Origin of the sequence: Emergencia sp., from assembly GCF_048465375.1 — a bacterium.
Taxonomy (GTDB): domain Bacteria; phylum Bacillota; class Clostridia; order Peptostreptococcales; family Anaerovoracaceae; genus Senimuribacter.
The window spans coordinates 173,015-288,357 of the sequence record NZ_DBFWLQ010000024.1; the positions used below are offsets into that span (position 1 = coordinate 173,015).

Here is a 115,343-nt window from a genome sequence, read left to right on the forward strand (position 1 = left end):
AGTGAATATGAGAGATCCAAGCTGTATGACCCATCCTTTACCCATTTATTCAGAGAGGCTAGTAAATAATGGAGAAAGTAGGAATTTTAGCTTTTACAGACCGGGGAAAGCTCATGGCATCAAAGGTGGCAGGCAGGCTTTCAGCAGACTGTGAACTTGAGATTTTCGATCATAAAGGCAAAGCGAAAGATTATTTAAAAGAAAACTTTAATCAGAAAGATACCTTTATATTCATCTGTGCAGCAGGGATTGCTGTCAGGATGATTGCACCGCTGATTAAATCGAAAGATGTGGACCCGGCAGTGATTGTCATGGATGAATTTGGGCAATACGTGATTCCCATTCTGTCGGGACATTTGGGAGGCGCTAACGAGGCGGGAGAGCGAATCGCCTCTGTCATCGGTGCGACACTGGTTTTGACAACGGCTACAGATATCAATGAGAAATTCGCTGTAGACGTGTGGAGCAAATATGCGGGCTGTAAAATCATCGATGTCAGCTGCATCAAAACTGTTTCTGCCGCGATTCTTCGCGGAGAGAAAGTTGGCTTTGAAAGCGGTTTTCCCTTTGAAGGAAAGGTTCCTGAAGAACTGACTCTGGATGCGGCGAACTTGGGCATCTGTGTCAGCCTGTCAGATAAATTGAAGCCTTTTCCACAGACGTTCAATATGGTGCCCAAGATTGTGACTATGGGGATTGGCTGTCGTAAGAATACCAGCGTCGAACAGTTCGAAAAGTTTGTACTGGGAGTTTTAGAGGAAAACAAGGTGTCGATACACGCCATCGAAAAAATTGCCTCTATCGATATCAAGAAATATGAAAAATGCATTCTGGCATTCAGCGATAAGTATCAAATTCCTTTTATCACTTACAGTGCCGAGGAGCTGAACGCTGCAAAAGGAGACTTTGAGGTCTCTGACTTTGTAAAAAGCATTACTGGCGTAGACAATATCTGTGAAAGGAGCGCCAGTCTCGGAAGCGGAAACGGCAGAAGAATATTATCAAAGACCAGCGGCGGCGGTGTGACCTGCGCCCTGGCGATGAAAGATTGGAAGTGTAAGTTTTGAATATCGTAATGTCATACATCGATTATAATATGGCTGGGCTTTCAGAACGTGAGGCCTTTTCCTGCACGAAGACGCAGACTGAAGAAATTTACATGAGGCTGAAGGCGAAGCCGGAGATTCTTGGCAGCGTGTTGATTGCTACCTGCAACAGGACGGAACTTTACTTGTCGTTGAGGCCGGGCGTCAAGGTCAATCCTTTCAAAACACTCTGTGAAGCGATAGAACTCAATTATAACGACTACGCTTTTATGAACAAAACTTTGACGGGAAATGAGGCGGTGACGCATCTCTGTAAAGTGGCTGCTGGCGCTGAATCTCAAATCTGGGGAGATGGACAGATTACTCGTCAGGTGGATGATGCCATCAAAGGTGCACAGAAGGTCAAGGCCTCAGATGCTGTTCTCAACGTGTTATTCCGTATCGGTGTCACAGCAGGCAAGAAGATTAAGACTTTGGTGGACTTCAAGGTGCATGATAATTCTACAGCCTCGCGGGCGGTGGCGATTCTGAAGGAATACCCAGACGTCAAAAACGTCCTGGTCATCGGCAACGGCATGATTGGACGGCTGGTAGCTGGACTTTTAGTCAGAAACGGTATCCATACCACCATGACTCTGCGTCAATATCGACATGGGGAGAATATCGTACCTAAGGGAGCGGCTACGGTCAATTACGGAGAACGCTACAGCGTCATTGAAAAAAGTGATGCTGTCATCAGTGCGACCCTGAGCCCGCACTATACGGTCTATTATGAAGAAGCAAAAGCACTGTCCCGTCTGCCGGAAGTTTTCATCGATCTGGCTGTTCCCAGAGATATCGATCCGGAGGTTGAAAAATTTGACCAGGTTACATATTATGACATCGACCATATCAGCCAGGGAGAGCGCGACCTTCGCCAGGAAGAACAGCTGCGAGAAATTGAAGCCATCATAGAGAAATATAGTACGGATTTTTATAAATGGTACGACTATAGAGAAAAACTGAAATTGAAAGAGGAAGCATAGATGAGAATATATGTAGTGGGCATCGGCCCAGGTAACAGTGAATATATGACACCCCAGGCCAGAAACGCAATTGAAGAGAGTGACGTGGTAGTAGGCTATACACTCTATGTCGACTTGGTCAAAGAATTGACCTGTGGTAAGGAAGTCAAATCCACAGCGATGAAGCAGGAAGTGGACAGGTGCAAGATGGCTTTGGATTCTGCATTGGAAGGAAAGAATGTAGCCTTTGTCTGCAGCGGAGATGCCGGCGTATATGGCATGGCAGGGGTCATGGCTGAGGTAGCAGAGGATCATTCAGAAATAGAGATTGTGACAATTCCAGGTATTACGGCTGCTTGCAGTGGAGCGGCGGTTCTGGGAGCGCCTCTGATTCACGATTTTGCGGTCATTTCCCTCTCTGATTTGCTGACTCCGTGGGAAAAGATTGAAAAGAGATTGCGCCTGGCGGCGGAAGCCGACTTTGTCGTCTGTCTCTACAATCCCAAGAGCAAAAAACGTCACGACTACATCGACAAGGCAGCAGACATCATGAACTGTGCAAAATCCTGGGATACGCCCTGCGGTTACGTAAAAAACATTGGCCGTGAAGGTGAGAAAGCAATCGTCTGTACCTTGGCAGATTTGAAGGACAATGACGATATCGACATGTTCACCACCGTATTTATTGGAAACAGCACGACGAAAGTGATCAATGGAAAGCTGGTAACACCTCGTGGATATAAAAACATCTAAAAAAACGGCTTGTGCCATGGCGCCAGAGAAAATTCTCGTCTTTGCGGGCACCTATGAAGGCCACGCATTGGCAGAGTATTTTGATCAGAGGGATTGGAATCTGCGCGCCGATTTCTGTGTGGCTACGGAGTATGGAACGGAAGTCTTTTCCGATATCAAAGGAATATCGATCATCGAAGGCCGTCTGAATCAGGCAGCTATGGAGAAGCTTCTGCTGTCCGGCACGTACGGTCTGGTCATCGATGCTACACACCCTTATGCCGATGTAGTGACAGAAAATATCCGGGCTGCCTGCAAAACAGCCTGTGTTGAATACGTCAGACTCCTGCGCAGGGAAAGCTTTTTTGACTATCCGGGTGTAGTGGCTGTGGATTCTGCGAAAGAGGCGGCGGCATATCTTGTGGGAACTGAGGGGAAAATCCTTCTCACTACAGGGTCCAAAGAATTATCAAAATACAGAGAACTGGCGGATCGGGTGGTGGCAAGGGTTCTGCCCAGCGTAGAATCCCTGCGGCTGTGCGAGGAAACAGGTATCCCGGTGAAGCAAATCATCTGCATGCAGGGACCCTTTACAAAGGAGATGAATTTAGCCACGATGAAACAGTATGGCTGTAAATGGCTGGTAACTAAAAACACAGGCAAACCGGGAGGTTTTGACGACAAGGTCAAACTATGCGAAGACGGTTATCAAGTCATTGTCATAGGCAGACCCCAGGTGGAAACAGGACTGTCGCTTTCAGAGGTTATAGGAAGAGTGGAGGCTTTTTATGGAAAATAGAGTTTTTCCAGTATTCGTACCTTCAGACGGAAAGAAGGTTATCATCTTTGGCGGTGGCAAAATCGCCAGCCGCAGGGTGAAATCTCTTATGGAGTTCGATTTTGATGTGACTGTCGTGTCTAGTTCCATCACAGAGGAAATCGAGAAATTTGCTGATGCAGGCAAGCTGACTTACATCGACGACAGGTATGCTCCTGCATATATTGACGATCAGTTTATGGTCATCGCCTGCACGGATAATAGAGAGGTGAACCGCAGTATCGGCTTTATCGCCAAAGAACAGGGCTGCCTGGTCAGCGTCTGTGATCGTCTGGAAGAGTGCAATTTCTTTTTTCCGGCCATCGCAGTCAACGATGAAGTGACAGCGGGTATCGTCGGCAGTGGTAAGACACATCACATTACCAAAAGAGCTGCTGCAGAAGTTAGGAAGATCATCGAAGGAAAGGCGTACTGATGAAAGTAATAGTAGGGAGCCGTGAGAGCAAGCTGGCTGTCATTCAGTCAGAGATGGTGATGAAGGCCATCAAAGAATACGATAACAAGATTGATGTTGAATTGGTCACCATGAAGACCACGGGAGACATCATTTTAGATAAGACGCTGGATAAAATCGGCGGTAAAGGACTCTTTGTGAAAGAACTGGATAAGGCATTGATGGAAGAAAGAGTGGACTTGACAGTCCATAGCCTTAAAGATATGCCCATGGAGGTGCCTGCCGATTTACCATTGCTGGCTTTCTCAGAGAGGGAAGACCCAAGGGATGCTTTGATTCTGCCGGAAGGTGCCACTGAAATTGATTTCAGTAAACCCATCGGCTGCTCCAGCCTCAGGAGAAAGCTACAGCTTGAGAAACTCTTTCCGCATGCCAGCTTTAAGCCCATCCGAGGCAACGTGCAGACACGCCTTAGGAAGCTCGACAGCGGCGAATATGGTGCCATCGTCTTGGCTTATGCGGGTATCAAGAGATTGGGCCTCGAAGAAAGAGTCAGCAGGCTCTTTTCGGCCGCAGAAATTCTGCCAGCAGCCTGTCAGGGGATTTTGGTAGTTCAGGGCAGAGCTGGATATGAAGTGCCGTATCTTGCAGGCTTTGCCGATGAAGAAGCAAAGCTGATTGCGCTGGCGGAGAGAAGTTACGTCAGAACCCTGGATGGAGGATGCAGTTCACCCGTAGCGGCTTATGCTTGTCTGGACGGTGAGGAAATCACGATCAGAGGTTTTTACGTTGACGAGGAAGAAAACCAGTACATAGATACAATCAAAGGGAATAAACACGAAGGCGAAGCCTTGGGCAGAGAGTTGGCACTGCGGATGGCAGGACAAAAAGGAGAACATTATGACAACAGGTAAAGTATATTTGGTGGGAGCAGGTCCTGGCGATAAGGAACTACTTACCGTAAAAGCTGTCAGGCTGATAAAAGAAGCCGATGTAATCGTCTACGACAGACTGGTCTCAGGCAGCATTATGGATTTGATTCCAGAAGAAATGGAACTGATCGACGTAGGCAAAAATGTAGGGGACCATCCAGTGCCTCAACACGAGATCAACAAGATTCTTCTCAGAGAAGCGCAAGAAGGCAAGATGGTAGTGCGCCTCAAAGGAGGCGATCCTTTCGTCTTCGGCAGAGGCGGTGAAGAACTGGAGCTGCTATCAGAGAACAACGTACCTTTTGAAGTGGTACCGGGAATCACTTCCAGCATCGCTGTACCAGCCTATGCGGGAATTCCTGTCACTCACAGAGACTTCTGCTCTTCTTTACATATTATTACAGGCCATGCAAAAGCTGGCGCAGAACTTTCCATCGACTTTGACGCCCTGGTCAGACTGCATGGAACACTGATTTTTATGATGAGTGTATCGACAGTAGGCCGGATTGCTTCTGGTTTGATGGCAGCGGGTATGGCCGAAGATATGCCTTGCGCGGTGATAGAAAACGGAACCTATCCAAAGCAGAGAAAGTTTATTTCAGATTTAGCGCACATAGAAAAAACCGTGAAGGAAAATCAGGTGAAGTCCCCGGCAGTCATCGCTGTGGGCAAAGTCTGCTCCCTTTCAGATAAATTCGATTGGTTTGATCACAAGCCACTGAAGAATAAACGCATCATGGTCACACAGCCTAGGAGCAAAGCTTCCAAACTGGAAAGCAAACTGCGTCTTTTAGGCGCAGAGACGATGCTCTATCCGTGCATCAAAACGGAATTTATCCGGCCCCTTGCACCACCCTTTGAAGGGTATGACACCCTTGTTTTTACCAGTACAGAAGGCGTGCGATCCTTTTTTACCTGGCTTTTAGATGCAGGCAGAGATACACGGGCTGTTTTTGGTAAACGCATTGCCTGTATCGGCAGTGCTACCGCAGATGCACTAAGAGAATTTGGATTGAGGGCCGACTTCGTGCCGTCTGTCTATGACGGAGAACACCTTGGCAAAGAGATGGTTGAAAGTGGCTTTGTCAAAGCAGATGACAAGGTGATTCTCCTGCGGGCCAAGATCGGGACCGAGGACTTGACAGAGGCTTTGGATAGAGGCGGTATTTCTTACTTGGATTACCCGGTATATGAGACCTCCTATGTGAAACACGAGGCAATTGTGGATTTGGAAAGCTGGGACTATGTGACCTTTACCAGTAAATCCTGTGTGGACGGATTTGTTAATACCCAACAGAGAAAGAATTTCGCAGGCGTCCGCGCCCTCTGCATTGGAAAGCAGACAGCGGCAGAAGCGGCAAAATTTGGATTTGATACAGTAGTTTCTGAGATGGCGGCCATAGATTCCATGGTCGAAAAAGTTTGGAGGGATAGTAATGATTAACAGACCGAGAAGACTGAGAGAAAATCCTCTGATCAGAGGGATGATTCGCGAAACCAGAGCGTCAAAAGACAGCTTGATTTATCCGATATTCTTTGAAGAAGGTAAAAATATCAAAGCACCGATTTCTGCCATGGACGGACAGTTTCGCTTCAGCCCGGACAGAGCCAGAGAAATTATTGACCAGTGTCTGGCGCACGGCGTCAGCAAAGTGCTGCTCTTTGGCATTCCAAAAGAAAAGGACGAAGTGGGAAGCCAGGCTTATGCCGAAAACGGTATCGTGCAGCAGGCTGTACGAGCTATTAAAGAAGAATACAAAGATGAGATCTACGTTATTACCGACGTATGCATGTGTGAATACACCTCCCATGGACATTGCGGTATTCTCTGCGGACATGACGTGGATAATGACGAGACTTTGAAATATCTGACTGCCACAGCCGTATCTCATGCAGCAGCGGGAGCAGATATGGTAGCCCCATCAGACATGATGGACGGACGCATTGCAGCGCTTCGGGCAGGCCTGGACGAAAACGGCTTTAAAAACACGCCGATCATGAGTTATGCCATCAAATACGCTTCTAAGTTTTACGGACCGTTCAGGGAAGCGGCAGGTTCGGCGCCATCCTTCGGCGACAGAAAGACTTATCAGATGGATCCTCACAATGTGCGTGAGGCTATGAAAGAAGCTGTCCTAGACGAAGAGGAAGGGGCTGATATTTTGATGGTTAAACCGGCGCTTTCTTATCTGGACGTGATCAAAGAACTTTCTTATAACACCAATCTTCCTATTGCAACCTACAGTGTCAGCGGCGAATACGCTATGATTAAGAACGCAGGTAAAGCAGGCTTGATTGACGAATACGGCATCATGTGCGAGACGGCAACCTCTATGTATAGAGCTGGTTCTGACATCATCATGACCTACTATGCCATGGAAATTGCTGACGCAATACAGAGAGGAGATATCGGATAATGAGCAATCAATCACAAAATCTCTTTGAAAGAGCACAGAAAGTCATGCCTGGCGGGGTCAACAGCCCTGTCAGAGCATTTAAATCTGTTGGCCTGACACCTAGATTCATCGACAGAGCTTGCGGAAATAAGATTTACGACGCAGAGGGTAGAGAATACCTGGATTATGTCGGCTCCTGGGGACCGATGATTTTGGGACATGCGGACCCGAAAGTGATCGAGGCAGTACAGAAGAGAGTAGAAAAGGGACTCAGCTTTGGCGCATGTACGGAGGCAGAGGTTGAACTGGCAGAGCTGATTACATCTAACATCGATCACATCGAGATGATCCGTATGGTTAACAGCGGCACAGAAGCTGTCATGAGTGCCTTGCGTCTCGCCAGAGGATATAGCAAGAAGAACAAGATTATCAAATTTGAGGGCTGCTATCACGGTCACAGCGACGCAATGTTGGTAAAAGCCGGTTCCGGAGCTATGACTTTTGGCGATCCCGATAGCGCAGGCGTGACGAAGGGAGCAGCAGAGGATACCTTGCTGGCTCGTTATAACGATTTAACCAGTGTTGAGGCTTTGATGAGGAAAAACAAAGATGACGTGGCCTGTGTTATCGTAGAGGCAACTGCGGCTAACATGGGCGTAGTTCCGGCAGCGGCAGGTTTTCTGGCAGGACTCCGTGAGCTTTGCGACCAGTATGGCGCACTTTTGATCTTTGATGAGGTTATTACTGGATTCAGACTGGCTTTCGGCGGTGCGGCGGAATACTTCGGTGTGAAGCCTGACTTGGTGACTTACGGAAAAATCATCGGCGGCGGTATGCCGGTAGGGGCTTATGGTGGAAGCCGGGAGATCATGGAGCACGTATCCCCGGTAGGCAGCGTATACCAGGCAGGAACATTGTCTGGCAATCCAATTGCCATGACGGCAGGTATTGAAACCTTGAAGCAGCTGCTGGAAAAACCAGAGATTTATACACAGTTGAACGAGATGGGCGCATATCTGGCGGATGGTCTGCGAGAGGCCTGCGGTTTTACGGTGAACAACATCGGCTCCTTGACCTGCATGTTCTATACAAAAGAGCCAGTTTCTGATTATGACAGCGCATGCAAATCTGACACTGCAGGGTTCAGTCACGTGTTCAGAGAATTGCTGGCGGCGGGCATTTATGTAGCGCCGTCTCAGTACGAGGCCATGTTCCTCAATACGGCGTTTTCTAAGGAAGATCTGGACTTCACCATTGAAACCTACAGGAAGATTTTGACCCAGTAAAAAGAAGTTATTGTAGTAATAGCCGATTCTGAATTAGTCCGAATTAGGACTAGTTGAGATTGGACATAGATATATACACAGAGGAGACAAGCATGAAAGGCGTACTAATTTTAGCACACGGCAGCAGGGTAGAAGCTACAAAAAAGACCATCAATGAAGTGGTGGATTTGGTAAGAGGAAAGATCACTGATATGCCGATTCAAATCGCATATATGGAGTTTTGCGAGGAGAATATCGAGCACGGAATCAAGATGCTGGTAGAAAAAGGCGTTACTGAGATCAAAGCGGTACCTTATTTTCTCTTTGAAGGTATCCACATCAAAGAAGACATCCCAAATGAAATTGGAGAGATTCTGCAGAATTATCCTGATGTAAAGCTGGAAATGGGACATACCCTAGGCGCAGACGAACGTTTGGCAGATATTTTAGTTGACAGAATTAGAGGATAAAAAGAGATGAAAGCAATTGTTGCAGGCGCAGGGCCGGGGGCACTTTCAGATTATACTGGACGAGCTGTCAATGCTGTGCGAGAAGCGGATATCGTTCTGACGTCTGACAGGCTGTCAGAGTCTCTGAAGGAATTGAATCAGGACGTCAGGGTACTGGGTGTCATGGATACGGTGCACTTTATCAATGAACATGCAAATCAGGACTTCACCGTCTGCGTCTTAGCGTCGGGAGATACGGGCTTTTACAGCATCGCCTCTACCATCGCAAAGCGAATCGATCCAGCTGTAGAACTGGAGTTTATCAGCGGTATCGGCAGTCTGTCCTATTTTGCAGCTAAGGTCAAAATGGGATATGAGAATATGAAGCTTTGCAGTCTACACGGCAAAGAAAAGTCCGTCATACCCTATGTATGCTATAACGAGAAGGTTTTTGCTCTGACCGGCGGCAGTATTCGCGCCCACGACATTGCAACAAGCCTGTTGAATGCAGGGCTGTCTAATGTCACCCTTTATATCGGTGAAAAGTTGTCTATGGAAGGTGAGAGAATCGTCAGAGGAACACCGGCCGAAGTAGCTGATTTAATTTTCGATGATTTGACAGTGATGATTATCGAGAACAAAGATTATGTAAACCGATATAAGTCTTTGCGAGATGAGGATTTTGTGCGGGGAAAGAGCCCCATGACGAAGGCAGCCGTTCGGAACCTGTCTGTTGCAGCTCTCGAGATTGAACCGACCGACGTGGTTTATGATATCGGCGCCGGCACGGGTTCTGTAACCTGTGCTATGGCACTGAAGGCAGCAGAATCCGTGGTTTACGCTTTGGAAAAAGAGGACTACGCGGTGGAGCTTGTCAAAGAGAATATGGAAAAGACAGGTGCACGCAATATCTGCATCAAGAAGGCGACAGCGCCGGACGGGCTAGCGGAGTTTCCGGCTGCCGACAAGGTGTTTATCGGCGGAAGCACAGGTAATCTGAAAGAAATCATCGATGTCATTTTGAAAAAAAACGACAGGACTGTATTCGTTATCACGGCAGTGACTTTGGAAACGATTTCACAATCCATCGAAGTATGCAAGGAATTGGGGTTGGAAACGGAAGTGATCTGCGCCAATATTTCAACAGCGCAAAAACTAGGCAGGTATAACCTGATGAAGGCGGAAAACCCTGTCTATATAATAAAAGGAGCAAAGACCCTTGAAGAAAAACATTAACAGAGTCATGTTGGCAGGGACAGGAAGCGGCTGTGGCAAAACCACTGTGGTCTGCGGATTATTAAAAGCACTGGCAGATCGAGAACTGGACATAGCCAGCTTTAAATGCGGACCGGACTATATCGATCCCATGTTTCACAGCCGTATCATCGGCACAAAATCGAGAAACCTGGATCTTTATCTCTGCACAGAAAACACAGTGAAGTATCTGCTGGCAAAGAATGCTGCCGATGCTGATTATGCTGTCATAGAAGGAGTTATGGGGATGTATGACGGCCTTGGCTTCGAAAGTGACGATTTTTCTGCCAACCACATTTCCAGAGTTACCCAGACTCCTCAGATTTTGGTTGTGAATGTGAAAGGCAAGAGTCTCTCGCTTTTAGCAGAAATTTCAGGTTATCTGCATTTTGCCCCCAATCAGGTGCAAGGCGTAATTTTGAACAATTGTTCAAAAGGTATGTATCCTGCTTATCAGAAAATGATAGAAGGAAACTTAGATTTGAGGGTCTATGGTTTTCTGCCGAAGCTTGCAGAAGCTGAAATTGGCAGTCGTCACCTGGGTCTGGTGACGGCTGAGGAAATTGAGGATTTGAAATCGAAGATTGAAGTTATGGGAAGGGCGGCAGCAGAGTTTCTGGATATCGACGGAATTCTAACCTTGGCAGAATCGGCTCCAGCAATTTCCTGTGAGAAAATCGAGATACAGAAGGTCAGCAGGGAGCCTGTAAAAATCGGCATTGCCAAGGACAAGGCATTTTCTTTCTATTACGAAGACAACTTAGAGCTTCTGATGGAACTGGGCGCAGAACTGGTGCCTTTTTCACCTATGGAAGATACAGCATTGCCAGAAGGAATCAGTGGATTGATTTTAGGCGGCGGCTACCCGGAAGAACACCTGCAGGCTTTAACGGAAAATTGGTCTATGCTGACATCTATCAAGGCTGCTGTGGCTGGCGGTATGCCGGTCTATGCAGAATGCGGCGGATTTATGTATTTGGGAAGGACGATTACGAAAGATGGCGAAACCTATGAGACTGTAGGCGCCTTAGACGGGAATTCTCACATGACGGACGGTCTGATCCGCTTCGGATACAAGAAGCTGACTGCAAACAGAGATAATTTAATGTGCAAAGCGGGAGAACAGATACGTTGTCACGAGTTCCATTACAGCGATACTGATCATCATGGAGACGGATTCACAGCAGCAAAGGCCAGCGGAAAGACCTGGCAGACCATAGAAGCAGGTGATACTGTCTTTGCAGGATATCCACATCTTCACCTATGGAGCAATGTCCACTTTGCAGAATGCTTTGTTAAAAAATGCAGGGAATTTGGAGGAAAGCAATGGAAGTAGTCATCGTAGTTTGTGCTGGATTTGTTTTGGACCTGCTCTTCGGAGATCCACACTGGCTGCCTCATCCTATACGACTGATCGGACTTATGATTAGTGGCTGCGAAAAAGTTCTGCGCAGGATATTTCCCAGCAGCAAAGGAGGAGAGTTTATTGCAGGAATTTTTCTCAATGTTATCATCGTATGCACATCCTTTGCAATCCCTTATTTTTTACTCAAAGGTCTGACATGGATACACCCATGGCTAAGATACACAGTGGAAACACTATTTTGTTATCAAATCTTTGCGGGCAAATCGCTGAAGCAGGAGAGCATGCGGGTATACAAATGCGTCAAGGAAGAAGATCTGCTGGGGTCCCGCAAATATCTGTCCTGGATTGTCGGCAGAGATACAGAGAATTTAAACTTCAAACAGATTATAAAAGCTGTGGTAGAGACCATCGCTGAAAACGCATCAGATGGTGTGATTGCACCGATGCTCTTTATGCTTGTCGGCGGTGCACCGCTCGGCTTCTTATACAAGGGAGTCAATACCTTGGACTCTATGGTTGGATATAAGAACGAGAAGTATCAAAGCTTCGGCAAATTTTCTGCCATCGTGGACGACGTGTTTAATTTCATTCCAGCCAGAATTACCGGTATTGCCATGATTATCAGTTCATTTTTCGTTGGATTCGATGGAAAGAATGCCTGGAAAATCTTCTGGCGAGACAGACACAACCATGCAAGCCCTAACAGCGGCAATCCCGAGTCAGCCTGCGCAGGTGCGCTTAATATTCAGCTGGCAGGCGACGCGTACTATTTTGGAAAACTCTATAAGAAAAAGACAATCGGTGATGATAACAGGCCAGTGGAAGCGGAAGATATACCGAGAACGGCAAAAATCATGTATGCAGCTTCGGTGCTGTGCCTTGTCATCTTTGAAGGAATCAGACTCATTTTGGTGGTAATTATATGATAAAAGAAATACATGGCGGAAACATCTACAAGTTCGACCACAAAATATACGATTTTTCTGCAAATTTGAACCCTATTGGCATGCCAGAGGAAGTGAAACAGGCGATTATAAGCAATATCGACAAATATGAGAGTTATCCGGATCCTTTTCAGAGGGAACTCACGGCAGCAATCAGTCGTTTTCATCACGTAAAAGAGAATGTGATTTGCTGTGGAAATGGTGCGGCAGATATCATCTTTAGAAGTACACTGGCTCTGCGGCCGAAAAAAGCTTTGATTGTATCGCCTACATTTTCTGAATATCAAGAGGCGCTGATGGCATCAGCGTGTAACAAAATCAATCATTATTTGTTAAAAGAGGAAAAGGGGTTTCAGATTCAGGAAGATATCTTCGATGAACTGGATGATTCCTATGACATGTTGTTCATCTGTAATCCCAACAATCCCACGGGAATCCCTATTCCCAAGGAGATGATGTTGCGCCTGTCGATGCGATGTGCCGAGACTCATACTTACCTGATGATTGACGAGTGTTTTTCGGAGTTTCTTGACGATGAAGAACAGTATTCTGTCATGGACAGCATCGAGAGTCTTTCGAAGGTCATCATACTGAAAGCTTTCACCAAGATTTACGCTATGGCGGGTCTCAGATTGGGTTACTGTATCTGCAGTGACGAGAAGACAGCAGAATCAATCAAAGGATGTCTGCAGCCCTGGTCTGTTTCCACTCCGGCATCAAAAGCCGGGAAGGCAGCTATGGAACTGACCGGGTTTATAGAAAAGACAAAGACCTATGTCAAGGAGAACAGAGATTATCTCCTGCGTGGTCTTGCGGAACTGGGGTATAAGACTTATAAACCGAAAGCCAACTACATTTTCTTTCGCAGCGAAGAGGATTTGATTGGACCTTTGGAAAAGTTTGATATCATGATCAGAAGCTGCGCCAACTATTTAACGCTGGATGAGCACTACTATAGAATCGCAGTAAGAACCAGAGAAGAAAATGAATATTTTCTGGCGAGTCTTGCGCAAATTACAAAGAGAAGCGAGGGAAAAACCAATGGCTAAGACAATTATGATACAGGGTACTTGCTCCAATGCAGGGAAAAGTCTGCTGGCTGCAGGAATATGCAGAATCCTCAAACAGGACGGTTATAAAGTGGCTCCTTTTAAGTCACAGAACATGGCACTGAACTCCTTCATTACCAAAGAGGGACTGGAGATGGGAAGAGCGCAGGTGATGCAGGCGGAAGCCTGCCAGATCGAACCTGATGTGCGCATGAATCCGATTTTGCTCAAACCTACCAGCGATCAGGGTTCTCAGGTCATCATCAACGGAGAGGTTCATGGTAATTATTCTGCGAAGGACTTTTACGAGAAAAAAGAAGATTTCAGAGCGGCCGTAAAAGAGGCTTTTGACAGTTTAGCGGCTGAATACGATGTCATCGTTTTGGAAGGTGCAGGCAGTCCGGCAGAAATCAATCTGAAAGATAACGATTTGGTTAACATGGGTATGGCTAAGATGGCAGATGCCCCGGTGCTCCTTGTGGGAGACATCGACAGAGGGGGCGTCTTCGCTTCTCTGGCAGGCACTATGCTGCTCTTCGATGAAGAAGAAAAGGCTAGGGTCAAGGGCGTGGTTATTAACAAATTCAGAGGTGATGTGACTATCTTAGAGCCGGGGCTTCGCATGCTGGAAGATATCATCCAGGTGCCGGTTGCCGGAGTTGTACCTTATATGCAGCTTGACGTGGATGACGAGGATAGCCTGACAGATCGTTTTTCGGGTCGCAAAGGCGAAGCCCTGATTGACATCGCAGTCATCAGAACTCCGCGAATTTCCAACTTTACAGACTTTAATCCTTTCGAATACATAGAAGGTGTAGACATAAGATATGTCGGCTCCGCAAACGAACTGGGAGATCCGGATATGATCATGCTGCCTGGCACAAAAAATACCATGTCGGATCTGCTGTGGCTGAGACAATCTGGCTTGGAAGCTTCTATCCTCAAATTTCATGCGAAAAATAAACCGATCTTTGGAATCTGCGGAGGATATCAGATGCTGGGGCAGTCTCTCTCTGACCCCGCAGGGGTAGAATATGGCGGTGACATGGCTGGCATCGGCTTGCTGCCTCACAGCACAGTATTTGAGGATCAGAAGGTGCGTACAGCTGCGACTGGCATTTTGTCTGAGGTTGACGGCATCTTTGCGGGTCTTTCCGGCAAAGAGTACCAGGGTTACGAAATTCACATGGGTGTCTCTGGCACTGACAATAACATCATCAACGAAGGGAATGTCTACGGCACTTATATTCACGGCGTCTTTGATAAAGAAGAAATTGCAAAGACCATCGTTACCGCACTGTTGGCTGCGAAAGGTTTGGACTTTTCTGATGTAAAAGCTTTTGATATTGAAGCGCATAAACAGACGCAGTATGATATATTGGCAGAGGGACTGCGAAAGTCTTTAGATATGGAGCTGCTGAGAAAAATAGTTCACTTGGAGGTATAAATATGAAAAAGAATGATTTAGGATTGGTCCACATCTATTGTGGAGAAGGAAAAGGAAAGACAACTTGTTCTGTGGGATTGACGGTCAGGGCTTGTGGCTACGGTCTGCACGTTTTGTTCATGCAGTTCCTCAAGTCAGGAGACAGCAGTGAACTGAACGTGTTGCGTAAATTGCCAGGAATAGAAGTTCTGGGCACCAAACCGATTAAAAAATTCTCTTTCCAGATGACGGAAGAGGAAAAGCAGGAAACGAGAGAGGTTAACGCGCAGCAATTTGCCGACATGGTGAGAATGCTTGAGGCTGATCACTACGATATGCTGGTATTGGATGAGTGTCTTGGTGCCATTGAAGCGGGACTTCTGGATGACCAAGTGGTGGTCGAATTTTTGAAGAACAGACCGAACCAGCTGGAGGTTGTACTGACAGGAAGATACCCGACCGATGAACTGGTAGAATTGGCTGACTATGTTTCCAGAATTGATAAAGTAAAACACCCGTTTGATAAGGGAATTCCAGCAAGGGCAGGTATTGAAGGCTAATGAAAATCGAGAATATAAAACCGGATCAGATTGAAGCCAGAAGCTTTGAAATCATTGGAGAAATCCTCGGCGATAAAGAATTAGATCCCAGGTATGAGGCGGTAATTAAGAGGTGTATCCACACATCTGCTGACTTTGAGTATGCGGACAGCATGTACTTTACAGACGGTGTCATCGATAAAATACAAGAGGCCATAAAAAAAGGCGCATATATTGTGACTGACACGACAATGGCGCGAGCTGGCATCAATAAAAAAAGAATTGAGAAGTACGGTGGAGACGTCCTCTGCTTCATCGGAGATGAGGATGTGGCCGCAGAGGCGAAAGAACGAGGCGTAACGAGATCTCTGGTCAGCATGGAAAAGGCCAGCCGTCTGAATCGACCTGTTATCTTTGCCATCGGCAATGCGCCGACAGCACTGATTTCTATTTATGATTTGGTAAAGGCAGGAAAACTTTCTCCTGTTGCCGTCATTGGCGTACCGGTGGGCTTTGTCAATGTAGTGGAGTCGAAAGAACTGCTCATCGGCTCTGGTGTGCCTTGCATTGCTGCCAGGGGCAGAAAAGGCGGCAGCAACATCGCCGCAGCAATTGTCAATGCAATTCAATATAAAATTGAAGAATAGATGAATATATCCGGAACTTCCTTCATACTATTTTATAGAGTTATGTGAGAAAGAGGATGAAGGTATGACTGATGGAAATATTTATAAAAGTATAGCTGAGAGAACAGGCGGAGAGATATATGCAGGAATTGTCGGCCCAGTTAGAACAGGTAAATCTACATTTATCAAGAGATTTATGGAACTGTTTGTTGTGCCGGGCATCGAGAATACATATGTCAAAACCAGGGTGGTCGATCAGCTGCCGCAGAGTGGTGACGGCAGGACTATCACCACGACAGAACCGAAATTTGTTCCTGAAGAAGCTGTAAAAATCAAAATCAACAACGCAACCATGTCTATGAGACTTGTAGACTGTGTGGGTTATCTTGTTCCAGGTGTGCTGGGCCATCAAGAGGATGGCAAGAGCAGGATGGTAAAAACTCCTTGGGATGAGGAAGAGATGCCTTTTGAGGCAGCAGCTGAACGGGGAACAGAAAAAGTAATTACTGATCATTCAACTGTTGGAATCATGGTCACCTGTGATGGAAGTTTTGGCGAAATTCCGAGAGAAAACTACATAAAAGCAGAAGAGAAGACAGCTAACCAGCTCAAGGAGCTCGGTAAACCTTTTGTAATCATATTGAACAGCAGCGAACCTTCGTCATATAAAACCAAGGAACTGGCGAAAAAGCTGCAGACGAAATATTCTGCGCCGGTCATTCCTGCCAACTGTGCTACCATGGAAAAGGACATTCCAGAGAAAATTTTTGACGAACTGCTGAGGCAGTTCCCGGTCAGTGAGGTGTTTATCGACCTTCCTGAATATATGGATGCCCTGTCTCCGGATCACTGGATTAAAGCAGGTATTGTAGGGACGGTTCTGTCCTGGATGGATACTGTCGATACGATGGGCAGTGTGGAACCGTCGATTCAGGCAATCATGGCCAATGAGAACGTAAAGAAGGCCAATGTAGTCAGCTGTGAAATGGCTACAGGCAGAGTCATCATCGAGATTCAGTTGAAAGACGGACTTTATTACCAGATTATCGAAGAATTGCTGGATCATCCAGTAGCCAGTGATCGAGAGTTGTTCCTGTTGCTAAAGGAATACTCCAAGGCAAAACAGGCCTATGACGATATGGAAGAGGCGCTCAGCAGCGTCAGCCGTACAGGATACGGCATCGTCCATCCGAAGCTGCATCAGATGAATCTGGGACAGCCGGAGGTCTTCAAACAAGGCAATAAGTTTGGGGTCAGGCTGGTGGCATCGGCGCCTTGCCTGCATATCATCAGAACGGATATCAGCACAGAAATTTCCCCGATTGTTGGAACAGAGCAACAGTCTGCTGATCTGGCGAGCTTCCTGATGGAAAAATTCACCGGCTCCGAGGAGGAAAACGATATCTGGGACACCAATCTCTTCGGCAAATCGCTGAAAGACCTGGTATCAGAGCAGATGGACGGCAAACTGACCTCCATGCCAGAGACATTGCAGGTGAAAGTACAGAGATCCCTGCAGAAAATCAGCAACGAAGGAAAAGATTATTTTATCTGTATCATATTGTAATTGAAAAGACCTGAAATTCTCGAAAAAAACGATTATTTCAGGTCTTTTATTATTTGGACTTTTCTATATAAGCTAATGCGTCGGATTCTTTTATCTGATATTTTTCCATCAGTTTTTTTAAAATTAAATCATCTGACAGATCGAATTCTCTGTAGGCGGCAATCAGATTGGCGATGCCTTCGTCGCGACCGAGTTCAATGCCTTCGTCGCGACCTTTGTTATAATATTCTTCGGCTGCTTCCTTCGCTCTGATTTCAGCAAATTCTTCACTTGTGATCTCCTTAAACAACATACTCCCCACCTCCGGACTGTTTTTCTCCAGAAAATCTTTTAAGATGCCTTCTCTGATACAGCGCTGGATGGCCGTATTGACTGCATCTTTTGCGTCTTTTCCCTGGCTGCGGTAGTCCTTAATGTATTCCAGTAAAAGGCTGTAGCCCCGTAGTTTTTCACTCCGCTCCAGAACTTTCTGGCTCTGTTCGTCATCACTATTATAATGCATCTTGATGATTTTTACCACAAGTTCTATCGAATTTTCCGGTGGTGTATTCAAAAAACTGTCAGATAATCTTAATGTTGTTGTCTTCCATTTCTGGCTTCCGGTATAGACGACAAAAAATTCAGGAGTGGGGATTTTGACCCTCTTACTGCCATATAGAGCGACTGCATCTATCAGCTTTTCATAGGTTCTCGCGATATATTCTAATTGGCGAAGGGGCATGTTATTATTAATGGCAGCTTGATGTTCCGTCAAAATGATGAATTGCTTGTCGATGATAAATCCGAGATCATTTTTTAAGTTTGTGTAGACGGCATCTTCCAAAGTGGTGAATTCCACTTCTGTATCGGGTCCGTAGTCAGCACCTTCCAGTGCATTGAACAATTCGATTGCGCTTTCTTTTTCTGAAAATAGCATACGGAAGACAGTATCTTGATGATTTCGTTTCGGTTCGGCTTCTTGATTCATAAATCAACCTCCTGTAATTATTTACCAATATTATACTGCATAGAATTGGTAAATACAAGATTAAAATCCATATTATGTAAAATAAGTGCAAGTATAATATTTACCAGAGAAAGATAAATTTTATGGATTCTCTTGCAGATTTGTGATAGAATATTCCCATTAATGGGTAAAGCTAAAATCAAAACAGGGGTATATTCAATGACATATTTTATCAGCTTTTTCACAGAACGCGATTGGACTGCGTTTATTTATAGTATCAACTTAATCATCGCACTGGCGATTATCTTTTTGGAAAGAAAAAATCCGGCGGCTTCTCTTGCCTGGATTTTAGTGCTTTTTGTTCTGCCCATAGCAGGGATCTTTTTTTATATGATATTGGCGCAGAACATCTCCAGGCAAAAGATATACAAACTAACAGACAGCGAGAAGAGTGTCATCACTGAGGAGTTAAAATACCAAATTGAAAGTATCGACAACGGTAAATTCGAGTTTGTAAACGATACCGCAAAAAAATGGAAGCATATGATTAAGTTAAATCAAGTGTATGGCGCTTCTTATCTGACGCAGAATAACGATATAGAGATTTTTGACGATGGTAAGAAGATGTTTCATAAATTGATGCGGGATATCAACCATGCGACAAAGTCCATCAATGTCATGTATTATATCGTTAAGGACGACATGGTCGGCAGAAAGTTCCTGGAGGCTTTGACTCAGAAGGCTAGAGAAGGGGTAGAAGTGAAGTTGATGATGGATGCCATGGGGTCCAGATTCATCACCAACAGGAAACTACGCGATTTTCTGGCGGCAGGGGGCAAAGTCGCATACTTTTTTAAGCCGAAATTGAAATACATCAATTTGAAACTGAATTATAGAAATCACAGAAAGATCGTTGTTATAGACGGCAAAGAAGGATACATCGGCGGCTTTAATATTGCCAACGAATATTTAGGCTTTAAAAGGCGTTTCGGCTATTGGCGAGACACCCACATCAAAATCCGCGGCAGCGCCGTGCAGGATCTCAATGCGACCTTTGCCATGGACTGGCGTGTTGCTTCTAAAGAAAACATCGAACTTGCTGAAATCTATTTTAATCCTATGGAAGATAAAGGAACTTCTCCAATCCAGGTTGTCTCCAGCGGACCGAATTCTGTGAGAGAAGAAATCAAACGGGCTATGATGCGAATGATTACGTATGCGGAAAAGACCGTATACCTACAGACTCCCTATTTTATTCCAGATCCGAGTATGTTGGAGTCGCTCAAAATGGCCGCTCAGTCCGGAGTAGACGTGAGAATAATGATTCCCTGCATGCCGGATCATATTTTCGTCTACTGGGCGACCTATGCCTATTGCGGTGAATTGATCAGATCCGGCGCAAAAGTATATATTTACGATTGTGGTTTTCTTCATGCAAAGACCATGGTCGTGGACGGCGAAGTGGCGACTGTCGGATCAGCTAACTTTGACAGACGCAGTTTCCGCTTAAACTTTGAATCTAACGCTTTCGTTTACGACGAAGTATTTGCGAAGAAGATGGATGCACAATTTATGAAAGACATTGAACAGGGACACGAGCTTACATTAGAAGACTATAACAACCGTTCAGTTATCATTAAGTTTAAAGAAGCAATTTCGCGATTGCTTTCAGATATACTATAAAGTGGAGGATACAGAATGAAATTTTATATTGCACTTTGGTTTGCAAAGATCATCAACGTCATTATCAACATTGTGGACAAGAGCAGGGGCTCCAACTTCTCAGGGGAAAAAGCGATGAAGATTGACCCGCAGATGGTAGCTCATTTTAAAGGAATTGATTATACAAAAGTTCTCTTTATTACTGGCACCAACGGAAAATCAACTACGACGAACCTGGTTCATCACATATTTAAAAGTAATGGCAAAAAAGTGATCGCCAATCTGGAGGGAGCCAATTTGATCTATGGTGTTGCAACAGCACTCTCAAAAGCATCTACGCTGACAGGGCGAATAAAGGCCGATTATATCATCTTTGAAACTGACGAGAGATACCTGCCTCTGATTCACAAACAGCTGCCGGCAGAAAACATCATGATTACCAATCTGCAGAAAGATCAGGTACAGAGAAACGGCGATCCGGATTTTATATACGGAAAACTTTTTGATGCCATCGGCGGCAACGTGAGACTGTTCCTGAACAATGAAGAACCACGTACGAAATCTTTTGATGAAAACAGCGACAAGATTGTAACTTACGGCGTAGAAAGACATAAGGAATCCTTTACAAAGGACGCTTCCTATCCAACTATGGCTTGTCCGAAGTGCAGACATAAAATCGTCTTTGATTACTACAACAACGATGGTGTGGGAAAATTCCATTGTGTCAACTGTGACCACAAAAGCGACGATACAGCAGACTATACTGTAACTGATGTTGACTTTGAGAATCGTTCCTTCAAACTCCAGGATATAGATTTCAACATGCCATATGATACACCCTATATGTGCTACAATTACGCCGGCGCGCTTGCGGTGGCAAAGGAACTGGGCGGCATAGAGCCACAGGCAGCGGCGAAAGCCTTCGGCGAGTTTAAAAACGTAGGCGGGCGGTTTGAGATATTAAAATATAAGGGGAAGACAATCAAGTATATGCGTATCAAGCAGGAAAATCCTGAAACCTTGCAGACCTGTATCAATGTCATGGCAGCAGATCAGGAAAAGAAAATGGTCTGTCTGGGACTTTGCCCACTGATTGACATGATTCCACACTATGCAAACTCCTTTTATGCTTTTGACTGCCAACTGGACAAGTTGGTACAATCCAATGTAGAGAAGTACTTCTGCTTTTCTGACAGGGTCTGCTATGATACTGCAAATCGCTTGATTTATGAAGGGGTGGACAAATCCATAATTTCCATCGCTGATACGGAAGAAGTGGACACAATTTTCAAAGAAATCGAAAGCGTAGAGACAGATAATATCTATCTGATCACGTGGATTCATACGTTCTATTATATGAAGAAGTATATTGAAAAGGAGGGAAGATAAATGAAAACAATGAATATAGCATGGCTCTTCCCAGATACGCTGTATCTTCACGGTGAAAGAGGAAATATTCTGGCACTGATGCGTTTCTCAGAATTAGCGGGCTTTAAAGCAGAATTGAAAAAGATTGATTTTGAAACAGAAGACTTTGACCCTATGAATTACGACATCATCTTCTGTCCACCGGGAGAAATGGTCTCCTATCCCGTCATCCTAGAATGGCTGAGACCTTATAAGCATCAGTTTGAAGCGTTTGTGGAAGCTGGCAGACCTCTGATTGTTACGGGTAATTCCATTGCGCTGTGGTGCAGCAAAGTCCTCCGCAAAAATGGCAGTGAATTTGAGGGAATGGGTTTACTATCAGTAGAAGCGAAAGAAAACGAAGCTGTTTACGGCGATGATATTTACTTTTCATGTCACTATCACGGGGTGGATATGGAAATCATCGGAAACCAGATTCAGATGGCGGACTTCACCAACCAAGGAGAAGAACCTTTTGGAAGGGTTCTTTACGGCTATGGAAACACAGGCAAGAATCGAGAGGAAGGATTTCAAAGGAAGAATTCCATCTTCACAAACACTCTGGCACCGATGCTGGTGGTCACTCCTAAATTGACCATAGAAATCATCAAAGCAGCAGCGGAAAACAAAGGCGAACTAGTTGAGAACATCGAATTCGACATGGAATTAGAAGAGAAATCCTTTGCGACAAAAAGAGAATTCATCTTTGGAAAAGAGAGTAGATTGACGAACTGTAAAGAGCAATGATAGAAAAAGACGGCGTAAATAGAGCGCCGTCTTTTTGAGTCTATGTTCACTGCCTATGATTTTCTGATTGTCTTGCTGCAGTCATTATCGTAATTGCCGCAGCCGTTGTGAGAACCGAGAGAGACCTCCAGTCCAATTCCGCCTCTGACAGGGGAAATGACCATGCCAATCACGATTCCGGTCATGAGACCAGCTGCAACCATAAGCCCCTTTTCAATGGGCGTATGCTGTCTGTTAAAGAATTCCTTTATCTTACACGGCTTGCATGCTGCAGCGGTATTAGTATCTTCGCACATCTAACGTTCCTCCTTAGTTTTTTTATTATTTTATCACAGTTTAGAGTGGGATGTAAAGTTCTGTACCGATCATCAGGTTATACGGATCGATATTTGGGTTCGCATTCATGACATCGTCTAATTTTACGCCATGTTTTTTTGCGATTAAGTACAGGGTGTCGCCCGCTTCTACGACGTGAACCTTCATTGAAGGCGTCGGTTTTTCTTCTGGTTTTGTCAACTGAGATTCATCTCCAGGGATGCATAGTCTCGTTCCAATTTCCAGATTATATGGATTGGTAATGCAGTTTACTTTCATCAGGAGACTTACAGGCAGATCATATTTATCTGCAATGGTATAAAGTGTATCACCTGCTGTAACAGTGTAGACGTCGATACACACAAGAGAATTATTCATAAAAAACCACCTTTCATTTTTGACCATAAAGGCCATCTTTGTAATATAATATTTCCAATTGTTCGATTTTGTGATAAAATATGATGAAATATATTGGGAAAGGAAAGAATTAATTTGAAACGTTTTTTTAAATCGCCTGCATTTGTCATTCTGATTATGCTGGTCATACTGAATATCGTAGAGGGGCGCTTTGACAATCCTATGGATTGGCTCATGAGTGAACTGCTCATGCTTCCGGGAATTATCATCGGCCTCTCTTTTCATGAATTTGCTCATGGTGCAATGTCCTATGCCTTAGGCGATCCTACGCCGAAGCTGCAGGGGAGGCTGACCATCAATCCGGCTTCACATATAGATCCCTTTGGCTTTATCGCACTACTTCTGGCTGGATTTGGCTGGGGTGTGCCAGTGCAGATCGACCCTAGATATTATAAGCACAGGAGAAGAGACGAATTTTTGGTGTCTATTGCCGGAGTTGCTATGAACTTTTTAGTCGCCATCGTTTTCTCTCTTATCATCAAAGTCATCTTTATAATCCAACCTACATGGTTGATTGGTGAGGTCGGAAACATTGTACTGGATATTTTCCATTACATCATCTTGATCAACCTGGTGCTGATGATCTTCAACTTGCTGCCGGTGCCGCCTCTGGACGGATTTGGCATCGTTACACAGATCTTCAATTTAGAGAAATACTCATGGTACTACAAAGTATATGATAAAGGTTTTTTAATATTATTGTTGTTGATATTTTTAAATATCACAGATTATGTGCTTACTCCAGGTGTCAACTTTGTTTACAGCTGGTTGGTGAATACGATTATTTTCTAGAGAATATGAGGCCCGCAGATTTTATCTGCGGGTCGTTCACTTTTTTGAAACATTTTGACGACAAATATTTGTAAAATTCCCATATTCCAAAACCATTGACTTCCCCATTGAGTAGATGTAAAATAATTCCATTAAATGGAATAGGAAATGGTTAGAATGAGAGGAAGATTAGGGGACTATTTGATAACGGGCGCAGGCAGCTGTTTCACCTGACGGACGACTGGGTGTTTTATGGCGGAAAACTTATCACTTCCTCATTGGAAAAAGGGCAGAACTATGATAAAATGAAAAAAAGCATAGTAATCTCCATCATCAACAGCAGGCTCTTTTCAGAGACGGAGAAAATGCACAGTATTTTCCGCCTGAAGGAAATCGACAAGGATATCCTATAGAAGAAATATGCAAGCTGACCCATATGCCCGAAGAAGAAGTGGAAGAGTTATAAATTTGCAGTATCAGTTTTTAGAGATTGAATCAATGAGATTTGATCTCTTTTTCTTTTGCTGAGATTAGCAAATTGAAAATTATTAGCACTCTATCAAAGTGAGTGCTAAAAAACTCTTTACTTTTTGTTTTAACAGGTATAGAATAGGACTAGAGATTAAAAATAAAGCTAAGCAAATAAATGATTCATAATTTGGGGGTGAACATGATGAACATAGAGAGATTTACACAAAACGCACAGACTGCCATTATGGACTGTCAGAATATCGCTATTTCTGAGGGCCATCAGATGCTGGACGGGGAACATTTACACCTGGCCCTGCTGATGCAGAAGGATGGATTGATTCCTAAGCTTCTCAAGTATATGGAAGTAGATCCGACATCGCTGATCGCTGACCTTGAAGAACAGATGGAAAAGCTTCCGAAAGTATCGGGAGCAGCAGACAATATTTATTCCTCAAGAAGGTTGAATCAGCTTTTGATTGATGCAGAAAAAAATGCAGATAAATTCAAAGATGAATATGTCAGTGTGGAGCACATCTATCTGGCATTGCTGGGAGAAAGAAGCACGCCGTCTGCTAAGATTTTTTCAAAATACGGTATCACAAAGGATAAATTTCTGGAGGCTCTGTCAAAGGTCAGAGGCAATCAGCGAGTGACCAGTCAGAATCCTGAAGAGAACTATGATGCTCTGAACAAATATGGCCGCGATCTAGTAGAGATGGCCAGGGATGGAAAACTTGATCCCGTCATCGGAAGAGACAGCGAGATCAGACATGCAATTCAGATTCTGTCAAGAAGAACTAAGAATAATCCAGTCCTCATCGGTGAGCCGGGTGTTGGCAAAACCGCTGTAGTAGAGGGCTTGGCGCAGAGAATACTCAACGGTGACGTGCCAGAAGGCCTGAAAGATAAGACCATCTTTGCCTTAGATATGGGCGCTTTGATTGCAGGAGCCAAGTTCAGGGGAGAGTTTGAAGAACGATTAAAAGCAGTTCTCAACGAAGTAGAAAAATCGGAAGGGCGCATTATCTTATTTATCGACGAGATTCATAACATCGTCGGTGCTGGCAGGACAGAAGGTTCTATGGATGCCGGGAATTTGCTGAAGCCGAAACTGGCTAGGGGAGAACTGCATTGTATCGGTGCGACGACCTTAGATGAATACAGAAAATACATCGAGAAGGATGCGGCATTGGAGAGGCGTTTTCAAAAAGTCATGGTCGATCAACCATCGGTTGAAGACACGATTTCTATCCTCAGAGGTCTGAAGGAACGCTTTGAAATTCATCATGGCGTCAGAATCACAGATAACGCGCTGATTGCCTGTGCGACCTTGTCCGATAGATATATTTCTGATCGATTCCTGCCGGATAAGGCTATCGATTTGATGGACGAGGCAGCTTCAAAGATCAGAACCGAAATAGACAGCATGCCAACAGAACTAGACGAGATTTCTAGAAAAATCATGCAGCTGGAGATCGAAAAGCAAGCGCTCGGCAAGGAGACAGACAGAGGATCAAAGGCTAGACTGGAAACTCTGGAAAAAGAACTGGCGCAGTTGAAAGAAGAAAACGCCTCCATGAGAGCACAGTGGGAAAATGAGAAAAAGGCCATTACAGAACTAAAGGGAACAAAAGAACAGATTGAAGAAGTCAAGCATCAGATGGAAGAGGCTGAGAGAAATTATGACTTGGAGAAACTGGCACAATTGAAATACGGCGTCCTTCCAGAACTGGAAAAGAAACTGGAAGATGAAAAGCTGAAAAAAGAGAAACCAGATGAAAACAGACTGCTCAAGGAAGAGGTTGGTGAAGAAGAGATTGCCGATGTCGTATCTGGCTGGACGGGAATCCCTGTAGCCAAACTAGTAGAATCGGAAAAGGAAAAACTGCTGAAATTGCCGGATATTCTGCACACCAGAGTCGTTGGTCAAGAAGAAGGCGTTTTGTCTGTCTCAGAGGCCATTTTAAGGGCGAGAGCGGGACTAAAAGATGAGAATCGGCCGATTGGTTCGTTTATTTTCTTAGGACCTACTGGGGTAGGTAAGACAGAACTGGCCAAGGCTCTTTCAGAGGCCCTTTTTGATACCGAAAAGAATATGATTCGAATCGACATGTCTGAATATATGGAGAAGCATTCCGTGTCCAGACTAGTAGGTGCGCCTCCGGGATATGTAGGTTATGATGAAGGAGGGCAGCTGACAGAAGCTGTCAGAAGACGGCCTTACAGCGTCATTCTCTTCGACGAGATTGAAAAGGCACACCCTGACGTATTTAATATCTTGCTGCAGCTGCTTGACGATGGACGCCTGACTGATAATCAAGGAAGAACGGTAGACTTTAAGAACACCATTATCATCATGACTTCTAATATCGGGAGCAGTGAATTGATTGACAATATCAAGGCTGATGGTACGATTGATGCGTCAACAAAAGAGAATGTTGAAAATCAGCTGAAGAACTATTTCAGACCTGAATTCCTCAACAGAATCGACGATATCGTCGTATTCAGTCCGCTGACAGAACAGCAGATTGTTAAAATTATCGAACTGTCACTAGTTGGTCTTGCCCATCGCCTGGCAGAACGGGAAATTAAATTCGAATTGACAGATAAAGGCAAGAAGTTTATCGCAAGAGAATCTTATGACCCGAATTACGGCGCTAGACCGGTAAAGAGATACCTGCAGAAAAACATCGAAACGCAGTTGGCATCCAAATTGATCAGAGGTGAAATCGTCGACGGCGATACCGTTGTCATCGATTCTGATGGAGAAACGCTGCTGTTCACAACAAAATAAAGATAAAATAAAGGATTGTCTCATAATTGAGGCAATCCTTTTCTAGATTATTTAAATTTCCGGCTTCCTGAATTATCCATGTGAATACTCATCGCAAGAGCACCGCCCTCGACGTCTTTGGCCATAAATGCATCAAAGATCGCTTTGTGTTCCTTCAGTACGTTGGTCAGATAGTCTGGCGCGTAATAATTAGAAGGATTACAGTGTTTTAAATAAACTTGATAAGAAGACAAGAACTGCTTCAGCATTCTGTTGTGAGTAGCATTATAAATAATCTGATGAAAGGCGGTATTGATATTCAGCATTTTATTGATATCGTTTTTCATGGTATAGAACTCCATAAACTCAAAAGTCTCCTCCAGCTCGTTGAGTTCTTCCTCTGTAATTCTTTCTATCGCCCAGCGTACCGCTTGAACTTCGTACGCCTTGCGGAGAACGTACATATCTTCGACGTCCTGTTCTGAAAGGCCTAAAACAAAAGCGCCTCTGTTAGGGATATTTTCAATCAGGCCGTCCATTTCTAATTGGCGCAGGGCTTCACGCACCGGCGTTCGGCTGACTTTGTATTCGTCGCAGATTTTTTGCTCCGTAAGCTTTTCTCCCGCTTTCAATTTTCCGGTGAGAATATCTTCTTGCAGTTCAGAATAGAGATTGGTAGACAACGGCTGGTTACTAGTTTTTCCGTCCTCTAAATATTGAATGATTGACATTTTGTTCCTCCTTAATTACTGTATACAATTATATGTGTGGCATACAATTTTGTCAAGACGGTCAAAATCTTTCTAACGGATTAAAGGTTGTCAAAATTTGATTTTTCTTGTATAATCGTTTGTATGAAAAAAGAAGTAATTAATAAGATATTGGATATCTTGGAAGAAACTTATCCTGAAGCGGAATGTGCCCTTCATCACCAAAATGTATTTGAGCTGATTGTTTCAGTGGCTTTATCTGCGCAGACGACGGATAAGAGCGTCAATCAGGTCACGCCTGATTTGTTTGCTGCATATCCAGATGCCTTTGCTCTGGGTGATGCTGACCCGGAAGAGGTCAGCAAATACATAAAACGCATCGGCATGTACAAGACGAAGTCAAAAAATATCGTCAATATGGCCAAGGTGTTGGCGGAAAAATATGATGGACAAGTTCCTGATGACTATGACAAACTGGTAGAATTGCCAGGGGTAGGTAGAAAAACCGCTAACGTGGTACTGTCGGTAGGTTTTGGACATCAGCGCATTGCTGTTGACACCCATGTCTTCCGCGTAGCTAATCGCATCGGTTTTGTGAATGCAAAAGACGTGTTGAAAACAGAGCTTGCTCTGATGGAGGTTTTGCCAGAGAATCGTTGGTCGAGGACACACCATTCTCTGATCTTTCATGGCAGGAACTGTTGTGCGGCGAGAAAGCCGGACTGTGAAAACTGCAGTATCGCTGAATACTGCGAAAAACATCTGTAATGATGAAAAGGGTATTGGGGAAATAAGTTAAAATCTTTTAGTTCAATTTTTAAGGAGAACGTATGAAGAAAAAACTTTTCATTTCCCTAATGGTAGTGGTATTGACGGTCATCGTGTTGCCGTTCAGTACCGAAGACGTGAACGCAAACAGTGAGAGTGCGAACTTCTCGGGAAGCACTTGTACCAGTGACGACAATGCTGCCGCAACGATTGACTATGTCAAGAGCGAATATAAGCACATGAGCCGTTATACTGGTCCTGGACAGTGCTGGGGTTACGCAGAAAAAGTAAAAGACATGCTGGCAAGCGCAAATAACACGAAGTATTATACGGGTTTAAAGAACACTACTTCTAATTTTAAAAAGAAGTGTCTGGGCATCAAGGCTGGCTCTCACATTCGGTTTTCCCACGGAAGTAGTTTTAACGGCTGGTCCGGACATTCTGTAGCACTGCTGAAGGTCACGAAGGATCAGGTGATCTGGGCAGACAATAATTACTATAGCAGCAATATCGTTTCATATTATAAGGGAACCTTGAGCGATTTTATGAAGTGCTATGGACAGTATGGCTACATCAATATGGTATCAGAGACGACAAAGTTTAAAACTTATGCGACACCGAAGTTATCTGTAACCGCCAATCATTCTGCAGGCAAAATCAAACTCACCTGGTTGGCCGTAAAAGGTGCAAAAAAGTATGAAGTTTATCGCAGTTATTCTAAAAAGGGTGAATACACGCAAATCGCTGAAGTAGAGACTGCCAACTATACGGATGATTCCGTGAAAGCAGGGAAGACCACATACTATAAAGTCAAGGCCATAAAAGAGAGCGGTATGAAATCCAGCAGCATCGAAAGTGCCAAGCTGAAAGGTTAACTAGGCACAGTAGCAGTCCAAAAAATGTAAAAACTGTATTGATAATAGGGGAGATATGGGGTATATTTTAAGTATAGTATAACTATATGCAAATGGCTGTTGCTTCTCGATATGCAACGAAAAAAAGGTCGAGTTCAAATGATTTTAAGATCCTATTATTTAGTGAATAATAGGATCTTTTATTGTTTTTTGATTATTTTACATGAGGTTAGTTATGAAGACAGGCCATTTCTATTTTGTCAAAGAAGCATTTTTTACTGATTTTCAAGATCCTGATTTCTTCAAAAGTAGTTAAATATAAAGAACAGTATCCAAGGAAAATGAGTAAGTACAAACGATGTGATACGATTGTTTTTGGAAATGTGCTAGGTTATGAGAAGGCCTTTTTGATACAAAACACCAGTCTGGTAATTGAGCAAAGCTTAATCAGCTGTAAAGAGAACTCTGATTAAGGAGTTTCATGGCAAATAAAAAAAGAAAAAGAGCAGGTTGTATTAGCTTTTGTTCAGATACAACATGCCCTTTGATTATATTATGCGTTCTTTCCGCAGCACTTCTTGTATTTTTTACCGCTGCCGCAAGGGCAAGGGTCGTTTCTGCCGGGTTTCTTTTCTGCGTGCACTGTCTTTGAGCGTTTGAACTCCTTGATGATTTCGATTCGCTTCTCTTCGCTGAGTACGTCATCCCAGGCAGGGAGAGTGAATAAGTATTCTGCTTCAGCCTTGAGCATGTTGAAGAATAGTTTTTCAAAATCGATATCGAGATCAATGGCAGTTTCTTCTGTTACGGCATCCAGATCCATCTCTGTCTTTAAACTGGAGTTGATGCCGTCGAGGAAACCGACGAAAATCGTCTTGTTGCATTGGAACTTTGCAACTAATTCATCAACCGTTCCAGACAAGTGCTCTTGATGATTTTCTAAAATGTGCGTATAAATCTTTGTCTCTGTTTCGGAGTATTCTTTCCAAAAATTTTCAAAAGTATCTTCGGTCTGATTCTCCATCAGTTCTTTCCAATCCTGAAATAGGCTCATCTGTCGTACCTCCTCTTTATAGTGCTTTTGCGATTGCAAGAATGTCGCCTACGATGGCGCTGCCTGTCGGGAGGGCACCGGCACCTTTGCCATAGAACATCACTTCGTCGACAGCATTGCCTGTAACGTAAATCGCATTGAACTCATTGGAAACGCCAGCGAGAGGATGTGAGTTTTCAATTTCCATAGGTTTTACACTGTATTCTATGTTATCGCCCACTTTCTTTGCCTGGGCAATTAATTTGATCTTGCATCCTTTTGCTTTTGCGGCCTCAATATCGTCCATGGTTATTTTGCTGATGCCTACTGTAGGTATTTCTGTCGGTGGAACATACTTATCAAAAGCAAGAGCCATCAAAATAGAAAGCTTATTTGCGACATCAATTCCTTCCACATCCGCAGTCGGATCTGCCTCGGCAAAACCTTTTGCCTGAGCATCTTTCAGCACTTCGCCGTAATCAAGACCCAAATCTGTCATCTTTGTTAAGATATAGTTGGTCGTGCCGTTGAGGATGCCCATAACTTCACTGAAATCGTTGCCTGCCAGAGCTTCTGTAATTGCAGTCAGGGCAGGGATACCGCCGCCAACGCTGGCTTCAAATCTGAATTCAACACTGTTTGCCACTGCTGCTTTGTGGAGTTTGTCAAAGTTCGCTGCTACAGCAGCTTTGTTCGGTGTTACCACTGATTTTCCGTTTTCCATGGCAGTCAGCATGAACGTGGTAGAAGGTTCGATGCCGCCGAGTGCTTCTACTACGATATCAATTTCTGGATCCTTTAAAATATCATCAGGATTCTGTGTGGCCTGGCTTTCGTGGAGTCCAAGTGCTTTCAGTCTATCCATGTTTTTTTCTAGTACTTTTTCGACCTTGATTTCTTTGCCGATTCTTTTTTCAATCAATTCTCTGTTCATATCCAAGATCTCGTAAGTTCCACCACCTACGGTTCCCAGACCTAGTATTCCGATTTTTACTGTTTTCATAACAGCCTCCTTGTACATATTTTTACATTGATAAAAATTATATACCAAAATTTCATTTTTGTCTTTAAATTTTAACAAAAAACCTTTATTATTAATAAGTAAATATATTATACGACCATAACTATACGACTAAATCCATCCAATCGAGCGGCGCATAAAGTGCTTGCTCTCTTGGGGATTGGCCGTCAAGAGTGCAGGAGTTCTCATCAATCTGCTTTGCAAATTGGGGGCAACTCCATTAGGAGGACATTATGTCATTACACATCGTATTTGTAGAACCAGAAATTCCACCTAACACTGGAAATATAGCGAGAACCTGTGCGGCGACAGACACAGTTCTGCACCTGGTAGAGCCGTTAGGCTTTTCGATAGATGAAAAAGCTGTCAGGAGAGCGGGACTGGATTATTGGCCTTATGTGAAACTGGAAGTTCACGAGAGCTTAGAGGCCTTCATGGAAACTTATGGGGACCGAACTATGTATCTGGCTACCACCAAAGGCGGCAGAATCTATACAGAACCAGAATATAAGGATGAAGATATGTTTCTCTTTGGTCGAGAAACTGCGGGGCTGCCAAGAGACTTTATCGAAGCGCATCAGGAGAAAGCAATTAGAATCCCAATGAGTAAGGACACAAGACTACGTTCTTTCAACCTTGCAAATTCCGCAAACATCATTTTATTTGAGGCATTAAGACAATTGGACTTTCCAGGCTTGAAATAGACTGATTCAATATGGTATACTATTTGCATAAGGAGATAGGAATTATGAAATTAGGATACGAGCTCACAATTGAACAGACCCAGAAACTATCCATGACTCCTGAATTGATTCAGGCAATACAGATATTGCAGTTCAACAACCAGGAGTTAGTTGATTATGTCCAGAATGAATTGCTTGAAAATCCTGTGCTGGAAGCGGAAAAGGAGTATGACACACAGGAAGTCGACATCCGAGAAAAAATCAGAGAAGCTGATTATGAAGAAGAGAGCTTCAAGCAGTGGGAATATTCCCCTGATGAAGACGATGATTATACATACGAGCAGTACGTCTCTGAAGAAGATACTTTGACAGATTATCTCTTTATGCAGCTCCAGTTTTCCAATCTCAAGGGAAAACATGCGGCAATCGGCAAATATATTATCGAGGCTGTCGATGACAATGGCTATCTGACCGCTTCTGTAGAAGAAATTGCAAAGGCAGTAGATGCTGAAATTGAAGATGTAGAAGATACGCTTAATTTTATCCAAACCTTTGATCCGGCAGGGATCGCTGCCAGAAACTTGCGGGAGTGTCTGATTATTCAACTCGCCGCAAAGGGACTTTTGACAGACGAGATTGAATATATCATAGAAAACATGTTGGAGGATTTGGCGGATAACAAGATTGCACATATTGCAAAGACCTTGAACATGAAGAATCAGGAAGTCCAGCAAATAGCAGATTTGATTAAGACCTTGGAACCAAAGCCGGGCAGACTTTTCTCATCCGGAGAGACGACCAGGTACGTTATCCCGGACATCTTTGTTGAAAAAATTAACGATGAATTTGTGGTTACCAACAACGATACCAGTGTGCCAAAGCTGATGGTCAGCTCTTATTATAACAAGTTATCTGCGGAAGCTGACAAAGACGAAGAACTAAATAAGTATTTAAATGATAGATTTAATGCAGCAGTATGGTTGATTAAAAGCATTGAACAGAGAAAGCAAACGATTTATAATGTAGCCAGCGCAGTCGTAAAGTATCAGCAGGACTTCTTTGATAAGGGGGAAAAGTACTTAAAGACTCTCACCTTAAAGCAAATTGCCGAAGAAGTCGGCGTGCACGAATCGACGGTAAGCCGTTCCATCAACGGTAAATATATGCAGAGTCCGAGAGGCGTTTTTGAACTGAAGTATTTCTTCTCAAGCGGTGTCTCAGGCGGAGACGGTGCCGGGGTTTCCTCCAACAGCGTAAAGTCTATTATCAAGGAAATCATAAATGGAGAAGATCCCAGAAAACCTTACAGCGACCAGGATATGGTAGAAATTCTGAAAGACAAGGGAATTGATATATCCAGAAGGACGGTGGCAAAGTACAGAGAAGGGATGAACATCTTATCTTCCTCGAAGAGAAGGAGATTCTAATGGAGCCCGCCCAATTTGCAGAGCAAATTGATGGAAACTCCTTATGATGTAACGCCCCAGCCTTTGGCTGGCTAGGCGTTAGTCGTATAATTTTGATATTAATTAATTTTAATATATATCAATACAAAACTTTAATTCTTATATAAAAGAGAGATATGGAGGTAAATTATGGCAATTAAAGTTGGTATTAGTGGATTCGGAAGAATTGGCAGAGTAGTGATCAGGGCGGCAATGGACATGCCTGAGATCGAAATTGCAGGTATTAATGTTCGTAACGCGGATATCGATTATCTGATCTACATGCTGAAATATGACAGTACATTCGGAAGATTCCCTAAATCACTTGAGAAGTATGAAAACGGAATTATGATGGACGGCAAAAAGGTTCCTGTATACAGCGAATCTGAAGCGAAAAACATTCCTTGGGATAAATGCGGGGCAGAATACATAGTTGAAGCGACAGGGGCTTATACTACTACTGAAACCGCGATGGATCATATCAAAGCAGGCGCTAAGAAAGTTGTGATTTCAGCTCCTGCGAAAGATAAGACAACGCCTACCTTCGTCTATGGTGTCAACTCAGACGAATACACAAGCGACATGCAGGTAGTTTCCAATGCATCCTGTACGACCAACTGCCTGGCACCACTTTGCAAGGTGCTTGAGGATAATTTTGGAATCGAACAGGGATTGATGTCTACCATCCATTCTGCTACTGCAAAGCAGAAAGTTGTTGACGCTCGTTCGATGAAAGACTGGAGAACGGGAAGAAGCGTGTTCGGCAATGTCATTCCTTCCACTACTGGTGCTGCGAAAGCTGTAGGATTGGTGATTCCTTCACTGGCAGGAAAGATGACAGGAATTTCTTACAGGGTTCCAATTGCAGACGTTTCTGTAATCGATCTGAATGTCGTATTGAAAAAATCCGCATCTTATGAGGCCATCTGCAGAGCAGTAAAGAAAGCATCTGAGACGACCCTGCATGGTGTCATTGAATACGTTGATGACGAAGTAGTATCTGGTGACTTTGTTGGAGATCCGCACACTTCCATCTTTGACGCAAGAGAAGGCATTGAGCTAAACGATAAGTTTTTCAAGCTGATCGCTTTCTATGATAATGAATTTGGATATTCCAGCAAGACATTGGAACTCATTAAGCATATGTACGAGGTAGACAACGCAAAATAATGGATACGAGAGGAAATACCGGCTAGACCGGTATTTCCTCAATATGAAACAATGAGGGGTCTAAAAAAATGAAAAAAACAATCAGAGACATCGATGTCAAAGGAAAAAAAGTTATTGTAAGATGTGATTTCAATGTACCACAGAAGGACGGCGCAATTACTGACGATAACAGAATTACGGCTGCACTGCCAACGATCACCTATTTAATTGAACAGGGGGCAAAGGTTATTTTAATGTCTCACCTGGGCAGACCAAAGGGCGAACCAAAGATGGAGTTCACGCTGCAGCCAGTGGCAGACAGACTGAGCCAGCTCCTCGGAAAAGAAGTCAAATTTAAAAGCTGCCCAGAGGTGATCTGTGATACGATTAAAGAAACGGCTGATTCTTTGCAAGAGGGAGAGGTGATGCTCCTCGAAAACGTCCGTTTCAGAAAAGAAGAAACTGAAAACGGCGCAGAATTTGCCAAAGAATTAGCTTCTTTAGGGGAAATCTTTGTGCAAGAAGCTTTTGGCACAGCACACAGAGCCCATGCTTCTACAGCGGGAATTGCCGATTATCTGCCAGCAGTATCCGGCTTCTTGATTGAGAAAGAAGTGAAGTTCCTCGGCGGCGCAGTGGAAAACCCAAAGAGACCGTTTGTAGCAATTATGGGCGGAGCAAAGGTTGGCGATAAAATTCCAGTCATTGAAAGCCTGTTGAAAAAAGTAGATACTTTGATTATCGGCGGCGGTATGTCTTATACATTCTTCAAAGCCATGGGACTTGAAATTGGCACATCGATCTTGGATGAAGAAAACATCGATTTAGCCAAGGCTTTGTTAGAAAAAGCTGAAACCGCAGGGGTCAAACTGCTGCTGCCTGTAGATGTTGTCTGCGCAAAAGAGTTTGCCAACGAGACTGAAACTGTAGTCGTTGATAGGGAACAGATACCGGCGGATATGATGGGATTGGATATCGGACCTAAGACCATTGATCTGTACAAAAAAGCCTTAATAGAAGCAAAGACCATTGTATGGAATGGTCCAGTGGGTGTGTTTGAAATGCCGTCTTTTGCCAGAGGTACAAGAGCCATTGCAGAGATTTTGGCAGAAAGCGATGCCGTTACAGTGATCGGCGGCGGTGATTCAGCGGCGGCTGCAGAGCAATTCGGTCTGGCAGACAAGATGACCCATATTTCGACGGGCGGAGGCGCTTCTCTTGAATTTTTAGAGGGTAAAGTCCTACCGGGCATTGCAATTATAGAGGAGAAATAAGAAAATGAGAATTCCGTTTATTGCAGGAAATTGGAAAATGTACAAGACGAAAAAAGAAGCGATGGAATTTGCGGAAAGCTTCAAACAGTTATATAAGGATACCGATATCAGAGCGGCAATCTGTGCGCCATTCACGCAATTAGATACGTTGGTGGAAGCCTTCAGAGGAACCGGCATAGGCGTGGGCGCACAAAACGTCCATTTCGAAGACGAAGGCGCTTTTACTGGTGAGATTTCTGTCGCTATGCTGAAAGAAATCGGTGTGGATTACTGTATCGTCGGTCATTCAGAAAGAAGACAGTACTTTGCAGAGACGGATGAGACCGTCAATCTGAAATTGAAGAAGCTTTTAACAGAGAGCGCAATCAGACCGATTCTCTGTGTCGGAGAAAATCTTTCACAGCGAGAAGCGGGAAAAGAAAAAGAGGTCGTCTCACAGCAGATTGAAAAAGATTTTGCTGGTCTCACGAGCGAGCAAGCTGAGCAAATCGTCATCGCATATGAGCCGATTTGGGCTATCGGTACGGGGAAGACAGCCAGTGCGGAGCAGGCAGAAGAAATGTGCGCTTTTATCAGGACGATCGTTGAGGAACTATACGATGAGGATACCTGCGACAAAGTAATCATTCAATATGGCGGCAGTGTGAAACCAGAAAATGCAACAGAAATCATGAATATGGATGAGATTGATGGTGCATTAGTCGGCGGAGCCAGCCTGATTCCTTCTAAATTTATGGACATTATCAACTTTTAGGGATAAAGTGTCAAAAATACTTGATTTTTACCATTTCTTATGATAAAGTTAAATGGTTGAATTTTAAGCAGTCAACCCTTAGCCAATCGAGCTACGCGCGGTGCGCTGACTCTCTTGGAGGGTGGTTGCATAAGGTCTCTCCGCAATTTGCGAGACAAATTGGGACGAGGACCATTAAGCAGTCAACCCTTAGCCAATCGAGTTTCATGCGATGCATTTGCTCATTAAGTGGAGGGTTTTGCATACGACAGTTTTTAAAACTGTGACAAGTCTATTAAGGAGGGATAAGATGAAAACCACTCTAATGGTACTATTAGCAATTGCCAGCATTATCATTATTGCCAGCGTATTATTACAATCTAGTAACAGTGACGGATTGTCCGGATCTATCGCAGGCGGCGCTGAGCAGCTGTTCGGCAAAAAAAAGAGTAAAGGTTATGAGGCTATTTTGAGCAAAATAACCGTTGTATCTGCAATCTTGTTTATCGGTCTTTCACTGGCGATTGTAGCTATTTTTTAATGTGTTTATAATTAAATTTTAAATATTCGCTTGATAGTAAGAGGTGCTTGTTTAGTGCCTCTTAAACTTGTTTCATAAGTAAGCGAAGGAGGAGGTATTATAATTATGGAAAGCTTTACAAGCTTTGTTGCTCCTATCGCAGCTGTAGTTGGTCTAATCGTTGCTTTTTGTCTAGCATCATGGATCGGCAAAGCTGATGAAGGAACAGACAGGATGAAGGAAATTGCAGGCTTCATCAGAGAAGGTGCTATGGCATTCCTCAGAAGAGAGTACAAGACGATGGTTATCGTCATTGTCGTACTGTTCTTGCTGATTGGATTTGGCCTTGGAAATTGGACAACCGCTGTATTGTATGTAATCGGTGCCCTGTTATCTGTTTTGGCTGGATTCTTTGGAATGAACGTTGCAACAAAAGGTAATGTAAGAACAGCAAATGCTGCAAAAGAAGCAGGTATGCCAAAGGCACTGAAAATCGCTTTCAGATCAGGTGCGGTTATGGGGCTTTGCGTGTCAGGCCTCGGTCTGTTAGGACTTGGTGTCGTATTCTATGTGCTTGATTTTGCGACAGTGCTGGAAAGTGTCACAGGCTTTGGTCTCGGTGCATCCTCTATGGCTCTCTTCGGAAGAGTAGGCGGTGGTATCTACACAAAGGCTGCAGACGTTGGTGCTGACCTCGTAGGTAAAGTTGAAGCTGGTATTCCAGAAGATGACCCAAGAAACCCTGCCGTTATCGCTGATAACGTAGGAGACAACGTTGGTGACGTTGCTGGCATGGGTTCTGACCTGTTCGAATCCTATGTAGGATCCATCATTTCTGCTATTACTCTGGCGGCAGTTGCAGTTGCAAATGCACCTGAACTTGCAACATTCTCAGAAACTACGGCAGCCGTATTCCCACTGGTTCTTTCAGCAATCGGTATCATTGCATCTGTAATTGGTATCCTGCTCGTAAGAGGCGGAGAGAATGTTAATCCTGCTAAGGCTCTAAATATGGGTACTTACATCAGTGGCGTCATTGTAATCATCGCTGCTCTGATTTTGAGCAAGCAGATGTTGGGCGACTTCACTTATGCATATGCAATTATCGCAGGTCTTATCGTCGGTATTGCCATCGGTAAGATTACAGAAATCTATACTTCAGCTGACTACGGTTCAGTTAAAAAGATTGCTGAGCAGTCACAGACTGGTGCTGCAACTACGATCATCAGCGGTTTAGGTGTTGGTATGATGTCTACTCTCTGGCCGATTATCTGCATCTGTGTGGGCATCTTTGTTGCTTATCAGTTTGCTGGCGTATACGGCATCGCTCTTGCTGCAGTAGGTATGCTCTCCACGACAGGTATGACTGTTGCAGTAGACGCTTACGGTCCTGTTTCCGATAATGCCGGCGGTATCGCTGAAATGGCTGAACTGCCAGAAGGCGTAAGAAATATTACGGACAAGCTTGACTCTGTAGGTAACACGACAGCGGCTATTGGTAAAGGTTTCGCAATTGGTTCCGCTGCTCTGACTGCACTGGCTCTGTTTGTATCTTATGCAACGGTTGCGCATATCAGCATTGTAAGCTTACTGGATCCAATCGTCATTGTCGGACTGTTCATCGGAGCAATGCTTCCATTCTTGTTCTCAGCCATGACTATGAACTCCGTAGGTAAGGCTGCAAATCAGATGATTGAAGAAGTTAGAAGACAGTTCAGAGAAGACAAGGGCATTATGGAAGGCACTTCCAAGCCTGACTACGCAAGATGTGTAGATATCTCCACTGGTGCTGCCCTGAAGGAAATGATCATTCCTGGCTTGATGGCTATCGCAGCTCCGCTTGCTGTCGGCTTTGTACTGGGTGCAGAGGCGCTGGCAGGAATGCTGGGCGGTGCTCTTTCAGCTGGCGTATTGCTCGCTATCATGATGGCGAACGCTGGCGGTGCATGGGATAACGCTAAGAAATATATCGAAGAAGGCAACTTTGGCGGAAAAGGTTCCGAACCTCACAAGGCTGCAGTTGTCGGCGACACAGTCGGTGACCCGTTCAAAGATACTTCTGGTCCATCCATCAACATTCTGATCAAGTTGATGACAATTGTATCAGTTGTATTTGCACCAGTATTCGGTGCTGGATTATTAGGATAATATAATATCACGGTTTAAAAAGGCTTCGCTGCGGCGGAGCCTTTTTGTTATGTAGAAAATAGGAATCTTCGATTCCGTCATTCCCCCTTTAGATTCTTGCAAAGAAATCTTTAGCTATGGTATACTGATAACATCTACATGAAAAAGAGGTGATATGATGGCAAAGAAAGAAAAAGAACCAAAGACCAATGCAGTGCGGATTGTCGCAGCGAAAAAGATACCTTATGAACTCCATACATACGAAGCGCCCGATGGCTTTTTAAGCGGAGTTTCCGTTGCAGCGCAGTCTCACATCGACCCGGATAAAGTATTTAAGACTTTGGTTCTCGTTGGACATAGCAAAGAACATTACGTCTGCGTCATTCCTGTTGCCTGTGAATTGGATCTGAAAAAAGCAGCTAAGTTTTTTGGCGAAAAGAATATAGAAATGATTCACGTAAAGGAAATTACACCTTTGACCGGATATATCAAAGGCGGATGTTCCCCTGTAGGCATGAAAAAACCATTCAAGACGGCCATACATAAGAGCGCCTGGGAGCAGAGCACCATATGTGTCAGCGGTGGCAAAGTCGGTTTACAGATGGAACTTTCACCAATACAACTGGCAGAGCTGATTGGCGCAAAGTTTGTGGATTTAATAAAGGAAGGTTAGCATTCATGGAAATTAGAAAGGCAAAATTGGCAGATCTCGACAGGATTTTGGAAATCTACGCTTATGCCAGGGTGTTTATGGCAGAAACGGGGAATCCCACGCAGTGGGGAGATGGCTATCCGCAGAAAGGAATATTAGTTGAAGATATTAAAAAAGAGCAGTTATATGTTATAGAAGAAGAGAAACAAATTCATGGTGTGTTTGTGTTTGTCATAGGTGACGATCCGACTTATGAGATAATTGAGGACGGTGCGTGGCCTAGCGATTCTCCTTATGGCACCATCCACCGCATTGCAGGTGATGGGCAAGGGAAGGGAATTTTACGGCTCTGTGTAGACTTTTGTAAAAAACAGATCGATACCTTACGCATTGACACCCATCATGACAATCGCATTATGCAGAGTGCTATTAAAAAAAATGGATTCCAAAGATGCGGAATCATTTATTCTGTGGACGGAAGCCCGAGAATTGCTTATCAGAGAAGTAAGAATTGAGGGCGAGCATGGCCTTGGATTGGTCCAGACCATACCCGTTCTCAATTCTTGCTGAAATAATTGATCGAGAATCTGCAAAAACAAGCTTATAGCTGGATTTTGCCACTTGTTTGTGCTGTATGTGTAGACAGCAAACAGTTCATATTTACTGCCTGCTTTTCTTTTTGTTCAGACGATGATCAACGTTTCTGCTCTGCGCTGAAAGTTTTTCTCTAACATGGCTTTATGAGAGAGGAAGGCCGGGTCGTCAAAATACTTGGCATCTTCTGGACATTTATTCACGCAAGCGTGGCATTTAATGCAGATGCCAGTTACCTCAGACGTTTTCGCCGGATTGATGGAACCCATGGGACAGTTTTGGGCGCAGATGCCACAGTCCGTGCACTTCGTCGTATCCGTCTTGGGTTTTGCCTTTAAAAATACAGCAGGCTGACCGTCCAGCCCCAGGGGTCTATAATATGCAGCTTCCGCATCTCCAGGTATGGATAGAAGTGAAAAAGCACTCTCACTCTCAATTCTTTGGACTGTTTTGACGGCCAATTCCGAAAGCAATTTCAAATCTTCTTTATCTGGACGGCCTGCCGCTAAAGAATCTGAGAAAGCGTGTTGAGAAGCTACGGCTGCAGCAGAAACGATACGAAACCCGTCATCATCTAGAACCTGCGTCAGTTCAGCTAACCCGTTATCAAAGCTGCGGTTTCCAAATGTGACTAAGGGAATTGCTGCGGCCTCATTTCCTTTGAAACTGTTCTGTACAAAAGAGAGAAGTTTATTTGGCATTTTTCCAGCATAAACCGGCGTGCCGAAGACGACTAGATCGCCCGCAGAAAAAGAGGGAACTGTTTCCCTTGACATGGGCAGTGTAAAATCGTATTTTTCGATGGGACACTTTAGCTTTTCACTGAGCGCTTCTGCAAGATAGGTAACTGCCCTATCTGTATTTCCTGTAGGACTGAAATAGACTTTCCAAATTCGCGTAATATTCATTTCTGTAACCTCCTGTTGAGATGTTCCGGCAATTTGTAGAGCAAATTACCGGGAACCATATCTTTATTTTACCACAGTTATGAAGAAAAAGATATTCTTTGCCAACGAAGGCGGACAGGAAACGGCATGAACACATATCGACGCTTTTTGCGACTCATAGGTATTATTTGCTTACAGTCGTGTTTGGGCTGAGATCTTATGAGGTACATTTAAAATAATGTGACGAAACGAAAAAATTATTGAAAGAAGGCGAGGAGAAATGATGGGACACTTTGGGTTCTCTTATGTAGGAGCCATATATCTAGCTATGCTGACAATCCCCAATTTGATCTGGACGAAACATCAGCCAGCAGGTTATAATCCGAAAATAGAAAACAAGCTGCTGCTTTGTTTTGAGAGAGTAGGAGAAGTGCTCTGCTTCTACATTGTACTGATTTTCCAGGATTTCAACTTCAAACCGTGGACACCCTGGTCTCTCTGGCTGCTTATTTCTTTTCTGCTCATGGTGCTCTATGAATTCTGGTGGATTCGCTATTTTCGAAGTGCAAAGACCTTGACGGACTTCTATAGCAGTATACTGGGGATTCCTTTGGCGGGAGCGACATTGCCTGTAGCCGCATTCCTGCTGCTGGGGCTCTATGGCAAAGTGATCTGGCTAATTCTTGCTGCCGTTATTCTAGGGGTGGGACATATCGGCATCCATGTGCAGCATAACGAAGAATTATCTCGTTGACAAATATTCAATGAAGGTGTAACATAAGTTGTGAGGTGATAAAGTGCGTATATCAAAGGATCCAGAAGTAAGAAAACAGGAAATTATAGATGCAGCTATGGGAATTTTTTCTGAGAAAGGTTTCGAGGCTGTGACTATGAAGGATATTGCTCAGGCAGTGGGCGTAGCTACAGGTCTTTGCTATCATTACTTCCCGAATAAACAAGTGCTCTACGAAACGGCGGTCAACCAGTATGCAGAGACTTGCAGCCGGGAGTTCATCGAGGTATTTAAGCAGACAGATTTGACCCCTGATGCTTGTATGGCTCGGCTCTGGCAGGTATGGCAGCAGGCGGAGACCACTGGAGCCTATACTTATGCCAGCTTTTTTCACAAAGAAGGAAATGAGTTTTTCCATGCACAACTGGATACGGCGATGGCAAGGAAAGTGACACCTTATATAGAAAATTATCTGAGGGTCTTGCAGGACAGGGGAGAAATCCACGTGCTTGATTCCTCTGCCGCCGCAAAATTTATCGTCGGCGGTCAAATGGCCATTATCAATGACCAGAGCCTTTCTTTAGAAGCCCGTTTTCAAATCGTGCGGCAACTCATTATCAAAGTCTTAAATTAACCCGTCAACTTAGACGGGTTTTCTTTGAAACAATGATTGAATATAAGTCAATAAAAGAAATTTAATGAGGTGAAATGATGAATTCAAGAGAATATTTTGATCGTACAGCAAAAGAGTATGATGAAGGCCACGATGGGCGTTTTGTCAGATGTATGTATCCTGAAATTGTTGGACAGGTGAAGGAACTGCCAGGGAAAAACATTTTGGATATCGGCTGTGGAAACGGAAACATCATAAAGATGTTGGAAACGCAGCGCCCTGGGCATTATTACGGAGTAGACCTGTCAAGCGAGATGATAAAGGAAGCAGAAAAGAGAGTTTCAAAAAAAGTGGTACTCAAATTGGCGGATGTGGTCAGCTTGCCCTTTGCTGATGAGAGTTTTGACATATTAATCTGCAATGCGTCATTTCACCATTATGAGGAGCCCGAAAAAGCGATTTCAGAGATGAATCGAGTGCTGCGGCCGGGCGGTGCTTTGATCTTAGGAGATCCGACTTTTCCACTGTTTCGAAGATTCCTTAATTGGGCAATCCAATGGGCAAACTCGGGCGATGTTTGGATTTACGGAAAAAACGATATTCTCCCGTTGTTTCGAAGCGGCGGATTTGATATACTGAAATGGAAACGGCTGAACTATAGAGCTTTTATATTTCAGGCGAGAAAGAGGGATGAATGATGAACAAAAGTAGATTGTTGATACACGACTTGCCGCCTGGATTTGTGGCAGCAGAGAACTACGATGAAGTCGTAGAGGCCAGCGGCACCATCAGAAATTGTATCGGATGTTTTACATGCTGGATTAAAAGTCCCATGGAATGCGTATTAAAGGATGGTTATGAACATATGGCGGAAAAACTGGCGGCATGTGATGAACTGGTTCTAATCAGCAAATGCACTTATGGAGGCCCATCTGCTTTCGTTAAAAATGTTCTGGACCGGAGCATTCCGTATCTGCATCCTGATTTTGTGATTAAAGACGGGCAGATGCATCATAAGCAGAGATTTCCGCAGCACATCACGATGAAAGTCATATTCTATGGGGATGATCTTTCGGAAGCTGAAAAAGAATCAGCTGGAGCATGGGTCGAAGCCATGGCTGTGAACTTTGATGCAGCTCCAGTGGAGACTGTATTTTGCACAAATGCCGTGGAAGTCCGTCAAATTTTGTCTGAAGAGTGCATTCGTCAGGAAAAGACAATCTGCGGTCCACAAAAGAGGGACGTACATTTGCCTCTGAGCAAGCAAGAGGAAGCGGCCATTGCTTTAATCAGCGGCAGTCCAAAGAAGAAGTACAGCACTTCGGGGAAAATGTTAGAAGAGTTAAGCGCTTTTTTACCTAAAGACAAGACAGTGACAGAACTTCATTTTTCAGGGAACGAAATAGAGGAGAATACGCTGCAGACTCTGGCAGAATCAGAAACCCTGGTCCTCTCTCTGCCCTTATATGTAGACGGTATTCCCAGCCACCTGCTACGGTGCCTGAGGGATGCTGAAGATTTTTTTGCAGATAAAATGCTGCCTAAATCTGTCTACATCATCATCAATTGCGGATTTTACGAGGGAGAGCAGACGCAGACTGCCATGAAAATGATGGAAAACTGGTGCGTACGCTGCGGCTTTTCATTTTGCGGCGGCCTCGGTGTCGGAGCAGGCGGTATGTGGCATTCCATCAAAGACGTACCGCCGGGACATGGACCGAAGAAAAACTATGGAAAACATCTTTCGGCGCTAGCACAGAAAATAGAACAGCAGGCAGAGTATGGATGCGTTTTTACCACCGTCAATTTACCGAGAATTGCCTACAAAATAGCTGGAGAGTACGGCTGGAAAAAAGCTGCCGAAAAGAACGGAATCACGCTCTAGTTTCCATCAATTGCTATCCAGACAGTACATAAAATGAGAGGTAAAACTTCTTTATCTATGATAAAATAAAATATCATGAAAAAAGGGGAAAGACCATGAAATGGAATGAAAGGCTGCAGGCGATCATCGACTATGTGGAGCAGCATCTGCAGAGAACGCAGGAGAAGATTGATATGGCGGAAATCCAGCGCATGGCTGGCTGTTCCGGTTCTTTTTTCCAGAAAGTATTTTCATATACTACTGGAATCAGTTTTGCCGAATATCTTCGCTTTCGAAAGATGACTTTAGCTGGTTATGACCTGCAGAGCAGTGATATCAAAATCATCGATTTAAGCTATAAATACGGATACGATTCACCTACATCCTTTACCAGGGCGTTTCAGCAGTTCCACGGCGTTTCACCTAAGGAAGCCAGAACCTCAGGGTCCAGCTTGCGAGTTTTTCCGAAGATGCGGCTCCTTTCCCAGCAGCAGTATGTATGGGAAATCAGACGGATGCCGGCAATGCGCCTGGTCGGTAAAAGCATCACAATTACAAGCGACGACGAGCAGAATGTTACAAAGATACCTGGGTTTTGGAACGCATGCCAAAGGGACGGCAGCTTTTCAAAGATGATTGCGATGGATCAGCGGAATCCCAAGGGGCTGTTCGGTCTCTTTGAATCCTGTGGAGAAGGTTCTAAAGAAGGACAGTATTCCATCATGACTGTTTCAGAATGCGAGATTCCCAGTGATTTTGTAGCAAAGATTCTGCCAGAAAGCACCTGGGCTGTATTTGACTGCAGAGGCAGTGTACCGGCGGCCATCCAGCAAGGATGGAGGTATTTGGAACAGGAGTGGGTTGTAAAATATCCCTTTCGCCATGAATCTCTCCCCGAAATTGAGTGGTATAGCGACGGGAATCCATATGCTGACGACTATCTAAGTCAGATATGGATACCGATTATAGAAGAGGAGTAATAAATAATGGTTCATTTAGTTTATTGTGATAATGCAGGGAAAAAAGGGGAACGAGTTCTGGACAAAATTCTGGAAGGAACAAAAACCATGGTAGTACGGGGTGCAGCAGGAAGAAAGATTCCTCACAGCAGAGTCTTTCCTGACGAGACACTTTACTTCATGGAGAAAGGAAGCTTGAAAATTACAGCTTCTGCAAAGGTAAAAGATGTAAAGAATTATATCAAGCTGGCCGATGAGGAGATTACTGCGGTCCTTGAAGAAAATCAGCCTAAGCTGGCGCTGACAGAGAAACAGAAAAACCGTTGGCACAAGAAATGTCTCTGTCTCGTTGAATTTGAAAATGTACAAGCTATAGAACCGATGGACTTTGACCATCAGGGGAACATGGATGACTGGCTCATCATTGAGAAAATAGAGGATGTCGTCGTCGGTACAAGCGTTGCGTACAACTACGAGAAATCAAAGTTTTCAAAATAACGACCATCTTGTCTTCATTATTGACTTCTGATATAATTTCGATATATGAGAAAATATCTGGAGGTTAGGAAGATGGATTATGGTTTGCTTGCATGTATTCCGATGATTATTTTGATTGTTGGTGCTCTGATTACAAAACGAATTGCGGAAATGTTGGTACTCTCTTCCATCATTGCCGCAATTTTAGTTTACAAAGAGGATTTTTTTACTGGATATATCGAGTGGATGTACGGCGTTTTATCAACACATTCCTATCAATTTGTGCTTATCGTTCTGATGGGATTTGGCGGCATGATCAAACTTTTGCAACATTCTGGTGCCATTATCGGCTTTGGAAATTTGATGACAAAAGGCGTAAAAGGGCCGAAGAGAACGTTAATGACTGCTTGGATTATGTCCTTTCTGATTTTTGTCGACAACTATCTTAGTACACTGACCATCTCTTTTTCTATGAGAGAAGTGTCCGATAGATATAAGATTCCCAGGGAACACCTGGCATTTCAGATCAGCACTATGGCCTGCTGTCTGTGCGCACTGATTCCTTTTTCCAGCTGGACAGCCTATACGGTAGGGCTGATTTCACAGCATGGGCTGTCCTTTAGCAATTATATAGCGGCAATCCCATATATGTTCTATCCGTTTATCATGGTTATCATCTGCATTTTGCTGGGAACAGGCATCATGCCAAAGCTTGGGACGCTGAAGGAATCTTACCAGAGAGTAGCGGCGGGCGGACCAGTTGTAATTACCGAAAAATCTGGGACATCCATGGTAGAAATGGAAATGCCGGAGGAAGGGAAGACGACCTCGCCGCTGAATATCATTGTTCCCATCGTCACCTTTATCGCAGTATCCCTATACTTTGACAATGATTTGACCTGCGGAATATTTGCGGCCATTGGAGTGCAGGCGGTCTTGTATCTGGCGCAGAAGATCATGACGCTGACGGAATTTGTAAATCACATATTTGACGGCGCAAAATCTATGACAAACCTGGCTATCATCATCTGCTTTGCCTACATACTCAGTTCGGCCAACGAAACCTTGGGCTTTCTGCAATTCTTCATTGGCGGCATCAGCAGTATGGTATCTCCAAAACTACTGTTAGCTTTAATTTTTGTCGTCGTCGGCTTTTCTGTCTTTGCCACAGCCGGATACTGGAGTATACAAGTCATCGCCATACCGATCTTCATACCCCTGGCGATTTCCATGGGTGTCAATCCTTCCCTTGCCATCGCCGCAGTGATGTCAGGCATCGTCTTTGGATGCAATATCTGCTTTTATGTGGATACAGTGTTTATGACCTCTGCAGGAACTGGCGTCTCCAACCTGCGGCAGATCAAAGTGACGGCGCCCTATGCTATTGCCGGGGCTATCCTTACGGCAGTTGGGTATCTTATCGTCGGAATTTTTGTAATATAACTAGTTAGAAACTAAAAACAAGGAGATATCATGGCATTGAAAGTTAAAGAAATTCCAGATTTAATGGATAAAAACAAAATTACGTTAGTTGCAGGCAGAAACGGTCTCGAAAGAGATATCTTTTCAGTAGGTATTGCCGACTATGAATTTTTAGATGAGTTTAATTACAGCGTAGAAGATGAGTTCGAGCCGGATTGCTTTGTCATATCTAGTCTGATTTTTGCACAAGGGCACCCGGAGAAAGTTCTTTATGCTTTAAAGATTCTTTTTCATAGCGGCGTATCAGGTCTTGCTTTTAAAGAGGCGCTTTTTCAAAAATTGCCGCCGGAAGCAATCGCTTTCGCCAACACCAACGATTTCCCTATTTTTTCTTTTCGTAAAGATGTGCACTCTGAGGATTTTATTTTTCAGATTACAGAGGCTGTGCTGAAAGACGATCACCAACTTTTGTCTGAGGAGAATTTGGCACTGATGATTCAAAACAGAGTCTCAAATTACGACTTACAGAAAATTACTCGAGGCATTTCTCTCATTCTAAAGCGCTATGCGATGGCGGCTTATATCACTTCTACGGAAAGTATGAATATCGGCCGCATCCTACGCAGTATCTATATGAGTAAACAGATTCGATCAAAAGCGATTATGGCAAGATACGGAGATGGGATTTTTCTCATCGTCACTGGGCAGGTAAAGGACGAAAACCACTTTGATATTTTGATGAAAAATGTTTTAGAAAGTTGCCCAATCGATGCAGGCAAAATCAATATTTATCAGAGTAATATACATTCTGCCCATGAAGAACTTGATGATTGCATCCGCGAAAGTTATCATGCATATACCGCCAGTGTAGCTTCCGGGAAAAAGTTTGAGAACTATAGTAAAATCGGCACGTATAGTTATTTGATTCCTCTTCTTGAAAGCACCGCGTTAGAAAGCTTTTCTAAAAGAATATTTGATGCAATTGCAGACAAAAGAGACTTGTTGGAGACGGCAGAAGCCTTTATCCTGAAAGGGGGAGAAGTAGCTGCTGCCGCTGCGGAATGCGGTTGCCATCTGAATACCATACGCTATCGTCTGGGCAGGATACGTGAGATTACAGGAATGGAAGAGATGACGGACTTTGAGTTCTACGAAGCCTTATCGACAGCGATCAAGGTTCGCTGTCTGAAAGATTTGTAGGAAACACAAAAATCGATTTGCCTGCTTTGTGAATCGTATAAAAAAGACATTGAATATTCCGATTATAATATGTTTAAACAGTTTTTAAGGAGGATATTCAAATGGATTATGGAATTATCAGTTTACTTCCGGCAGTCATAGCCATAGGTTTGGCGATTGCAACAAGGCAGGTTGTCATATCCCTGCTGACAGGCGCGTTTGTCGGCGCCCTAATTATCGACAAAGGAAATGTTGTCAACGCATTCATGGATACTTTTGCAACTTACGTCACAGGTGCAATTACAGATGCCAGTCACGCTTCCATTTTGATCTTCACTTTGACCATTGCAGGCATGGTAGCGATTTTAAATCTGACTGGTGGAACCAGTGCCATTGCCGCTTCACTGAGCAAAAGAGTAAAGTCTTCTCGTGGTGCGCAGGTGATTACTTCGCTGATTGGCTGTCTCGTATTCTTTGACGACTATGCAAATATTCTCATCGTAGGTCCAACGATGCAGCCGCTTTGTGACAGGCTTCACGTATCTAGGGAAAAGCTGACATATATCGTACATACCACAGCCGGTATTGTAGCGGGTATTGCACTGATGACCACCTGGATTGGTTTTGAAATTGGCCTCGTAACAGATGCATTTAGCAATATGGGATATGAAAATGTCAATGGTTTTATGATTATTGTAAAAAACATTCCATATATGTTTTACAATATCATGGCCATCATCATTTCATTTGCGGTGGCACTGATGATGCGTGACTTCGGTCCAATGTATAAGGCCGAACGAGCAGCAAGACTGGGGAAAAAACTGGAGACGGGTGATTCATCAAAAAACGTTGCTACGGATAACACTGTTGAGATTGGAAAAAATGGAAAAGTTTGGTATGCGTTAGTTCCAATTTTAACGATGGTGCTCACAATTTTCTTTGGCATTTGGTACAGTGGCGCAAAGAGCCTGGGCAGTGATGTCGATCCGTTTACACTGACTGGCTTCAGAGACTGTATCGGGGAAGCTGACCCGATGCCACCAATTGTATGGGCGGCCATGTTGTCAACCTTGGTCGCTTCTGTAATTGCAAAAATATTTGTAAAAGTTCCTATTAAGAAAGTTTACAGCACATGGCTCAATGGATTCTTCGGCTTATGTGAAGTGGGTATCGTCATTGTCATAGCCTGGTCCCTGGGCATGGTAATTACAGATCTGCATACTGCTGATTTTTTGGTAGGCATCGTGTCAGACGGCGTTGCTGTCGGCGTTTTGCCAGCATGTGTTTTCTTAATTTCCTGTATTATTTCCTTCTGCTCAGGGACGTCCTGGGGAACGATGCCGATTGTATTCCCAATCGCGATTCCTTTAGTGGCTGCTTTTGTGGAGGATCCTGCTAATTCTCACCTTGTTATTGCAACGATTGCAGCAGTTCTATCAGGCAGTACATTTGGTGACCAGACCTCACCAATTTCAGACTCTTCTATTTTATCATCGGCAACTTCGGGATGTGATGTGATTTCTCATGTCAAAACACAGATCCCATATGCATTGGTTCCAGCCAGCATTGCATTCATAGGCTATCTGCTGATTGGATTTATGGACATAGGTGCTTTATTGCCTCTGATTGGCGGAGCAGCCGCAGTGCTTCTCGTCGTACGCTTTGTCGGAAAATCTACGAATCCTAAGGACCTTTTAGAAAGAGAACATCGTTAGAAAGGATGGGTGCGGTGATGAATCAATTCACAGCTTCGGATGTAGTAGATGCATATGCAAGAATCGCAAGTTTAGTCTATCAGACGCCATTGGAGGAATCAGTTTATTTAGGCGATGACAATAGAAAGTATTATTTCAAGCTGGAATGCCAACAGAAGAAGGTAAAGGCCTTTAAACTTCGCGGTGCACTGAACAAAATGGCAACTTTGACAGAAGAGGAGAAAAGAAAGGGCGTGGCGACGATTTCTTCTGGAAATCATGGTGCTGCGGTGAGCTATGGGGCAAGCCTCATGAATATTGAAAAAGCTGTTATCGTTGTTCCAGAAAACTGTCCGCAGTCAAAGGTAGACAAAATTAAAAAATATGGCGGGCAGGTTGTGAAGCTTGGACAGAATTATGATGAAGCCCATCATCTGGGCCTGCAGTATATCAAAGATCAAGAGATGACTTATGTCGATTCCTATGACAAAGATCCTTTGGTATATGCTGGGCAGGGTACAACAGGTTTGGAAATACTGAAGCAAAATCCTAAAATTGATACCATAGTAGCACCAGTGGGCGGAGGCTCTCTAATAACGGGCACGGCTGTTATCGCAAAGTCCATAAATCCAGATATTCGCATCATTGGAGTTCAGACTGAAGCTTGTCCTGCTATGATCCGTTCTATCGAAGATCATAGCTGTTATGGGGAATACCCGATTCTCAAAGAGTCTATTTGTGATTGCCTGGTAGGCGGCGTAGGAGAACTCGCCTATGCCATGCTTCCTCAGTATTTGAGCGGTATGATTTCTGTCAGCGAGGAATCAATTCGTCGTGCTGCCAAACACATGATGACAAAAGAAAAAATCATCGTTGAAGGAGGAAGTGCTACGGTAGCAGCCGCTGTTATGGAGCATTCAGAGGAGGTAGGCGGCAAGAATGTAGCGCTTATCATGAGTGGCGGAAATATCGACGAGGACCTTATGATAAGCCTTCTCTGCGAAGCATAAACATCAATCTAACCTTAACGGGGATTTTGCTTAAAATAGTATGAGCTGCCTGTTCCGATGAATACCATCGAAACAGGCAGCTTGTTTTGCTTTATAAAAAGAAAGCTTCCACTGCATAGACTGCTATGCAGGAGGACAGGGCCACCTTGAACAGGTTCCCGTCGATCCATGCCACAATGACTGCGGTGACAAAAGCGACGGTTCCTGAAATCCAACTGCTTGTAGCGGAGATGATAGCCGGAAAGGTCATGACGGAGAGGGTTACGTAAGGTACATAATAGAGGAAAGAACGAATAAAGCGGTTCTTTATTTCTTTCTGTATCAAAGTAAGCGGCAAGGCGCGGATGGCAAAGATGGTCAAAGCCGCGACCAGCAAGTAGATATAGGTATTATTGCTCACTGACGCACCTCCTCTTCGTCTTCCTCCAGCTTCTGCCCAAGTTCTTCGTGTGTTTCTGCCTCGTCCAGCTGTCTGTCATCTACAGGACGAACGATGGCCGCAATCGATGCGATAACGATGGTCAAAATGATGATTCGGGTGCTGGCTGCAAAATCTTTGATAACAGGCATCATGGAAAATCCCAGACTGCCAATCATGGAAATCACCACGACTGCGGCAATGGTCTTGTCCTTCTTTGATGGAGGAATGACGACTGCCAGAAACATGCCATAGAGCGCCACGCTCAATGCACTGGATAAGCTGCCAGGCAATATGTTTCCGATAGCGGCGCCGAGTACCGTACCGAGGATCCATCCGGGGGACGCGATGGTGGCCGCACCAAAATTATAAAATGGATTCAGCGGTTCTTTTTTTGATACAGAGATACCGAAGATCTCATCTGTAACAAAGTAGCCCAGAAGGAGTCGCTTTGGCAGAGAAGTATCCCTGTCGATTTTTTGTGATAGAGAACAGGCCATCAAAAAATAGCGCATATTGATGACCAGCTGCGTGATAATCATAGATAGATATCCCGATTGTCCTGCGATGACGGTGAGCACTGCAAATTCGCCAGCGGACGCGTGCATAGTCGCAGACATCAGTCCCGCTTGAAAAGCTGTCAGTCCCATGGCTTTGGCAGCGATGCCTAAGGTGAATCCTACAGCAAAATATCCCAGAGAAATCGGAGTTCCATCTCTTAGTCCTTGTAAGTAGTTTTTCTTGTTTTGCATAATTAAAAATCGCCTCTTTAGTTTAATGTGTCGTATACTATTGTAATATATCTTTTTGGCGTAGTAAACCGACAATTCACAATAAAAACATAAGTTTTTTTGGCACGGCAGTGTCTTCAGCGTCGTCTGCGGCCTTTTGCGAACTGACTGTGGCTTTCATCGATTTGGTAACTGTAAGTTGCAGCTGGTCTTCCCAGCTTTGGGAGCTTCAGTCTGTCGGGAATTGCGCTTTCCGCAAAAGTATCAATATCATCAGTGATATCTTTCAGCATTTCCTGATAAACCTTTGATGCAGCCTTGTTGTATTCATCCAAGGGGTTTTGTCCGCCGAGGAGGACCAGGTGAATGCTGTTTCTGATATTTTCCATCGTACAAAGGTAGTCGCTCCAGTGCTGATTTATAAAGTACAGGGAAATCTGCTGACGTTGTGAGGGCGCAGAGAAGAGCATATGATCCCGATATTCTGTAATCTGCTGCCTGTGCAGTTCCTGTATGTGAGAATATTTATCTAGTATATACCGATATTCTGCGGTCTTCCCCTCCAGTATACGTTGTGCCTGCCGCAGATTTATGTCAGGCGCCGCCTTCAGCCTGGGGTCTTCTAAGCTGATGAAGAATCTGCTCATTCCCGGATCCCCCTGTCTGCCGCTGCGGCCGCAAAGCTGCCTGTCGATGCGTCGGCTTTGGTTGATACCGAGTCCCATGACATATAGACCCCCGGCGGCCTTGGCAGTTTCATCTAATTTGATGTCCACACCGCGTCCTGCCATATTGGTAGATATGGTGACTGCAAAGGCTCTACCTGCTTTTTTTATAATAGCAGCTTCCTGTTCGTCGTTGCGGGCGTTGAGCACATGACAATAGATATTCTTTTCTTGAAGCGACGCGTAGATGTTTTCAGATTCTTCCACGCTCTGGGTGCCGACTAAGACAGGCTGTCCTTTGTCCCAGCAGGCTGCGATTTCTCGCAGGAGTGCCATATTTCTCTCAGCATCTGTATCGAAGATTTGATCCGGCAGATCTTTGCGAATGCAGGGAAGATGGGGCGGGATGACTTCTACTTTCAAGTTATAGGAAAGCGCCAGGGCTTTCTTTGCATCGGCTGCGGTTCCAGTCATTCCGCAGACTTTATCATATTGCATGATGAAAAAGCGGAGAGGCATGGTGTTGCAGATCGAGGTCGTTTGCCCGGGATTCAGCTTTTCTTTTAATTCCACTGCCAGATGAAGCTGAGCGGGAAACCTGCGATGGTGCGGTGTGCGTCCTGTCCCCTGATCGATAACGGCGATCGTATCACCCTTGACGATGTAATCCACATCTCGCTTCAGCTTGTAATGGGCTTCTATGGCATCATTTATAGCAGTCAATAAAGTGACGTTTTCCAGAGCATATAAGTTGTCAGTCTTGAAAAAGACTTCTGCTTTGCTGATGCCCTCGTCTGTGAGAGCGAGGGTGGTTCCATCGAGACAATCATCATCAAGTTCTCTGAGAAAAGAATCCGCCTGGGCGGCGAAAACTACTTCGCTGTTGTCATCGGCAGCGATGACCAGAGGCATTGCTGCTTCATCGATTAAAATGCTGTCTGCCTCATCGATGAGAACCATGTCAAATGGGTTTCTCAAATAGTCATGGGCGTTTGTACAGAGGAAATTTCTCAAATAATCAAAACCGGCCTGTCTGGCTGTGATATAGAGTATGTCGCTTTTATAGGCGGCTTTCTTCTTAGCTGCGCTCGTCTTTTCGGTGATATAGCCGCATGTCAGACCACAAAGCTGGTAAATCGCCTGGTTAGCGTTGTAATCTCGCTTAGCCAGATAGTCGTTGATGGTAAAGATATGCACCTTATGGCCTTGTATCGCCGCTGCTGCTGCTGTTAGTACAGCAGCCAGTGTTTTTCCTTCGCCGGTGGAAAGCTCTACGATTTTGCCACTTTGCATGGCGTATGCTGCGATGATCTGAGAGTCAAAGAGGGAAAATCCAGTAACCTTTCTGATGATTTCGATGATGTAGCTGTAGAGCAGGGGCAGATCAGAAGAGTCGGCTCGGCGCAGTCCTAAGGATAATCGGGGCACGTCAAAAGTATTCCAAGCGTAACTCCGTACCTTGGAAAGGAATTTTTTGTATATTCTTTTCATTTTTTATTTCTCCTTTGTATTTGTCAGTTTACAAGGGAGAAATCACTCGATTCTACATACCGTTCGCAGGGAGAATAGGAAATTAGAATGGATTGCCGTTAGAATGGCAAAGACAAAGGGCGCAGTGATGATGACGGCGGGAAAGAAGAAAATGCAGGCAGGAAAAAAAAACGCCATTGTGAAGGCGACTGCAATCAGCAGATTGAGAATATGATGTATACTCTTTTTGTTTTCCCTTTTCATCGGTCCACCTGCTCTAAAACTCTTTGCGTTCAGTATACCATAAAGCAAGCTGAACACAAAGAGTTTTTACATGTTAGTTCTTTTGATTTTTCGTATCTGCTCTCCAAAGCAGATGGGGTTTCTCGTCATAGTCGCTTTGATAGTAGATTGCTTTGATTTGTTCTGATTTCTGCGCTTTTCCCTTGCTGTTATCCAGTAAGTTCGTCTTTGAGACGGCAAAAGCGTGAAACTTGGCATCATCATACTTATAAAGGCTGCGCCTGTCGATCCATCTGCTGGTAGTGAAGGAGATGTAAACATTTCCGTTATGAATTTCGCTTTGAGAGCCATAATAATCTCCCTGTATATAGACATCCACAGTTTCATCGTAAGCTTCTTTGGCAGTAATCCTGCCCGGCTCGTAAGCGATTGGGATTTCGTCATAGAATACGTAATAAACGATGCCGGCACAGAATAGCAGGACACAGGCAGCTGCGGTCAGGGCGATAATGGCGCTTCGCTTCAGCAGCTTTTTTTTGATTTTCCTCAAGGGTTTTGATGTATCGACTATTCCTGACGGCACAGGTATGGTCAGGCTAGATGCGAGACTTTTGCTGCAGTCCTCACATTCAGCCAGATGTCCTTCCACTAGTTTCTTGCTGTCATCGCTGAGAACGTCGTCTGCGTATAACGGTAGCAGGTCTTGTATGATATCACAGGTTATTTTCATTTTGTTCTTCCTCCTCATCTAAGTGCTGGCGTATTTGCAGCTTTGCCCTATAGCAGGTCACTCTAGCCCAGCTCTCGGTCTTTTCAAATAAATCTCCAATTTCTCTAAATGACAGCTCACCGAAGGTGCGCAAAGAAAATACTTCTTTGTACGGCTCTGCAAGATCGTGAAGAATCTGATGGATTTGCATAGCTGTTTCCTTGTCGACAAAGGCGTGTTCCAGGCTTCTCCCCGAAAGTGCTGCTTTTTCCTCGCTGTATAGAGGTGTCTTTTTCTTCTCTTTCTCCAGATAAGTGAAGTAGCAGTTTTTTGCAATTTGGCAAAGCCAGACGGTTAGCTTACATTGTCCCCTGAATGCATCTATATTTTTCAGTGCCTTGAAAAAGGCCTCCTGGGTAATCTCGTCTGCAACACACTCATCCCTCGAGAGGGAAAGCACATATTTGTATACCGTTTCAAAATGATCGATATATATTTTTTCGATGTCTGTCACTTGTTTCACCTCTTTTCAATTATAAGACCGGGATCATGAGAATTCGTTACATATAAGTTTAACATATTTTTAAAAATGTGTTAAACTTAAAGGAAGGAAGGTGATATTATGCTAAAATATTTTGATATGTTAAAAAAAGCAGGTGCCGTAAAAGCAGCGCAGATTGATGCGTCAACCATCGTAACCGCACCGTGGACAATCTATAAATGCAGATACGGCTGTGATTTCTATGGAAAGAGTTATTGCTGTCCGCCTCACGTGCCGACATGGAAAGAAACCCAGGAAATCATCGACTGCTATCATTACGGCATTCTCTTCAATTTAAATGAGGACAGTTTTACAGGCGTTACACCTCTGGCTGTGGAGGTAGCCAGAGAGGCCTTTCTTGATGGCTATTATAAAGCCATTGCATTTGGCAGTGGTCCCTGCTGCATCTGCGAAAAATGTGCGCTGGAAACATGCCGATTCCCTAAGAAAACGGTGCCATCTATGGAAGGCTGTGGGATTGACGTATTCAAGACGGCGAGGAACAACGGGTTCAAAATCGAACCGTTAAAAGAACGCGAAGAAGAACATAATTATTTTGGCCTTATTCTATTGGAATAATTGAAACTGTCTCATTGCATTTATGTTAGAAATGATGTATCCTCACAGAAAGAAAGTAGAGGTGACCAAATGGCAAATGAAGATAAGAAAGATTTTAACGCCATGCTGCAAAGGGATAACGGTATGCCAAAGATTCAAATCGTAACCGATCAGAAAACCATAGAAAAATACGGTGGGGAAAGAATGTACTTTGCACCGCCTATGGAATATGACAAGGTGATGAAGACGATTCCTTTTGGCAAGGTGATTACCGTGGGAAAAATCAGGGAATATTTTGCAGCGCATAATGATGCAGACTTTACGGATCCCATCACAGCGGGTATCTTTGTATCTATCGCGGCCTGGGCCAGTTATCAGCGGAAAGACGACGAAACCCCGTACTGGCGGACGCTGAAAGCACAGGGCGAGCTCAATCCGAAGTATCCTGGCGGAATAGAAGCGCAGAAAGAAAAGCTGGAGGCAGAGGGGCATACTATTGTACAAAGAGGGCGGAAAAATATCCGCTATTATGTTAAAGACTATGAGGCGGTACAAATAGTGCTTTAGCAGTGATGTTACCGTTTGTCAAAAACGAACTAGTCTGAATTCGGACTAGTTCGTTTTTGCTTATTCATATTACTGTGGCTGTAATAATTTCTTAATAAAATCATTAACAAATCTTAATCTTGGGTTAAGTGGCATTTAAGAAATGTGCGTTATGATATATCTATACTAAATCAAAAGGGGTATAGATATGAATATTATAATTTTGACAGGACGTTTCGGCATGGGCCACATCAAGGCCGCCGAAGCAATTAAAGAAGAAATTTTAAAAGATAACCAGGCAAACAATGTAGAAATTATTGATTTTATGGATTATATGTTTCCTGCAATCAGCAAATATATTTATAAGGGATTTAATTTCCTGGTAAGCAGCTGTTCTGGCTTATATAATTCATTAAACAAGGCTGCGGGCAATAATGGCACCGTTCCTCTAAAGGTTGCCGTTACGAGAAAAATCGACCGCTTGATTTCCAGGTATCAGGCAGACGCTATCGTGGTCGCTTTCCCGGTTTGCTCACAGTACATCTCGGCATACAAAAGAATGAGAAGATGCAATATCCCTCTTTACACATACGTGACGGATATTACGGCTCACGAAGAGTGGATCGCACCTGGAACTGACAAATATTTTGTGGGGGACACCGTAACAAAGAATACTTTGATTTCAAAAGGGGTTTTGGAAGAGAAAATTGTCGTCAGCGGCATCCCAGTCAGACAATGCTTTTACACAGGCCATACGCAAGAAAAATCCTCTCAAAAAGAAATCCTGATTATGGGTGGAGGACTGGGACTCATTCCTTCATCCGGGGATTTCTTAAAATCTTTAAACGACAATCCCAAAATCAAAGTCACTTTAATTGCAGGCAAGAACGAGAAACTGGTTCGAGAGATCAGAGCCAAGTACGACAATGTGGAAGCCATCGGCTATACAGAAAAGGTTGACGATTATATGAGACGAGCTGACCTGATTGTGACTAAGGCCGGCGGTATTACTACCTTTGAAGCCATCGCATCGAAGACACCGCTCTATGTAATTAAACCATTCTTGGAACAGGAATTTGGCAATGCCAAATATATCGAAGAGCACAATATCGGGAGAGTTCTTTGGAACAAAGACGCGGATGAGACTGAAGACATTTTGCATTTGATTGATGATGACAAACTGCTTCAGACCATGAAGGACAACATGACGAAAATCATCGAAGAATTTGAACATTGCTCACTATATAGAGATAAAACAGGGGAGAGAGAACTATGCAGTTAAGTAATAAACAAAAGGCAAGTCTTGCTTTTGCCGCCGCTGCTGTGGCTGGATACAGCTACATACCATCACTTTGTGGGAAGGCCAAATACTTTTCAATGGTCGGTGAAAAGGACAAAAACCTTTACCTGACCTTTGACGACGGACCTAGTGCAGAATATACGGGAAAACTTCTCGATTTGCTGAAAGAATACGATGTAAAAGCATCTTTCTTTGTAGTCGCAAGATCTGCCCAGGCGCATCCCGATTTGATCAAAAGAATGAAAGAAGAAGGCCACCTGATCGGTCTGCATTCTCTCGAACACAAGAGCGCCATGGTGCAGACACCGATGTACACCAATCGGGAATTTAAGAAGAGCATGAAGATCATGGCTGATTTACACGTTGATGTCAGATATTACAGACCGCCATGGGGACATGTAAACCTTTTCACTTTGATGAACTTGAAGAAATACAACCTGAAAAAGGTCATCTGGCATGTCATGGCGGAGGACTGGGAAGCGGATACAAGTGACGAGGAGATTCAATATAAATTACTCAAGAGAACCGGAAAGGGAGATGTCATCTGCCTGCACGACGGAAGAGGAAAATCACCAGACGCACCGGAGAGAACCATAGCCGCATTGGAAAAGACCATTCCAATCTGGTTGGAGGAGGGCTATCAGTTCAAACTGTTAGATCAAAAACATGAACAATAGAGGAATACAGATTTTAAAGAACGGCGGACTATTTGTTTTGCTGTTAGCGTTGACTTTCTACATCATACTGAAAGACAACAGCCCTAGTCAGATTTTGGATGCGGTATCCAATGTGCAGGTGTCTTATATTTTGTTTGGAATCTGCGCCATGGCTGTCTTTCTTTGCTGTGAAGCACTGAACATCGCCAGATGTCTAAAACTTTTTGGCTACGAGACAAGCAGTTTTTCTGCACTGAAGTATGCAGCCGTCGGCTTTTTCTTCAGTTCGATAACGCCTTCTGCCTCTGGTGGACAACCCATGCAGGTGTACTATATGTACAAAGATCATATCGAAGTATCTCATTCTACTTTAGCATTGCTCTTTGAGTTACTCAGCTTTGAAACGGTTACAGTGACACTGTCTGTTATCGGTTTCTTTTACCAAAAGGACATAATTTCTGCATCTATGGGAAATTTGAAATACCTGCTGCTGATCGGGCTGGGACTTAACCTGATTGTGATGCTGTTGCTGATCATGGCGATCTTTTCTAAAAAGGCTATTAAAAAAGCTGCTGCTGTAGTGGTGAAACTCGTAAGTCTATTTAGTCGGAGCAGAGGAGAGGCACTAGAAGAACTGTTAACGCAGCAGATTGCAGAATATCAGCAGAGTGCCAGATATTTCAAGGAAAACAAGGTCATTTTTGCGAAGACGCTGGCGACGACATTAGTTCAGATTCTGTCGATGTACAGCATTCCCTTTCTCATTTATAAAGGTTTTGGCCTGGGTGAATTCAATGCGGCGGAGGTCATCTCGCTGCAAGCGGTACTCTATGTAGCAGTATCGGCGCTGCCACTGCCTGGTGCCTTAGGCGTCAGTGAAAGTGCGTTCATGATTCTCTTCAGAACACTGTTTCCGGCTGGCATTTTATCCAGTGCTATGGTATTATCAAGGGGTATTAGTTTTTACTTGTTCGTGCTTCTCACAGGACTCTGTGTGGCAGGAGGCATTTTGATCAAAAAGAAGGGAGCCGGTTATGGCTTATACAATACTCATTGCTGAAGACGATAAGGACATCGTTAATCTTTTGAAACTATACTTAGAAAGTAACGGCTATCGGACAGTGACTGCGGAAAACGGGGCAGCTGCCTACAAATTAGTCAGACAGGAAAAAATCGATTTGGCAGTGCTGGACATTATGATGCCGGAGATGGACGGCTATGAACTGGCTGTGAAAATACGGGAAACTTACGATTTCCCGATTATTTTCTTATCAGCTAAGAATCAGGATCATGACAAAATCCTAGGTCTAAACCTGGGCGCAGATGATTATATGACAAAACCTTTTAACCCTCTTGAAATCATAGCCAGAATCAACTCTAACTTACGGCGGGCCTATCAGCTCGGTTATGAAATCAAAGACGTTTCTTCTCAGTTGCAGAATGGAGGGTTGATTCTTGACATGGATGCTATGACGGTGAAAAAGGATGGGGAAAATGTCTTTCTGACGCCTACAGAATTTAAAATACTGGCTTTACTCATGAAAAATCCAGGCCGTGTGTTCACAAAAGCACAGATTTATCAATCAATTAATGGAGACTTCTACGAATCTGACGAAAATTCTATCATCGTACATATATCAAAAATACGAGATAAGCTAGGTGATGATTCAAAGAATCCAGAGTTTATTAAAAATATAAGAGGGCTGGGTTATAAAATTGAAAAGAAATAAGGACAAGCGGGTAAAAGGCAGATTCGTAACGATGATATTAGGCAAGTACGTATTTTTTTCCATCGTGCTTGTCATCCTTTTGTTTGTATTACTCTTTGCAGCAGTGTGGAATGCAGGGAAATACCAGAATGTCCCTCATATCAAAGAACTTGCTGAAGAATTTGGCAAAGCAAAACAGAGTGAATATCAGAATATCGATGTAGAACGGCTTCTTGGGGAAAACGGCTATGTGCAGATTCTCGATCAGAAAAAACAGGTGGTTTATTCCAACAGTGAAAAACACAGAGACGAGTCCTATACAGATTATGAACTGAGCTATGTATCTGATTACAACAACTTCTCCATCGTGACCATTGAAAAATATAAGAATGAGGACGGTTCTACAGATCGAATGGTGACCACGGTAATTTACACAGAGCAGGGAGAAGAAGTGAAAAATGCCCTTTATGTAGTAGATGAAAATCTCAATATTCTCTATTCTTCCGAGCACCAGGACAAAGATAAGCTGACCAAACGCGAGTATGAACTTTTGACCAGGAATGCGACATCAAAATATACCTTGTCAAAGTGCAACTTCAAGGATGCAGAGGGAAATAAGCGGATACTTCTTGCGTACTGCCCAAAAAGCGTGGGGAATGACCTCAAAAAGATGAAACAGGCATTTCTCGCACTCATCGTTGAATTTTTTGCTGTCTACATCCTGTTGCTGCTACTCTTTTCCTTATGGATCAGCGTCAGAGTCAAAAAACCTCTCAGACTGCTCAATCAAGCAATGAAGGATCTATCATCGGGCAATCGGGGTACCATTCTGGATTACAAGGGGCCGAAGGAATTTGTAGAAATCTGTGATAATTTCAACGAGATGTCTAAGGCTCTAAACATTGCAGAACAGCAGAATCAGAGACTGCAAGAGGAGAAGCAGAAGATGATTGCAGACATCTCGCATGACCTGAAAACACCGATTACAGTTATCAAAGGTTACGCCGGCGCAATTTGTGACGGTCTTGCGACACCAGAAGAGCAGAGAAAATATCTGGAAACAATTTATCAGAGATCTGGGGAACTGACCGAACTGATCAATGAGTTCCACGAATATGCGAAGATTGATCATCCTGATAATACCTTTCATTTTGAACAGATTGACTTGTGCGAATTCACCAGGGAGTATTTCGCAGAGAAATACAACGAATTTGATATCGGCGGATATGAACTTGAAATAGAAATTCCCGAGAATAAGATTATGGTAAACCTAGACCAGAAAAAGTTTAAAAGAGTTTATGACAACATCACAGGAAATTTCTTGAAATATAATTTGCCAGGCAGGACTTTTTTCTGCACTATAACAATAGAGGACAAAGAAATAAAAATTATTTTGGCTGACGACGGCAATGGTATTCCTTTTGAGATAAAAGATGCAGTTTTCGAACCCTTCGTGGTGGGCGAAAAAGCCCGCAATCAAAACGGGTCTGGTCTGGGACTCCCGCTGGCAAAAAAAATCGTCGAGGCGCATAACGGTTCGATAGAATTGTCAAAACTGCCGGAGCAGGGAAGGGGCACAGAGTTTGTCATTCTATTATAAGAAAGCATTATAAAATTTATCCCGACATTTATAGCTTTACAAAAGCATGGGTGTCGGTTTTTTTCGAATTGAGGAGAATTAGGATTTTAATTGCTAAGTTTTTTTATACAGTGTATAATTTTCATATAAAATATTTCATTTCCATTTATGAAAAGGAGTTATTCTATGGGACTAATTAAAGCAGGCATTGGAGCAATCGGTGGAACTTTAGCTGATCAATGGAAAGATTTTTTCTGTTATGATGCCTTAGACAACGATGTGATGGTGGCGAAAGGACAGAAACGTGTCAACGGCCGCTCATCTAATTCCAAGGGAAACAGCAATATCATTTCTAACGGTTCAGGGATTTCCGTCGCCGATGGTCAGTGTATGATGATTGTAGAACAAGGGAAAATTGTTGAACTCTGTGCAGAGCCCGGTGTATTTACATACAACAATACTTTGGAACCGAGCATTTTTACAGGCAACCTCGGTGAAAGTATGAAAGACGTTTTACGTTTGATGGGGTCCCGTTTTGCTTATGGAGGTGGAACAGGAGAAGACCAGCGAATTTACTACTTCAATACGAAAGAAATCATTGATAATAAATTTGGCACACAAAACCCGATACCTTTTCGCGTCGTAGACAGCAAAATTGGCTTAGATATTGATGTGTCGGTACGATGCAATGGGGTATATTCTTTTAAAATCGTCAATCCGATTCTATTTTACACTAACGTATGTGGAAACGTCGATGACGAATACTTGAAAGAAGAAATAGCTGGTCAGCTGAAGACAGAGTTTATCAGTGCATTACAACCGGCTCTTGCAAAAATATCAGCAATGCAAATACGCCCAAGTGATATTCCCGCTCACGTCGAAGAATTGTCAGAGGCTATGAACGAAGCATTGACGAAAAAATGGTCCCAGACCCGTGGACTGGAAGTCGTTTCAATTGCCCTGAATGCAGTCACTCTGCCAGCTGAAGATACGGATATTATCAAGAAAGCACAAGAATCTGCAGTCCTGCGGGATCCGACCATGGCAGCGGCAACCCTTGCCAGTGCACAAGCTGAAGCCATGAGAACCGCCGCATCAAACGAAAGCGGCGCGATGACCGGATTTATGGGTATGGGTATGGCTGCACAGGCGGGCGGTGTAAATGCACAGAGTCTTTTTGAGATGGGTGCAAAACAACAGACTCCCGAAACGGCACAGCCTGTCTCTCCACAGACCGCAGTTTGGAAATGTGAATGCGGTGCAAAAAACACGGGTAAATTCTGCGAAGAGTGCGGCAGACAGAAGCCAACTTCTACACAGGGATGGGCATGCTCCTGCGGAACGATGAATAAAGGGAAATTTTGTATGGAATGCGGAAAGCCGAAACCTGCTGGCGCACCACTTTATCGCTGCGATAAGTGTGGGTGGGAACCTGAAGATCCACATCATCCGCCAAAGTTCTGCCCTGAGTGCGGAGACATCTTTGACGATAATGACATCAAGTGAAGAGAGGTAAGCAAATGACTACACTACTTGAATACAAATGCCCTCATTGCGGCGGGGCTATTGAGTTTGACAGTTCTCTGCAAAAGATGAAATGTCCATATTGTGATGCTGAGTTCGAGATGGCGGCTCTAAAGGAGTATGATGCCCAGCTCAATAACCAGGAGCAGGATGACCTGCATTGGAACACACCGGCTATAGGACAGTGGAGCGACGGTGAATCAGAAGATATGAGAGTTTACCTATGTGAGTCCTGTGGCGGAGAAATCATCGCAGACAAAAATGCCGCGGCTACGAATTGTCCTTTTTGTGACACGCCAATTGTCGTGGCGGGTCAGATCTCTGGCGATTTACGGCCAGATTATGTGATTCCATTTAAACTCGACAAAAAAGCGGCGAAAGAGGGTCTGACCAATCATCTAAAAGGGAAACGGCTGCTGCCTAAGGTTTTTAAGGACGAAAATCATATTGACGAAATCAAAGGTATTTATGTCCCGTTTTGGCTCTTTGAAGCAGAAGCAGAAGCAGATATGCGATATAAAGGGACAAAGATACGCAGCTGGAGTGATTCGAATTATAATTACACAGAAACAAGGTTTTACAGTATCAGGAGAAAAGGAAATATTGCCTTTGAACATATTCCCGTTGATGGTTCCTCAAGAATGGAAGATGCTTTGATGGAATCCATTGAACCTTATGATTTTACAGAGGCAGTGGATTTTCAAACAGCTTACCTAGCTGGCTATCTGGCAGACAAATATGACGTGACAGTGGATGACAGCATAGATCGGGCCAATAACCGTGTGAAACACAGTACAGAAGAAACCTTCGCGGCAACGGTCTGCGGCTATAGCACTGTGACTTTAGAACATAGTAATCTCAAGCTGCACAATGGAAAAGCCAATTATGCATTATATCCGGTATGGCTCTTAAATACGACTTGGAAAGGTGAGAAATACACCTTCGCTATGAATGGACAGACAGGAAAGTTTGTAGGGAACCTGCCAGTGGATAAAGGTGCATATTGGAAGTGGTTTGCAGGTCTTTCACTTATTTCTGGAGCAGTGATATACGGCATAGCCTGGTTGACTGCGCTTTTATAGAAGGAGAGAAACGATGAAAAAAAGATTATTTACTTTATTGCTTATCTCTATCCTTTGCCTCATGAGCCTGACACCGGCATACGCGGAAACAGCGCAGAGATATGTTCACGATGAAATCGGGATTCTCAGCAGCGAAGCTGCCGAAGAACTGGAAGAAAAAGCACAGGATCTGTTCCAAACTTATGGCATCAAACTTTTTTATGTCATCACAGATGATACAGAAGGCAAATCCACCGTTGCATATGCAGAAGCTTTCTATAATAATCTGAAAAATGCAAAAAACAGTGTCGTATTGGTTCACGATAGCGAGGAGAGTCGGTTATTTGTATATGTGGGCGGCAGAGCTGCGAATTTATTTACAGAGGCAGATACTGATGAAATGTGGCGGGCTTACAATGAAAAGGAATACTACTATGATGGCATAGCAGCTTATATGGACGAAGCTGCAAAACAGATGAAAGCGAAAAATGTGGAGCCTTCTACTCACAGGCAGCATCCTTCCAGACTGGTAGATCGGGCGAATCTTTTATCGGCGGATGAAGAAAAGGCCTTAGTCGAAAAGCTGAATGAAATTAGTAAGAGGCAACAATGCGATGTTGCGATTGCTACAGTCAATTCGCTGGACGGCAAGACTGCAGAGGAATACGCAGATGATTTTTATGATAATAACAGTTACGGAATGGGCGAAGGAGATGACGGAATTCTGTTCCTGATCAGTATGGAGGATAGAGACTGGGCTATTTCTACTTATGGATATGGAATAACATCTTTTACTGACGCAGGGCAGGAATATATCATGGAACGGGTTCAGCCACTCTTAAGCGATGGTGAATATGCTGCAGCTTTTCAAAATTTCACAAAGCTCTGCGATGAGTTTTTAACCCAGGCCAAGAACGACGAGGTATATGATTATGACAATCTGCCAAAGGAACCCTTGTCAATCCTCTGGATTCCAGCATCACTGGCCGTTGGAGCCGTCATCGCGTTTTTAGTTACCTGGAGAATGAAACGAAAATTGAAATCCGTAGGCATACAGGCATCGGCCTCAAATTACGAGAAAGAAGATGCTCTAAAACTTACAGAGCAGACCGATAGCTTTTTATACAGACACGTTGAAAGTCGTAAAAAGCCTAAGAATGATAATAATAGTAAGGGAGGCAGCAGTACCCATCGGAGTTCATCAGGACGCAGTCATGGCGGGTCCAGTGGAAAGTTTTGATAGAAAAAAATGAGGCTCCGCCAATGACGGAGCCTCTTCAAATATGTAATTTATTTATTCTTGAATTCCGGCGCTCTTTTTTCTAAGAAAGCAGCCATTCCTTCTGTCTTGTCTTCGGAACCGAAGGCAGCCGTGAAGGTTTCGATTTCAAATTTACTTGCTGACTTCATGTCCATATCAAACCCATTGTTGATAGCACTCTTTGCTGTTGCAATGGCAATAGGAGCTTTAGAAGCGATGGTCTTAGCGACTTTTACGGCTTCGTCCATCAGTTCTTCCGGCGCAGCAACCTTTTCGACCAGGCCGATTCGATATGCTTCAGCAGCAGAAATCATCTCGGCAGTCATAATCATATATTTTGCCATGCCTTTGCCGACTAGTCTGGCAAGTCTCTGCGTTCCACCAAATCCAGGGATAATGCCGAGACCTACTTCTGGCTGTGCGAATTTTGCTTTTTCGGAAGCGATTCTGATATCGCAGGCCATCGCCAGTTCACATCCGCCGCCTAGAGCAAAACCGTTTACGGCAGCAATAACTGGTTTCTCAACGGATTCGATCAGGTTCATGACCTTGTGGCCCATAATCATCATTTCACGTCCTCCGAGGGCGTTAAGTTGACTCATCTGCGCAATGTCAGCACCTGCAACAAAAGCTTTTCCTTCTCCCGTTACGATAACAGCTTTCACTGCTTCGTCAGCTTCGATTTCAGTGAATGCGGCATAGAGATCTGTTAGAACGTCCATGTTCAGTGCGTTCAGAGCTTTTGGTCTGTTGATGGTAACATATCCGATACCTTCATTTACTTCATATTTGATATTCTCGTACATTTTCAAGTCTCCCTTTCTTTTAGAAAAATATTCTATTGTTAATAATATAACATTTTACATCTGTTTTTTCAACCCTTCTAACGCTTTCTTTACTGGCGGAAGAGAAATAATTATCACAGTGATGATTGCTTCTGCCGCTAGATAAGTCAGGTTGTACCACAGAGACCAGGTCAAAGGGCTAAAGCCTTCCGGCGCATAGGCTCCGAAAAAGACAGTGCCGGAGAATACGGCACAGAGATATCTGCCGAATACGCCGAGAATATATCCTTTCACCAGGCCATTTTTCTGATTGCCGAACACGCCGCCGAGTCCTAAAGCCCCGAAGGCGAGAGGATAATCTACGAGAAACTGCACAGGATGAATCACATAAGAATGAAAGATAAGATCTAAAAGTCCCAGACACATACCAGCTATGACACCACGCCTGGTTCCAAGCAAATAGGAACAGATGGCAATTGGCAACATAGACAAAAGGGTGATACTGCCGCCCTGAGGCATCTTGAATATAGTCAGCTGATTGAGCCCCATAGCTAATGCAACCATCAAGGCGGAAACTGTCAAAGCTTTTGTATCTGCTTTATTACTTTTCTGTCCTTTGCCAGGAATTAAAATAAGGGCGAAGAATAAAATAATCATGCCGATGGTAAGGATTTGGCCAGTAGTGGATTCAAAGAATCCCTGTAGATTTTTAAACATATGAACTCCTGTTCTATTGGCTGATATCTTTTGATAAGATGATCAAAAGTTTTCCACTGGAAAAGGTAATCGTTGCGTTTTCTTCTGTGATTTCGTTGCTTACTCCCAGGGTAGTGGTGTTTGTAAGGCAGTGATCGGTGAGGGGATATTTTACCCCGCGCAGGGTGACGCCTTTGGCGCTGTCGCCATAACTGATGAGACCTAAAAAGCGATATGCATTTTTCGGCACCGAAATTGTGCCAGGTGTTGCCATGAAGACGTAGTTTTGACCATCGACAAAGGCCAAGTGCAGTATTTTGCCGCAGTATTTTGCCAGCATACCCATATTGCCCATGGTGTGGTCAAAGCGCCCGCCGAGGCCGCCTAACACGGTGATATGACTGGCTCCTCTTGAAACTGCCAGGTCGATAGCAGCTTCGCTGTCGGTCATATCCTTTTCCATAGGTAGTTTGATGACATCCTGATCCTCAGGCTGATCACAAGAGTCATAATCGCCGATTAAAAGATCTGGCAGGAGACCCAGTTTCTGAGCAAGCAAAAAACCACCGTCGGCACAGATGATGGTATCAAAAGATGTAAAATCTATGGAAACCTGTTCCAAATGGTCTATGTGAGATGTAATGATTAAGGCTTTTAGCATGTGAATTCTCCGATTTCATTTGTATTTGTTCTGTAATTATTATATAATATTTTTGTTAGTATTAAAATAAGGAGTTTAAAGATGAATAATATTATAGTAAGAGAAACATCTTCTGAGATTAGAGCAATTGCCAGAAATGCTTTGAGAGGTAACTGGCCCATGGTGGCAGTAGGATATTTTGTGTTTTATGTGATGACAACGACCATTCCAAATCTATTGTCATTATTGCTTCCCAGTGCAGCTATGAACTATTATAACGAAATTTTGGAGCGAACCATATCCCTTTCTTATGTCGCAAACCTCTATAATACCATATTAATGGGTGCTTTTACGCTGGGAATTTGCAGTTTTATACTGGCATTCTTCAGAAAGAAGGATATCAATCCAGGATATATTTTTAACGGATTTGAGTATTTTATCAAAGCTTTTGGACTGATGATCGTCGTCGGCTTTTTTACATTCCTGTGGTCGCTGCTTTTCGTCATCCCTGGCATCATCGCTGCTGTCCGCTACAGTCAGGCATTTTTCATTCTGGCGGACCATCCCGAAAAGGGCATTATGGAGTGCATGAACGAGACCAAGTTCCTGATGAATGGCAACAAGGCCAGATTCTTCTGCCTATGTCTGTCCTTCATCGGCTGGCTGATTCTTGCTGCACTTCCAGCGGCATTTATGCCTTATGAGTTCTTTTCAAACAGCGTTATGGGTGTCATTCTAACCGTGGTTTTCGATATTCCGAACATGTTTGTCATGGCGTATCTCTATACGGCCAGAGCTGCATTTTATGATTTAGCCACAGGCAATCTGGTGGCAAAACCGCAGTTTTCAGAAAGTGATTACAATTTCTAATCAAAATTACAGAAACGCTTTGCGATAGAATCGCAGAGCGTTTTTTTCTTTGCTGTAACAACTGACAAGCAAGGGCACATATTATAAATAGAGAAAAAGGAATGGAGGAATGAATTTGTCTATTGAACGTCACTATTTCCCTGGAAATAACACACCTGAGGGATTTTTTTCTTACTACGGATACATTCTCGGACAGAGAGAAGCAGAAAAGATTATCTGCATCAAAGGCGGTCCTGGCACAGGAAAGTCGACATTTTTAAAAAAGGTAGGAGAACGCCTGGCAGAAGCAGGTGAAAGCGTGGATTTTTTACACTGCTCAGCAGATGAAAATTCTCTGGACGGAATTGTCGTCACAGATAAGAAGCTTGCCTTTATCGACGGTACCAGTCCCCATATCATCGATCCCATCACCCCTGGAGCGGTGGATTCCATCATCAATTTCGGCGATTTTTGGAATGATAAAAAAATTGCTGATCAGAAGGAAGACATCATCAGCTATAACGAGGAGTGTTCCAGATGGTATAAGATCGCTTATAACTACATGGCATCAGCAAAGTGCATCTATGATAATCTTTCAAACATCAACGATGAAGGAATTGAAATATCAGAAATTTACAAGTTGGCGGCAGATATTATCGCAAGGGAATATAAGAAATATGATATTTCTATCAAGGCGGGGAACATCAAGCGTTTCTTTGCCACAGGAATCACACCGAATGGAACCGTTTCTTATGTGAAATCCCTGTTGCAGCCGATGAAAAAAATCTACTTAATCAATGTGCCGGAAGGATACAGCAATATCAGCTTTATGAATATTCTGCTCGATGGAGCGGTCTATAGAGGTTTTGATGTGGAAGCATATTACTGCCCGATGGACCCAAAGAGAAAAATTGAGCATCTGCTGATTCCTGAAATTGGCGTAGCCTTTACAACTGCTAACAAATGGCACGATCTGGAGCCATGGGAAATCTATACAGGAGAAGAGGATCGCCGTGAAATTACCATGATCGACATCAACGATTACCTCAGTGCCTATTATGCAGAAAAGAATGCGGGATTGCTGAGCAAATTGTCAAAACTCTACAGCATGATGCTGAATGAAAGTATTTCAGCTTTGTCAAGGGCGAAAGAACACCACGATCTGGTAGAAAAAATGTACGTTAGAAACATGAATTTTGAAAAAATTGACACTTTAGTTGAAAAGACAGTGAATGATATAGTATAATTGTCTTAACGACAAAATTACGTATGGAGAGAAACATTGGATTTACAATCAATACTTACGATGCTGGGTGGTATCGGTTTGTTCCTTTATGGAATGAAATTGATGGGGCAGTCTTTAGAGAGATTTGCCGGAGCCAAGATGGAAAAGACATTAGAGAAATTGACTAGCAGCAAAGGAAAGGGCGTTCTGTTGGGAGCTGGCGTGACAGCCGTCATTCAGAGCTCTTCTGCTACCATTATCATGGTCATCGGCTTTCTCAATGCAGGGATTCTCAAACTGATGCAGGCAGTACCAGTCATTATGGGAGCCAATATCGGTACGACAATCACCGCTCAGATTCTGAGACTGGGCGATATCAACAATGATAATCTCATACTTCAAATGCTGAAACCAGCTTCATTTGCGCCTATCTGCGTTGTCATAGGCGCATTTGTAATGCTCATTTCCAAAAAGAACAAGACCAAGGATAAGGCTGGTATTGCTGTAGGATTGGGAATCTTATTCATCGGCATGAGTATGATGGAATCCAGCTTTAAACCGCTGGCCAGTTCTCCCGAATTTATGGAACTGTTTTTGGTGCTGACCAACCCTGTATTGGGGGTCATTGCAGGCATGTGTGTGACGATTTTACTGCAGAGTTCTTCTGCTTCTGTCGGCGTGCTGCAGGCTATGTCAGCAACTGGCGCCATTACATTTTCCATGGCGGCGCCAATCGTCATCGGACAGAATATCGGCAAGTGTGTCACCGTGCTTCTTGCCAGTATAGGAACCAACAAAAACTCCCGCAGGGCGGTCTGCATTGACATTACCATGTCAATTATGGGAGCCATCCTGTTTCTGACTGCGATTTATGTGTATCAGGCGATGATCGGTTTCAGTTTTTGGGACGAGCCGGTAAATCGAGGAAGGATTGCGGATTTCCACACACTGTTTAATCTGGTAACCTGCCTCGTCATGCTGCCTTGTGTCAATATATTGATTACCTTTGCGAAGAAAGTCGTCAAGGATAAGAATGTCTCAAAGATAGATGAAGAATTGGCATTACTGGATCCTATCTTTGTACAGAATCCATCTGTTGCACTGGAGCAATGCAAGAAGGTCATGGTATCGATGACTGACGCTGTGATGGAGAATTACAAGCTCTGCACTGCCTGCCTGTATCAATATGATTCTGAAAGCGCCGAAAAGGTCAGAGAAAATGAACGCTTCCTGGATAAGACGGAAAGTGTTCTAGGGGAATATCTCGTCAAGATTACGGAGCAGCATTTAGTGGGAGAAGACAATCGGCTGGTCACAGAATTCATGCATACGGTAGGCGATTTTGAACGCATCGGCGATCACTGTATGAACCTTTTAGAAGTGGCAGAATATAATATGGAACAGGAGATTGGCTTTTCAAAAGACGCTCTTTTTGAATTGGACTTCCTGACCAGGGCAGTAGGTGAAGCGATGGATACTACGGCGACTGCTTATCAGCAGGAAAAAGAAAGCGTATGTCACAAGATAGGGCCTTTAGAAGATGTGGTAGATGATATGGTAGAAACGCTCAAGTCAAAGCGAATTATCAGACTGCAGAACGGCGCCTGCACCACAGAAGGCGGTATCTCATACATAGAAGTCCTGACAAATATGGAAAGAATCTCTGACCATTGTGTCAATATTTCCATGCACCTTCACCAGAGAATCATTAAAGAAAGTCTGGATACCCATAAGAGCGAAGTCTTTAATCGAGAAGCAGACGAATACAAAGCGATGAAAGTTTACTACGAAAAACAATATCTGGATCCAGTCATGTAATAGGAGGTAGGAGAATATGGCATTTTTTGACAAATTAAATGATCTGGCTGCGACTGCAACGGAAAAAGCCAGCAGCGCAATTGAAAGTGGAAAGACGGCGATTACTGTTAATCGCGAAGAAAAGAAAATACAGGATTATACCTGTCAGATTGGCGAAATTATCGTAAAGAGATTGGACTGCGGCATGGAGCCAGATTCTGAGATCTGCGAATTGTATCACTGCATCCTGGCAGCAAGGCAGGAGATTGAGAGACTGCAGTCAGAACAGTGCGAACCGCCGGTGCAAGAATGCTGCGGCGAGCAGCCCGTTTATTGCAATCATTGTGGAGAGAGCAATCCGCCGGGAACCAGGTTCTGCGGTGCATGTGGAGCAAGACTAGAACGATAGAGAAAAATGGATCATCAGTTATCTGGGCAAGCTTCCAATAAACAGGAAGCTTGTTCTTTTATTGTGCATATTTAGGTATTTCATTCCTTGTTCAGACATAGTTTAAAAGGTCTATGTTATTTTTTAAACAAAAAAACGAAAGTGTTGGTGTGCCGACAGGCAGAAAAAAATATCCCTGTTATAATTTTAACTAAAAGAGACCTTTGAACCTGGAGGTGGTCATCATGAATGAAAAGCCGAAATTGATTTTCTGGAAAAGTCAAGCCTTTGCTATGTTTCCTTTCTGTCTTTACATCTTTCTTGGCGGTGTCTTTTCCATTGGATTTCACTACTATTCGATGAAGGGATTGATTTTTTCTGCGATGATATCTCTAATTACGGGGTTCTTCCTTTGCAAGAATAGAGGTAAATACTGGGATTCCATCATTCACGGTCTTGCCCAATATGCAAACGCACGATTAATCTTTATTTTCCTGATCATCGGTATTTTTTCAAAGGTGATGAGCACGGGAAACATTGGGGGAGGATTTGTCTGGCTCAGTCTGCATTTAGGCATTGCGGGCAGCGGTTTCGTTGTTTTCTGCTTTCTGGCATCTGCGATCATATCCATGGGTGCTGGAGCGCCCATCGCAGCACTGTTCGCAGTGATTCCGATTTTCTATCCGCCAGGAATCCTGCTGGGAGCAAGTCCAGCCATGCTCACTGGCGCATTGATCAGCGGTATTTTCTTCGGAGACGCACTTTCGCCCAGTTCACAGGTAATCAATACCACGGTTATGATCCAGCACGACAAGGTCACCGGTGATCCGGCTGACCTCCTGCATACCATGAAAAAGAGAACGCCGTATATCCTGGCAGCAGGCGCAGTTTCCATCCTCATCTATTATCTCTTTGGCGCCTTTGATGGAAAGCCTGGAGATCTCAGTGAGATCGGAAATTATTCGCAGCCAGAAGGGCTTTTGATGTTGATACCGATTGGGGTTTTGCTGGCTATTTGCTTCAAAACCAGAAATCTTTTTATGGGTCTTTCTTTTGGGATTGTTACCGGTTTGCTAGTCGGATTGGCTGGCAGGTTGTTCAGCTTTTCCGATATTATTCATATAGACTATGCAACAGGGTCTTTGACAGGCGTGGTCTTTGAAGGTATCTACGGCATGTTAGATGTAACTGTATCTACAATTTTGCTTTACGGCTTGATTGCGGTCGCTGTAGACGGCGGCATGTTGGAGAAGTGCTGCGATTTCATCTTATCACGAGATTTCACCAAAACAAAGAGAGGAGCGGAGGCTGTTTTGATGGCTTGCACAGTTATCATCAATATTCTGCTGGCAGGCTGTGTATTACCTTCAATCCTCATGTTTGGTGACGCAGCCGACCGCATCGGCCAGGCCAGCGATATTACACCGGAGCGGCGAAGTATCTTGCTGATGGCGGGCGCAACCAATATCAGCGCCATTGTTCCTATTAACAGCGCTTTCGTAATGGGAAGCGTAACCATCATCAATGAGATGGTACAGCACAACAGCTTTTTACCCCATGTTACACCTTTTCAAGTATTCAGCACAGCGTTTTACTGCCTGATTCTCACCGGAATTTGCATATTCTGGGTGCTGACAGGGGATAGAAAAATAATTAAAAGGATTTAGGAGATGAGAGTATGGAGAAAATTTATGATCTGATAATTGTAGGGGGTGGTCCCGCTGGCCTATCCGCTGCAATCTATGCCGGAAGATCTGAACGCCAGACTTTACTGCTGGAGAAAGGAAGCTACGGCGGCAGAATCAATGATACCTATGAAGTTCGTAACTATCCGGGGACATTGGTAGACAGCGGACAGCATCTGATGGAAAGATTTCACGAACATGCGTCCAGCCATCCGACGGTGGAGTTAAAACGCACCACAGTGACCGGCATAAAAAAAGAAGGGGATCTTTTCACTGTCAGTACCAAGCGAAGAGGCGATTTTCTGGCACGCAGCGTCATTCTGGATCTGGGAACCAAACCACGAGAACTGGGAATTGAAGGAGAAAAAGAATTTACTGGTCACGGCGTCGCTTACTGCGCAACCTGTGATGCAGAGTTTTTCAAAGAAAAGGAGATTTACGTTCTCGGGTCAGGCGATCAGGCGGTGGAGGAGGCAGATTATCTGACAGATTTCGCTTCAAAGGTTTCCATCATCGTTCTTCATGAGGAGGGACATCTGGATTGCAACGAAGTGGCAGCAGAGCATGCTTACAAGAATCCAAAGATTGATTTTGTCTGGAATACGACGGTAGCGGCAATCAAAGGTGAAGATCACGTAGAGTCCCTTGTCTTAAAGCGAGTGGATACCGGCGAAGAGAGTGTGGTGCCAAGTGAAGGGCTATTCTTATTTGTCGGTATGGTCCCTCAGACAGATATGGTTCGCGATTTAGTGACCTGTGATCACAGCGGATATATACAGGTCAATGAAAAGATGGAAACCAGTCTGCCCGGCCTTTATGCTGCAGGTGATTGCACACAGACTTTTTTAAGGCAGGTCGTTACCTCTGCAGCCAACGGCGCTGTGGCGGCAGTGGCATCTGAGCGTTATGTGAAAGAACTGAATCAAATACAGGGAATTCTGAACGAGAGTTCTGGCAATATCGCCTTCCTTTTCTACAACCCATACGACAATGAGGAACTTGAAATGGTTGGGGAATTAGAACAGAAACTTTCAGGTCAGTGGAAAATCTATCGTCAGGATATCACTCGTCAAAATCTGCTATATCAAAATTTACGTGTAGAACAGACTGTATCTGCAGCCTTTTACAGAGATGGAAAATTAGTCGATGTAAAACCTGCTGATGATTGTTTGTCTATGATATCATGTTAAGGAGGAGAATATTATGGGACAGCCACTTATCTTTCCGCACGGAGTAACCGTGTATAACCCAGAAAAATGTTGGAACGGGTATACGATCGTTCCGCTAATCAATGACGGGGTACTTTTGTTCGACATGAACGGCAATGAAATCCGTCGCTGGAACATGCATGCAATGCCGCCAAAGCTCTTGCCAGGTGGGTATGTCATGGGGCTTTCCGGCTACCGCCATCCCGATTATGGCATGCAGGATGGAGTCAACTTGATTGAAATCGATTACGACGGTAATATCGTTTGGGAATTCGATCATCTTGAAGAAATTGATGATCCTGGCAGAGATCACCGCTTTATGGCCCGTCAGCATCACGATTATCAGAGAGAAGGGAATCCAGTTGGTTATTACGTGCCGGGAATGGACGCAGAGCCATTATCTGGAAACACCTTGATTCTCTGTCATCAGACCATACATAATCCAAAAATCTCTGATAAAAAACTGCTTGACGATGTGATGATTGAAGTGGACTGGGATGGCAATATCCTCTGGAAATGGTCTGCCAGCGATCACTTTGATGAGATGGGCTTTGACGAAGCAGCTAGAAACGTGCTTTTCCGCGATCCCAACATGCGTTCCTCAGACGGCGGAGTAGGGGACTACCTGCACATCAACTGCATGAGTTATTTGGGACCGAACAAATGGTATGATCAAGGCGATCAGCGCTTTAAACCGGAAAATATCATATTTGACTGTCGTGAAGCGAATATCCTGGCCATCATCGATAAAGAAAGCGGAGAAATCGTCTGGCGCATCGGACCTGATTTCAACGCTTTACCTGAGTTAAAGAAATTGGGCTGGATTATCGGTCAGCATCATTTTCATATGATTCCAAAGGGACTGCCAGGAGAAGGAAACTTGTTAGTATTTGACAACGGCGGTTGGGGCGGTTATGGTCTTCCTAATCCATCGTCAGCCATCGGCAGCAAAAACGCACTGCGAGATTACAGCAGGGTACTGGAGTTCAATCCTGTAACTTTGGAAGTAGTGTGGAAATTGACCCCGAAAGAACTGGGGCATGCGATTCCTACAGATGCAAGTAAGTTCTACAGCCCATATGTCAGCAGCGCCCAGCGCCTGCCGAACGGAAATACCTTGATTGATGAAGGTTCCGACGGCCGCCTGATCGAAGTGACGCCAGATCACGAAATTGTTTGGGAGTGGATTTCTCCATATTATACGCATAACGAGAAGGGACCGAAGAACAACATGATTTATCGTGCTTACCGTTACCCTTACAGCTATGTGCCGCAGGAACCGCAGCCAGTAGAAACTGAGATTAAACCTATCGATAACATCACTTATCGTGTTCCAGGAGCTGGTGCTTTTGGTGCAAAAAAAGTCATTGATGTTGAAGGCACTTTGCCGTATTATGAAGATGTAGCACTTTGTGTAGCAACAGATGATGAAGAAGATGTGACGAAGCGAGAAAAAGTGTTCTCCGTAGATACTTCCTTCTTTAAACCGGTAACCATGTCAAATTGGAGTGAAGATGTGCTGAAGGTCAAGGAAGAGCCTGTTCTTGTTTTGTTCGGAGCAGAACGTTGTACCCATTGCAAAGCACTGCACCCAGTTTTAGAAGAAGCGCTGCGGGAAGAATTTGCAGAACAATACGAAGTACGCTATGTGGACGTAGACCAAAACGGAGACCTGGTTGATACGTATCATATAGGCGGTATCCCGGTTGTGGCTGTTTTTAAGAATGGGAAAGAGATATTAAGGTTTAACGGCGAAAAGGATTATGACGATTTGTGTGAAATCCTGGATAAACCGTTTGCTTAATATATAGTTGAAAGTGATACAAAAGGGCTGTAAGAAACAGCCCTCTTTGTAGTATTTCAAAGGAGGTTACTCATGGGAGATTATTTTACAATCAGGGGCAATGACTGCCTGGTTTCTTTTGCCGACCGTTGTATGGAGAATAAGGAGTACCAGTCGTACTTTATCCACAAAACCTATCAGGCAGCCACATGCATTCAACAGCAGGGGACAGTCATCGAACATTTTGGAATTGTTACCAAAGGTATTTTAAAAGCGGTCAACGATACTGTGAATGGTATGGAGCTCTGCCATACTTATTTTCAGGTGAAAGATATTTTTCCCGAATTTCTCTACTTTTCTGGCAAACAGCATTATACCTACGATCTCTATGCATTAAAAAAGTCTGAAGTCGTCTGGATCCCTGTTACAGTGATGGAAGAAATGCTCGCCGCAGATCCGCAGCTGATGTATGCACTGATTCTTTACATTTCTCATCGAGGTCTGAAAAATCAATTGTTTCTCAACTGCCTCAATTATCACACCATCAGGGAGCGCATCGCTTTTTGGATTGTCGGTATGAACGACCTCACCTTGGGTGAAACCCTCATGCTGCCCTCATCGCAGTCCATCCTGGCCAACATGCTCCATGTCAGTCGCTCCTCTTTGAATAAAGAACTGAAGCTGATGGAACGTGATGAATTCTTCATTATAACGCAAAGAGAAATATGCGATATAGACTTGGGACGACTGAGCGAATTGCTGTAAATAGACTGCTCTATGCGAGAACAGTATGCTCTAACAAAATCTTAGTACCGAGAAGCATGAGGATGATCCCGCCGGACAGTTCTGCTTTTGATTTGAATTTACAGCCAAAGATACCGCCGATTTTGATACCGGCAGCCGAAAATAGAAAGGTTGTGACGCCGATGATGGCAGCAGCTCCAAAGATGTTTACATTCAGGAGGGCGAAGGTAATTCCAATGGCCAGGGCATCGATGCTGGTAGCCACCGCCATCAAAAACATGGTCTGAAAACCAAAGGAACTGCTCACATTTTGCTCTTCTGCAGTAAAGGATTCTTTGATCATGTTGAGACCGATTATGAATAAGAGGCCAAAAGCCACCCAGTGGTCAAAAGCAGATATGTATTTCATAAATGTGGTGCCTAGAAAATAACCAATCATCGGCATCAGAGCCTGGAAACCTCCAAACCAGAGACCGGCGATTGCCATGTGTCTGACTTCCGTTTTTTCTACAGACAACCCCTTACAGACTGAAACCGCAAATGCATCCATCGATAATCCTGCTCCTAATAATAGTAATTCGATAATTCCCATAATTTCCTCCAAAATTGTTCAAAAAAAGACCCATGTATAGAGTGATTCCCTATACATGAGTCTCGTTAATTAAGATAAGCCAGACCTTGCGGTCAGTATGTTGACATATCACACGGATGTGCTAACTACTCCCTCACAGTTTTTTTATAATAACCTAATTCTACCAGCTTGTCAAGATTTAATTTTTTCTATCACTTCCTGTATGTCGGCAGGGAGAGGGGCTTCTATCTCTAAGCGGTCGCCAGTCAGCGGATGGTTGAAAGACAACTTAAAAGCATGAAGCGCCTGTCTTTCGATGAGCCACGGATTTTCTCCGCCGTAGAGATAATCGCCGACCAGGGGATGACCGATATGAGACATATGAACCCTGATCTGATGTGTCCTGCCGGTCTCTAGGAGAAGTTCCACCATGGTGTATCCCTTACCCTTCGGAAAACGCTCCAGCACTTTGACGTGGGTAATAGAAGGAAAACCGCCTTCCTGCATGACGCCGCGGGCTACATTTTCAGGGTCCGGTCGGCCGATAGGCAGATCGATGGTAAACGCATCTTTATCGATGATACCATTCGCCACAGCTATGTAACGCTTCTCTACGGTATTAGCTTTCATCTGCTTGGTCAGATTGTCTTGTGAATGTGAGTTTTTAGCTACGATCAAAAGACCAGTGGTATCCATATCAAGACGGTTGACAAAACGGATTTTAAACATTTGCTCTGTATCTTCCATATATTTCATCAAACCGTTAGCAATGGTGTGGGAGGGATGTCCCTTAGTTGGATGAACGATTACGCCGGGCTGCTTGTTCAAGACTAGCAGGTCGTCGTCTTCAAAGACTGGATAGATAGGGATGTTTTCTACAGGGAAGTCGCTCTTTTCTTCTGGCAGTTTGATGGAGAGAACGTCACCGATTTCGGGCGTAATCCATCCGGCAACCTCTTCGCCGTTTAAAAAAACCAGATGCTGGTATTTCAACTTTGTCAGCAGTCTGGAAGAGAATTTGAATTTTGTACGAAGGAGTCCTTTGACAGGAACTCCTTCATCTTCTTTTGTTACTATATATTCGAATTTTGCCATAATTACCTTTCTAATACGACTATACGACTAGCGTCTAGCCGCTCGCTGTCGCTTGCGGGACGCTAAAGCATAAGGCCTTCCATCAGTTTCTTTCAGAAACTGTGGCAAGCCCATTATAGAAATTTGCTCTTTACTTTGGTCCAGAAATCGTAGTTTTCAAAACGCATCAGATTGACCTGAATATCAGAGAAAGAGACTTCTATTTCTTTGATATTCTCGTATTCCACAGAAAAACCGTCGTAGACGACACAGATCTTGTGTTTTGAATCTTCCATATCCGGGACAATTCCAAGAGACAGATCTGATGGTAACATGATACTGGAGGTAAACGACCGATAAGCCGTAGTATTCATCGGCGCAATTGGCGTCACCTGCAGGATGCTCAGACGAGGATCTACGATACTTCCGCCTAGCGAATAGTTATAGGCCGTACTGCCGGCTGGTGTTGCGATTAAAAGGCCGTCACCGCTGAATCGTTCGATAAAGCCTCCGCCGATGGAGATATTGAGGTGAATTGAATAAGTGGAATTGGCTTTAATGACCACCTCGTTAAGACCTACGTGCTCATAGGTTGTGCCTCCGGCATCGATTTTTACTTTAACCGTAGAAAGCTGCTGGATAGAGTATTTCCCCTGCGTGTAATTGAAGATAAAGTCATCCAACATGGCAGGCATGATTTCCTGAAAAAAGCCCAGATGTCCCGTGTTGATGCCGATGATTGGCATGGTAGGGAAATTGAACTCGTGTATGGTATGAAGGAAGGTGCCGTCTCCACCGATGCAGACCAGCAGATCTGCTTCATCACTGTAAGAGGATAGTAAAACAAAACCGGATTTATCCAGCTTCTGTTTTAACTTTTTTTCTGTTCGTTTTGACGTTTCGCCATCATTGGCGTAAATAAATATTTTTTTACTCATAGTCTCTCTATCTTACATTAATTTTTCGAATTCTTCAACCAAACTCTTAAATGTTTCCATCGCCATAATCACAGGTTCTTTGCTGCTCATGTCAACCCCTGCAATTTTTAGGAGTTCAACAGGGTAGTCACTGCTGCCTGTCTTGAGAAACTCTTTGTAAGCGTCCCTGGCAGGTGCGCCTTCTGTAAGAATTTTTTTTGAGATTGCAGTTGCTGCAGAATATCCAGTAGCATACTGATAAACGTAAAACCCTCTGTAGAAGTGCGGAATTCGAGCCCATTCGTATTTGATATACGCATCTTCTGCCAGGGAAGGGCCAAAGTAGGTGCTATTCAGTTTGTCGTACTCTGTACACATCCACTCTGCTGTGAGACTGCCGCCGTCTTCCACATATTTGTGAGTCAGATTTTCAAATTCTGCAAACATAGTCTGTCTGAACAGAGTCGTGCGGAATTCCTCGATATACATGTTCAAAATATATTTGCGCATCTCCTGATCTGTTTCTTTGCCCAGCAGATGCTGCATTAACAGCGATTCGTTGACTGTAGATGCCACTTCCGCAGTGAAAATGGAATGATCTCCGTAGGTGAAAGGCTGCGCTTCTCTGGTATAGCTGGAGTGCATGGAGTGTCCCATTTCGTGAACCACGGTGAATACGTCTTTGAGAGTATCTGTGTAGTTAAGCAGAATATATGGGAAACTATCATAAGAACCGAAGCTGTAAGCGCCGCTTGTCTTACCTTCATTTTCGTAGACGTCAATCCAGCCTTCTTCTACACCTTGAGAAAGCCGCTGGATATATTCTTCTCCTAAAGGTGCCAGACCTTCTTTCATAATCTCGATAGCCTCCTCATAAGGAACGACGCGTTTTGGAACTTCTACAAGAGGAACGTAGACATCGTACATCGTGAGTTCATCCACTCCCAAAACTTTTTTGCGCAGTTCGATATATTTGTGCAGAACAGGCAGATAATCATGAACGACAGAAATAAGGTTATCGTAAACTGATTCAGGGATATTGCCGCCAGACAGCGCTGCGTTTCTGGCAGATTTGTAGTTTCTGATCCTCGCACCTACGACGTCTGTCTTTACATTATAGTTATAGGTTGACGAGATGGTATTGATCAAAGCCTTGTAAGCTTCATAAACATTGGTAAATGCAGCTTTGCGGACTTCTCTGTCGTGAGACTCCATGAAGGTGATATAGTTGCCGTGGGTGACTTCTACTTCGTCTCCGTCTTCGTCAATAATGGTGCCAAATTTGATGTCTGCATTGTTGAGCATGGTGAAGATCGTATTGGTCGCATCTGTCACTTCACTCATCTGTGCCAGTATATTTTCCTGATCTTGAGACAATACATGTTCTTTTTCACGCAAAATATCCTTTATGACAAACTCGTACTGTGAGAGGGCCGGTTCCTCTTTGATATAAGTGAGCAGAGTCTCTTCTGAAGCTGACAGCAGTTCTGGTGTAAAGAAACTCATAGATGCAGCGGCTTTAGCGATGATGGTGTTAATCTTGTCGTGCATGCTCTGCTGCTTGGCGACGCGATTGTCTTCATCGAGTTTCATCCTGGCAAAGACGTATGCCTTTTCTAGTTTCTGCCAGATGGCATCTTTCTCCTGTAGCGCTTCGGCGAGAGTATGGGCGCTTTCTGTCAACCTGCCCTGATACTTGGTAAAATATTCTGTCAGAGTAAGTGCCTCTTCGATATCCTGCTCCCAGGCGGCCTCGTCCTCATACATCAATTCGATATTCCATTTATATTTTTGATCAATTTCGCTGCGGTTTTTTAATTTTTTGTTTCCCATTTTTACCTCCTGTAGTATACTATTACAATGACTAGTATAACACAAAACTGAAAGGAATAACATAAATGGATAACAGACCAATTGGTTTTTTTGATTCAGGATTGGGTGGTCTTACGAGCATCCCCCATATCATGAAACAATTACCCAATGAAAAAATCATTTTTTTCGGCGATACAGCCAGGACTCCTTATGGTTCAAAGTCACCGGACACCATCAGACAGTTCACCATGCAGATTGGAGATTTTCTCGTAAGGAACAATGTCAAGATGATTGTCATCGCCTGCAATACGGTCAGTGCAACCTGTTTAGAAGACCTTAGAAAAGCATATCCGGATATCCCTGTCATCGGTGTCATTTCGCCTACCGCAAAAGTTGTAGCCAAGGAATGCAAAGGGACAGATCATATCGGTATCATTGCTACAAAAGTCACGATCAAAACCAACGCATACGAAAATAAAGTCAATGAGAAACGCCAGGGGCTTCAGCTTTTTTCAAAAGCCTGCCCGGCCTTTGTGCCTCTGATTGAAGAAGGCATCATCAAAAACGACATCATGGATTTGACTATCAAATATTATCTGGACGATTTTATCAAAGCGAACAAAATCAACACCCTCGTTCTGGGCTGCACGCATTATCCTTTGATCAGTGAAAATCTTAGACGAATTTATCCGGGACTGAGGATTATCAGTTCTTCTAAGGAGGTTGCGACGGCAGTAAAAATAGAACTTGAGAAGAGAGATATGTTTGCAGAAGAAACAGAGCTGAAGAATGTATTCTATGCCAGTGACCTTTCAGAAAACTTTGTCAACATGATTCAGAACATACTCGGTAAAGAAGAAGACGAATTGAACATCAAGTTCAAGAATTTAGATATATAGGAGATAAAGATGGACAGAGAAGAACTATTTGCCCTGTTAGACATTGAAACAGGAGAAGACTTTCAGTATTTCGAAAATTTTGCGGATTTCGTGGAAAACGAAGGGGCTATCGACAGTGATGCGATTTACGATCTGATAACGGAAATTGATATGAAAACTTTTGCAGAACTCTGTGAAAGCTATTTTTATGAGACCTTAGAAAATGTACCGGGCGATCAGATTGATATTTACAGCCTCCTTGAGAACATCAAACGAGTCCTGGTAGGTCTGTCCGAAGCAGTCAGAAAAGGGGAAGAAAATGCAGACCTGAAGTTGACTGATGAGTGGAACAAATTCAGAATCTGGTATTCTGCTGACAGTGAAGTAGAATGCAAAAATACGGCCAGTGACGAAGTACACTATGTTCCAGTGAGAGATGCCTTGGTCATATCCAGAATGGAAAAGCTGGACGGTGACGAATACCGATATGATTTTGCTGGTGCTCTCGATTATGAACTGGAAGAATTCATCATGAATTATGCAGACATGGCAGAAGCCGAAAATGATTAACACATTTGGACCCTCCTGCATATGATAAAGATACAAAGACTAGGGAGGTTTCATATGGGTGAATTCAGAAACGATTGCTGCGATCCGAACCCGGATTGCTGCTGCAGACCTCAGAATGACTGCTGCAACAACGACAGTGGAAGCATTTGGGGAATACTTATTTTATTGGCTGTCCTCTACTTTCTGTTCTGCGGAAATAACGACAGAGGCGGCGGCCTCTTCGGAGGCCTGTTCTAATCCTGAGAAGCAAGCGTAATGCTTGCTTTTCTTTTTTTTCAATGATAGAATAAAAGAAGTCTCTTTATTTATAGCACTGCGAGGAGGTGTACCATGGAACGTTTGAATCAGAGTGAAAAAAATACATATCGGATTGGATTGATCAGTGTATTGAGTTGTAATACCTTATGGGGATTTTTACCTATCTATTGGCAGGCATTAAAACCCATTGATTCTACAGTGATTATCTTCTATAGAGTCGTGCTGATGTTTCTCGTCTGCTTTGCAGCCTGTGCCGTTCAATCTGGCGTCAAGGGGCTTTTTAAACCCATGTTCGAATCAAAAAAGAAGACGTTTATTTACGTGGCTGCAGGCGTTGTGATTACCCTGAACTGGAGTCTTTATATCTGGGCGGTCAACGCGGGTTTTGTCATTCAGACCTGTATGGGATACTTCCTGGAGCCGTTGGTAGTCTGCTGCTTTGGGATTATTTTTTATAAAGAAAAAGCAAACAAATGGAAAAAGATTTCCATGGTCTTTGCTTTCTGCGGACTGATGGTCATGATCATCGGATATCGAGAAGTTCCATTTATCGCGTTAGGCCTGGGGCTTTCCTTTGCCATCTATTCGGCCATCAAGAAGAGTGTTTTTCTCAGTCCGATTCATTCTCTCTTATATGAGACGCTGTTTCTGGCACCAATCGCTCTGCTTGTCATCGCATTTATTGAGAAGAGCGGCAATGGGGCGCTGGAAACTGCAGGCGGATTCAAATTTTTCCTTCTCATGTTTGCAGGACTTGCTACGGCGATTCCGATGGGACTCTTTTCTTTTGCGGCTAACAAACTGCCATTGATCACTTTAGGACTCTGCGAATATATCGCACCGTCTATTACACTGATATTAGGGATTTTTCTATTTAAAGAACCTTTTGATGTGATTCAGTTCAGTGCATTTGTGGTCATCTGGATTGGACTTGTTTTCTTCACTTATGGTGAATTTGCAGATATGAAAAATACAGAAATCAAAAATACATAGATCGGGAGGACATCATTGAAAGAGAAAAAGTTGAATTTTTTTAATGTAGCTGTCATGTACGTCGGCACCATCATGGGTGCCGGCTTTGCTTCTGGCAGAGAAGGCTGGCAGTTCTTTGGAATCTTTGGAAACAAAGCTTATGTAGGCATCGCTCTGGCAGGTCTTTTATTCATGGCCCTGGGCATGATGGTAAGCTATATCGCAAGAAGTCTCAAAACCGATGATATGGGTAAGGTGATTGTCTTTAGTGACAATCCCAAGCTTGCCGATGCCGTTGGTTATTTCATGGCTGCAATTCTTTATACCATCATCATCTCCATGTCTGCTGCGGGGGGATCACTCCTACATCAACAGTTCGGCATCAATAAAGCGGTGGGCGGTGCGATGATCGTCGTCCTGGTGATTCTGACTGTTCTGGGCAATTTTGACAGAGTATCAAAGGTATTTAAGCTGATTATTCCGGTGCTGTTTGTTATCGATATCGGCTGCTGTTTTCTTGTCATGCTTTCTGACATTGAGCAGAGCGGGGCGACTTCGGGCTTTCCGCCCAGCGCCATGGCGCCCAACTGGTTCATCGCGGCGGTATTATTCATCTCCTATAACATGCTGGGCATGATTCCGATCATTGCCACTTCCTCCATGCAGTCCAAGGATCAGAGGAACGCTGTTTTCGGTTCTGGCTTAGGCGGTATTTTACTGGCATTCCTCACTCTGGTACTGGTCTTTGCATTGCAGAAAGACATGGCCTATACGCAGAGTATGGATCTTCCCATGCTGGCTTACACTTCCAGGATTTCGAAAGTCGCCAATCTGCTCTTCGGCTTGGTGCTTTTTGCCGCCATTTATTCTGCTGCTACCAGCACTTACTTCGGCTTTTCCACGAAGATCAAAGAGTCCCCGAAGAAAAAGTACATCATCATTATCGGCGCGTGTATCGGCTTTGTTTGCGGACTGACTGGATTTAAGGCCATCGTTGCTTATCTTTATCCTGTTGAAGGCTATATCGGTTTTGTCATCATCATGATGATTACGATTAACTTTTTCAGAGTGCACAAATTGAATAGCAGAGAGAAAAAAGTGAATCACGAAGGAGAAGTTTTTCATGACTTTGACAATTATGATCGTTTTGCTTTTCCGCAGGGCATCATAAGAGTGACTGCAGGAAACGGCGGAGAGGCCCTTTTGGTCTTTGGCAGTGAAAAAACGGTGCTTTATGATTGTGGCATGGCTTATTGCCATGAACAGCTGATTGAGAATATTTCTAAAGCGCTGACAGAGCAGGGCAGAGACCGGCTGGACATCGTCTTGCTGTCTCACACCCATTACGATCACATCGGTGCACTGCCTTATGTCATCGAGAAATGGCCGGATGTCTCAGTCTGCGCGGCAGCTAAGGCGAAGTCTGTTTTTGAGAGCAAGGGGGCAAAAGCTACCATGAAACGATTGGGAGAAGCGGCGAGAGACGAATTTTCGACTTTCAAGGACCCAATCAGCGTAAACAATTTACGAGTTGACCGCATCGTCAAAGATGGCGATCAGATTTCCATCGGGCAGGAATATTTTGCCGTACTGGAGACACCTGGGCATACGTCTTGCTCCATGACTTATGTGCTGGAGCCTGCAGGCATCATGTTCACCTCAGAATCAACCGGCGTATTGCGAGATTCTGAAAGCGTTGAGACTTCTGCATTGAAAAGCCACCAGGATACCATCGATTCCGCAAATAAGTGCAAAGCTTATCATGCAAAGCAGATTGTCTGCCCGCACTTTGGCGTTTTACCTGAGGGTTTTGTCGATACTTACTTTGACCTGTACTTGAAGTCTGCAGAGGAAGAAAAAGAATTTATCTTGGACTATGCTCGCCAGGGATACAGCAACGAGGAAATTTTAGAGGAGTACGAGAAGCAGTTTTGGACGGCAGAACGAAGCAAGTCACAGCCCAAGGCTGCCTTTGAAGAAAATGCAAGACCGATTATCAGGCATTTGGTTGATACTTACGGTCCAGATAATGGAAATGCTATGATAGCAGAGTGATTTGTGGTATGATGGACGAAAACGAATGGAGGTATATAAATGTTAGATTTACTGATCAAAGATGGACAGTATCCTGACTTTGGTGAAGGACAAATGAAACTGGGCAATGTAGGCATCACCGATGGAAAGATTACATATATAGGCCCAGAAACCCCTGAAGCAAAAGAAATCATCAATGCCAGCGGCAGAGTGGTTTCACCCGGCTTCATCGATATCCACATGCATGAAGAAAACTTTGCTGAGGAAGGAGAAAACTACGTCATCGCCCAGATGATGCTGGAAATGGGTGTAACGACGGCGGTCGGCGGAAACTGCGGCATGCAGAACCAGGATCTGTCTTATTTTAAAGAAGTTTTGGAAAGACTGGGTGGCTCACCCGTCAACTATATTATGATGGCGGGATATAATTTTTTTCGCTATGAGCTGGGCATAGGACGCTATGAAACCGCCACGCAGGAACAGCGCGACACCATTAGAAAACGAATTCAGAGAGAGCTAGATGAAGGCGCTTATGGCATTTCCTTTGGCATTGAATACGACCCGGGAATCACGACAGAAGAAGTCCTCTATGCCATCGGCGTAACAGAGGATCCAAATTTGTTAGTCTCAGCCCATTACCGAGAAGACTGCCTGCAGAATATTGATCCAATCCAGGAAATGATCAAAATTGCGGATGAAATTCCAATGAAATTTCAGATTTCCCATCTGTCCAGTTGTTCAGCCATGGGTTTGATGAAGGAATCTCTTGATGCGATTAATGAGGCGATGGACAAGAATCCGAAACTGAATTACGACACTTACCCATACAACGCGTTTTCTACACATATGGGATCTGCAGTCTTTGAGGATGGCTGCATCGAAGGTTGGCACAAGGAATACAGTGATATTCTTTTAACTGACGACCCGTACAAAGACACCCGCTGTACAAAAGAAATCTTCGAAAAGGTCAGAGAAGAATATCCGGATATGCTGGCAGTGGCATTTGTCATGAATGAGGAAGAGATTGCCGCCGCCATCGCCAATGCTCGCGGCATGGTGGCCAGCGATGCGATTATCAATAACGGCAATGGGCATCCAAGAGCAGCAGGAACTTTTCCAAGAGTTCTCGGAAAATATGTGCGAGAAGATAAGGTGCTTCCTCTGGTTGACGCTATCAGAAAGATGACTTTAGAGCCTGCAGAGAGATTGGACCTTGCAAAGAAGGGCAGAATTGAGTTAGGCTGTGATGCAGATCTGACCATTTTCAATCCAGAGACAATCATAGATGGTGCCACTTTCTCAGATTTACATATTCAGCCGGAAGGAATCGACTATGTACTGATAGACGGAAAGCTGGCGCTGAAAGATAAAATTACGATAAATCATAGATTGGGAAGATATATAAGCTATAAATAAGATGCTGATAAAACGCAAAGAAGTGCCTATTGAAAGTGTACTGCATTGCGTTTTTTCTTTGCAACCATAAAAAGGAATGTATAATTATACATACAAACGAATGCGAATTGAAGATTATAAAACGCTTAAAAGGCACGCGATGAGAAGATATATTATTTAAGTAAATATTGGAAAACTAATCATTTTAGATTGTGTAAAGCTAGGGGATTGTTTGGGAATTGTACAAATTATCTGACTGTTTTTGTAGAATTTCAAACTGTATTCTTATTTACTTTTTTGCATAACAGGAGTATAATAAAATCGTTATTTTGATATTTGGTCGAAACCGGTCAAATATAATTAGTTATTTATTATTTTTTCTCACAGGCTCTACAGATAATCTGTCGTACTGTGAGAACGCAGTCCGATCTTTCGGACTAACAAGGAGGTATTATTTATGGAAGAAAAGAAAAAGAAATTTGCGGTACCTCATGTCTATATCCTGTTATTTGCACTGATTGCAATTTGTAGTATCTTGACCTACATCATCCCGGCAGGAACTTATGACATGATGATGGTGGACAAACGCGAAGTTGTCAATGCGTCCACATTTCACAACGTAGCACAGACCCCTGTCACACTGATGCAGTTCCTGACTGCAGTTCCTAGAGGTATGCAGGAATCCGCACAGATTATCTTCTTCATCTTCATCGTCGGTGGAACCATGGCAATCATTCAAGAAACCAAATCCATCGAAGCTGGTATGGGAAGACTGATCAAGGCAATGAAGAACGCTTCAATCTTGATTATTCCGATTGTAATGTTGTTTTTCTCTGTCTGTGGTTCCGTTTTCGGTATGGCAGAAGAGACTATCCCGTTCATTCCAATTTTCGTTTCACTGTGCCTTGCCATGGGATTTGACTCCATAACAGGTGTTGCGTTAGTATTCTGCGGTGCAGGTGCAGGCTTTGCAGGCGCTTTCATGAACCCGTTTACCGTTCAGGTTGCACAGGGTATCGCAGAATTACCTCTGCTATCCGCTATGTGGTTCAGAATCATAATCTACGCATGCTTTGTCGCGTTAGCGATTTTCTTTGTCATGAGATACGCACTGAAAGTTAGGAAAAATCCGCAGCTCTCATCCATGCATGCTTATGACCAGACGAGGGAAGACAGCGTGGACTTAGACGAACTGCCAAATTTCGGTGGAAAAGAGAAGGCGATTCTAATCATATTTGTACTGGCGATCATTCTGCTGGTATTCGGCGTTGTCAAATGGGGATGGTACATGGATGAAATTGCAGCCCTGTTCCTAGGTATGTCCTTTATCGTTGCCATCATCGCAAGAATGGGCTTCAACAACTACGCCAACGTGCTCGGAAAAGGCATGGCTGACATCGCGTCCGGCGCTTTGGTTGTAGGTTTTGCAAGAGGTATCCTGGTCGTCATGACTGACGGACAGATCTTACATACGATTCTTCATGCGGCTGCAGAGGGACTTTCCAAGCTGCCTTCCATGATTTCTGCTGTCGGTATGTACATCTTCCAGTGTCTGCTCAACTTCATCGTTCCATCAGGCTCTGGACAGGCGGCTGTTTCCATTCCAATCATGGCACCGCTGGGTGACCTGGTAGGCGTTACGAGACAGACTGCAACAATCGCGTTCCAGTTAGGCGATGGTATTTCCAACATCTTCACGCCGACTTCAGGATACTTCATGGCTGGACTTGCCATTGCGAAGGTTCCTTGGTCAAAATGGGCAAAATGGATTCTGCCATTGATCGGACTTGAATATTTGCTGGGAGCAATTTTCGTAGTCATTGCACAGGCAATGCAGTTAGGACCATTCTAAACAAAATTAGACGATCACGGAAATGGCATATTCTTTCAATATGCCATTTTCTTTTGAAAGTCAGATGGAGGTATTATGAATTACGACCAAATAAAAGAAATCATTATTTCAGAAATAGAGAGGAACCGAGGCGAACTGACAGCACTCAATGATGATCTGGCAGACCATCCGGAGATTTCCGGAGAAGAATATGAGACATCAAAGAAAATTGTAAAACTGCTGCAAGGCCACGACTATTCTGTAGAATATCCCTTTGCTGGACTGGCTACGGCATTCAAAGGCGTATATGGCAATGATAAGCATAGACATAAGATTGCGATTCTGACAGAGTACGACGCGCTGCCGGAAATCGGACACGCATGCGGACACTGTCTCAGCGGTTCCATCAGCATCTTAGCCGGTCTTGCCACAAAAGATCTGCAGGATGAGCTGGATGCCGATATCCACATCATCGGAACGCCAATTGAAGAAACAGACGGAGCGAAGTGCACCATGGTCAAGCAAGGTGTCTTTGATGGATATGATATGGCAATTATGGTACATCTGTACAATTCCAATATTGTAGCGCCGACGCTGCAAGGATTGGCGTCTTATATGTATCAGTTTCACGGCAAAGCTGCCCATGCGTCTGCAGCTCCCTGGGACGGTGTCAACGCATTTAACGCTGCGCAGCTGATGTTTCATGCTGTAGATATGTTGAGGCAGCACTGCAAGCCGGACGCACAGTTCCATGGAATTATCAGGAATGGCGGAGAAGCGCCGAATATCGTACCGGAGGAAGTGACGGCAGAATTTTATGTCAGAGCGTTGGATAAGCATTATCTGCAGGAACTTGTACAGAAAGTGGACGATTGTGCAAAGGGTGCCGCCATCGCTACACAGACCACCTGGGACAAATATCCGACTGCGGAAGTCTACGACAACCTAAAGAAAAATCCGACAGGCATATCTGCTTTAGAGGAAATCTATGGGGAGCTCGGTATTCCTATCAATGGAGATCCCAACAAGATCTTTGGTTCTTCAGATGCCGGCAATGTCAGCTTTGCCTGCCCGGCATTTCATCCGTGCCTGCAAGTTGTCGATGCAGACACGCCCATTCACACCAGAGGTTTTGCTGATGCAATGAAAAGAGAAAGAGCACATCAAGGACTTGTTACCGGTGCGAAAATAATCGGTTTGCAGATTGCAAAAATCTTCAGTGATGAGGAAAAAATCAGCAAATTGAAAGCAGATTTTGAAAGGAACTAGTTATGTCTTATATCATATTCTTTTTGCCTCCTGTGGCGGCAGTGATCGTACTGCTGATAGCAATTAAAAACGGATTTAACAAGCAAGCCTTTATGGTATCGGCAGGAATTACCATGGTCATCAATATGTTTGCAATGCATAAGTTGACATGGTATGGACTGATCTGTACGCTGACTGTACCTCTCGCAGCAATCTATGTCTTGATCTGTCTATGGCTATCTATCAGAGAACGCCGCGGGGACAAAGAATAGGAGGCTTATAATGGGTATCTTTGGTATCATCATGATTCTAGCTGTCGTACAGCTTTTCGTGGTCGGCTCCATCATTCAAAGGGGAAACGCATCCTTGATTCCCGGCTTTCTGCTGACCAAGGTGACAAATCTTCCCGCGTACTGTCGCATGTTCGGCAATCGTCTGATTTTGCTGGCGCTCATAGGAATCGTCTGTGCAGTCATGTCCTTTACATCGGCGGAATTTAACAGCAGGCCGATTATCATCTTCGGTCTCGGTATCGTGCTGGTCATCGTACTGCTGATTCTAGACCACAAGAAGTTTACAAAATAAAACACACTGTAAAAAAGCTGTTCTCTAAGTTTTATGACCTGGAGGAGAGCTTTTTTATATGCAAAGAAAAATTTACACTGATTTAACACAATCTGTTTATCTTAGTGACAAAGTTGTATCATTCAAATTCCTTTTTTTACCGCTATAATGAATGTGCAGACGATAGAAAGGGGACTTTAAAATGACATATGAAAACAATTTTAAACGATATGAAAAGAAATACTTGATAAATGAAAAGCAATACAGGGATTTGATCGCTTTGATTTACTGCAAACTGGAATATGACAGATATAAGAAATACAAGATCTGCAATATTTACTTCGATACGCCGCAGTTCGACTTGATCCGGGAATCCATAGAAAAGCCGGTTTACAAGGAAAAACTCAGATTGAGAAGTTACGGCACGCCTGATCCGGAGGATTTCGTTTACCTTGAAATCAAGAAGAAGTTTGACGGCATCGTCTATAAGCGGCGGATCTCGCTACCTTATTGTGAGGCTGTGGACTACTGTGTCAACGGGAACCTGCCAGCACAGAGAAATCAGATTACCAACGAAATCGACTGGCTCATGTCAAAATACCAGCTTTATCCCATGTTATACCTCTCTTATGACAGGCTGGCTATGAGGGGAATAGAAGATCCGGGGCTTCGAATCACCTTTGACAGCAACATTCTCTGGCGGGTGAATCAGCTGGACATGACAAAGGGAGATTTCGGTCAGGTGAAAATGCCCGCAGAGCAGTATATCATGGAAATCAAATCTGGCGACGCCATGCCGCTTTGGCTCTCCAGCGCACTGAACCGGTTGGAAATTTATCCGAAATCATTTTCAAAATACGGAACCATCTACAAAGAAGAGCTGTTTCAGAATTTATTATCAGAAGAGGGGGGATTTAGCTGTGTTAGATAGTGTTTTAACAACAGACGCTGGATTGACCAGTGTCACGGCATTACAATTTTTAGAGTGCACGTTGGCCTCAATTGTCCTGGGAATATTTTGTTCGCTCATCTATATGTATCGCAACCGCTATCATAAAAGCTTCGTCGTTACCCTGGCATTGATGCCGCTGATTGTACAGATTGTAATCATGTTGGTCAATGGAAACCTAGGGGCCGGTGTAGCTGTCATGGGTGCCTTTAGCCTGGTCCGATTTCGCTCGATTCCGGGAACCGCAAGGGATATCGGCAGTATTTTCTGCGCTATGGCCCTAGGCCTCGCTACAGGCATGGGTTATCTGGCTGCCGCGCTTGTTTTCCTGACCTGCTTTGCCATTGTCAATATTTTGCTCAACACGACCAAATTTGGAGAAGGCCGTCAGGGAGAGAAGCAACTGAAGATTACCATACCAGAAAACCTGGATTATATGGGAATTTTTGATGACTTATTTGAAAAATACACGAAAGAATATCACTTGACACAGGTGAGAACTACCAACATGGGAAGTCTCTTTGAACTGACATATACCATCAACCTGAAATCTGAACAGGAAGAGAAAAAATTTATTGATGATATCAGGTGTCGCAATGGAAATTTAAAAATCGTATGCGGATTGGATCCAGAAACCAGAGAGATGATATAGGAGCATGTGATGAAGAAAATAAAAGAAATAATGATTGCCGTATTGCTGGTTTGCCTCACCATGACGGGCTTTGTGTCCTGCGGAACATCTGGTGAAAATGTAAAATCAGAAACAGACAGCAGCGATACAATCATATCTGGAAAAATCGACGTAAAGTATACAAGCAGGGATTTAGACGGCTCTTGGGACGACAGCGAAGCGACGAAAGTGAATCTGAGCAATGAATCCTACACTATCAAAGACGCTGGCGTTTACATTTTCTCTGGTACACTGAAAGATGGCCAGATAATCGTAAATGCAGGGGATACGGATAAAGTTCAGATTGTTCTGGATGGAGCGAATATCAAATGTGCGGACGGACCTGCCATCATGATAGAACAGGCTGATAAGGTATTTATCACCTTGGCAGAGGGATCAGAGAACACGGTGTCTGATGGTAAGGCCTATACGTCTGCAGAAGACCAGCCTTGGGGTGCGATTTTCAGCAGAGATAATCTGACGATTAACGGTTCTGGAAAATTGACCGTAGTGGGTAATTACAACAACGGCATCGTTTCAAAGGACGATTTGAAGATTACCGATGGTGTAATCGAAGTAACGGCGAAAAATGATGGTCTGAGGGGGAGAGACAGCGTTAGGATTTACAACGGGAAGATTTCGATCGACGCTGAGGGAGACGGCATCAAGTCCAATAACGATGAAGACGAAGGAAAAGGTTTTGTGTCCATCGACGGCGGTGAAATTACTATCAAAAATGTTTCCAGCCAAGGTATTGATGCGTTCTATGTGGCGCAGGTGAACGGCGGAACAGTGAATATTGACAGCACTAATGAAGGAATCCAAGGAAAAATCGTCTATATTCAGGACGGTATACTGAATATCAGTGTTTCCGACGATTGTCTCAACGCAACCGACAGTACGCAGACTGGTTCTGAAAATGCACAAGATGGAGTAATTCTTGAAATTGCAGGGGGCACATTGAACCTTTCTACCACCGCTGGAGACGGGCTGGATTCTAACGGAGATTTGACCGTCAGCGGCGGTACTACAGTGATACAAGGCTCTGCTGGCGGTGCAGAGGTAAATCTGGATTACAATGGAGATGGTGTGATTACTGGTGGAACTGTTATTGGAGTCGGTAATACACAGATGGCACAGAACTTCGGAGACGATTCCACCCAGGGAGCCATTCTATATGGAGGCAGTAATTACAGTGCCGGCACTACAGTAACATTGTCTGATTCAGATGGTAAAAAGCTATCGTCAATCAAAGCAGAACGCGACTTTTCTTGTGTATTGGTCAGTTCGCCTGACATGAAGAAAGGAGAAATTTATACATTGAAAATCGGCGATGACAGTCAGAGCATAGAATTGTCTGCCATTGTCGTTAGTGAAGGCATTTCAGGAGGTATGGGCGGAGGACCTGGCCGAGGCAAAGTAGATCAGCCCCCTGATAACAGAGAAGGCTCAATGGGTCAGCCTCCTGACATAGGGGGTGGCTCCATCAAAAAACAATAAACAAAACAAAAGGTAGATGCATTCTATAATATAGCAGAGCATCTACTTTTTTGTTGTATGCATATTACAATTGTTTTATTCAAGACGTATTCATGGTATAATGAACGCATCGATCTAACGGCGTTGCCGCAAGGAAGCGTCCATTGAATCATGACGCTCGATTCTATATTTAGTGGAATCGTCATGGTATAATGAACGCATCGACCTAACGGCGTTGCCGCAAGGAGAAGTTCATTTTAAATTAGGCAAGGACTTGGAAAATGAAAATAAAACACACGCTGTATATTCTTCTGCTCATTTTTTCTTTAATTCCGTTATATACCTTTGGCATATTTATGGTCTATGAAAATGATCGGACTGTAGAAAGTATCATGAAGGAAAATTTGGCTGCAATCAGCGGCAGTCAGATTATGAATATAAAGAACTTTTGTGATGGTCGAAAAGAAGCGATGGAAATGGTAGCGCAGTACGATATCGTACGGGATGCCGTAGAGGATAGCCTTGATGGAAAAGGGGAAAGAGCGGCCAATCATGAGTATTTAGAAAATCTGCTGATAAAACGGAAGACATATAACCCGTTTATCGCAAGCATCTCCATTGTAGACAAAAACTTTCACGTGGTTGCATCCAGTGAACCATACGAGAAAGGTCAACGCAGTGACTTGAAACATGCGGATAGAAAATATCTCGGAGGCGACTTTTTTATCGGCGATGCATATGAGCGCAAGACGAGCAAGGGGACAACTCAGATGGTAGCTGCATATGAAGGAATTTTTCAAGATAAAGAACTGATTGGATACGTGATAGAGGAAATCGCCTCCTCTCATTTTGACGAATATCGTTCTAAAACGAATCTCTGGAAAGATGGAACTTACTATATTTTAGACGGTAATGGGAAGATTATTACGGCAGGTACGCCAGAGGAAAAAAGAAAAAAACCGATAACCACGAAAGAACAGCGCAAAAACTATCAGGAAGCCTGGAACGCAGTGGATCATGAAAAAAATCCGTCAGGGGAGATTACATATAGTTATAACGGAACAGAGTATATCACATACTATTCAAATGTAAATGATACCGACTGGACAATTCAAATTACGACCAACCTCAGTTCTCACAGAGCTACATCCAGAGCCTATAAAGGTCTGCTGATTTTAACAATTATTTCTGTATCCTTGCTTCTCATTGTGATTCACTACTTTCTAACTCGACGTTTGACGCGCCCGCTAGAGAGCATCATCGGCACACTGGACAAAGTACAGGAAAAGCAGGACTATTCCCTGCGAATTGAGAGCCACACTGCTGATGAAGTGGGGGCTATGGCGGGAGAAGTCAACAGGCTGCTGAGCTATATAGAACAAGAAAATATTGAAGAGAAGGCCCAGCAGCACAAGCTGGCGAAACTGGCTGCATGTGATCCACTTACAGGTATAAAGAACAAAAAGGCCATTGAACAGGCAATTCTGGATGTAATTCAGAATGCGGCAGATACACAAAAACGGATCACATTAGGATTTGTAGACATAGACGATTTTCGCAACTTTAATTCGAAATACGGACATCAGTTCGGAGACGATGTAATCAGATTTGTTGCTGATACTTTGACGGATATGATTCCTGGTCTGGTGGGAAGATATGGAGGCGATGAGTTTCTCTTCTGTTATGAAGCGATGTGGGATAGAGAGAAAACTGAAGATTTGGCGGGACATCTGCTGCAAAAGCTAAACAAGGGAATTCTCAATGAAGAACTTGACAAATACATTCCCACTCCGTGCAGTATCGGCATCGTGAGCGAAGAAGGCAGCAGCTTAGATTATGTTTTCATGCTGCATAAAGCTGATCAAGCGATGTATCATGCCAAGAATGCGGGGAAAAACACTTTTTTTCTTGCACATTGTGAAGAAAATCATTAAGAAAGAAGTACGGGATATGAGAAAGAGAATAATAGGCGTTTTCCTATTGACGATTCTCTCTTTGACTTGGTTTACCGCTTGCAACGATAGCGGAGGAGAATATAAGGTTATCAAAGAAGACGTCATGATAAAAAACGAAGCAGGGACATACACCAAAGCGCAGGTGATTGCGCCTTCCGACTTTAAAGAAAAGAGTCATCCTTTGATCACGTTGAGCCACGGTTTTCGAGGCAGTATGAATACGGCAGGAGGAGACGTTTTGGCTGAAAATCTGGCAAAAGCAGGTTTTGCAACGATCAGGATGAACTACAGTCATTACAAAGATAAGGCAAAAGGGAAGAAGATAAACCAATATACGGTAGACACCATGATCAGCGATCAGCTTTTATGTATCGATTATATGATCAAAAACTATAATGTAGATAAGGAAAAAATCGGATTGTACGGCAGAAGTCTGGGTGGCAGGGTCGCCATGATTATGGCCAACGAAAACAGAGGTGGTTATGACTATAAGGCTTTGGCTTTGATCGCGCCTGCCGGCAATAAAAATGCTCTGCAATACTACATGGGCGGAGAGAAAACGTGGCAGAAGATGAAAGCCGCTGCAAAAGAGAACGGAAGTGTTCATCACCAGGGAGTTGTTTTGACACCGGAGTTTTTCAAATCCATTGAAGATAATAATCCTTGCGATACAGGCAAAGATTTCCAGCATCCAGTGCTAGTCATCTATAATACTGAAGATTACGTGGTATTGCCGGAGACGAGTTTGGAGTGTGCCAAGACATATGAAGATGTCCAGATTGCAGAAGTAACTTCTAAGAAAAGTCCCCATGGATACGAGATGAGTTTTGAGAAATCCAATCTGAAAGATCAGTTGACCGCAGAGTTGATTCAATTTTTTCAAGTAAATTTATAACACATAGAAAAGCCGGCCTGCATTCACAGGTCGGCTTTTACAATCAATGATGACTATCTTCTTGGCTGGGGTCTCTTTGGTGGAGGACACTCGCATTCACATTCGCATTCTTTGTCGTCTTCGCAGTTCTGTGTATCGCATTCTTTGATTCCTGCAGGAAACAGACTCGGGAAGGTGGTGCAGATGGAGTTTCTCTGCAGCGGCGCTTCTGCATAACCTGTAGACAGAACGCAGAGCTGAACAGGAACGACGATTTTCTTCTCACAAGTCAGGCAGATTGCTACGATCAAATTACCGCAGACATTGCCGTCCGGCTCGATGTTGAGATCTCTTCCAAAATTGTTGGTTGCAAGTCTAGCTTCACAAGCGGAATTGCAGAATTCTGTAAAGCGCGGTAGGAAGGCCGTGTCAATGGTGGAAGGCAGACAGATTTCGAAGAAATTGGTAAGTACCATCGGCTGATCTTTCGTCGCGATGTTGACATTTGCGCAAACTGTGAAGATGACTTCATTGTTGCAGCTGTCGCAGAGAAGCAGATCCAGTTCGATCAACACGTTACCGTGGATGCTGACTGTCTGCGTACCGAAAACCGGCGTACCCATGCATTTTTCATCGCAGTCAGAAGTCTCTGCATACATGATTCTCTCTGAATATGTACCGTCAGCGCCGACTACGCTTAAGTAATTACCCTGCGCATCTTTCAGGAAAGAAGCCCCTGAAATGCTGGTATCTACATCCAAAGTTAAATTCTTTGGATCCTCGACATTTGTTGGATTGAAAAACCTCTTACATCTGATATCTATCACGCGTTTAATTCTGTGTCCGACAGGAATGCAAGGCGTAAATACCTGATCGTTAAATGTTTTCATCCCCTGTAGGTTGAACTTCACAGCATCGAACACCTGCTGCACATAAATTGGCGCAGTGACAATGCTGCTCATGTCTCCGTCGAACTCACACAAATTACTGGCATTACAACAGTTTTGATAGAGGTCCGGTGTTACTCTAGTGCCAAAGCAACTCATAATTTTACCTCCTTGTAGGTTACATAATCTTTCGTGATTAGTATATGAATTAGAGAGTTTTTGTGTTACAATAGAATATTAAAGAAGAAAACAAAAAACTCTATATATTAGTATATGGCGGATCGTGGTGAAAGGATAACAAAATGGACAGAGAAGATGAAAAAAAAGATGAAAAACTTTTAAATGACGAAGAAGAACGTCATGGGGCCAGGCATGCCAGCATGGCAATCATCATCATCGTACTAGCTATTTTTGCCGCAATTGTTTTATTTACCGGAATTCTGGGTAATTTTTTTGGTAAGTGGGCAGAAAATATCGTATTAATTATCATAGCTGTCATCTTGGCAGTTATGTTATATAAATCAAAGAGGAGTTAAAATCATTATGATCATCAATAAAAAATTAAATTCAGGCGTCAGAATGGTGCTGGAACAAATACCTTATGTCCAGTCTGTTGCAATCGGCATCTGGATCAAGGTCGGAGCCGTAGACGAAGATGAAAAATACGCAGGTATTTCACATTTCATCGAGCATATGATGTTTAAAGGGACAGAGTCCAGAAGTGCTAAGAAAATTGCCGAGGACATCGATAAAATTGGCGGACAAATTAATGCGTTCACAGGGAAAGAAGCCACATGCTACTACGTAAAAGCCATTGACAGCAGTTACAAAGAAGCAGCAGACGTTTTGATCGACATGCTGACCAAATCTCTGCTTGATAGACAGGAAATGAATAAAGAACGCCAGGTCATCTGTGAAGAAATCAAAATGACCCAGGACGCGCCTGACGATTTAGTCCATGATACCATCACCTCGATGATATTTAAGGGAAATGATCTAGGCAAGTCTATCATCGGAACACCGACCTCCTTAAAGCGTATCACGCGCAATGTCATGAGCGACTATTTTGCAAAAGAGTATACTAGAGATAACATCGTCATATCCGTTTCAGGAAATTTTGATGTCGATGAAATCTGTGAATATTTTGACGATAAATTCATGGAATTGATGCCGTCAAAAGAGGAGAAAACGGCTGCACGGATGCCTTATGCTCCAGCGTATAAGAGTATTACGAAAGATATCGAGCAGTCCCACATCTGCCTCGCCACAAAGGGCATTCCTTTGGACGATGACAGATACTATGCTTTCTCAATTTTGAACAATATTATGGGAGGAAGCATGAGTTCGAGATTTTTCCAAAATATCAGAGAACAAAAAGGTCTTGCTTATTCCGTTTATTCTATGAGCGGTTCCTTTAGCGACGACGGGTATTACAATATTTACGCAGGTGTCAGCCACGATAAGGTAAAAGATGCCATCTTTGGCATTAGAGAAGAGCTGGCGCTTCTTGAAGAAAAGGGAATCAGTTCAGAAGAATTGGAATCTTCCCGTGCACAGCTGAAGGCGGCTTATGTCTTTGGGCAGGAAAACGTAGCCGGCAGAATGTTTAAAAACGGAAAGAACACCATTCTCACTGGCAAAATCAGCACGCCGGAAGAAGTCGTTAAAGGATTTGACGATGTGACTATGGACGATATTGAAAAGATGAAGAAGCTTATCTGCGATTTCTCCAATTATTCTGCAGTGGTCGTATCCAAACAACATGTAGATTTGAAACGCATTATGAAAGGATCTTTATGAAAATAAGAATAATCAGTAAAAGCGGGATTATCCCAAAATATGAGACCTCCGGTTCAGCAGGGTTCGACTTACCCGCATATCTGGAAGAGCCTATTACGCTGAAACCTGGTGAGAGAAGACTGGTTCCCACGGGAATCTTCATGGAGATTCCACCGGGATATGAAGCACAGGTGAGAGCAAGAAGCGGTCTGGCGATTAAAAATGGTATTGGATTGGTGAACGGCATCGGAACCGTAGACTCTGATTATCGGGGAGAGCTGCTTGTTCCTATGATTAACTGGGGAGAAAAAGATTTTACTATACGAGATGGTGATCGAATTGCCCAGGTGGTTATCAACAAATATGAACAGATTGAGTTTGAACTGACGGAGAGTTTAGACAGTACAGAGAGAGGCACTGGCGGTTTCGGACATACAGGAGTTTAAATATGCTGTATCGAGAAGATTTAGAAAAAAGAGAAGAACTGTTAGCTCCTTTGGCCTGCAGGTCATCGCAGTCTAAAGGCCGAGAAACCTATGAGGAACCCTGCAAATTCAGAACAGAGTTTCAGCGGGACCGGGATCGAATTATTCATTCCAAGGCTTTTCGCCGCCTGATGCATAAGACGCAGGTTTTTTTGGCACCGGAGGGTGACCACTACAGGACCAGGCTGACCCACACTTTGGAAGTCACTCAAGTTGCCAGAACCATAGCCAGAAATCTAGGACTCAATGAGGACCTGACAGAGGCCATCGCTATGGGACACGATTTAGGGCATACCCCCTTCGGTCACAATGGAGAAATGGTACTGAACAGTATTCATCCTGGCGGCTTTAGACACAATGAACAGAGTCTGCGGGTTGTAGAGGTGCTGGAGTCGACACCGAGCAGAAAGGGAATGAACCTGACTTTTGAAGTGAAAGACGGCATTCTCAATCACACAGGCAGTCTGCCTGCGGCTACTTTGGAAGGGCAGATCGTAAAGATCAGTGACAGAATTGCTTATATCAATCACGATATTGACGACGCGATCAGAAGCGGTGTCATTGCGATGTCAGATCTGCCGGAGGAACCCATTGCCTTGTTTGGCAGAGGACATCGGGAACGAATTGACTGCATGGTTTCTAATGTCGTGACTTTCAGTGATGGCAAAGACAGAGTGTCGATGGACGAAGAACACGCGGCACAATTGGATCAGCTGCGCAGTTTTATGTTTTCCAACGTTTACAAGAGCCAGAAGGTGAAGAAAGAAGAGGATTTGACAAAAGTAGAAGAAGTGATCAGTTTCCTCTATGATTTTTTTCTGCATCATCCTGAAAAACTGCCTGAAGATAATTATGAACTGCTCATGCGAGATGGTACTCATGTGGTAGTGAAGGACTATATAGCAGGAATGACAGACAGATATGCTCTAAATCTTTATTCGGAAATATTTCTAAAAAATAAAGGAAAAGCCTTTATTTTGTAGAATAATAAATTATGAGGGAAGTGGAAACCCTAATTTCAAAAACAAAACAATCAGGAGACAATCATGGGCTTTTCTTTTTCGAATCATACAATTGAAAATTTGAAAAACCAGATCAACATTATCGATGTAGTCGGACGGGTTGTCCCACTGAAGAGGGCTGGCAGCAACTATAAAGGTGTATGTCCATTTCATAATGAAAAGACACCTTCTTTTGTTGTCTCGGAACCGAAACAGATTTTTACCTGTTTTGGCTGCGGCGCAACAGGTGATGCCATCGAATTTGTCAAACGATATTACAATCTGGATTTTTCCGAAGCAATTGAGAAGCTGGCGGGAGAATACGGTATTGCTTTAGAGAAAAATACTTTCAACGATAATCGAGAAGTTTATTACAAGGTGAACAAACTGGCCGCCAATTTCTTTTACAAAGCCTTTACCGAAAAAGCCAATAAGGGTTATGCTTATATGAAGCGGCGAGGCATTTCACCTGCCATTCTCAAAAAATTTGGTATCGGTTATGCCGACGCACAGTGGGACAGCCTTTATAAATATCTGCTGTCGCAAGGTGTCGATAAGAAGATCATGGTTGAACTGGGACTGGTTTCTGAGAGTAAAGGCAAATATTACGACAAATTCAGAAATCGCGTCATTTTTCCTATCATCAATACCAGCGGCAAGGTCATCGGTTTTGGCGGCAGGGCTATCGACGCAGAGGATAATCCAAAGTACCTCAATTCTGCAGAAAGCAAGATATTCCAAAAGAAATATAATCTATATGGCCTAAATATTTCCAGGCAGAGCGTGGGAAAAGAGGGGTTCATCATCCTGGTGGAAGGGTATATGGATACCATCGCCCTCTATCAGAGTGGTATTGAAAACGTAGCCGCTTCTCTGGGCACTGCTTTGACAGAAAACCAGGCTAAATTGATTAAACGGTATACAAGAGATGTCATCCTATCCTATGATGCCGACGGCGCAGGCAGAGCTGCCGCCCTCAGAGGATTAGATATCCTGCGCAAAGAGGAGTGCAAGGTGAAAGTGCTGCATGTGACTGACGGCAAGGATCCTGACGAGTACATAAAGAAAAACGGCAAGACCGCATTTCTGAAATTGGTCGAAGATGCTCTTCCTTATGGTGATTACAAGCTGGAATCAGCAAAAGCCGGCTATGACTTGACAAAAGATGAAGATAAGATTGATTATATAAAAAAAGCCACGGACATAATAAGACAACTCGGTCCTGTAGAGCAGGAAATTTATATAAAGAAGTTATCAAAAGATCTGAAGATTGCAGAAGGTGCGATTAGAATGGAACTTTTAGGCAATGATAGTACTGAAAAAGCTTCATTTACCCAGACAAGGGAAGAAAAAGAAGAAATTTCCAGCTCTGAGATTACACCAATTGAAAAGACTTTATTAAAGGTTATGCTGACAGACGAATCATATATCAGCAGAATTGCAGATTTTCCACAAATTTTAGAAAGTGATTTTGCTGTCAGAATATACGAAACTTTGGCAGAGGAATACCGCAGAAATCAATTGATTGATTTAAATAAGATTATGGATGGCTTGACCAGTGAAGGCGCCGCCTGCCTGCAGGAAATCATGGATCATATCATCGTGGGCGGCAACGAAGAACAGGTCTTTGACGATTGTATCAAAACCTGGAAAGACAAAAATTTAGCAAAAGAAGAACAGCGACTGATTAGCTTGTTGTCTATGGCAGACGAGGAAGATAATCAGGAAAGAATAAGAGAACTGACAGATCAGTTAATGAAAGTGCAAAAAGAACGAAAAACCAATAGTAGGGGGATATAGAATGAGCACAGATGGAAAAAAAGAAGTTAACAATTTGAATGAAGCATTTGCCAACATGACTCCTGATCAGATCAAGAAAGAGTTGATTGCACAGCTGACCAAAAAAGCAAAGACGAAGAAGAATGTCTTGACTTATACGGATATGGCTGATTATCTCGATGCTTTTGATTTGGACAAGAACGTCGTTGACGAAATCTATGAATCACTTCTCGCAAAAGATATAGAAATTGCCAGTGAAACAGAACCCGAAGATTTTGCCAGCATTTTGGATGGCGATGACGACGACTTAGATGCAAACGAAGACGACGGCATTGTTGTCACAGAATCCGGTGAAATTGATATCGAGGCAACGCTGCCAAAAGGTATCGCAGTGGACGATCCGGTGAGAATGTATTTAAAAGAAATCGGAAAAGTACCTCTACTAAGCGCAGATGAAGAAATCCTCCTGGCACAGAAGATGGAAGCAGGGGATGAAGAAGCGAAGAAAAAACTTTGTGAAGCGAACCTACGACTGGTTGTCAGCATAGCAAAGAGGTATGTCGGCAGAGGAATGCTATTTTTGGACCTGATTCAAGAAGGAAATCTTGGATTGATCAAAGCTGTCGATAAATTTGACTATAGAAAAGGATATAAGTTCTCCACCTATGCTACTTGGTGGATCAGACAGGCCATCACCAGGTCCATTGCAGACCAGGCGAGAACAATCAGAATTCCTGTGCATATGGTAGAGACGATTAATAAGCTGATTCGTGTTTCCAGACAACTGCTGCAGACTTATGGAAGGGAACCGACCCCGGAAGAAATCGCTAAGGAAATGGGCATCTCTGTCGACAAAGTGAGAGAGATCCAGAAAATCGCCCAGGAGCCTGTATCTTTGGAAACCCCGATCGGAGAAGAGGAAGACAGCCATCTCGGCGACTTTATTCCAGATGATGATGTTCCTGCACCGGCAGAAGCGGCGGCATTTTCAATGTTGAAGGAACAACTTGTGGAAGTGCTGGACACTTTGACCGAGCGTGAACAAAAGGTTTTAAAACTGAGATTTGGCCTGGAGGATGGAAGATCAAGAACACTGGAGGAAGTAGGAAAAGAGTTTGATGTCACCAGGGAGAGAATTAGACAGATTGAAGCGAAAGCACTTCGAAAATTAAGACATCCGAGCAGAAGCAAGAAGCTGAAGGACTATTTGGAGTAATTTTGATGAAGCTTAGTGATAGATTACAATTGATAGCAGATGAAATCAATAAAGGAGAAACCATGGCCGACATTGGTACTGACCATGGTTTTTTGCCGTTATATCTAATGGAAACGGGAAAATGTCCCCATGTAGTGATGGCTGATATCAGTGCGGGTTCCTTGAAAAAGGCGGAAGACAACTGCAAGTCATTACATCCTGAGCGGGAATATGATCTGCGCCTTGGCAACGGCATCGATGTTCTGCAAGACGGAGAAGTAGATGTGGTAGTCCTCGCAGGTATGGGAGGACTGCTGATCGCAGATATTCTGGAATGGAATCTGGCAAAAAGTCGTTCCATCAAGCGGTACATCTTGCAGCCCAGAAATAATGTGGGCAGACTGCGGCATTGGCTTGCTGAAAATGGATTTATCATCACAAAAGAGAGCCTGGTGAGAGAGGGAAAATTCATCTGTGAGATTTTAACAGTGCATAGTGGATTCCCAGAAGGAAAACAACATGAGCCGTATTCTGCTGCCTTCGACTATCCAGAAAGTCTTTTAACTGATCGAAACCATTTGACAGATGAATATCTAGAAAAAAAATTAGCTATAGAAGAGAATATCTGCAAAAATATTGCTGAACACAGCAGGGCTGCAGAAGTTGAAGCTGCCAGCTGCAGAGAACGAATTAACAGATTGAGGTATTTACTGAAGAAACAATTAGGAGATGCAGAATGAAAAAGAAGGAATTGGTAAGCGCAATAGAATCTTTTTGTCCCTCTGCCATTGCAGAAGAATGGGATAACTGCGGTTTTCAGCTTAATTGCGGAAAAGAGGATATTACTTGCGTGCTGGTCTCGTTAGAAGTGACCGATGAAATCATAGACGAAGCCATTGAAGAAGGGGCGAACTTTATCCTCACCCATCACCCGCTTTTATTTCAAGGGATTAAAAAGATAGACAATAATGATATTATCGGAAATTATTTGATTCGCCTGATTGAAAATCAAATTTCCGTTTATGCCTGCCATACCAGCTTCGATAAGATGCCAGGCGGTAACAATGACTATATCGGCAAGCTTCTAGAGCTTTCCAATGTCAGACCTTTTGATCAGGACAATGGATTTTGCAGGAAGGGCAATACACCTTTTGAAACCACATTTCTTGAAGTGGTTCATAAGGCAGCAGAATGCTTTGATATTGACGAAAGGTACTTTAAGTGTGTCGGAGATCCGACTGCTGCCATTGATACCATCGGCTGGTGCAGCGGCGCCGGCAGCGAGTTCATCAAGGCTGCGGCAGAAGAAGGCTGTGACCTCTATATCACAGGTGATCTCAAATATCATGAAGCGCAGATGGCAAAAGAAATGGGTCTCTGCATTCTCGACGCGGGCCATTACGGCAGTGAGAAGATCTTTGCAGAGAACATGGCTGATTTTTTACGGGCGGCTTGTAACGATGACGATATCGAAATTTTAGAATCAATGACCGATATCAATCCATTTATATAAAACAGTAGATTTTTCGTTTTAAATATGATAAAATTATATAGTTATGGGTAAGCCAGACAATCGCGTGCAGTGATGCATGAGGAAAGTCCGGGCTCCACAGGGCAGGGATGCCGGATAACGTCCGGCGTAGGTAACTATAGGGAAAGTGCAACAGAAACATTCCGCCGAAACGGGTAATGCCGTGGTAAGGTTGAAATGGTGAGGTAAGAGCTCACCGGCGTCATGGAGACATGGCGGCCGTGTAAACCCCATCCGGAGCAAGGCCAAAATGGGCACAAAAGGTGGCTGCCCGTCACCGCCCGAGAGGTAGGCCGCACGAGCGTGCAGTGATGTTACGCCTTAGATAGATGATTGTCAAATACAGAACCCGGCTTATAGGCTTGCCCATAACATAAAATTTCCATATAAATAATAAAGTATCTATAGAATTAAGAAGGAAGTGAGGTTTGCGGATGACAACAGAAATTGACGATAAAGATAAAAATAACAAATTAGAGAATGACAACGAAGCAGATAAAATGGGGACAGCCCCGGTCGGCAAACTCCTCGCATCTATGGCTTGGCCGGCGATTTTATCTATGACCATCAATGCGCTTTACAACGTGGTGGACAGCATGTTTGTCGCCATGGTCAGTCAGAAAGCTTTGACATCAGTATCTCTGGTGCTGCCGATTCAGCTTTTGATGATTTCTCTGGCGATCGGAAGCGGTGTCGGTGTAAACTCGCTGATATCCCGCAGGCTTGGTGCCAAACGTTTTGAAGAAGCGGATAAAGCGGCTGGAACCAGTATCAGAATCGGACTCTTTAACTTTATTATCTTCGCCTGTGTAGGCATCTTCCTAGCAAAACCGTTTATGAACTTATATACTGATGACCAGGAGATCTTTGATGGCGGCGTGACTTATCTGCAAATCATCACGATCTTTTGTTTTTTCAGCATGGTAGAGGTACAGTTGGAAAAAGTGCTGCAGGCCACTGGCAACATGATTGCACCGATGCTCATCAGTCTCAGCGGCGCTGTGACAAACCTGATCTTAGACCCGATCTTGATTTTCGGTCTGCTGGGCGTACCAAAGCTTGGCATTGCCGGAGCTGCCATCGCAACAGTCACTGGTCAGGCAGTAGCGCTATGCGTAGCTGTATTCATGGTCTTTAAAAAAGAACATGACGTAAAAATACAATTAAAAGGCTTTAAAATGGACTGGAGAGTCGTAAGAGACATCTATGGTGTCGGACTTCCCTCTATCATCATGCAGTCCATCGGCTCCGTCATGCTGTTAGGTTATAATGCAATTTTAGCAGCTTCTCCTACGGCAGTAGCTGTTTTGGGCGTATATTTTAAATTGCAGTCCTTTATATTCATGCCTGTGTTCGGCCTCAACCAAGGGGCTATGCCGATCATGGGTTACAATTTCGGGGCAAAGAATAGAAAGCGATTGATGCTGGTCTACAAGAATGCTCTTATCACCGCGATTGTAATTATGACGATTGGAACAATTTTATTCCAGGCGTTTCCAGGAGCGTTCCTGAAGATGTTCAGTGCCGACGCTGAGATGATGAAAATGGGTATCCCGGCCTTAAGACTGATCAGTATCTGTTTCATTCCAGCTGCTTTTGGAATTATGACCTCGACCCTGTTTCAAGGAACGGGGCATGGTGTATATAGTTTAATGGGATCGTTAATCAGACAGCTTGTCGGTATCCTGCCGCTTGCATACATCATCTATCATATGGCTGGGATTACGGCATCCTGGGCATCGTTCCCATTGGCAGAAATTATTGGACTCATCTATTCAGCAGTGATGCTGAAGGTACTATATCAAAAAGAAATAAAGACCTTGTAATTACTTATCAAGGTCTCTCTCTGCAAGAATTCTGTACTCCGAATCTTGCTTTACAAGATCATAGATCAGCGGATCTCTGATCAAATGTTTCCAACATGTATAGGTTGCTTTTATGAAATTGGGGTCAAGGGGAAACTCTTCCTCGATGAGTGGACATTGATAGGGAAGTTCTATGTCATTCCACACGAGGGACAATACCTCGTTTTCATCAATATGAGGAGTCAAAGGAAAGGTTCTGCATTGCATGGGCCTTTTTTCTCTAGGACAGATTGGCGGCGTCTTACAGCGAACGAAGTAAACTTTGCCTTTCCAGGATTCAGGAAAATCAAAGTCTTCCGCCTTTTCACTGCTCCAGTGGAGCCAGCTCTCGTCGCGATGATGAACCTTATCTTCTCCTGGAAGCAAATAGATTCCTAGAGTTTCATCATCATTGCCGCAGTCGCAGCAGGCCGCGTTGCAGAGAGTTCCACAGTCAAAGGAGAGAGGAGATACCAAGTCCAATAGTCTGTAAATTGCCAGATAGGTGCTTTTTCTGATCGTACTTTTCATAAATATTGTCGATTCCTTTCTTTATGACATATATAGCAGATGTCGAGAATTTCACTCTGCTTTAAATTATACAATAAAAAGCAAATATATAGTGAAAAATCTTATAAATAGTGTTAAAATAAACAGGTTATTGGATTCATAGATTTAATGGATAATTAATTAAGAGGTAAACGATGAAACTAGGAATTGATATTGGTTCAACTACAGTCAAACTTGTATTGCTGGACGATAGTGATTCGATTGTATTTTCGAGATACGAACGTCATATGTCCAACGTGTTTGACAAAGTCAAAGAATTAATAGAAATGATGTACAGGGAATACGGTGATATTGACATCAGACCGATTATTACCGGATCTGGCGGCTTGTCGCTGGCAAAGCTCCTCGGCATTCACTTTGAGCAGGAGGTAATATCCTGCAGTAAAGCAGTAGAAACTTTGATCCCTGAAACTGACGTTGCCATAGAATTGGGCGGGGAAGACGCAAAAATTACATTTTATGGCGCAACGATAGAACAAAGGATGAACGGTACCTGTGCAGGCGGTACCGGTGCTTTTATTGACCAGATGGCGGTGCTGCTCAATACAGACGCTGGCGGTCTCAACGAAGCAGCAAAGCGAGAAAAGATGATTTATCCTATTGCAGCTCGCTGCGGTGTCTTTGCCAAGACAGACATTCAGCCGCTGATCAACGATGGCGCTGCCATTGAAGACTTATCTGCTTCGATTTTCCAAGCTGTAGTCAATCAGACAATCAGCGGGCTGGCCTGTGGTCATACAATCAAAGGGAAAGTAGCGTTCCTCGGCGGACCGCTGTCTTTCTTGTCCGAACTGCGCAAAAGATTTATCGAAACATTGGAACTGACCGCGGAAGAAGTCATCTTTCCGGAGGATTCCAAATATTTTGTTGCCATCGGCGCCGCTATGCTTGCAGACAACAGGGAGAGCATTTCTCTGAAAATCATCGTCGACAGAATGCAGAACGCTGATCAGGGGCAAATGGCAGAAACAAAACACATCGAACCTCTATTTAAAGATAAAGATGAATTTAACGCCTTTATGATGCGTCACAACCAACATAAAATCAGAAGGAAGGATATGCGTAAGGCGAAAGAAGAGACCTTCCTCGGTATTGACGCCGGTTCGACGACTACGAAGGCGACTTTGATAGACAGTGAAAAGAACTTGCTCTATTCGTTCTATCGGAGCAATGAGGGAAATCCCGTTGAAGCGACAAGAACCATGCTGAAGGAATTATATTCACAGTTGCCGGATAACGCTATCATTGCAAATACCTGTGTTACAGGGTATGGAGAAGGACTGATCAAAGCCGCTTTTAAAGCAGATCTTGGGGAAATCGAAACCATGGCTCACTATAAGGCGGCAGAAGCCTTTTTGCCGGGAGTTGACTTTATTCTCGATATCGGCGGCCAGGATATGAAATGCATGAAAATCAAAGACGGCGCGATTTACAACATCATGCTCAACGAAGCCTGTTCTTCCGGCTGTGGTTCATTTTTGGAAACCTACGCGAAATCGGTCAATCTTGATCCTGATGCCTTTGCGGAAGAGGCTCTTTTTGCAGATAACCCTGTAGACTTGGGAACGAGATGTACTGTTTTCATGAACTCCAAGGTAAAACAGGCTCAGAAAGAAGGGGCATCCATCGGCGATATCTCTGCAGGTCTGTCTTATTCGGTCATCAAAAATGCTCTTTACAAGGTCATCAAGCTGCGCAATACTGACGAAGCCGGCGATAAAATCGTCGTGCAGGGCGGTACGTTTATGAACAACGCTGTTCTGCGAAGTATCGAAAAGATTATAGGCAAGAATGTGGTCAGACCCGATATTGCAGGTCTTATGGGCGCTTATGGCTCTGCCTTAATCGCCATGGAAAACTATGTGGAGGGAACGGAGTCCTCTATTTTGACCAGAGAAGAACTGAACGACTTTTCTGTAGAGCATACCAATGGAAGATGTAATGGTTGTGAGAACCGCTGCATTCTGACCATCAATAAGTTCAGTGACGGTTCAAAATTCGTCACGGGAAACCGATGTGAGAAGGGCGCTGGCGGCGCACAGCATGCCAACAAGCTGCCGAATCTCTATGAATATAAACTGCAGAGATTGTTCGGATACAAACCGATTTCTGATTTTGATGCTACGAGAGGTACGGTAGCGATCCCGCGTGTGCTGAACATGTACGAAGATTACCCTTTCTGGTTTACATTCTTCACCGAACTGAAATTCAGAGTGGTTCTTTCTCCGCCATCCAGCAAAGCAATCTACGAGATGGGGATGGAAACGATTTCTTCAGATACTGCCTGCTATCCGGCAAAATTAGTTCACGGTCATGTCAAATGGCTGGTGGACAATGGAGAGCAGTGGATCTTCTATCCTTGTCTGAACTATGAGAGAAATGAAGACCCTTCGGCACCAAACCACTATAACTGCCCCATCGTCGCTACCTATCCTGAAGTAATCAAGAACAATATGGATGACATCTTTCAGGAGAATTTGGTAAGATTTTCTCAGCCATTTTTACCCTATGACAATGACCTTCGTTTAGCTGACGTTCTGGCAAAGGACTTGAAACCCAATCATATTTCTAAGGAAGAGGTCATGCGGGCAGTCTCGAAGGCAAGAAAAGAGCAGATTCGGTTTAAGAACGACATCAAAAAGCAGGGCGAATACGCGTTAAAATATGCCAGATCTCACGATAAGAAGTGCATCGTTCTTTCTGGCAGGCCCTATCACTTGGATCCAGAAATCAACCATGGCATCGATAAGCTGATCAATTCCTTCGATATGGTGGTTCTCACTGAGGACTCTGTAGCCCACATGGGTATCTTGGAACGGCCAATCCGCGTTTTGGATCAATGGGTGTACCACTCCAGGCTGTATAAAGCAGCCGAATTTGTGGGAACATGTGACGACGTGGAACTGATTCAGCTCAATTCCTTTGGCTGCGGACTGGATGCGGTGACCACTGACCAGGTAGAAGAAATCTGCCGAAGCCACAACAAACTGTACACCGTCTTGAAAATAGACGAAGGTTCCAATTTAGGCGCAGCGAAAATTAGAATCCGTTCTCTGAAAGCGGCCATGGATGAGAGAGAGAAGAACGGTGTCAAAGCTGTGACGAACAGAAAGCCTTACGAAAGAAAGATTTTTACGGAGAATATGCGGCTGAAGTACAACATTTTGGTGCCGCAGATGTCACCAATCCACTTTACCTATTTGGAAGAGGCCATGAAAGCCTGCGGTTACAACGCCGTGCTTCTGCCTCCGGTAGACAAGAACTCAGTGGAAGAAGGATTGAAATATATCAATAACGACGCTTGTTATCCGACCATTGTGACTCTGGGGCAAATTATTTCTGCCCTAAAATCAGGAGAGTATGATCTGGACAAAACGGCAGTCTTCATGTCGCAGACAGGCGGGGGCTGCAGAGCCAGCAATTATGTCGCTCTTCTCAGAAAGGCATTAAAAGACCTGGGCATGGAGCAAATCCCTGTCGTATCTTTCAATACGGTAGGGCTGGAGCAGAATCCGGGATTTAAAATTACTCCGCAGATGGGTCTGCGTCTTGCGGTGGGTGTCGTTTATGGTGACTTGATCATGAGAGTGCTCTACGCCACCAGGCCTTACGAGAAAGTCCCGGGAACCTGCGAAGCCATCCTCGACAAATGGCATGATAAGATTGTCAGAAATGTGATACATTTTAATAAAAAAGACTACTATGCAAACTTAAAAGGCATCACAGAAGATTTTGACAAGGTGGAACGAACTTCCGAAAAAAAGCCGAAAGTCGGCGTGGTTGGAGAAATTTTAGTAAAGTATCATCCCAACGCCAACAACAACATCGTAGACATCATCGAAGCAGAAGGCGGCGAAGCTGTGGTGCTGGATATGTTGGATTTCTTCCTCTACGGAATGTACAGCAAAAAATTCAATTATGAACGTCTCTCTGGTTCATATAAACAGATGTGGATCAATAAGCTGGGAATTATCGCCGTTGAATGGCTGCGCAAACCTCTCCGTAAAGCCTTGCGGGAGAGTGTGCATTTTGATGAACCGTCCTACATAGAGGAAACTGCAGAGGCAGCGTCCAAGATTATTTCCATCGGGAACCAATGTGGTGAAGGATGGCTGCTTACAGGTGAGATGGTGGAATTGATTCACAATGGTGTAGAAAATGTAGTGTGTCTGCAGCCTTTCGCCTGCTTGCCAAATCACGTGACAGGAAAAGGCATGATGAAAGCCATCAGGAAGATGAATCCGAAGGCCAACATCGCTGCAATCGACTACGACCCCGGTGCCAGTGACGTCAACCAGCTCAATAGAATCAAGCTGATGATGGCAACGGCTCACAAAAATATGATTGAAACAAAATAGATATTGTAGTATACTATTAAAGTTAAAAATACTAAAGAATAGGATAGGAGGTGTCTCCATGGGAAGACACGGTACAATTGCCGGTAGAAAAGCGGCACAGGATTCAAAGAGAGCTGCAATGTTCACAAAATATGCAAAAGCCATTACAGTAGCAGCAAAAGATGGCGGGGATCCTGAGTACAACGCCGGACTCAGAGTGGCAATCGAAAAAGCTAAGGCAATCAGTATGCCTAACGATAATATTCAGAGAGCAATCAAAAAAGGAACTGGAGAGTTGGGGGGAGCTTCATATGAGGAACTTTCCTTCGAAGGTTACGGTGCAGGCGGCGTTGCAATTATCGTTGACTGTCTGACAGACAATAACAACAGAACGACGTCAGCAGTGAGATCTTCTTTTGACAAACACGGCGGCAACCTGGGTACTCCGGGATGTGTATCTTATATGTTCTCAAGAAAAGGCGTTCTCATCATTGAAAAAACTGATGAAATTGACGAAGATGCTTTGATGGAAGCAGCTTTGGAAGCTGGTGCCGAAGATATGATTACAGAAGAAGACAGCTTCACCATCTATACAGACCCATCTGCATATACTGATGTCTATCAGGCTTTGGCAGCAGCAGGTTATGAATTTGTAGAATCTGATGTGGAATTCGTTCCATCGATGGAAAGTACACCGACAGATGAACATGACATCAAAAAACTGAAAAAACTGATTGAAGTTCTGGAAGATAACGATGATGTGCAGAAAGTACATACCAACTGCGCAGTAGATCTGTACGAAGATTAATCAAGTGAGGATATTCTGCCAGTCAGGGTATCCTCAGACTTTTTTTATGACGAATCATCAGGTTTCGTAAAAAAAACATAAATTTACAGTGATATTTTCTTCAATTTGTATTATAATATATTTAGCCTAGAGCATGCGTTAAGGATTCATAATTGAACCTACACTTTAACATCGGGAATCCGAGTTCTAACGACCTATGTCAAGCCGCCAACTAGAGCGGAAGACAGAAGCCGTTGACAGGGTACCCACCTATCATTATGATAGGGCGTCAATTATATCCTGACGGTGCATCTGGGTTTTTTCTATTATCATCAGAGAAAAATGACCATTTCTGTCATATAAACGTTATGAGAAGGCATAGAGCCCTGCGGGGACTAGGACCTTTTTATAAAATATAACTAAATAAAAGGAGAAACCAAAATGAAAGGTAATCAACTTACCGTACGCGGCATGGTGATCGGCGTCATCGGTTCTGTAATCATCACTTGCAGTTCCATGTTTATCGCGCTGAAACTAAGCTCGCTGCCATGGCCTATTATGTTCGTGGCCTTATTTTCTATGTTAGCAC

112 protein-coding genes and 2 other RNA genes (2 of these 114 running past the window's edge) are annotated in these 115,343 nt (G+C 43.8%); 93 read left to right on the forward strand and 21 right to left on the reverse strand.

Annotated features, from left to right (window positions below; translation table 11 throughout):
* The 19 genes from cobM to spoIVA all read left to right on the forward strand — a co-directional run.
* A protein-coding gene (gene cobM, locus ACMQ5W_RS15910) for a precorrin-4 C(11)-methyltransferase (protein WP_419026026.1) crosses the window boundary here: on the forward strand, positions 1-69 show its 3' end. Its footprint begins 681 nt before the window's first position; 69 of the gene's 750 nt are visible here — the last part of the coding sequence; its start codon lies off the left edge, out of view; the stop codon is at positions 67-69.
* A complete protein-coding gene (locus ACMQ5W_RS15915) occupies positions 69-1,067 on the forward strand; it encodes a cobalt-precorrin 5A hydrolase (protein ID WP_419026027.1) in 999 nt (332 codons plus the stop codon). The genes cobM and ACMQ5W_RS15915 overlap by 1 nt, the downstream gene beginning before the upstream one ends.
* Positions 1,064-2,071 (forward strand): glutamyl-tRNA reductase, encoded by a 1,008-nt coding sequence (locus tag ACMQ5W_RS15920; RefSeq protein ID WP_419026028.1) that lies wholly within the window; start codon positions 1,064-1,066, stop codon positions 2,069-2,071. The genes ACMQ5W_RS15915 and ACMQ5W_RS15920 overlap by 4 nt, the downstream gene beginning before the upstream one ends.
* Positions 2,072-2,803: a precorrin-3B C(17)-methyltransferase gene (gene cobJ, locus ACMQ5W_RS15925; RefSeq protein WP_419026029.1), complete on the forward strand. Its 732-nt coding sequence runs from the start codon at positions 2,072-2,074 to the stop codon at positions 2,801-2,803.
* Positions 2,784-3,581, forward strand: coding sequence for a precorrin-6A reductase (cobK, locus tag ACMQ5W_RS15930; protein ID WP_419026030.1), 798 nt, complete (start codon positions 2,784-2,786; stop codon positions 3,579-3,581). The genes cobJ and cobK overlap by 20 nt, the downstream gene beginning before the upstream one ends.
* Positions 3,571-4,035 (forward strand): precorrin-2 dehydrogenase/sirohydrochlorin ferrochelatase family protein, encoded by a 465-nt coding sequence (locus ACMQ5W_RS15935; RefSeq protein WP_148493778.1) that lies wholly within the window; start codon positions 3,571-3,573, stop codon positions 4,033-4,035. The genes cobK and ACMQ5W_RS15935 overlap by 11 nt, the downstream gene beginning before the upstream one ends.
* The gene (gene hemC, locus ACMQ5W_RS15940) at positions 4,035-4,928 is read left to right on the forward strand and encodes a hydroxymethylbilane synthase (RefSeq protein ID WP_419026031.1); all 894 of its coding nucleotides are present in this window, start codon (positions 4,035-4,037) and stop codon (positions 4,926-4,928) included. The genes ACMQ5W_RS15935 and hemC overlap by 1 nt, the downstream gene beginning before the upstream one ends.
* Positions 4,915-6,390, forward strand: coding sequence for a uroporphyrinogen-III C-methyltransferase (gene cobA, locus ACMQ5W_RS15945; protein WP_419026032.1), 1,476 nt, complete (start codon positions 4,915-4,917; stop codon positions 6,388-6,390). The genes hemC and cobA overlap by 14 nt, the downstream gene beginning before the upstream one ends.
* Positions 6,383-7,363, forward strand: coding sequence for a porphobilinogen synthase (gene hemB, locus ACMQ5W_RS15950; protein WP_419026033.1), 981 nt, complete (start codon positions 6,383-6,385; stop codon positions 7,361-7,363). The genes cobA and hemB overlap by 8 nt, the downstream gene beginning before the upstream one ends.
* Complete coding sequence (hemL, locus tag ACMQ5W_RS15955) at positions 7,363-8,628, forward strand: glutamate-1-semialdehyde 2,1-aminomutase (protein ID WP_419026034.1); 1,266 nt, start codon at positions 7,363-7,365, stop codon at positions 8,626-8,628. Before hemB ends, hemL begins: the two co-directional genes overlap by 1 nt.
* A gap of 92 nt (positions 8,629-8,720) precedes the next feature.
* Positions 8,721-9,077, forward strand: a complete 357-nt coding sequence (locus ACMQ5W_RS15960) for a sirohydrochlorin chelatase (RefSeq protein ID WP_148493768.1) — start codon at positions 8,721-8,723, stop codon at positions 9,075-9,077.
* 6 nt (positions 9,078-9,083) lie between these two features.
* A complete protein-coding gene (cbiE, locus tag ACMQ5W_RS15965; RefSeq protein ID WP_419026035.1) occupies positions 9,084-10,292 on the forward strand; it encodes a precorrin-6y C5,15-methyltransferase (decarboxylating) subunit CbiE in 1,209 nt (402 codons plus the stop codon).
* A complete protein-coding gene (locus ACMQ5W_RS15970; RefSeq protein WP_419026036.1) occupies positions 10,276-11,646 on the forward strand; it encodes a cobyrinate a,c-diamide synthase in 1,371 nt (456 codons plus the stop codon). The genes cbiE and ACMQ5W_RS15970 overlap by 17 nt, the downstream gene beginning before the upstream one ends.
* Positions 11,637-12,602 (forward strand): adenosylcobinamide-phosphate synthase CbiB, encoded by a 966-nt coding sequence (gene cbiB / locus ACMQ5W_RS15975; RefSeq protein WP_419026037.1) that lies wholly within the window; start codon positions 11,637-11,639, stop codon positions 12,600-12,602. The genes ACMQ5W_RS15970 and cbiB overlap by 10 nt, the downstream gene beginning before the upstream one ends.
* Complete coding sequence (locus tag ACMQ5W_RS15980) at positions 12,599-13,669, forward strand: pyridoxal phosphate-dependent aminotransferase (protein WP_419026038.1); 1,071 nt, start codon at positions 12,599-12,601, stop codon at positions 13,667-13,669. The genes cbiB and ACMQ5W_RS15980 overlap by 4 nt, the downstream gene beginning before the upstream one ends.
* A complete protein-coding gene (locus ACMQ5W_RS15985; RefSeq protein WP_419026039.1) occupies positions 13,662-15,116 on the forward strand; it encodes a cobyric acid synthase in 1,455 nt (484 codons plus the stop codon). The genes ACMQ5W_RS15980 and ACMQ5W_RS15985 overlap by 8 nt, the downstream gene beginning before the upstream one ends.
* A gap of 2 nt (positions 15,117-15,118) precedes the next feature.
* Positions 15,119-15,655: a cob(I)yrinic acid a,c-diamide adenosyltransferase gene (locus tag ACMQ5W_RS15990; protein WP_419026040.1), complete on the forward strand. Its 537-nt coding sequence runs from the start codon at positions 15,119-15,121 to the stop codon at positions 15,653-15,655.
* The gene (locus ACMQ5W_RS15995) at positions 15,655-16,281 is read left to right on the forward strand and encodes a precorrin-8X methylmutase (protein ID WP_419026041.1); all 627 of its coding nucleotides are present in this window, start codon (positions 15,655-15,657) and stop codon (positions 16,279-16,281) included. The genes ACMQ5W_RS15990 and ACMQ5W_RS15995 overlap by 1 nt, the downstream gene beginning before the upstream one ends.
* A 64-nt stretch (positions 16,282-16,345) precedes the next feature.
* Complete coding sequence (spoIVA, locus tag ACMQ5W_RS16000) at positions 16,346-17,827, forward strand: stage IV sporulation protein A (RefSeq protein WP_148493755.1); 1,482 nt, start codon at positions 16,346-16,348, stop codon at positions 17,825-17,827.
* A 49-nt stretch (positions 17,828-17,876) separates the two neighbouring features.
* Here spoIVA and ACMQ5W_RS16005 read toward each other — a convergent pair whose 3' ends face one another.
* On the reverse strand, positions 17,877-18,794 hold the full coding sequence (locus tag ACMQ5W_RS16005; RefSeq protein ID WP_419026042.1) for a hypothetical protein: 918 nt from the start codon (positions 18,792-18,794) through the stop codon (positions 17,877-17,879).
* 198 nt (positions 18,795-18,992) lie between these two features.
* Here ACMQ5W_RS16005 and cls point away from each other — a divergent pair, with 198 nt between their 5' ends.
* From cls to ACMQ5W_RS16020, 3 genes are read left to right on the forward strand one after another with little or no spacing between them, the layout of a single operon-like run.
* Positions 18,993-20,456, forward strand: coding sequence for a cardiolipin synthase (gene cls, locus ACMQ5W_RS16010; protein WP_419026043.1), 1,464 nt, complete (start codon positions 18,993-18,995; stop codon positions 20,454-20,456).
* Between the two features lie 15 nt (positions 20,457-20,471).
* Positions 20,472-21,824, forward strand: a complete 1,353-nt coding sequence (locus ACMQ5W_RS16015; RefSeq protein WP_419026044.1) for a MurT ligase domain-containing protein — start codon at positions 20,472-20,474, stop codon at positions 21,822-21,824.
* Complete coding sequence (locus ACMQ5W_RS16020) at positions 21,825-22,589, forward strand: hypothetical protein (protein ID WP_419026045.1); 765 nt, start codon at positions 21,825-21,827, stop codon at positions 22,587-22,589.
* A gap of 53 nt (positions 22,590-22,642) precedes the next feature.
* On the opposite strand, the gene ACMQ5W_RS16025 is transcribed toward ACMQ5W_RS16020, so the two are convergent.
* A complete protein-coding gene (locus tag ACMQ5W_RS16025) occupies positions 22,643-22,885 on the reverse strand; it encodes a hypothetical protein (RefSeq protein WP_419026046.1) in 243 nt (80 codons plus the stop codon).
* A 40-nt stretch (positions 22,886-22,925) separates the two neighbouring features.
* A complete protein-coding gene (locus ACMQ5W_RS16030) occupies positions 22,926-23,282 on the reverse strand; it encodes a LysM peptidoglycan-binding domain-containing protein (protein WP_419026047.1) in 357 nt (118 codons plus the stop codon).
* A 114-nt stretch (positions 23,283-23,396) separates the two neighbouring features.
* Between ACMQ5W_RS16030 and ACMQ5W_RS16035 the strand changes: the two genes are divergently transcribed.
* The 3 genes from ACMQ5W_RS16035 (at position 23,397) to clpB (ending at position 27,357) form a co-directional block, all read left to right on the forward strand.
* Positions 23,397-24,113, forward strand: coding sequence for a site-2 protease family protein (locus tag ACMQ5W_RS16035; protein WP_419026048.1), 717 nt, complete (start codon positions 23,397-23,399; stop codon positions 24,111-24,113).
* A 224-nt stretch (positions 24,114-24,337) separates the two neighbouring features.
* On the forward strand, positions 24,338-24,505 hold the full coding sequence (locus ACMQ5W_RS16040; RefSeq protein WP_419026049.1) for a PD-(D/E)XK nuclease family transposase: 168 nt from the start codon (positions 24,338-24,340) through the stop codon (positions 24,503-24,505).
* Between the two features lie 260 nt (positions 24,506-24,765).
* Positions 24,766-27,357, forward strand: coding sequence for an ATP-dependent chaperone ClpB (gene clpB, locus ACMQ5W_RS16045; protein WP_148493916.1), 2,592 nt, complete (start codon positions 24,766-24,768; stop codon positions 27,355-27,357).
* A gap of 47 nt (positions 27,358-27,404) precedes the next feature.
* Here clpB and ACMQ5W_RS16050 read toward each other — a convergent pair whose 3' ends face one another.
* A complete protein-coding gene (locus ACMQ5W_RS16050) occupies positions 27,405-28,067 on the reverse strand; it encodes a GntR family transcriptional regulator (RefSeq protein ID WP_419026050.1) in 663 nt (220 codons plus the stop codon).
* A 123-nt stretch (positions 28,068-28,190) separates the two neighbouring features.
* Here ACMQ5W_RS16050 and nth point away from each other — a divergent pair, with 123 nt between their 5' ends.
* Together nth and ACMQ5W_RS16060 are read left to right on the forward strand one after the other, a co-directional pair.
* Positions 28,191-28,814 carry an endonuclease III gene (nth, locus tag ACMQ5W_RS16055; RefSeq protein WP_419026051.1) on the forward strand — a complete coding sequence of 208 codons (624 nt, stop codon included), beginning with the start codon at positions 28,191-28,193 and terminating at the stop codon, positions 28,812-28,814.
* Between the two features lie 62 nt (positions 28,815-28,876).
* The gene (locus ACMQ5W_RS16060) at positions 28,877-29,689 is read left to right on the forward strand and encodes a hypothetical protein (protein WP_419026052.1); all 813 of its coding nucleotides are present in this window, start codon (positions 28,877-28,879) and stop codon (positions 29,687-29,689) included.
* Between the two features lie 532 nt (positions 29,690-30,221).
* Here ACMQ5W_RS16060 and ACMQ5W_RS16065 read toward each other — a convergent pair.
* Positions 30,222-30,722: an SEC-C metal-binding domain-containing protein gene (locus ACMQ5W_RS16065; RefSeq protein ID WP_419026053.1), complete on the reverse strand. Its 501-nt coding sequence runs from the start codon at positions 30,720-30,722 to the stop codon at positions 30,222-30,224.
* A gap of 16 nt (positions 30,723-30,738) precedes the next feature.
* Complete coding sequence (locus ACMQ5W_RS16070; protein WP_419026054.1) at positions 30,739-31,704, reverse strand: homoserine dehydrogenase; 966 nt, start codon at positions 31,702-31,704, stop codon at positions 30,739-30,741.
* A gap of 251 nt (positions 31,705-31,955) precedes the next feature.
* Between ACMQ5W_RS16070 and trmL the strand changes: the two genes are divergently transcribed.
* From trmL to ACMQ5W_RS16115, 9 genes are all read left to right on the forward strand, one after another.
* Positions 31,956-32,426, forward strand: a complete 471-nt coding sequence (trmL, locus tag ACMQ5W_RS16075) for a tRNA (uridine(34)/cytosine(34)/5-carboxymethylaminomethyluridine(34)-2'-O)-methyltransferase TrmL (protein ID WP_148492127.1) — start codon at positions 31,956-31,958, stop codon at positions 32,424-32,426.
* Between the two features lie 44 nt (positions 32,427-32,470).
* Positions 32,471-33,832, forward strand: a complete 1,362-nt coding sequence (gene rpoN, locus ACMQ5W_RS16080; protein WP_148492126.1) for an RNA polymerase factor sigma-54 — start codon at positions 32,471-32,473, stop codon at positions 33,830-33,832.
* Positions 33,833-34,000: 168 nt separating this feature from the next.
* Positions 34,001-35,020, forward strand: coding sequence for a type I glyceraldehyde-3-phosphate dehydrogenase (gap, locus tag ACMQ5W_RS16085; RefSeq protein ID WP_419026055.1), 1,020 nt, complete (start codon positions 34,001-34,003; stop codon positions 35,018-35,020).
* Between the two features lie 68 nt (positions 35,021-35,088).
* A complete protein-coding gene (locus ACMQ5W_RS16090) occupies positions 35,089-36,273 on the forward strand; it encodes a phosphoglycerate kinase (RefSeq protein WP_419026056.1) in 1,185 nt (394 codons plus the stop codon).
* A 4-nt stretch (positions 36,274-36,277) separates the two neighbouring features.
* Positions 36,278-37,027, forward strand: a complete 750-nt coding sequence (gene tpiA / locus ACMQ5W_RS16095) for a triose-phosphate isomerase (protein ID WP_419026057.1) — start codon at positions 36,278-36,280, stop codon at positions 37,025-37,027.
* Positions 37,028-37,316: 289 nt separating this feature from the next.
* Positions 37,317-37,547 carry a preprotein translocase subunit SecG gene (secG, locus tag ACMQ5W_RS16100; RefSeq protein ID WP_148492122.1) on the forward strand — a complete coding sequence of 77 codons (231 nt, stop codon included), beginning with the start codon at positions 37,317-37,319 and terminating at the stop codon, positions 37,545-37,547.
* Between the two features lie 105 nt (positions 37,548-37,652).
* The gene (locus ACMQ5W_RS16105) at positions 37,653-39,674 is read left to right on the forward strand and encodes a sodium-translocating pyrophosphatase (protein WP_419026058.1); all 2,022 of its coding nucleotides are present in this window, start codon (positions 37,653-37,655) and stop codon (positions 39,672-39,674) included.
* A 157-nt stretch (positions 39,675-39,831) separates the two neighbouring features.
* On the forward strand, positions 39,832-40,326 hold the full coding sequence (ybaK, locus tag ACMQ5W_RS16110; RefSeq protein WP_419026480.1) for a Cys-tRNA(Pro) deacylase: 495 nt from the start codon (positions 39,832-39,834) through the stop codon (positions 40,324-40,326).
* 5 nt (positions 40,327-40,331) lie between these two features.
* On the forward strand, positions 40,332-40,820 hold the full coding sequence (locus ACMQ5W_RS16115) for a GNAT family N-acetyltransferase (RefSeq protein ID WP_419026059.1): 489 nt from the start codon (positions 40,332-40,334) through the stop codon (positions 40,818-40,820).
* A 168-nt stretch (positions 40,821-40,988) separates the two neighbouring features.
* Here the strand turns inward: ACMQ5W_RS16115 and ACMQ5W_RS16120 are convergent, their stop codons facing one another.
* On the reverse strand, positions 40,989-41,807 hold the full coding sequence (locus ACMQ5W_RS16120; protein WP_419026060.1) for an EFR1 family ferrodoxin: 819 nt from the start codon (positions 41,805-41,807) through the stop codon (positions 40,989-40,991).
* 259 nt (positions 41,808-42,066) lie between these two features.
* Here ACMQ5W_RS16120 and ACMQ5W_RS16125 point away from each other — a divergent pair, with 259 nt between their 5' ends.
* From ACMQ5W_RS16125 to ACMQ5W_RS16170, 10 genes are all read left to right on the forward strand, one after another.
* Positions 42,067-42,540, forward strand: coding sequence for a hypothetical protein (locus ACMQ5W_RS16125; protein WP_419026061.1), 474 nt, complete (start codon positions 42,067-42,069; stop codon positions 42,538-42,540).
* 43 nt (positions 42,541-42,583) lie between these two features.
* A complete protein-coding gene (locus ACMQ5W_RS16130) occupies positions 42,584-43,153 on the forward strand; it encodes a TetR/AcrR family transcriptional regulator (protein WP_148492118.1) in 570 nt (189 codons plus the stop codon).
* Between the two features lie 74 nt (positions 43,154-43,227).
* A complete protein-coding gene (locus ACMQ5W_RS16135) occupies positions 43,228-43,830 on the forward strand; it encodes a class I SAM-dependent methyltransferase (RefSeq protein WP_419026062.1) in 603 nt (200 codons plus the stop codon).
* The gene (locus ACMQ5W_RS16140; protein WP_419026063.1) at positions 43,827-45,017 is read left to right on the forward strand and encodes a hypothetical protein; all 1,191 of its coding nucleotides are present in this window, start codon (positions 43,827-43,829) and stop codon (positions 45,015-45,017) included. Before ACMQ5W_RS16135 ends, ACMQ5W_RS16140 begins: the two co-directional genes overlap by 4 nt.
* 95 nt (positions 45,018-45,112) lie before the next feature.
* Complete coding sequence (locus ACMQ5W_RS16145) at positions 45,113-45,976, forward strand: AraC family transcriptional regulator (RefSeq protein ID WP_419026064.1); 864 nt, start codon at positions 45,113-45,115, stop codon at positions 45,974-45,976.
* A gap of 6 nt (positions 45,977-45,982) precedes the next feature.
* On the forward strand, positions 45,983-46,453 hold the full coding sequence (locus ACMQ5W_RS16150) for a hypothetical protein (protein WP_419026065.1): 471 nt from the start codon (positions 45,983-45,985) through the stop codon (positions 46,451-46,453).
* A 72-nt stretch (positions 46,454-46,525) separates the two neighbouring features.
* On the forward strand, positions 46,526-47,875 hold the full coding sequence (locus ACMQ5W_RS16155; protein WP_419026066.1) for a Na+/H+ antiporter NhaC family protein: 1,350 nt from the start codon (positions 46,526-46,528) through the stop codon (positions 47,873-47,875).
* Positions 47,876-47,905: 30 nt separating this feature from the next.
* On the forward strand, positions 47,906-49,054 hold the full coding sequence (locus ACMQ5W_RS16160) for a PucR family transcriptional regulator (RefSeq protein WP_419026067.1): 1,149 nt from the start codon (positions 47,906-47,908) through the stop codon (positions 49,052-49,054).
* Between the two features lie 101 nt (positions 49,055-49,155).
* Positions 49,156-50,748 carry a Na+/H+ antiporter NhaC family protein gene (locus ACMQ5W_RS16165; RefSeq protein WP_419026068.1) on the forward strand — a complete coding sequence of 531 codons (1,593 nt, stop codon included), beginning with the start codon at positions 49,156-49,158 and terminating at the stop codon, positions 50,746-50,748.
* Between the two features lie 17 nt (positions 50,749-50,765).
* Positions 50,766-51,737, forward strand: coding sequence for a threonine ammonia-lyase (locus tag ACMQ5W_RS16170; protein WP_419026069.1), 972 nt, complete (start codon positions 50,766-50,768; stop codon positions 51,735-51,737).
* Between the two features lie 91 nt (positions 51,738-51,828).
* Here the strand turns inward: ACMQ5W_RS16170 and ACMQ5W_RS16175 are convergent, their stop codons facing one another.
* From ACMQ5W_RS16175 to ACMQ5W_RS16195, 5 genes are all read right to left on the reverse strand, one after another.
* Positions 51,829-52,137 (reverse strand): AzlD domain-containing protein, encoded by a 309-nt coding sequence (locus ACMQ5W_RS16175; RefSeq protein ID WP_148492114.1) that lies wholly within the window; start codon positions 52,135-52,137, stop codon positions 51,829-51,831.
* The gene (locus tag ACMQ5W_RS16180; RefSeq protein ID WP_419026070.1) at positions 52,134-52,907 is read right to left on the reverse strand and encodes an AzlC family ABC transporter permease; all 774 of its coding nucleotides are present in this window, start codon (positions 52,905-52,907) and stop codon (positions 52,134-52,136) included. Before ACMQ5W_RS16180 ends, ACMQ5W_RS16175 begins: the two co-directional genes overlap by 4 nt.
* A gap of 116 nt (positions 52,908-53,023) precedes the next feature.
* Complete coding sequence (locus ACMQ5W_RS16185; protein ID WP_419026071.1) at positions 53,024-55,042, reverse strand: hypothetical protein; 2,019 nt, start codon at positions 55,040-55,042, stop codon at positions 53,024-53,026.
* A gap of 316 nt (positions 55,043-55,358) precedes the next feature.
* Positions 55,359-55,994, reverse strand: a complete 636-nt coding sequence (locus ACMQ5W_RS16190) for a zf-HC2 domain-containing protein (protein ID WP_419026072.1) — start codon at positions 55,992-55,994, stop codon at positions 55,359-55,361.
* The gene (locus tag ACMQ5W_RS16195; RefSeq protein ID WP_419026073.1) at positions 55,978-56,487 is read right to left on the reverse strand and encodes an RNA polymerase sigma factor; all 510 of its coding nucleotides are present in this window, start codon (positions 56,485-56,487) and stop codon (positions 55,978-55,980) included. The genes ACMQ5W_RS16190 and ACMQ5W_RS16195 overlap by 17 nt, the downstream gene beginning before the upstream one ends.
* 108 nt (positions 56,488-56,595) lie before the next feature.
* Here ACMQ5W_RS16195 and ACMQ5W_RS16200 point away from each other — a divergent pair, with 108 nt between their 5' ends.
* The 10 genes from ACMQ5W_RS16200 to ACMQ5W_RS16245 all read left to right on the forward strand — a co-directional run bounded on the left by ACMQ5W_RS16200 (position 56,596) and on the right by ACMQ5W_RS16245 (position 66,687).
* A complete protein-coding gene (locus ACMQ5W_RS16200; protein ID WP_419026074.1) occupies positions 56,596-57,093 on the forward strand; it encodes a DUF2284 domain-containing protein in 498 nt (165 codons plus the stop codon).
* A 69-nt stretch (positions 57,094-57,162) separates the two neighbouring features.
* Positions 57,163-57,639, forward strand: a complete 477-nt coding sequence (locus tag ACMQ5W_RS16205) for an MGMT family protein (RefSeq protein ID WP_419026075.1) — start codon at positions 57,163-57,165, stop codon at positions 57,637-57,639.
* Positions 57,640-57,826: 187 nt separating this feature from the next.
* Complete coding sequence (locus ACMQ5W_RS16210; protein WP_419026076.1) at positions 57,827-58,900, forward strand: MGDG synthase family glycosyltransferase; 1,074 nt, start codon at positions 57,827-57,829, stop codon at positions 58,898-58,900.
* A complete protein-coding gene (locus ACMQ5W_RS16215) occupies positions 58,891-59,595 on the forward strand; it encodes a polysaccharide deacetylase family protein (RefSeq protein ID WP_419026077.1) in 705 nt (234 codons plus the stop codon). Before ACMQ5W_RS16210 ends, ACMQ5W_RS16215 begins: the two co-directional genes overlap by 10 nt.
* Positions 59,585-60,634 carry a lysylphosphatidylglycerol synthase transmembrane domain-containing protein gene (locus ACMQ5W_RS16220; RefSeq protein WP_419026078.1) on the forward strand — a complete coding sequence of 350 codons (1,050 nt, stop codon included), beginning with the start codon at positions 59,585-59,587 and terminating at the stop codon, positions 60,632-60,634. Before ACMQ5W_RS16215 ends, ACMQ5W_RS16220 begins: the two co-directional genes overlap by 11 nt.
* Positions 60,609-61,304: a response regulator transcription factor gene (locus ACMQ5W_RS16225; protein WP_419026079.1), complete on the forward strand. Its 696-nt coding sequence runs from the start codon at positions 60,609-60,611 to the stop codon at positions 61,302-61,304. Before ACMQ5W_RS16220 ends, ACMQ5W_RS16225 begins: the two co-directional genes overlap by 26 nt.
* Positions 61,291-62,883, forward strand: coding sequence for a HAMP domain-containing sensor histidine kinase (locus tag ACMQ5W_RS16230; protein WP_419026080.1), 1,593 nt, complete (start codon positions 61,291-61,293; stop codon positions 62,881-62,883). The genes ACMQ5W_RS16225 and ACMQ5W_RS16230 overlap by 14 nt, the downstream gene beginning before the upstream one ends.
* Before the next feature lie 165 nt (positions 62,884-63,048).
* The gene (locus tag ACMQ5W_RS16235) at positions 63,049-64,368 is read left to right on the forward strand and encodes an SPFH domain-containing protein (protein ID WP_419026081.1); all 1,320 of its coding nucleotides are present in this window, start codon (positions 63,049-63,051) and stop codon (positions 64,366-64,368) included.
* Positions 64,369-64,382: 14 nt separating this feature from the next.
* Positions 64,383-65,468 (forward strand): hypothetical protein, encoded by a 1,086-nt coding sequence (locus ACMQ5W_RS16240; RefSeq protein ID WP_419026082.1) that lies wholly within the window; start codon positions 64,383-64,385, stop codon positions 65,466-65,468.
* 13 nt (positions 65,469-65,481) lie between these two features.
* Positions 65,482-66,687, forward strand: coding sequence for a TPM domain-containing protein (locus tag ACMQ5W_RS16245; protein WP_419026083.1), 1,206 nt, complete (start codon positions 65,482-65,484; stop codon positions 66,685-66,687).
* Between the two features lie 50 nt (positions 66,688-66,737).
* Here the strand turns inward: ACMQ5W_RS16245 and ACMQ5W_RS16250 are convergent, their stop codons facing one another.
* From ACMQ5W_RS16250 to ACMQ5W_RS16260, 3 genes are read right to left on the reverse strand one after another with little or no spacing between them, the layout of a single operon-like run.
* Entirely contained in the window at positions 66,738-67,514 is a 777-nt protein-coding gene (locus ACMQ5W_RS16250) for an enoyl-CoA hydratase-related protein (RefSeq protein ID WP_419026084.1), read from the reverse strand.
* Between the two features lie 54 nt (positions 67,515-67,568).
* A complete protein-coding gene (gene thiT / locus ACMQ5W_RS16255; RefSeq protein ID WP_148492103.1) occupies positions 67,569-68,210 on the reverse strand; it encodes an energy-coupled thiamine transporter ThiT in 642 nt (213 codons plus the stop codon).
* A gap of 13 nt (positions 68,211-68,223) precedes the next feature.
* Positions 68,224-68,850, reverse strand: a complete 627-nt coding sequence (locus ACMQ5W_RS16260) for a thiamine diphosphokinase (RefSeq protein ID WP_419026085.1) — start codon at positions 68,848-68,850, stop codon at positions 68,224-68,226.
* An 81-nt stretch (positions 68,851-68,931) separates the two neighbouring features.
* Here ACMQ5W_RS16260 and ACMQ5W_RS16265 point away from each other — a divergent pair, with 81 nt between their 5' ends.
* The 8 genes from ACMQ5W_RS16265 (at position 68,932) to ACMQ5W_RS16300 (ending at position 78,529) form a co-directional block, all read left to right on the forward strand.
* Entirely contained in the window at positions 68,932-69,699 is a 768-nt protein-coding gene (locus ACMQ5W_RS16265; protein ID WP_419026086.1) for a DUF975 family protein, read from the forward strand.
* Positions 69,700-69,814: 115 nt separating this feature from the next.
* The gene (locus ACMQ5W_RS16270) at positions 69,815-70,924 is read left to right on the forward strand and encodes an ATPase (protein ID WP_148492100.1); all 1,110 of its coding nucleotides are present in this window, start codon (positions 69,815-69,817) and stop codon (positions 70,922-70,924) included.
* Between the two features lie 36 nt (positions 70,925-70,960).
* Positions 70,961-72,721 (forward strand): Na/Pi cotransporter family protein, encoded by a 1,761-nt coding sequence (locus ACMQ5W_RS16275; RefSeq protein WP_419026087.1) that lies wholly within the window; start codon positions 70,961-70,963, stop codon positions 72,719-72,721.
* 16 nt (positions 72,722-72,737) lie between these two features.
* Positions 72,738-73,109, forward strand: a complete 372-nt coding sequence (locus ACMQ5W_RS16280) for a zinc-ribbon domain-containing protein (RefSeq protein WP_148492098.1) — start codon at positions 72,738-72,740, stop codon at positions 73,107-73,109.
* Between the two features lie 224 nt (positions 73,110-73,333).
* Entirely contained in the window at positions 73,334-74,755 is a 1,422-nt protein-coding gene (locus tag ACMQ5W_RS16285; RefSeq protein WP_419026088.1) for a Na+/H+ antiporter NhaC family protein, read from the forward strand.
* An 11-nt stretch (positions 74,756-74,766) separates the two neighbouring features.
* Entirely contained in the window at positions 74,767-75,963 is a 1,197-nt protein-coding gene (locus tag ACMQ5W_RS16290; protein WP_419026089.1) for an NAD(P)/FAD-dependent oxidoreductase, read from the forward strand.
* Between the two features lie 13 nt (positions 75,964-75,976).
* Positions 75,977-77,785 (forward strand): aryl-sulfate sulfotransferase, encoded by a 1,809-nt coding sequence (locus ACMQ5W_RS16295; RefSeq protein ID WP_419026090.1) that lies wholly within the window; start codon positions 75,977-75,979, stop codon positions 77,783-77,785.
* Between the two features lie 72 nt (positions 77,786-77,857).
* A complete protein-coding gene (locus ACMQ5W_RS16300) occupies positions 77,858-78,529 on the forward strand; it encodes a Crp/Fnr family transcriptional regulator (RefSeq protein WP_419026091.1) in 672 nt (223 codons plus the stop codon).
* 10 nt (positions 78,530-78,539) lie between these two features.
* On the opposite strand, the gene ACMQ5W_RS16305 is transcribed toward ACMQ5W_RS16300, so the two are convergent.
* The 4 genes from ACMQ5W_RS16305 to pepF all read right to left on the reverse strand — a co-directional run bounded on the left by ACMQ5W_RS16305 (position 78,540) and on the right by pepF (position 82,903).
* Positions 78,540-79,100: a manganese efflux pump MntP family protein gene (locus ACMQ5W_RS16305; RefSeq protein ID WP_419026092.1), complete on the reverse strand. Its 561-nt coding sequence runs from the start codon at positions 79,098-79,100 to the stop codon at positions 78,540-78,542.
* Between the two features lie 171 nt (positions 79,101-79,271).
* Complete coding sequence (locus ACMQ5W_RS16310; protein ID WP_419026093.1) at positions 79,272-80,174, reverse strand: RluA family pseudouridine synthase; 903 nt, start codon at positions 80,172-80,174, stop codon at positions 79,272-79,274.
* Between the two features lie 113 nt (positions 80,175-80,287).
* On the reverse strand, positions 80,288-81,091 hold the full coding sequence (locus ACMQ5W_RS16315) for an NAD(+)/NADH kinase (protein ID WP_419026094.1): 804 nt from the start codon (positions 81,089-81,091) through the stop codon (positions 80,288-80,290).
* A 12-nt stretch (positions 81,092-81,103) separates the two neighbouring features.
* Positions 81,104-82,903 carry an oligoendopeptidase F gene (gene pepF, locus ACMQ5W_RS16320; protein WP_419026095.1) on the reverse strand — a complete coding sequence of 600 codons (1,800 nt, stop codon included), beginning with the start codon at positions 82,901-82,903 and terminating at the stop codon, positions 81,104-81,106.
* A 65-nt stretch (positions 82,904-82,968) separates the two neighbouring features.
* On the opposite strand from pepF, the gene murI reads away from it, so the two are divergent.
* From murI to ACMQ5W_RS16395, 15 genes are all read left to right on the forward strand, one after another.
* Positions 82,969-83,781, forward strand: coding sequence for a glutamate racemase (murI, locus tag ACMQ5W_RS16325; RefSeq protein WP_148492090.1), 813 nt, complete (start codon positions 82,969-82,971; stop codon positions 83,779-83,781).
* Between the two features lie 9 nt (positions 83,782-83,790).
* Complete coding sequence (locus ACMQ5W_RS16330) at positions 83,791-84,330, forward strand: hypothetical protein (protein ID WP_148492089.1); 540 nt, start codon at positions 83,791-83,793, stop codon at positions 84,328-84,330.
* A 54-nt stretch (positions 84,331-84,384) separates the two neighbouring features.
* A complete protein-coding gene (locus ACMQ5W_RS16335; protein ID WP_148492088.1) occupies positions 84,385-84,567 on the forward strand; it encodes a hypothetical protein in 183 nt (60 codons plus the stop codon).
* Positions 84,568-84,660: 93 nt separating this feature from the next.
* Entirely contained in the window at positions 84,661-85,581 is a 921-nt protein-coding gene (gene rarD, locus ACMQ5W_RS16340; RefSeq protein ID WP_419026096.1) for an EamA family transporter RarD, read from the forward strand.
* Between the two features lie 15 nt (positions 85,582-85,596).
* Positions 85,597-87,615: an MBL fold metallo-hydrolase gene (locus ACMQ5W_RS16345; RefSeq protein WP_419026097.1), complete on the forward strand. Its 2,019-nt coding sequence runs from the start codon at positions 85,597-85,599 to the stop codon at positions 87,613-87,615.
* Between the two features lie 39 nt (positions 87,616-87,654).
* Complete coding sequence (locus ACMQ5W_RS16350) at positions 87,655-89,010, forward strand: amidohydrolase family protein (protein WP_419026098.1); 1,356 nt, start codon at positions 87,655-87,657, stop codon at positions 89,008-89,010.
* Between the two features lie 436 nt (positions 89,011-89,446).
* A complete protein-coding gene (locus ACMQ5W_RS16355; RefSeq protein ID WP_419026099.1) occupies positions 89,447-90,841 on the forward strand; it encodes a YfcC family protein in 1,395 nt (464 codons plus the stop codon).
* Between the two features lie 75 nt (positions 90,842-90,916).
* The gene (locus tag ACMQ5W_RS16360) at positions 90,917-92,089 is read left to right on the forward strand and encodes a M20 family metallopeptidase (protein ID WP_419026100.1); all 1,173 of its coding nucleotides are present in this window, start codon (positions 90,917-90,919) and stop codon (positions 92,087-92,089) included.
* A 2-nt stretch (positions 92,090-92,091) separates the two neighbouring features.
* Complete coding sequence (locus ACMQ5W_RS16365) at positions 92,092-92,340, forward strand: hypothetical protein (protein WP_419026101.1); 249 nt, start codon at positions 92,092-92,094, stop codon at positions 92,338-92,340.
* 10 nt (positions 92,341-92,350) lie between these two features.
* The gene (locus ACMQ5W_RS16370; protein WP_419026102.1) at positions 92,351-92,653 is read left to right on the forward strand and encodes a hypothetical protein; all 303 of its coding nucleotides are present in this window, start codon (positions 92,351-92,353) and stop codon (positions 92,651-92,653) included.
* A gap of 181 nt (positions 92,654-92,834) precedes the next feature.
* Positions 92,835-93,563 (forward strand): polyphosphate polymerase domain-containing protein, encoded by a 729-nt coding sequence (locus ACMQ5W_RS16375; protein ID WP_419026103.1) that lies wholly within the window; start codon positions 92,835-92,837, stop codon positions 93,561-93,563.
* Entirely contained in the window at positions 93,553-94,233 is a 681-nt protein-coding gene (locus ACMQ5W_RS16380; protein ID WP_148492079.1) for a DUF4956 domain-containing protein, read from the forward strand. The genes ACMQ5W_RS16375 and ACMQ5W_RS16380 overlap by 11 nt, the downstream gene beginning before the upstream one ends.
* Positions 94,234-94,242: 9 nt before the next feature.
* Positions 94,243-95,751, forward strand: a complete 1,509-nt coding sequence (locus tag ACMQ5W_RS16385) for a carbohydrate-binding domain-containing protein (protein WP_419026104.1) — start codon at positions 94,243-94,245, stop codon at positions 95,749-95,751.
* 260 nt (positions 95,752-96,011) lie between these two features.
* Positions 96,012-97,664 (forward strand): diguanylate cyclase, encoded by a 1,653-nt coding sequence (locus ACMQ5W_RS16390; RefSeq protein WP_419026105.1) that lies wholly within the window; start codon positions 96,012-96,014, stop codon positions 97,662-97,664.
* A gap of 16 nt (positions 97,665-97,680) precedes the next feature.
* Positions 97,681-98,580 (forward strand): alpha/beta hydrolase family protein, encoded by a 900-nt coding sequence (locus ACMQ5W_RS16395; RefSeq protein WP_419026106.1) that lies wholly within the window; start codon positions 97,681-97,683, stop codon positions 98,578-98,580.
* 53 nt (positions 98,581-98,633) lie between these two features.
* On the opposite strand, the gene ACMQ5W_RS16400 is transcribed toward ACMQ5W_RS16395, so the two are convergent.
* A complete protein-coding gene (locus ACMQ5W_RS16400; RefSeq protein WP_419026107.1) occupies positions 98,634-99,605 on the reverse strand; it encodes a hypothetical protein in 972 nt (323 codons plus the stop codon).
* 143 nt (positions 99,606-99,748) lie between these two features.
* On the opposite strand from ACMQ5W_RS16400, the gene ACMQ5W_RS16405 reads away from it, so the two are divergent.
* From ACMQ5W_RS16405 to ACMQ5W_RS16450, 10 genes are all read left to right on the forward strand, one after another.
* The gene (locus ACMQ5W_RS16405; RefSeq protein ID WP_148492074.1) at positions 99,749-99,982 is read left to right on the forward strand and encodes a hypothetical protein; all 234 of its coding nucleotides are present in this window, start codon (positions 99,749-99,751) and stop codon (positions 99,980-99,982) included.
* 7 nt (positions 99,983-99,989) lie between these two features.
* Positions 99,990-101,246 (forward strand): M16 family metallopeptidase, encoded by a 1,257-nt coding sequence (locus ACMQ5W_RS16410; RefSeq protein ID WP_419026108.1) that lies wholly within the window; start codon positions 99,990-99,992, stop codon positions 101,244-101,246.
* Positions 101,243-101,671, forward strand: a complete 429-nt coding sequence (dut, locus tag ACMQ5W_RS16415; protein WP_419026109.1) for a dUTP diphosphatase — start codon at positions 101,243-101,245, stop codon at positions 101,669-101,671. The genes ACMQ5W_RS16410 and dut overlap by 4 nt, the downstream gene beginning before the upstream one ends.
* Positions 101,672-101,673: 2 nt before the next feature.
* The gene (locus ACMQ5W_RS16420; RefSeq protein WP_419026110.1) at positions 101,674-102,693 is read left to right on the forward strand and encodes a deoxyguanosinetriphosphate triphosphohydrolase; all 1,020 of its coding nucleotides are present in this window, start codon (positions 101,674-101,676) and stop codon (positions 102,691-102,693) included.
* Between the two features lie 63 nt (positions 102,694-102,756).
* Positions 102,757-104,511: a DNA primase gene (gene dnaG, locus ACMQ5W_RS16425; RefSeq protein WP_419026111.1), complete on the forward strand. Its 1,755-nt coding sequence runs from the start codon at positions 102,757-102,759 to the stop codon at positions 104,509-104,511.
* Between the two features lie 55 nt (positions 104,512-104,566).
* The gene (rpoD, locus tag ACMQ5W_RS16430; protein WP_419026481.1) at positions 104,567-105,706 is read left to right on the forward strand and encodes an RNA polymerase sigma factor RpoD; all 1,140 of its coding nucleotides are present in this window, start codon (positions 104,567-104,569) and stop codon (positions 105,704-105,706) included.
* A 5-nt stretch (positions 105,707-105,711) separates the two neighbouring features.
* On the forward strand, positions 105,712-106,425 hold the full coding sequence (locus tag ACMQ5W_RS16435; protein WP_419026112.1) for a tRNA (adenine(22)-N(1))-methyltransferase: 714 nt from the start codon (positions 105,712-105,714) through the stop codon (positions 106,423-106,425).
* Entirely contained in the window at positions 106,422-107,198 is a 777-nt protein-coding gene (locus ACMQ5W_RS16440; protein ID WP_419026113.1) for a Nif3-like dinuclear metal center hexameric protein, read from the forward strand. The genes ACMQ5W_RS16435 and ACMQ5W_RS16440 overlap by 4 nt, the downstream gene beginning before the upstream one ends.
* 44 nt (positions 107,199-107,242) lie before the next feature.
* Positions 107,243-107,589: RNase P RNA component class A (rnpB, locus tag ACMQ5W_RS16445), an RNA gene on the forward strand.
* A gap of 61 nt (positions 107,590-107,650) precedes the next feature.
* Positions 107,651-109,042 (forward strand): MATE family efflux transporter, encoded by a 1,392-nt coding sequence (locus ACMQ5W_RS16450; RefSeq protein ID WP_419026114.1) that lies wholly within the window; start codon positions 107,651-107,653, stop codon positions 109,040-109,042.
* On the opposite strand, the gene ACMQ5W_RS16455 is transcribed toward ACMQ5W_RS16450, so the two are convergent.
* A complete protein-coding gene (locus tag ACMQ5W_RS16455; protein ID WP_419026115.1) occupies positions 109,043-109,591 on the reverse strand; it encodes a hypothetical protein in 549 nt (182 codons plus the stop codon).
* 173 nt (positions 109,592-109,764) lie between these two features.
* On the opposite strand from ACMQ5W_RS16455, the gene ACMQ5W_RS16460 reads away from it, so the two are divergent.
* The 4 genes from ACMQ5W_RS16460 to ACMQ5W_RS16475 all read left to right on the forward strand — a co-directional run.
* The gene (locus ACMQ5W_RS16460; RefSeq protein ID WP_419026116.1) at positions 109,765-113,988 is read left to right on the forward strand and encodes an acyl-CoA dehydratase activase-related protein; all 4,224 of its coding nucleotides are present in this window, start codon (positions 109,765-109,767) and stop codon (positions 113,986-113,988) included.
* A gap of 58 nt (positions 113,989-114,046) precedes the next feature.
* Positions 114,047-114,775 carry a YebC/PmpR family DNA-binding transcriptional regulator gene (locus ACMQ5W_RS16465; RefSeq protein ID WP_419026117.1) on the forward strand — a complete coding sequence of 243 codons (729 nt, stop codon included), beginning with the start codon at positions 114,047-114,049 and terminating at the stop codon, positions 114,773-114,775.
* Positions 114,776-114,895: 120 nt separating this feature from the next.
* Positions 114,896-115,077, forward strand: a non-coding RNA gene (gene ssrS, locus ACMQ5W_RS16470) — 6S RNA.
* Between the two features lie 118 nt (positions 115,078-115,195).
* Positions 115,196-115,343: the 5' end (the start) of an OPT/YSL family transporter gene (locus ACMQ5W_RS16475; protein ID WP_419026118.1), read on the forward strand. It continues 1,457 nt past the right edge of the window; the window shows 148 of its 1,605 coding nt (coding positions 1-148); the start codon lies at positions 115,196-115,198; its stop codon lies beyond the right edge, outside the window.

Bases quoted from the DNA above. Each gene is read 5' to 3' on its own strand.
- ACMQ5W_RS15915 (WP_419026027.1), top strand. From the start codon at position 69: ATGGAGAAAGTAGGAATTTTAGCTTTTACAGACCGGGGAAAGCTCATG.
- cobJ (WP_419026029.1), top strand. From the start codon at position 2,072: ATGAGAATATATGTAGTGGGCATCGGCCCAGGTAACAGTGAATATATG.
- ACMQ5W_RS15935 (WP_148493778.1), top strand. From the start codon at position 3,571: ATGGAAAATAGAGTTTTTCCAGTATTCGTACCTTCAGACGGAAAGAAG.
- hemC (WP_419026031.1), top strand. From the start codon at position 4,035: ATGAAAGTAATAGTAGGGAGCCGTGAGAGCAAGCTGGCTGTCATTCAG.
- cobA (WP_419026032.1), top strand. From the start codon at position 4,915: ATGACAACAGGTAAAGTATATTTGGTGGGAGCAGGTCCTGGCGATAAG.
- hemB (WP_419026033.1), top strand. From the start codon at position 6,383: ATGATTAACAGACCGAGAAGACTGAGAGAAAATCCTCTGATCAGAGGG.
- hemL (WP_419026034.1), top strand. From the start codon at position 7,363: ATGAGCAATCAATCACAAAATCTCTTTGAAAGAGCACAGAAAGTCATG.
- ACMQ5W_RS15960 (WP_148493768.1), top strand. From the start codon at position 8,721: ATGAAAGGCGTACTAATTTTAGCACACGGCAGCAGGGTAGAAGCTACA.
- cbiE (WP_419026035.1), top strand. From the start codon at position 9,084: ATGAAAGCAATTGTTGCAGGCGCAGGGCCGGGGGCACTTTCAGATTAT.
- cbiB (WP_419026037.1), top strand. From the start codon at position 11,637: ATGGAAGTAGTCATCGTAGTTTGTGCTGGATTTGTTTTGGACCTGCTC.
- ACMQ5W_RS15980 (WP_419026038.1), top strand. From the start codon at position 12,599: ATGATAAAAGAAATACATGGCGGAAACATCTACAAGTTCGACCACAAA.
- ACMQ5W_RS15985 (WP_419026039.1), top strand. From the start codon at position 13,662: ATGGCTAAGACAATTATGATACAGGGTACTTGCTCCAATGCAGGGAAA.
- ACMQ5W_RS15990 (WP_419026040.1), top strand. From the start codon at position 15,119: ATGAAAAAGAATGATTTAGGATTGGTCCACATCTATTGTGGAGAAGGA.
- ACMQ5W_RS15995 (WP_419026041.1), top strand. From the start codon at position 15,655: ATGAAAATCGAGAATATAAAACCGGATCAGATTGAAGCCAGAAGCTTT.
- spoIVA (WP_148493755.1), top strand. From the start codon at position 16,346: ATGACTGATGGAAATATTTATAAAAGTATAGCTGAGAGAACAGGCGGA.
- ACMQ5W_RS16005 (WP_419026042.1), bottom strand. From the start codon at position 18,794: ATGAATCAAGAAGCCGAACCGAAACGAAATCATCAAGATACTGTCTTC.
- cls (WP_419026043.1), top strand. From the start codon at position 18,993: ATGACATATTTTATCAGCTTTTTCACAGAACGCGATTGGACTGCGTTT.
- ACMQ5W_RS16015 (WP_419026044.1), top strand. From the start codon at position 20,472: ATGAAATTTTATATTGCACTTTGGTTTGCAAAGATCATCAACGTCATT.
- ACMQ5W_RS16020 (WP_419026045.1), top strand. From the start codon at position 21,825: ATGAAAACAATGAATATAGCATGGCTCTTCCCAGATACGCTGTATCTT.
- ACMQ5W_RS16025 (WP_419026046.1), bottom strand. From the start codon at position 22,885: ATGTGCGAAGATACTAATACCGCTGCAGCATGCAAGCCGTGTAAGATA.
- ACMQ5W_RS16030 (WP_419026047.1), bottom strand. From the start codon at position 23,282: ATGAATAATTCTCTTGTGTGTATCGACGTCTACACTGTTACAGCAGGT.
- clpB (WP_148493916.1), top strand. From the start codon at position 24,766: ATGAACATAGAGAGATTTACACAAAACGCACAGACTGCCATTATGGAC.
- ACMQ5W_RS16050 (WP_419026050.1), bottom strand. From the start codon at position 28,067: ATGTCAATCATTCAATATTTAGAGGACGGAAAAACTAGTAACCAGCCG.
- nth (WP_419026051.1), top strand. From the start codon at position 28,191: ATGAAAAAAGAAGTAATTAATAAGATATTGGATATCTTGGAAGAAACT.
- ACMQ5W_RS16060 (WP_419026052.1), top strand. From the start codon at position 28,877: ATGAAGAAAAAACTTTTCATTTCCCTAATGGTAGTGGTATTGACGGTC.
- ACMQ5W_RS16065 (WP_419026053.1), bottom strand. From the start codon at position 30,722: ATGAGCCTATTTCAGGATTGGAAAGAACTGATGGAGAATCAGACCGAA.
- ACMQ5W_RS16070 (WP_419026054.1), bottom strand. From the start codon at position 31,704: ATGAAAACAGTAAAAATCGGAATACTAGGTCTGGGAACCGTAGGTGGT.
- trmL (WP_148492127.1), top strand. From the start codon at position 31,956: ATGTCATTACACATCGTATTTGTAGAACCAGAAATTCCACCTAACACT.
- rpoN (WP_148492126.1), top strand. From the start codon at position 32,471: ATGAAATTAGGATACGAGCTCACAATTGAACAGACCCAGAAACTATCC.
- gap (WP_419026055.1), top strand. From the start codon at position 34,001: ATGGCAATTAAAGTTGGTATTAGTGGATTCGGAAGAATTGGCAGAGTA.
- ACMQ5W_RS16090 (WP_419026056.1), top strand. From the start codon at position 35,089: ATGAAAAAAACAATCAGAGACATCGATGTCAAAGGAAAAAAAGTTATT.
- tpiA (WP_419026057.1), top strand. From the start codon at position 36,278: ATGAGAATTCCGTTTATTGCAGGAAATTGGAAAATGTACAAGACGAAA.
- secG (WP_148492122.1), top strand. From the start codon at position 37,317: ATGAAAACCACTCTAATGGTACTATTAGCAATTGCCAGCATTATCATT.
- ACMQ5W_RS16105 (WP_419026058.1), top strand. From the start codon at position 37,653: ATGGAAAGCTTTACAAGCTTTGTTGCTCCTATCGCAGCTGTAGTTGGT.
- ybaK (WP_419026480.1), top strand. From the start codon at position 39,832: ATGGCAAAGAAAGAAAAAGAACCAAAGACCAATGCAGTGCGGATTGTC.
- ACMQ5W_RS16115 (WP_419026059.1), top strand. From the start codon at position 40,332: ATGGAAATTAGAAAGGCAAAATTGGCAGATCTCGACAGGATTTTGGAA.
- ACMQ5W_RS16120 (WP_419026060.1), bottom strand. From the start codon at position 41,807: ATGAATATTACGCGAATTTGGAAAGTCTATTTCAGTCCTACAGGAAAT.
- ACMQ5W_RS16125 (WP_419026061.1), top strand. From the start codon at position 42,067: ATGATGGGACACTTTGGGTTCTCTTATGTAGGAGCCATATATCTAGCT.
- ACMQ5W_RS16135 (WP_419026062.1), top strand. From the start codon at position 43,228: ATGATGAATTCAAGAGAATATTTTGATCGTACAGCAAAAGAGTATGAT.
- ACMQ5W_RS16140 (WP_419026063.1), top strand. From the start codon at position 43,827: ATGATGAACAAAAGTAGATTGTTGATACACGACTTGCCGCCTGGATTT.
- ACMQ5W_RS16145 (WP_419026064.1), top strand. From the start codon at position 45,113: ATGAAATGGAATGAAAGGCTGCAGGCGATCATCGACTATGTGGAGCAG.
- ACMQ5W_RS16150 (WP_419026065.1), top strand. From the start codon at position 45,983: ATGGTTCATTTAGTTTATTGTGATAATGCAGGGAAAAAAGGGGAACGA.
- ACMQ5W_RS16155 (WP_419026066.1), top strand. From the start codon at position 46,526: ATGGATTATGGTTTGCTTGCATGTATTCCGATGATTATTTTGATTGTT.
- ACMQ5W_RS16160 (WP_419026067.1), top strand. From the start codon at position 47,906: ATGGCATTGAAAGTTAAAGAAATTCCAGATTTAATGGATAAAAACAAA.
- ACMQ5W_RS16165 (WP_419026068.1), top strand. From the start codon at position 49,156: ATGGATTATGGAATTATCAGTTTACTTCCGGCAGTCATAGCCATAGGT.
- ACMQ5W_RS16170 (WP_419026069.1), top strand. From the start codon at position 50,766: ATGAATCAATTCACAGCTTCGGATGTAGTAGATGCATATGCAAGAATC.
- ACMQ5W_RS16180 (WP_419026070.1), bottom strand. From the start codon at position 52,907: ATGCAAAACAAGAAAAACTACTTACAAGGACTAAGAGATGGAACTCCG.
- ACMQ5W_RS16185 (WP_419026071.1), bottom strand. From the start codon at position 55,042: ATGAAAAGAATATACAAAAAATTCCTTTCCAAGGTACGGAGTTACGCT.
- ACMQ5W_RS16190 (WP_419026072.1), bottom strand. From the start codon at position 55,994: ATGAAAATAACCTGTGATATCATACAAGACCTGCTACCGTTATACGCA.
- ACMQ5W_RS16200 (WP_419026074.1), top strand. From the start codon at position 56,596: ATGCTAAAATATTTTGATATGTTAAAAAAAGCAGGTGCCGTAAAAGCA.
- ACMQ5W_RS16205 (WP_419026075.1), top strand. From the start codon at position 57,163: ATGGCAAATGAAGATAAGAAAGATTTTAACGCCATGCTGCAAAGGGAT.
- ACMQ5W_RS16210 (WP_419026076.1), top strand. From the start codon at position 57,827: ATGAATATTATAATTTTGACAGGACGTTTCGGCATGGGCCACATCAAG.
- ACMQ5W_RS16215 (WP_419026077.1), top strand. From the start codon at position 58,891: ATGCAGTTAAGTAATAAACAAAAGGCAAGTCTTGCTTTTGCCGCCGCT.
- ACMQ5W_RS16220 (WP_419026078.1), top strand. From the start codon at position 59,585: ATGAACAATAGAGGAATACAGATTTTAAAGAACGGCGGACTATTTGTT.
- ACMQ5W_RS16225 (WP_419026079.1), top strand. From the start codon at position 60,609: ATGGCTTATACAATACTCATTGCTGAAGACGATAAGGACATCGTTAAT.
- ACMQ5W_RS16235 (WP_419026081.1), top strand. From the start codon at position 63,049: ATGGGACTAATTAAAGCAGGCATTGGAGCAATCGGTGGAACTTTAGCT.
- ACMQ5W_RS16240 (WP_419026082.1), top strand. From the start codon at position 64,383: ATGACTACACTACTTGAATACAAATGCCCTCATTGCGGCGGGGCTATT.
- ACMQ5W_RS16245 (WP_419026083.1), top strand. From the start codon at position 65,482: ATGAAAAAAAGATTATTTACTTTATTGCTTATCTCTATCCTTTGCCTC.
- ACMQ5W_RS16250 (WP_419026084.1), bottom strand. From the start codon at position 67,514: ATGTACGAGAATATCAAATATGAAGTAAATGAAGGTATCGGATATGTT.
- thiT (WP_148492103.1), bottom strand. From the start codon at position 68,210: ATGTTTAAAAATCTACAGGGATTCTTTGAATCCACTACTGGCCAAATC.
- ACMQ5W_RS16260 (WP_419026085.1), bottom strand. From the start codon at position 68,850: ATGCTAAAAGCCTTAATCATTACATCTCACATAGACCATTTGGAACAG.
- ACMQ5W_RS16265 (WP_419026086.1), top strand. From the start codon at position 68,932: ATGAATAATATTATAGTAAGAGAAACATCTTCTGAGATTAGAGCAATT.
- ACMQ5W_RS16280 (WP_148492098.1), top strand. From the start codon at position 72,738: ATGGCATTTTTTGACAAATTAAATGATCTGGCTGCGACTGCAACGGAA.
- ACMQ5W_RS16285 (WP_419026088.1), top strand. From the start codon at position 73,334: ATGAATGAAAAGCCGAAATTGATTTTCTGGAAAAGTCAAGCCTTTGCT.
- ACMQ5W_RS16290 (WP_419026089.1), top strand. From the start codon at position 74,767: ATGGAGAAAATTTATGATCTGATAATTGTAGGGGGTGGTCCCGCTGGC.
- ACMQ5W_RS16295 (WP_419026090.1), top strand. From the start codon at position 75,977: ATGGGACAGCCACTTATCTTTCCGCACGGAGTAACCGTGTATAACCCA.
- ACMQ5W_RS16300 (WP_419026091.1), top strand. From the start codon at position 77,858: ATGGGAGATTATTTTACAATCAGGGGCAATGACTGCCTGGTTTCTTTT.
- ACMQ5W_RS16305 (WP_419026092.1), bottom strand. From the start codon at position 79,100: ATGGGAATTATCGAATTACTATTATTAGGAGCAGGATTATCGATGGAT.
- ACMQ5W_RS16310 (WP_419026093.1), bottom strand. From the start codon at position 80,174: ATGGCAAAATTCGAATATATAGTAACAAAAGAAGATGAAGGAGTTCCT.
- ACMQ5W_RS16315 (WP_419026094.1), bottom strand. From the start codon at position 81,091: ATGAGTAAAAAAATATTTATTTACGCCAATGATGGCGAAACGTCAAAA.
- pepF (WP_419026095.1), bottom strand. From the start codon at position 82,903: ATGGGAAACAAAAAATTAAAAAACCGCAGCGAAATTGATCAAAAATAT.
- murI (WP_148492090.1), top strand. From the start codon at position 82,969: ATGGATAACAGACCAATTGGTTTTTTTGATTCAGGATTGGGTGGTCTT.
- ACMQ5W_RS16330 (WP_148492089.1), top strand. From the start codon at position 83,791: ATGGACAGAGAAGAACTATTTGCCCTGTTAGACATTGAAACAGGAGAA.
- ACMQ5W_RS16335 (WP_148492088.1), top strand. From the start codon at position 84,385: ATGGGTGAATTCAGAAACGATTGCTGCGATCCGAACCCGGATTGCTGC.
- rarD (WP_419026096.1), top strand. From the start codon at position 84,661: ATGGAACGTTTGAATCAGAGTGAAAAAAATACATATCGGATTGGATTG.
- ACMQ5W_RS16350 (WP_419026098.1), top strand. From the start codon at position 87,655: ATGTTAGATTTACTGATCAAAGATGGACAGTATCCTGACTTTGGTGAA.
- ACMQ5W_RS16355 (WP_419026099.1), top strand. From the start codon at position 89,447: ATGGAAGAAAAGAAAAAGAAATTTGCGGTACCTCATGTCTATATCCTG.
- ACMQ5W_RS16360 (WP_419026100.1), top strand. From the start codon at position 90,917: ATGAATTACGACCAAATAAAAGAAATCATTATTTCAGAAATAGAGAGG.
- ACMQ5W_RS16365 (WP_419026101.1), top strand. From the start codon at position 92,092: ATGTCTTATATCATATTCTTTTTGCCTCCTGTGGCGGCAGTGATCGTA.
- ACMQ5W_RS16370 (WP_419026102.1), top strand. From the start codon at position 92,351: ATGGGTATCTTTGGTATCATCATGATTCTAGCTGTCGTACAGCTTTTC.
- ACMQ5W_RS16375 (WP_419026103.1), top strand. From the start codon at position 92,835: ATGACATATGAAAACAATTTTAAACGATATGAAAAGAAATACTTGATA.
- ACMQ5W_RS16385 (WP_419026104.1), top strand. From the start codon at position 94,243: ATGAAGAAAATAAAAGAAATAATGATTGCCGTATTGCTGGTTTGCCTC.
- ACMQ5W_RS16390 (WP_419026105.1), top strand. From the start codon at position 96,012: ATGAAAATAAAACACACGCTGTATATTCTTCTGCTCATTTTTTCTTTA.
- ACMQ5W_RS16395 (WP_419026106.1), top strand. From the start codon at position 97,681: ATGAGAAAGAGAATAATAGGCGTTTTCCTATTGACGATTCTCTCTTTG.
- ACMQ5W_RS16400 (WP_419026107.1), bottom strand. From the start codon at position 99,605: ATGAGTTGCTTTGGCACTAGAGTAACACCGGACCTCTATCAAAACTGT.
- ACMQ5W_RS16405 (WP_148492074.1), top strand. From the start codon at position 99,749: ATGGACAGAGAAGATGAAAAAAAAGATGAAAAACTTTTAAATGACGAA.
- ACMQ5W_RS16410 (WP_419026108.1), top strand. From the start codon at position 99,990: ATGATCATCAATAAAAAATTAAATTCAGGCGTCAGAATGGTGCTGGAA.
- dut (WP_419026109.1), top strand. From the start codon at position 101,243: ATGAAAATAAGAATAATCAGTAAAAGCGGGATTATCCCAAAATATGAG.
- ACMQ5W_RS16420 (WP_419026110.1), top strand. From the start codon at position 101,674: ATGCTGTATCGAGAAGATTTAGAAAAAAGAGAAGAACTGTTAGCTCCT.
- dnaG (WP_419026111.1), top strand. From the start codon at position 102,757: ATGGGCTTTTCTTTTTCGAATCATACAATTGAAAATTTGAAAAACCAG.
- rpoD (WP_419026481.1), top strand. From the start codon at position 104,567: ATGACTCCTGATCAGATCAAGAAAGAGTTGATTGCACAGCTGACCAAA.
- ACMQ5W_RS16435 (WP_419026112.1), top strand. From the start codon at position 105,712: ATGAAGCTTAGTGATAGATTACAATTGATAGCAGATGAAATCAATAAA.
- ACMQ5W_RS16440 (WP_419026113.1), top strand. From the start codon at position 106,422: ATGAAAAAGAAGGAATTGGTAAGCGCAATAGAATCTTTTTGTCCCTCT.
- ACMQ5W_RS16450 (WP_419026114.1), top strand. From the start codon at position 107,651: ATGACAACAGAAATTGACGATAAAGATAAAAATAACAAATTAGAGAAT.
- ACMQ5W_RS16455 (WP_419026115.1), bottom strand. From the start codon at position 109,591: ATGAAAAGTACGATCAGAAAAAGCACCTATCTGGCAATTTACAGACTA.
- ACMQ5W_RS16460 (WP_419026116.1), top strand. From the start codon at position 109,765: ATGAAACTAGGAATTGATATTGGTTCAACTACAGTCAAACTTGTATTG.
- ACMQ5W_RS16465 (WP_419026117.1), top strand. From the start codon at position 114,047: ATGGGAAGACACGGTACAATTGCCGGTAGAAAAGCGGCACAGGATTCA.